This window comes from Streptomyces sp. NPDC057939 (genome assembly GCF_042887545.1).
Taxonomy (GTDB): Bacteria; Actinomycetota; Actinomycetes; order Streptomycetales; family Streptomycetaceae; genus Streptomyces.
In genome coordinates, this window is the sequence record NZ_JBHVPG010000002.1 from 335,961 (window position 1) to 444,145 (window position 108,185).

The window sequence follows — 108,185 nt, forward strand, 5'->3', positions numbered from 1 at the left end:
GGGGCGGGGTTGCCCGCTGGACCCGGACCCGCTGTTCCGCAGCGTCTCGCAGTTCGACCCGCGGGGGCGGGCGCTGTCCCCGCCGCAGGGATGGCGGCAGGGCGACTTCCTACAGCCGCAGGGCCTGGCGACCGGGCGGGACGGCACGGTGTGGGTGGCGAACTGCGGCAACCGCAGCGTCACCCGGATCCCGCAGGGGCGGGCCGGGCAGGCCGAGAACATTCCGGTGGGGGACGGCAAGCTGGTGAAGCCGTTCGGTGTTTCGTTGGACGGCCGCGGCCGGGCGTGGGTCACGGGCAACGGCAGTGACAGCGTGGCCGTGTTCGGTCCGGAGGGAACCCTGGAGCGCATGGTGACCGGCGGCGGGCTGCGGCGGCCGATGGGGATCGCCTCCGACAGCCGCGGCAACCAGTGGGTGTCGAACAGTGGTGGCGTCCGGGTGCCGTGCGAGGACGACACCTCCCAGGACCTGGCCGATTCGACCGGCCCGGCCGGCGGTCCCGCGGCGGACGGAGCCTCGGTGCTCATGCTCGCCCCCGACGGTTCGACCCCGGCGGCGTCCTACACGACGGGCAGTGTGCTGCTGCCCTGGGGCATCGCCGTGGACGGCTCCGACACGGTGTGGGTGGCCGACTTCTCGGGGCAGCGGGTGACCCGACTGTGCGGGGTGCGGACGGAGGCCTGTCCGCCGGGGCACCGGACCGGGCAGCCCATCTCACCGGCTTCCGCCGGGTACGGATTCGACGGGCTGGTCCGCAACACCGGCGTCCAGGTCGACCCGTCGGGCAACGTGTGGTTGACGAACAACTGGGAGCTCGTCCCGCTGCAGACCAACCCGGGCGGCCGTCAGCTGGTGCTCTTCGTCGGCCTGGCCACCCCGGTGCGCACGCCGCTGATCGGGCTGCCGCGGCCGCTGTGACCTGCGGAGATCGCCGCCCCCGCCCGTGCGGCGGGGGCGGGGGCAGGGCGGTTCGCGGGGCGCCCGCGGCGCCCGCGGGTCACTTGCCCACGACGGCCCGGACGTTCTCGACGCTGCCGCAGTCCGCGGCCAGCCGGCGCGCGCGTTCCTCCAGGAAGGCGGCTCCCAGCTCGGCCCGCCGTTCGTCGGGGACGTTCTCCCTGGCACCGTTGAGGATGGTCCGCTCCTCCTCGTCCAGGTGGTGGGAGACGGCCTTGACCAGGTCCTCCAGCTTGGAGTCCCATGCCTCGGAGCCCACCTCGTCGACCTCCAGGAGGGCCAGGAGCGCCTCGTTGCCCTCCTCGTGCTCCTCGGTGCCGTGCTCGACTTCCTCGTTGTCCACGTCCTTGAAGCGCTTCAGCGCGCCGTACACCTTCGTCTCCTCGGCCTCGCCGTGCGCGATGAGCAGCGCCGAGAACTTCTTCAGCGCGTCCTCGCGGTCCGACTCCACGCTCCGCATCCGCCGGAACAGGTCCTCCATCCGGCGGTGGTCCTTGAGGATCAACGCCACGACGTCCTGCTCCTGATCCTGGTGCTGCCGGTCGGCTGCCATGCCGGCTCCCTCCTCGTTCGGGTCCGCTTGCCTCACCCGGCGCGTGCTCGCCGCCGGGCGGTTGAAACCTCCCCGGAGCCCGAAACCTGCCGGTCACCGGTTTCCGGCGGCGGGCGCGGGCAGGCGCACGGGCATGACCCACGCACTTGCCTCGCTCCTGCACGTCGTACGCCGAGAACCAGCGGTCGTCCAAGCGCTCCGCTCGACGGCCGCCGCCGTCGTCTCCTATGCCGTCGCGCTACGGCTGAGCAGTGAACCCGCGCCGTTGACGGCGCCGCTGACCGCCCTCCTCGTCGTGCAGGTGACCCTGTACACGACGCTCACCACGGGTATCCGACGGGTCAACTCGGTGGTGGCGGGGGTCCTCGTCGCCATCGCGTTCAGCGCGCTGGTCGGTCTGACCTGGTGGAGCCTCGGCCTGGTCATCCTGGCGTCGCTCGTGGTGGGCCGGCTGGTGCGGGCCGGCGAGTTCGTGCCCGAGGTCGCGATCAGCGCCATGCTGGTCCTCGGGGTGAGCCGGGTGGCGGACACCGCCTGGGACCGGGTCCTGGAAACACTGATCGGCGCGGCGGTCGGCCTGGCCTTCAACGTCCTTGTCGCCCCGCCCGTGTGGGTGGAGCCGGCGAGCGCCGCCATCACCGGTCTCGCGACCCGGATGCGCACGCTGCTCCTGCACATCGGTGGTGAGGCGGAGAACGCCACCACCGTGGAGTCGGCCGCCGCCCGGCTGCACGAGGCGCGCCGGCTCGACAACGACGTCGCCGAGGTCGACGCGGCGCTGCGGCAGGCCGAGGACAGTCTGCGGATGAATCCCCGCGTCCGCGAGGGCCTTCTCTTCCGGCTCGTGTTGCGGACCGGCCTCGACACGCTGGAGATTTGCGCGGTGGTACTGCGCGTGTCCTGCCGGACCCTGACCGACATGGCCCGGACCCGTGGCGCGGAGCCGCTGCTGCCGCCGGCGGTGGCGGTGGCGCTCCAGGAGGTGTACGAGCACCTGGCGGGCGCCGTCGAGTCCTTCGCCCAGCTCGTGACGGCCCAGGTCAGCGCCAATGCGGAGGCGGCGGAGGAGCGGCTGAACGAGGAGCTGGCCATCGCCCGCCGCAGCCGCGAGCGGTTCGCCGCCCTGCTGCCGGAGCAGGTCGCGCGGCGACCCGACGAGTGGCAGCTCTACGGATCCCTGCTGGCCGACGCGGACCGGGTGCTGGACGAACTGGGCGTGGAGAAGCGCTCGGCCCGCCTGATGGAGGAACTGGACCGGCACTCGCGCGAGCGCCGCGCACGCCATCCCCGGCTGCACGCGCTCGCCGGGCGTGCGCCCCGGCGTCGCACCGGAACGAAGGTCTGAGCACGTCCGGGCACGCGGACCGGGCGGGTACGCGGACCGGGCGGGTACGCGGACGGGACGGCCGGATACCGACCGCCCCCCACGTCGCGCCGTACGTCGGCGTCGGGCGTCAGCGCGCGGCGCCGAAGCTCTGGGTCCAGTACTGGCCGGGCTGGGCGAGGCCGATCCCGATCTCCTTGAAGGAGCAGTCGAGGATGTTCCGCTTGTGGCCCGGGCTGTTCATCCAGCCCTCCATGACCTTCGCGGCGGTGTCGTAGCCGTAGGCGACGTTCTCGCCGTAGGTGCTCCACTGGTATCCGGCGCGGGTGATGCGCTGACCCGGGTCCGAACCGTCGGATCCGGTGTGGGACATGTTGGAGTGGGCGGCCATGTCGGCGCTGTGGTCCTGTGCGGCCTTGGTCAGCTTCTCGTTGACGGTGAGCGCGGGACAGCCGACGGCGGCGCGCTCCTTGTTGACGAGCGCGAGGACCTCGCCCGCGGCGCCGGTGGGGGCCTGGGCATCGGCGGGGGCACCGGCCTCGGGCGTCCCGGTCGGCTCCGCCGGCTGCGGCTGCACGGGCTGCGGCTGCTGGACCGGCTGCTGCGGCGCCTGCTCGGCGGGCAGCGGGTTCTCGGGGGCCGGGTCGGCGGGCGGCTCGACGACGGGCTGCGCGACCGGCTCGGCCGGTGCCGCCTCGGGGGCCTCGAAGGGGATCGGGGCCTGCACGGGCTGCTGCGCGCCCGGGCCGGTCTGCCAGGGGCGGGCGTCCTGCTGGGAGGAGACGACCCGCACGGGGCCGGTCTCCTGGGTGTCCAGGCACGCCATGGCCGTGGTGGGCACGCCCACGATGGCCAGCGCCCCGACGGCGACGGCTATCTTCCGATGGTGCTTCTTCTTACGGTGCTTCTTCATGCGGGACCTCACTCGGTGATCGCGAAGCTCCCGGCGCCGGACCGCGAAGGCGCCGGAGGAGTCGCCATTCTTAGAAGCCCGGCAGTGGCCTGGCAAGCCACGGCCCCGGAGCCGCGGAGGGGGTCCGGGACACGGCTTGAATCGGCTGGAAGATCGTGCATGCCCGGGTGGCGGTCGCCGGGGCACGCAGCTGTCGCACCGCCAGAACCGGCCCCCGTCAGCCGCGTTGGAGAAGGCTGAACAGGAGCCACCAATTCCGTTTCTGGCGGAGTGAGGCATGTCCACGCGAAATAGCGACATAGGCCGACATGTCGCCGGGCCGACGATCATCCCGAGGGCCGCCGGGCCGGCGCGCGGTCCGTGACGCATGTCACGGGTTCAGGAGGGAACCGGAGGGAAAACGGTCCGCACGGCCGCCCGTCCCCCCGCTGCCGATCAGAACGCGAAGACGGCGTTGCCGTTCAGGGTCGCGTTCATGGCGCAGCCGTTGGAGAACGTGTGCTTCCAGGCGACGCGACTGCCCTGCCAGACGCCGTCCGCCGTGACGGTGACGGGGTCGTAGTGCATGGGGCACGCCCGCTCCGGGTCCGGGGCGGCCAGCAGCCGGTCGAAGGCACCGCCGGTGGCGTTCAGGGCCCCGCAGGCGGCCACGGGGTCGGGGTGCGTGCCCGAGGCGGTCGGGGCGCAGCTGAGGGTGGAGGCGCGTAAGGCGGTGTCCGTGTCGGTGTCGCCCTGGACGACGGTGAAGACCATCGCGGACGGGGCGTACAGGCTCGCGGGGCGGGCCTCCGCCACACCGGAAGCTCCTACGAGACACAGGAGGGCGGCGGCAGAGACCGTGGTGATGCGACGCACAGCACAACTCACTTTCGATTCCAAGGTTGAACGCGATACTTGCTTGCAATATCGCGGTCTGACTTGGCCAACAGTGTCCGATGCGAAGGCGCAGCGCATGTCGATGACCGTTTTACGGACACACCGTTCGGATAGCGGGCACCGAATGGTCGTTCGGGCAGCTCACAGGGGGTGCGCCGACCTCCCGCGTGATCGAGGGTCCGGGGCCACACCACCCGTGACCTGCGCCCCGCCCCGTCGGCTGCCGCGCTCCGTTCATCGAACGGCCACGCAGCTTGACCGGATCGGAGCGGTCCGGGATGCTCCGAACGCCCGAGCGGGGCCCGACGGACCGGGCCCCGCCGCCGAATCCGGCTTCCCGGTCAGAGCACCTTGGAGAGGAACGCCCGGGTACGTTCCTGCCGCGGCGCGTCCAGGACGGCGGACGGCGGGCCCTGCTCCACGACGACCCCGCCGTCCATGAACACGACGGTGTCGGCGACCTCGCGGGCGAAGCCGATCTCGTGGGTGACGACGATCATGGTGGTTCCGGCTGCGGCCAGGTCCGTGATGACGTCGAGGACCTCTCCGACCAGTTCCGGGTCGAGGGCCGAGGTCGGCTCGTCGAAGAGCAGCACCTTGGGTTCGAGGGCGAGCGCCCGGGCGATGGCCACCCGCTGCTGTTGCCCACCGGACAGCTGCCGCGGGTAGGCGTCGCCCTTGTCCGCGAGACCGACCCGTTCCAGCAGCCGGCGCGCCGACTCCCGCGCCCGCTCCCGCGGCCGGCGGAGCGCGCCGACCGGGGCCTCGACGAGGTTCTCCAGCACGGTGAGGTGCGGGAAGAGGTTGAAGTTCTGGAAGACGAAACCGATGTGCGTGCGCTGCTTGAGGACCTCCGCCTCCCCCAGCTCGTACAGCTTGCCGCGGGCGCTGCGGTAGCCGATGAGCTCGCCGTCGACGTGGATCAGGCCGCGGTCGACCTTCTCCAGGTGGTTGATGGTGCGCAGGAGCGTGGACTTGCCCGAGCCCGAGGGGCCGATGACCACGGTGACCTCGCCGGCCCGGACCCGCAGGTCCACGCCGCGCAGCACTTCCAGCGTGCCGAAGCTCTTGTGGACGCCGCGCACGTCGACCATGACGTCGGTCGGTGCGCCGGCGACCGGGGTGCTCACGTGTGCTCGGCGGGGTTGATCCGCGACTCTTCGATCGCGGAGGCGGTGGTGCCCCACTTCTTCAGGATCCGGGCGTACGTGCCGTTCTTGACCAGCTCGTTGACGGCGGCCTGGAAGGCGGGGGTCAGCGGGGATCCCTTCTTGAAGGCGAAGCCGACGTCGAGGCGGTGGTACTCGCCGAGGAAGGTGGTCTGCGCGGCGGGCTGGGCGGCCTGGTGGCGCAGGCCGTTGATCGTCGACATGACGACGTCGATCCGGCCCTGCTGGAGGGCGGTGGTCACGGCCCCGGGCTCCGAGAAGACCTTGACCTCGTAGGGCTTCTTGCCGGCCGCGGCGCACACGCCCTGCTGTGCGGTGAGGGTCTTCTCGAAGGTCGTGCCCGCGCCGGTGCCGATGGTCAGTCCGCACAGTTGGGTGAGGTCGTTGACCTGTGTGGTCAGCGTGGTGTTGCCGGTCTTCACGGCGAAGCCCTGGCCGTCGTTGATGTAGGTGACGAAGTCGATGGTCTTCAGGCGTTCCGCGGTGACGCCGAAGTTGCCCGTGCCGAGGTCGTACTTCCCGCTGCCGAGGGCGGGCAGGATCGTCTCGAAGGAGGCGTCCTGCCGTTCCGCCTTGACCCCGAGGACCTTGGCCACCGCGTTGGCGATGTCGATGTCCTGGCCGGCGGGCGGCTTGTCCTGACCGTTCGGGTAGTACGCCGACGGCGGGGAGCCGACGGAGCTGCCGATCCGTACGCTACCCGTCCTGCGGACGTCGGCGGGGAGCAGGGCGGCGATCGTCTCGACGGTCGTCACGTCGGCGACCGGATCGTCGGCCGGGGCCGGGGAGGCCTGCGCGGCGCCCGCCGGCGCAGGGGTACCGCCGCCGGAGCCGCAGGCGGTCAACGGCAACAGGGGCAGCAGGGCGAGGGCGGCGGTGGTGCGCAGGCGGGTGCGGATCCCGTTCCCGGGGAGGTTCACGGCGGGCATGCCTTTCCATGGCGGGGCGTGGTGACGGACGGTGGCGGGGCGGTGGGGGGCGATCGGGGTGGTGGGTTCGTCACCCGCCGACCCCGGTCAGGCGCTCCTGCGGGACGGTTGTCGGATCCGTGGCCGCGCGGGCGGCTGCCCGGGCGGCGTCCCGCTTGGCGACCTCCTCCCGGACGAGGGGGATCACGTACCGGCCGAAGTCGACGGCGTCGTCGAGGAGGTCGTAGCCGCGGGCGGAGAGGATGTCGACGCCGAGGTCGTGGTAGTCGAGGAGGGCCCGGGCTACCGTTTCCGGGGTGCCGACCAGGGCGTTGGAGTTGCCCGCGCCGCCGGTGGCGGCGGCGGTCGGGGTCCACAGGGCCCGGTCGTAGCGCTCGCCCGCCTCGGCGATGGCGATCAGGCGCTGCGATCCGGTGTTCTCGGGTGCCGCGGCCTCCGTGACGCCTCCCTGGTGCCGCCGCACCGGGCCGCCCGCCCGGCGCCGCTGCCGGATGGTGGCCACCGTGCGGTGCGCCTTCTCCCAGGCCAGTTCCTCGGTCGGGGCGATGATCGGGCGGAACGCCACCTGGATGCGCGGCACGTCGGTGCGGCCCGCGGCCGCCGCCGCGGCCTTCACCGCCTCGATCTGCAGGGCGGTTTCCGCCAGCGGTTCGCCCCACAGGCAGTAGACGTCCGCCTCGGCACCCCCCGCCGCGTACGCGGCGGGCGAGGAGCCGCCGAACGATACGTCGGGGCGCGGCTGTTGGACGGGGAAGACGTCGCTGACGAAGTCGTGGAAGCGGTAGTGCTCGCCCTCGTGGTCGAAGGGCTCGTGGGTGGTCCAGATCTTCTTGACGATCCGGATGTACTCACGGGTGCGGGCGTAGCGCTCGTCCTTGGTGAGGGTGTCGCCCTCCCGGCCCTGCTCGTGGTCATTGCCGCCGGTGATGAAGTGCACGGCGAGCCGGCCCTCGCTGATCCGGTCGAGGGTCGCGAAGGTCTTGGCGGCGAAGGTGGGGTACGAGACGTTGGGCCGGTGGGCGAGCAGGATCCCGAGGCGGTCCAGCCTGGCGGCGACGTACGCGGCCGCCGGCGCGGGGTCCGGGGAGCCGGAGCCGTAGGCGAACAGCACCCGGTCCCAGCCGTGGTCCTCGTGCGCCCGGGCGAGCCGGAGCGTGTACTCCTTGTCGAAGGAGGCGCCGGAGCGGGCGGTGGTTTCGGAACCGTCGTTGGTGGCGGCGATGCCGAGGAATTCCACGGGCATGGGATGGCCTTTCGGGGCGTGGCGGATCGCGGGCGGACAGCACGAACCGACCTCATGGCACACACATGTGACGCAAGGTCACATGAAGGTGGAGGGAGCGGTGCGGGGGAATGCGACGTGGACGACGCGGCACGTCGCGGGATGGGAGCGGGGCAGCGCACGTCCGGATCCACGACGCCGCGTCCCGGTGCGGGCGGATGCCGCGCGGCGGGTGGTGCGGAGGGGGACATCGGCCCGCGACGGGGTCACCGAAGGAGGGAAGGGCCGGTCAGACAGCCCGCTGCCGCATCAGGCGCGACAGGTCGCGGACCACACCCGACCGAAGTCGATGTAGTCGCGCGAAACAAGGCGCTGATGGGCATTCATGTGACTACTTGAGCAGTACACGATGCGCTTCGTCAAGCAACGGACCGGATGCCGGACACGCCCCGCCCCGGTGGACGCCCGTGGTTGACACGGCCACGCCGTCGGCGCGTACGATCCGGCGACGGACCGGCCGCCCCCGTACGGGAGGGCCGATCCCCACCGCGTTGAGGGACGCGGTGAGCGTGACGACGCATCGACCCGGCCCGGATGGGTCCCGCTCCCGCGCGGAGCATTCCTGCCGCGCCGCTCGGCGCGCGGCGCCGGGCGGCCACGACCGCCCGCGCATCCCTCACTTGGAGAACCCCGCGATGCCCACGCCCACCGCCACCGTTCCCCCGTCGACCACCCCGTCCCCCGCCTCCGACGCCCCCGCGTCACCGCCGATCGTTCCGCGCCGGCGCGTCGGGCGTCACGTGTCGGCCGCCCTCGCCCTGCTGGTCTTCGCGATGGTGCTCACGTCCGTGGTCCGCAACGACGCCTTCCAATGGGACGTGGTGGGACGCCACTTCACCACCGCGGCCGTGCTCGACGGGCTGCTGCTCACCCTGTGGCTGACCACCGCGGTGATGGTCCTCGGCTTCCTGCTCGGCACCGTCCTGGCCGTGATGCGACTGTCCACCAACCCGGTTCTGCGGACGCTGAGTTGGGGCTACGTGTGGATCTTCCGGTCCACTCCCCTGCTGGTGCAGTTGCTGTTCTGGTTCAACATCGGCGCCCTGTATCCCACGCTCGGCCTCGGCATTCCGTACGGCCCGGAGTTCTTCACGGTCAAGACGGTGAACCTGCTCGGCCCGACCCTCACCGCCGTCATCGGTCTGACCCTGCACGAGAGCGCCTACGCCTGCGAGGTGGTGCGCGGCGGCATCCTGTCCGTGGACTCCGGTCAGACCGAGGCCGCTCAGGCCCTCGGGTTGAGCAGGTTCCGCACCCTGCGCCGGATCGTCGTCCCGCAGGCGATGCGCTCGATCGTGCCGACCGCCGGGAACATGCTGATCGGCACGCTCAAGGGCACCAGCATCGTCAGCGTGCTGGCGGTTCACGACCTGCTGTACTCGGTGCAGTTGACCTACAACCAGAACTACCAGGTCATCCCACTGCTGATGGTGGCCACACTCTGGTACATCGCGGTCACCACCGTGCTGAGCGCCGGCCAGTTCTACGTCGAGCGGTACTACGCGCGCGGCACCTCCCGCGGCCTGCCGCCCACTCCGGTGGCGCAGCTGCGCGTCCGGCTGGCCGTCGCGCGCGCCCGACTGCGGACCCTGACCTCCCCCGGCGGCCGGTGAGGTCCGCGGGAGCGGGTCGAGGGCCGTCCGCGGGTCACGCCGACGCACCGGCGGCCCGCTTCCGGCCCCGGACCGCGTCGCTTGTTGCGGGAACGTGGCGAGTGTGTGGCGGTCGGCCCCGGCGACCGCCACGGGGACGCCCCCGAGCCTAGGATCCCCGGCACGTGCCGCCGTCCGCCGCGCACGCCCTCCCCCTGCCGAGGATCACGATCCGCCATGAGTGTGACCGCCGCCCTGAGTGTTCCCGAGGCGCTCCCCCGCCTCCACGAGCTGACCGTCGTGGACGTCCGTACCCCCGGCGAGTTCGCGTCGGGTCACCTGCCCGACGCCGTCAACGTGCCCCTCGACCGTCTCGCGCGGTCCCTCCCGGACCTCCGGCGGGCGTCCGCCCGCAAACCGCTGCTGGTGGTGTGTGCCTCCGGAGCGCGTGCGGAGAACGCCGTCGCCGTCCTGGCCTCCCAGGGTCTCGACGCCTCCGTCCTCACCGGCGGCACCGCGGCCTGGGCGGCCGGCGGCCACCGTCTCGACCACCCCGCCGGCGGGCCGCGGGCCGTCTGGGCCATGGAGCGCCAGGTCCGCTTCGCGGCGGGCGCGCTGGTCCTGCTCGGTCTGGTCCTCGGTCTCGTCGCGCACCCGGCGTTCCAGTTGCTGTCCGCGGGCGTCGCGGGCGGACTGGTCTTCTCCGCCCTCAGCAACACCTGCGGCATGGCGGTCGTGCTGGGCCGGCTCCCGTTCAACCGGCGGGCGGGCGCGGAGCCCTCCCATTGACGGGCGTCCGCGAGGACGCCGTGAGGCCGCCCTCCGGGCGACAGCGGGACTCCGCCGACAGGCCCCAGGTCATCGGCCGGCGGCGGCCCAGCGGTCCTTGACCAGCGCGGCCTGTTCCAGCAGTGCCGCCACCACTTCCCGGGCGCTGCCGGCCGCGGTCGAACGGAGTACGACGACGCTGATCTCCCGCGCGAGGTCGGGGCCGGCCGGGGGGCGCACCACCAGATCGGGGTGCGGCGCTCCGAGGGCGAGTCGGGGAACGAGGGCGACGCCCGTACCGGCGGCCACGAGGCCCTGCACGACGGCGTAGTCGTCGGTGCGCATCGCGTGGACGGGCTCGAACCCCTGCTGGGCGCAGGCCCAGGACAGGACCCGGTCGCACGGGTCGTGCGGGTCGGCGGCCCCCACCCAGGCGGTGTCGCGCAGCTCGATCAGCGGGACCCGGTCCAGGGCGGCGCACGGGTGGTCCCGCGGCATGACCAGGAGGAGCGGGTCGACCAGCAGGGGGTGCGGTTCGAACGCGTCGTCCAGGTCCAGGCGGTCGCCGGGTTGGGAGAAGACGAGGGCCGCCTGGAGCTCCCGGGCCCGCAGCCCCCGCAGCAGCAGGGGCAGTTCGCCCTCGGTGAGGGAGATGTGGACGCCCTGTTGGTGGAGGCGTTTGACGGCGGGGGCCAGCAGGAGGGCGCCCGCGGTGGGGAAGGTGCCGATGTGCAGGGTGCGCGTGCCGCGCTCGGCGAGTTCGCGGACCTCCGCCTCGGCGTGGCGCAGGCGATCCAGCACGGCCTCGGCGTGCGGCAACAAGGCCTCGCCGAGTTCGGTGAGGGTGGCGCCGCGCGGTCCGCGTCGGACGAGGCGGGCGTCGAAATGCGACTCCAGCGCCGCCAGGTGGTGGGTGATCGTGGGCTGGCTGTAGTGCAGCGCACGGCCGGCGCCGGCGAGCGAACCCTCCTGTGCGATCGAGCGGAGGACCTGGAGGTGACGGACGTCGAGCATATAGACAGGGTATGGAGGGTTGCAGAAAACACCACCGTTCCTCGATGACCGGGGAGGTGTCACGCTCCGGGAGTGAACACGCGAACCGCCCCGCTCCCCCCGATCCGTCCCGCCGCCCCGTACGCCGCCGACCAGTCGTGCGCCCCGTACGCCGAGGCCCTCGTGGCCCACTCGGGCCGGGACTGGTTGCGGTTGAACGTGCCCGGACACGCCGCCGCCCCCGGTTCGACACTCTCGGACCGGTTCGGTGCCGGGGTCACCGCCCTGGACTTCCCTCCGCTGTTGGACGGGCTCGACGTCGGCCCGGACAGCCCCCTGGAGCAGGCGCTGGCCCTGGCCGCCCGCGCCTGGGGGGCGCGGCGCACGTGGTTCCTGACGAACGGCGCCTCCCAGGGCAACCAGATCGCCTCGATGGTCGCTCCCGCCCTCGGGCGGACGCTGGTGGTGCAGCGCAGCGTGCACTCCAGCGTCGTCGACGGGTTGGTGCTGTCCGGACTGGACGCGGTCTTCGTGCAGCCCTCCGTCGACCCCGTGCAGGGCATCGCCCACGGTGTGACGGCGGACGACGTGGCGCAGGCGCTCCGGCGGGCACCGGACGCGGCCGCCGTGTACGTCGTCTCCCCGAGCTACTTCGGGGCCGTCGCCGACGTACGGGGCATCGCCGACGCGGCCCACGCCGCCGGGGTCCCCCTGATCGTCGACGAGGCGTGGGGCTCCCACTTCGGCTTCCACCCCGCACTGCCCGAGGGCGCCCTCGCGCTCGGCGCGGACCTGGTGACCTCCAGCACGCACAAGCTCGCAGGCAGCCTGACGCAGTCGGCGATGCTGCACCTGGCCGAGGGTCCGTTCGCCGACCGGCTCGAACCGCTCGTGGAGCGGTGCTTCCGGCTGGTGCAGTCGACGAGCGCGAGCGCCCTCCTCACCGCCTCCCTGGACCTCGCCCGCCGCGCCCTGGTCTCGGGCCGGGACCGGATCACCGGCTCGATCGAGGCGGCGGACTCGGTGCGCGGCGCCGTCCGGGCCCGGGGCCGCTTCGGGGTCGTCGGCGACCGCTTCCACGCCTTCCCGGACGTCGTCGGGGCCGATCCGCTGCGGATCGCCGTCGACACCCGGGTCGGCGGAATCACGGGGCACGAGGCCCGCCTGTCGCTGTCCCGGGACCACCGGATCATGGTCGAGGTCGCCACGGACTCCGCGCTCGTCGCCGTGATCGGGGCCGGCTCCGAGCCGGACACCGACCGCTTCGTCGACGCCCTGCACCGCCTGCCGTCCCCGCTCACCTGCTCCGACGTCCCCGCGCGTGAACCGCTGAGCCCGCCCCTGCCGGGCCCCGCACGGCTCACGGCCCGCGAGGCGTTCCTCAGCCCCTCCCGGGTGGTGCCCGCGGCGGCGGCGGTCGACATGGTCAGCGCCGACACGCTCGCCGCGTACCCGCCCGGCATCCCCAACGTGCTGCCCGGCGAGGTCATCACCGCCGAGACCGTCGCGTTCCTGCGTCGGACCGCTGCCGCTCCGGGGGGCCACGTACGCGGCGCCGTCGACGCGGACGTCTCCCGGCTGCGCGTCGTCGCGCCCTGACCGGAAGGGCGGGAGAGCGGGAGAGACGGGAGGGAGAAATAACAGGACGAAGGAAGGGCGACGGGGAATGAGGCCGCCGCTCCCGGGAAGGGGGTTCTTGTGACAGCCCTGTAGAGCCGCGACCGGGAGACCACCGATGACTCCTGCACTCCTGCAGCACCCCCGGTTGCACCTCGACCTGGCGGGTGACCACGCCGCCGCCAACCGGGCGCGCGCGGCGACGTCCCGGTTCCTGCACGAGGCGGCCGACCGCTCCGATCACCCCGGGACGGTGTCCCCACCGGCGGAGGACGCCGCCCTGCTGATCGTGACCGAGCTCGTCACCAACGCGGTCCGGCACACCGCCGGACCCTGCACCCTCGATCTGGCCCTGCACGGGGAACGCCTCGACATCGACGTCACGGACGGCAGTCCGGAGCATCCCGTCACCCGGGCACCGCACGTCGAGGGCACCGGCGGTTGGGGTTGGATCCTGATCCGACACCTCGCCCGCGAGGTGACCGTCCACCCGACCGCGGCCGGGGGCAAGACGGTCAGCGCCCGCCTGACGGTCGCGGCCGCCTGACCCTGGGGCGGGGGGCCCGGGGGTTGTCGGTCCGGGTCCGGAGCGTCCTCAGCGCGTCGGCCACGAGGGCCTCAGGACAATTCCGCTGCGCGGCCGGGTGGGTATCCGGTTCAGCGGGATCGTCACGTCCTGTCGGGGGGACGTGTGCTCCAGCCGGGCGAGTGCCGTGGCCAGGGCCGTCAGGACGCCGACGACGATGTCCTCGCCGGGACAACGGTGCCCCGTACGGACGTCTCCCCCGCCCTGCGGGATCAGTAGGTCGCCGTCCGGTTCCCGACCCAGGAAGCGGGTGGGGTCGAAGCGGTGGGGCCGGTCGAACAGGTCGGGGTCGTGGTGCTGGCCGTAGACGTCGAGGAGGACCAGGGTGCCCGCGGGCACGGCCCGGCCCCGGTGTTCGAGGTCGTGGGCGGCGACCCCGCCCACGAAGGGGACGAACGGGTAGAACCGCCGGACCTCGTGGGCGAAGGCCCGGGCGTACGCCCAGTCCCCCGTACGCAGTCCCGCGCGCAGCTCGGGGTCGCGCCGCAGGGCGTGCGCGGCGAAGGCGGCGAACCAGGCGATGGCGACGGTCGGCCGGATGATGTTGAGCAGTTCCACCGCGGCGGTGTGCGGGTCGAGGGGGACGCCGTCGGCGTCGAGGTGGTGGGCCACCGTTTCCAGGACCGACCGGGACGGCACGCCGCCGCCCGGGACGGTGAGCACACCGGGGTGCGCGTGGCCGGCCCGTACGTCGGTCACGGCGTGCGCCAGGCCCTGTTCCTGTCGGGCCCGGGCACGGCGGGCCTTCCAGTGACGTGGCCCGGGCGTCGCGAAGCCGTCGACCATGGCCACGCAGTCCTCGGCGATCTCGCGGGCGGCGTCCTGGGTCACCGGCAGCCCCACCCAGTCGCAGACCGCCTCGGCGAGCACCGTGGCGACCTGGTCGAAGAGCACGACCTCCCGGCCGCGGGCCCGCGTGAACGCCTCGTGCCAGTGCGTCCCGATACGGTCCACCAGCGCGGCGACGCCCTCGTGCGAGGTGAGCAGGGACACGAACATCGCCTTGCGCACCCGGTGCGCGTCACCGTCCAGGGTATGGACGGCGCCGCGGCCGAAGAGGGCGTCGAGCACCGGGCCCGGCAACGCGTCGTGGCGCAGTACGTGCCGCTCGTCGTAGAAGAAGGCGACGTCGGCGGGGCCGTGCAGGACGATCGCGCGCCGCCCGAACACCCGCGTGCGCACGGCGCCGCCGTCGGAGCTCCTGCGCCGGCGCAGGTCGGGCAGCCAGGCGTAGCCGTGCGTCCACAGGGAGGCCGTGCCGTCGATCATCGGGAGGGGCATGCCCGGCGCCTACCCGACGATCCTGGCCGCACGCGGGGACGGCCGCCCGGGGTCGGCCGGGTCAGGAGCGGCCCGGGTTCGGTCCCGCGACGGCCTCGGCCAGCAGCCGGCGCCCGGCCGGGGTGCCGAGGACGCCGCGCAGCGCGGTGTCGCGTACGGCGCGGGCCGGTGACGCGCGCAGGGTCCAGGCGCGGGTGGCGAGATCGGTCCGGGCGAGCACGCGCAGGGCCTCGGCGCGACGGGCGCGCCGCCAGGCGGTGAGCGGGTCGACGGCCCGCGGCGCGGGCCCGCCCGGCAGGGCCGTCACCTCGGGCAGGGCGGCCGCGAGCGTGACGGCGTCCCGCAGGCCGAGGTTGAGCCCCTGGCCGCCGATCGGGCTGCACACGTGTGCGGCGTCGCCGATCAGCAGCACCCGGCGGCTGCCGTGGTGTGCCGCGAGCCGCCGCTGGGTGCGGAAGGCGCTCGTCCAGCGGCATTCGCGGACGGCCGCCGTCCATCCGCGGGCCGCCGCCTCCGCCGCGAGCGCCCCGGGACCGTCGCCGGTCCCCGGCCGGGGGCCGCGCGGGAGGTGCAGCACCACGCGGACCCAGCCGTCGAGGTGCATCGGCAGCACGACGAGCAGGCCGCGCGGTCCGCCGACCATGTGGACGCGTTCCGGGTCGAGGGAGGGGGCCTCCACCCTCAGGTCGGCGAGCTGCCAGGTACCGGCGTGGGTACGGCCGCGGAACGCCGTACCGGCCAGGGTCCGCAAGGTGCTCGACGCCCCGTCGGCCGCCACGACCCAGCGGGCCCGCAACGGCCCGACGCCGTCCGCCCGCAGGGTGACGCCGCCCGCGTCCTCGGTGACCGTGCGGACGGCCGCCGAGCGGTGGATCCGTACCCCCTCGCGCTCGGCCTCCGCGCCGAGCAGGCCCTCGGTCGCGCACTGGGGGACGGTCAGGATGTACGGGTACGGCGACGGCAGCCCGGCCAGCCCGAAACCGCCCAGCCTGCGGCCCCCGGACCACATGTCCACGGTGTCCACCCGCCGGCCCAGCGGGAGCAGCCGCCCGGCGAGCCCGCTCGGGGTGAGGGCCTCCAGGGTCCGTGCGTGCAGGTCGGTGGCCCGGGATTCGGTGACCGGCCCGGGCCGGCGTTCCAGCACCTCCACACCGAGACCCGCCCGCGCGAGCAGCAACGCGGCGGTCAGCCCGACCGGCCCCGCCCCGACCACCACAACGTCCACGTCCACGTCGCCCCCCATGTCCGGCACTCTAGGGTGTCGCGCGGCGATGTCTCCACGAGGATTCGCGGGGCGGCCTCTGACCGGCGTGCCCGGTCCGCGGTCGTGACGGCGCTCCCGGGGCGACGAACGCGGTTTCCGTTCGTGTCGCCGCGCGCGCCGGCGCCCGGGACGTGGAACCGTCTCCGCATGACCGAAAGTTCGACGCCTTACATCTCCGCGGCCCGGGTCACCGTCCTGGCGGTGCAGCCCGGCAATCCGCCCTTCCGCCTCGTCGAGGTCGACGGGGAGTTCATCGGCAGGGCGAGTTCGATGACGGACGTGCTGCTGGTCGCCGCGGAGGCCGGCGTCACGGTCCACGACCTCGACGACCCCGAGGCGGTCCACTGGGTGGGCGGCGGCAAGTTCACGTGGAGCGTGCACTAGGGCGTGTTTCAGAAGTGGCGCCGGGCGCCGCAGGCCAGGCGGGATTGCTGGAACACGCCCTGGGGCCTGTCGTCGAAGTCCCGTCGTCGCCCGGACGGGAGTTCGACGACAGGCCCCAGGGCGGTTTTCGGATGGTGCCGGTCCGCTCCGGCGGTCGTCGGTGTGGCGGGCCCGGTCCGCCACCTCGCGGCCGGCCCGCGCGACGGGGGCCGGCCGTTCGACGGTGATGCCGTGACCGCTGTCGGCGGGGACGGGCGCGGGCCGGCCGGTACGGCGCGGGGCTCGCGCACGCCGGCCGGCCGGCCGGGCACCTCGGCGCCCGTCCCGGTGTTACGGGGAGCCGAGGTCCGGGATGGTCAGGGCGCCGTCGTCGGCGAGGGGGAAGCCGGGGTTGTGGGCGATCTCCCAGAGGTGACCGTCCGGGTCGGCGAAGCAGCCCGCGTAGCCTCCGTAGGAGGTTTCCCGCGCCGGTTTGGTGACGGTGGCCCCGGCCCGTCGCGCTGTGGCGAGGAGGGCGTCCACGTCCTGTCGGGACCGCAGGTTGTGGGCGAGGACGATGCCTGCGAAACCCGTGCCGCGCCCGTCGTCGGGGAGTCCGCAGTCCAGTGCCAGTGCGTCCCGGCCCCAGAGGACCAGCCCGAGGCCGCCGGCCTGGAAGAAGACGGTCTCCTCAACCTCCTGGCCACGCCAGCCGAGGGCTTCGTAGAACGTCCTGGAACGCCCGAGGTCCGTGACGCCCAGGGTGATCAGACTGACGCGCTGGTCCATGCCCGGAAGCTAACACGGGCCCGGCCGCGATCCCCGGAGGCCGTGCGGCGGGGTCGGGCGGCGGCCCGGATCATGGCGTGTTTCCGCGTCTTGCCCCGGGGCGGCGGGGTTTCCTACGCTTCGTCGGAGCGCTCCAAGGGGAATGCCGTCCGCGGATCCGTGATCGACGTACCGGATACGCACCGCGCCAAAGATCCCGATCCTGATCCCGATCCCGATCGTTCCTGATCCTCACGACGGTTCGCTCCCTCCGTTTCGATCCATCACCAGGGCAACCCGCCTCCTGCTCCGCATCGCTTCGACCCGGCGCTCTCGCACCGATCGCGGCGCATCGTTCGGGCGGTGGAAGGAAAGGGCCAGGAATGGGCAGTCGAATTGCCGTGATCCGCATACCGCTCACTCCCGAGCAGCAGGCGCACGTACGCGCCGCGGCGGGTGGGGCGGTCGTGGCCGAGGCCCTCGTGGCGGGCCCGGTCGAACAGGAAGAGCCTTTGGAGAACGAGGTGTTCGGCGCGGAGGCCGAGCTCCTCGCCGAGGAGATCTGGCACGCCAACGAGGTGTTCGTCGACAAGCTGAACGGTCTACCGGGGGTGAAGGCCGACTTCGAGGTCCACACCGGTCACGAGGTGTTCCCGGACGTGCCCAACATCGCGATCCTGCGTTAGGCGGTGAGTTCCTCCCCGTGGTCATTGATGCTGACGCCCACGTCGTCGAACCCTGGGACATGTGGGAGGAGTGGATCGACCCGAGCATGCGCAAGCAGGCTCCCCGTCGGGCTTCGGACAGTTGGGGCATGGATCGCCTCATGGTCGAGTCGAGGCTCCTGCCGGTGCCCGAGGGGCGTGGTCGGGCGCCGCGCCGGGTGATGTCGGAGGCCGGACTCGCCGAGTACCGGGCCGACGTCACCCGGAGCCAGGACGTGTCCGCCCGCGTCCGGCGGATGGACCACGAGGGGATCGACACGGCCGTACTGCTCCCCAGCCAGGGGCTCGCGGTCGGTGCCGTGCGGGATCCCGAACTCGCCACCGCCATGGCGATGGCGTACAACGACTGGATCCGGGACCACTGCGCGCGGGCGGCCGGTCGGCTGGTGCCGGTGGCCGTCGTGCCTCGGCAGGACGCCGCCATGGCGGTGGACGTGGTCCGGCGGGCGCACGAGTCGGGCTTCCGCGCCGTTCTCATGGGCCCCAATCCGGTGCTCGGTCGCACTCTCGACGACCGCTACAACTACCCGGTGTGGCGGGAGATCGAGCGGCGCGGCCTCGCGGTCGTCGTGCACGAGGGCACCGGCTTCGCACCGGGCGCGACGGCGGGTGTCGACCGGTTCGAGAGCGGAATCTGTTCCCACCTCGTCTCGCACCCCGTCGAGCAGATGCTGGCGGTGACCTCCTTCGTCCTCGGCGGCGTCCTGGCGAACTTCCCCCGGTTGCGGGTCGGTTTCATGGAAGCCGGCTGCGGCTGGCTCCCGTACTGGCTGGACCGGATGGACGCGCACCATCGGGAACTGGGCTGGGAGGTGCCGTGGTTGACGATGCCGCCCTCGGAGTACTTCCGGCGTCAGTGCTTCGTCTCCTGCGAGGCACAGGACCCCTTCGTCGCCACGGTGATCGAGCGGGTGGGCGCCGACGTCCTGCTGTTCTCGACGGACTTCCCGCACGCCGACCACAGCATGACGGGCTCGGTGAAGGCCGTGCTCGCGCGCGAGGACATTCCCGCGGGCGCGCTGGAGGGGATCCTCGGCGGCAACTGCCTGCGTCTGCTGGGCGCGGGGGAACCGCGGTGACCGGTGGGGGCGACGGGATGTGGGTGCTCGGTCTGGGCGGCAGCACCCGGCCGCGGTCGCGCAGTCGGCTGGTGCTGGAGGGGGCGCTGGCCGGGGCGCGCGCCGCCGGCGCCCGTACCGGCTTGTGGGCCGTGGACGAGGAGCCGCTGCCCTTCCACACGCCCGGGGCGCCGCCGGACCCGGCCACGGAACGGTTCCTCAAGGCCGTCCGCGCCGCGGACGCCTTCCTCTGGTGCACTCCCGCCTACCACGGCTCCGTGAGCGCACCGGTCAAGAACCTGCTCGATCACATCGACGCGCTCCGCCAGGACCGGCCGCCGCTGCTGGCCGGGAAGGTCGTCGGGGTGGCCGCCGTGGGCGACGGGGCCAGCGCACCCGTGCAGGCCGCCGGCGCCCTCGTCCAGATCGCCCACGCGCTGCAGGCCCTGGTGGTGCCCCTCCAGGTGCCGGTGTGTCACGGCACACGGACGCTGTCCGACGAGCGGATCGTCGACCCCGGCGTCGCGGCACGGCTCGGCGAACTGGGCCGGCTGGTCGTGGCCACGGCCACGGCGCTGCGACCCGCCGCGGGCGGACCCGCACCGGCTTCGCACCGACCGGGGAGGTGATGCCGCCGCGGTACCCCGCCCCTGGCACGGGCACGGCACGAACAGCGGTACGCGCACGCGCACGGAGCGCCGGCGCGACCGCGGGCAAGGCCGATCACGGACAAGGTCGATCACGAGAGGCAGGAACCGAGAGTGGCGGAGAACAGGGAGAGGGCGGAACTCATCGGGGTCGAGGTGGACCTCGTACCCGAACAGGTGCGCCTGTTGGAGCAGTTCAGGGTCAAGGACTGGACCCGGTTCAACGTCGCCGTACCGGTGGGTTCGGCGACCACCGCCGGCGACGGGGTGGACCCGGGTCTGCTGCACGTCCTGTACGAGACGGATGTCGACGTAAACGGCAGCGAGTTGGCCGCCGTCAGCATCGACGAGGAGATACAGGCGCGACTGCGGGGAGGTGACGCACCGGGTCCGGACGTGAGCCACGGACCGCTGCGCGTCGGCTTCGAGGGCATCATCGCCAGTGCTGTCGTCTGGTAGTGGAGAACGTGTCGGACGACCACTAGGGGGCAGGGGGCGGCCCGGCAGCACGGACGCCGGAGCCGCCCCCTGGCTCCTCTTCGGGCACGCGTTGCTCTACCAGGCCGGTCTGCCGTTCGACCGGTTCGCGTGCCTGCGGTCTCCGGACACGGTCGCGGCCCTGGACGACGTCCACTTCGCCGCCGAGCAACTCGCCGTGCTGCGCGAGGGGCTGTTCGCCGCCGTGCGCGAGCAGGGCGACCCCGCGCTGCGCTCCGCCGCCCGCAAGGTCCGCAGGCTGCTGACGGCCGACCGGCCCGTTCCCGAGGAGCCGGCGGAGCTGCTCGGCGCGGCCAAGGCAGCCGCCGACTGGAACGCCGGGATCGCCCGGCGCGCCATGCTGCTGGCCGACGCCGCAGCCCGCCACCGAACCGAACTGAACTCCGGTCGGGCCGTGTTGCGGGACATAGCGGCGCTGGATCCGGTGTTCCGCGAGGCACTGATCACAACGAACCCCGCGTTCGCGCCGACCGCCCTGGACCGGTACGTCCGCACCTGGTCGCTCGACCGGCGCGACAGTCGAACCCGGCACACCGAGGCGAAGCTCGTGGCCTACCTCCAGCGCATGGCCGGGAAGACCCATGTGAGCAGTCTGCTGGGCCTGGTGAACATCGCCACGGTCGACCGGGCGGCCTCCGGCCTGCGGATGCGATCCGCGTCCGGCGGCGCCCCGACGGAACGCGCGGTGTTCGTCGGCTACTGGGCCGTCGCCGTCCTCGCCGCGCTGATCGGCGCGGATCCGACCGTCCGCCCCTACCTGGTGCCCGTCCGGAGCGCGTTGGCCGACGTACGGGCGAACGACGTGGCGATCGACCTGCTGGGCACGGCGTCCGTGCTGACCCCGTGGCAGCGGCGGTTCCTCGACGCCGTCGACGGCGAACGCCGGACGGTCGACATCGCCGCCTCGCTGGACCGGTCCGTGCCGGACGCGCAGGCGGTCGCGGAACGGCTGGCCCGGATCGGCGTGCTCCACCTGGCCCTGCGCGTCCCCGTGACGGTCTTCCACCCCCTCGCCGCGTTGCGCGAACAGGTGGACGCGCTGCCCGCCGACTGTTCCCGTCGGGGCCACTGGCTGCGCGTACTGGACGACCTGGACCGGCTGCGGGCGCGCTTCGCGGCCGCCGGCGGCTCCGGGCGGGCGGACGTCCTCGCCGAGGCCGAGGCCTTCTTCACCGGGACGACGCACGGCCCCGCGCGGCACAACGCCGGACGGGCCTACGGCGACCGCGTCCTGTTCTACGAGGAGTGCCGGGGGCCCGTCGAGGACCTCACCATCGGCGGGGACCTCGCCGAGCACGTCGAGCACCGTCTACGGGCGCCGCTGGACCTGTGCACCGCGTACGGGACGCTCCTGCGTCGGCAGTACCGGTCACTGGCGGTGCGCGCCTACCGGTCGCTGGCCTCCGACGGGCAGCGGATTCCCTTCACCCGGCTGGCCCGGGTCATGACGTCGATGCGCGGCGAAGGATCCGATGCGGTGTCCGACGGCGAGGTGCGCGCGTTCGAGCTCCGCTGGCAGCGGCTGGTCGCCGACCGGACCCGCGGGGGTGTCGCCGACCTCCGCCCCGAGGACCTCACCGCCCTCGCGGAGCTCGTGCCGGGACCCGTTCCGGCGGCGCACGCCGCCGTGGACCTCTTCGCCGCCGCGACGGGGCCCGAGGAGTTGGCCGCCGGCCGCGCGCTGTGGGTGATGGGCGAGGTCGGCGAGAACGTCATGCCGTGGGGTTCCCAGATCCACTTCCACCCCCGGGCCGACCGGGTGCTCGCCGACACGGCGGAACTGTTCGCCGGGAACGGGTACCCGGAACTGGCCGTCATCGTCCCGGACCGCCCCCACAAGGGCCTTATCAACCAGGGCTTCGCCGGGACGTTCGTCGAGGCACGGGCCCCGGTCGGGCGCGCCGGGCGCACCATCCCCCTCACGGACCTCCTCGTTCGCGGCTCGGGGGAACGGGTGTGGTTGGAGGCGGCCGACGGGACGCGGCTGCGCTTCTTCCACCACCACGACGACAAGGCGCACCTGTGGGCGTTCGCCGCACCCCGCGTGCTGCTGCCCGCACCGACCCCGCCGGGCACACCGGACCGGCCGCGGGTCTCGGTCGGGGACGTGGTCATGCTCCGCGCCGAGTGGGACGTGACGGCGGACGACTGGCTGTGCGGGGCGGAGGCCGGCGGCCGGGGCGGCGGGTTCGAGGACGCCGGGTTCGAGCAGTTCCGCCGGATCCGCGAGCGGCAACGCGCCCGCGGAATACCCGACTTCGTCTTCGCCCGGATACCCGGCGAGATCAAGCCGTACTGCGTCAACCTGGCCGCCGCGCTGTCGGTGGAGTTCCTCGCCTCGGCCCTGCGCCGGGCGGGCGGTGCGGTGCTGAGCGAAATGGTGCCGGGCCCGGAGCAACTGTGGCTGCGCGACGACGCCGACGGCGGTGGGGCGTACTGCACCGAGCTGCGGACCCTGTGGACGAGAGGTGGGGACCATGGCGACTGAGCGACTCCCGGACCCGGTCGGGGAAACCCTGCGGGACGCGGTACGGCGGGCCGCCGCGGGCCCCGTCGTCGTACGGTTGCGCGCGCCGATCGGCACCGGTGCGCTCCGCGCCGTCGAACGGCTCCGCGGCTGGGCCGATCGGCACGGCCATCCCCTCCTCGTCCCCCGCGTGGCCACGGGCGCCCCGACCGCGTTCGGGCCGGTCCGGGACCTCCTCCGGTCCCTGCTGAGCCGGGCCGAACGGGAGAACGGCGGCCCGCTGACCGCATGGGCCGGCGAACTCGCCTTCCTGCTGCCCGAACTGCGGGAGGGACGGCCGGAGTACGTCGCGGCGCCGCCGTTGACGAGGATCGCCCTCGGCGGTACGAAACGACGGCTCCACCGCGACTCCGAGCGGCTCTTCCGGCTGGTCAGCGCCGCGGCCGGGGTTCTCGGCCTCGGCTTCGCGGGTCTGCGGCGGGAGCGGACCGGGGCTCCCCTCGTACTGGTGGAGAACGCGGAACTCGTCGACCGGTACACCCTCGCGTGCCTGCTGCACCTCTGTCGGGTGTCGCGGGGCCCGGGGCCCGTCCTCGTCATGGTGACCGGTGTGGACGACGGCGCCCGGCCCCGGTGGGCGGTACCCGCGCTCACCGGTCCCCCGCTCGCGGAGTGGACGGACGCGGAGGCCGAACTGGGCAGGGTGCTGGACAGGTTCTTCGCCGGCGTCGGCGCGATCGAGGTCCGATCGGTCGAAGTCCGAACGGTCGAGGGCGAAGCCGCCGGGGTCGAAGCCCTCGAAGGCGTCGAGGGGATCGACATCGGAGCCGTCGTCGCCGGGGCGGGCGCCGACGAGTGGCGCGGATTGGTCCGCGCGGTGCTGCTGGGCGATCCCGAGCTCGCCGCGACGCTCGGCGGGCCGCTGCCCGCGCACCTGGCCGCGCTCAGCCTCGCGCCCGCCGTCCGCAGGGCCGTCCACGACCGACTCGGTGCCGAGGAGCACCGGCGCGCGTGCGCCGAACTCGTCGCGGGGCTCGGTACGTCCGCCCCCGGGACCCCTCCCGGGCGGGACGACGAGGGCCACGAGCTGCTCCGCGCCCGGCTGGAGGCCGGCGCGGGCGATACCGGAGCCGCGACCCGTCGCGCCCTCCGCCTCGTGCAGCGTTCGTACGGGCTCACGCTCAACTACGAGTTGATGCTGCTGTGCGCGAGGATCGCGCTGGCCCCGGGCGCTCCTCGGGGCGGACGCCTGCCCGCGCTGCTCTTCACCGGACTCACCCACGCCTACCTCGACAACCACGAGGTCGCCGGATCCGTCTTCGACGCCGCCCACGCGGAGGGCGAGACCCCCGAGGTGCTGGCACAGATCTGCTACTACCAGGGCCTCCTCGCCGCCAAGCGGCGCGACCGCATGCCCCTGGGCACGCAGTGGTTCAGCAGGGGGCTCGGCCACCTGGACGGCCTGTCCTCGGCTCCCGCCCTGTTGGAATCGGGGTGGTTGCGCAACGGAATGGCGATGGTCGCCTGGCGGGAGGGCCGGTACGGCCACGCCGAACACCTGGTCCGCAGCGCCATCACCGACGTGTCGCCCCTCGGCGACGCCCAGTCCGTCAACCTGCGGATCAACCTCGTCAACAACCTCAGCGTACTGCTGGAGGCCCGCGGAGAGTACGCGGCGGCGCTCGACACGTGGCGGAGCCTGGCCGGCTGGAGCAACTCGCTGACCGGCGGCTCGTTCACCAAGTCCTATCTCTACCGCGAGAGTTGGCTGCTGCTGCGCACGGGTGACGTCGAGGGCGCCCTCCGTCGCGCCACCGCCTCGCTCGCCGTGGCGCGCCGCTTCCGCGACACCTTCCACATGGACATCATCGCCCGCGCCTGTGCCTACCTGGCGTGCCGGTCGGGCGACCATCCCGCGGCGATCGGCTGGGAGCGCACCGTCCTGGAACTGATGCACGGACTGGGTCACACCCGGGGAGAGGCCCGTGCGTACGGTCAACTCGCGCACCTGCACTACCAGTCGGGTGACGCCGAGGCTGCCGTCGAAGCCCTCGACCGGGCGGCGGCCCTGTCGGCCGGGCCGGCCCGGGACCTGCTCACCACCGCCCGTCGCGGGATCGCGGAGGGGCGCGGGCCGGCGGAGCTCGGTCCGCACGACGAGTTGCTCGGCATCGCCCTCGACCGGCCGAAGGCCAAGCTCACCACTCCGTTCTCACTGGCGCACCTGGCCACCGACGACAGCTTCGCCACCGCCACCCACGAACGCGCCCTCACCGCCCTCGCCCCACCACCCGACCTTCCCCCGCCACTCGATCGCCTCCACGTCCCCGACGTCCCCGACATTCCCGACGTCACGACCCGACCGAACGGACGGACCTGAGATGGCCTACCGCGCGTCCCACATCGGGCTGACCGTGTCCGACCTGGCAGCGGCCGAGGCGTTCTACCGGCGGTGCTTCGGCATGGGCGTCCTGGTCCGGGAGATTCACGACGGCAGCTCCTGGCGTTCCCTCGATCCCGCAACCGGTTGGGAGGAGGCGGCGGCGCTCGGGCTGGACATCAAAATGGTGGTGCTCACCCGCGACGAACTGGCGCTGGCCCTGGACGTCGGAAGCGAGCTGGGCAGGCCCACCCACGTGGGCCTCTTCCTCTCCCCCGGTGAGTACGCGCGGGTGCTCGCCGAGGTCGGGCGCATGGGGCTGGAGCTCCGCGAGACCTCGCCGACCCGGTTCCTCTTCGCCGACCCGTTCGCCGTGCTGTGGGAGCTGCAGAGCGAACCGCGGCTGTTGACCGCGCGCGACATGGGGATGGGCTGGCTCGATGCCACCGGTGCGACGCACGTCGGCGACGGGGAGGTGTGACCGGTGCCCGGTGCCGACTTCCTGCCGCACCACCTGCTGCTGCGCGACACGCGTCGGATGGAGGCGTACCGGGTGGCGATCCACGCGACGGTGCGTCCCGGCGACACCGTGGTGGACCTCGGCACGGGCTCCGGCATCCTCGCCGTGTTCGCCGCGCAGGCCGGGGCGAAACGGGTCATCGCGGTGGAGGTGAACCCGGACGTGGCGTGGCTGGCCCGCCGGATCACCCGGGCCGGCGGGTTCGGGGACGTCATCGAGGTCGTCACCGGCCATTCGGCGTCGCTGGACATCGGCGAGCCCGTCGATGCGATCGTCTGCGACGCGTTGGGGTTCTTCGGTCTCTGCGCGGAACTGGACGAACTGCTCGCGGCCCGGGCCCGTTGGGCGCCGTCCGCGCGACTGGTGCCGCGGCGGTTGACGGTGTGGCTGTCCCCGGTCGAGGCACCCGACGCGATCCGTTGGCTGGACCTCACAGAGGACCACCCGTACGCCGCGCTGCTGGGCCCGACCCGCCGGGTGGCCTTCAACCTCCCCGTACTCATGGAACTCGCGCCCGGGCGTCGGCTGGCCGCGAGCGCCTGCGCCGGGGCCGTGGAGCTGAGCACCGCCACCGGTGGCCGCGTCCGCTCCGCGCCCGTGTTCCGCGTCGAGCGGGACGGGCTGCTGAGCGGCCTCTGCGGCTGGTACCACGCCGAACTCGGCGGGGGCGCGACCCTCGGCAGCGAACCCGGCACGCGCCGGCCGATGGCCCGGACCCGGTTCTTCCCGCTGGACCGGCCCGCGGAGGTCCGCGCGGGGGACCTGGTCCGTACAGAGGTGTCGTTCGGGCCGACCCTGTCCTGCTGGGCCGTCGACGTCGTCCGTGACGGGAACCTCGTCCAACGGTCCGAGCAGTCGTCGCTGATGGCCAATGCGGGATGGGACGCGACGGGGCTCGACGGATGCCCTCCGCCCCTCGGCGCCCTGGCGGTGTTCGCCGCCGGTGACGAGGCGGCCCTGGACGAGCTGGCCGCCGGGTCCGTCCCCCGTGGGTACGCCGCTCTCGTCCCGGACTGGAAGCCGCCCGCCGGACCCGACCTCGCCGCGTTCGTCCGGGTGGTGCGCGCCGAGCACCGGGGGCACCGTGCGGGCATCTTCACCGGGCCGTGACCGGCGGCCCCTCACCGCGGTACCCGCCCGACACCGAAACCGCCGCGCACACCGATGCCGAACCAGGGAGTTCCGTGGTGCTGACCGACGCCGGCCTCAGGGTCCTCGTCACCGGAGCGGGGAGGGGCATCGGCAGGCACACCGCCCTCGCCCTCGCCCGCCGGCGGTGCGACCTCGTCCTCGTGGCCAGGTCCGAGGGCAGGTTGCGGGAGGTCGCCGGGCAGGCCCGGGCGGCCGGCGCGGCGAGCGTGCACGTGGTGCCGGCCGATCTCGCCGACCCCGAGGCGACCGTGCGGGCCTGGCTGACGGGGTGGCGACTGCTCGACGGCCTCGACGTCCTGATCAACAACGCGGGGTTCAACACGCGCCGCGCCCCGATCGAGGCGTACTCGCTCGCCGAGTGGGACAGCCTCCTCGCGGTCAACCTCCGGGCCCCGTTCCTGCTGAGCCAGCAGGCGGTGCGCGACATGGCCGCCGGAGGGAACGGACACATCGTCAACGTACTGTCGACCGCCGCCCACACGGCGATCCCGTTCATGGCGCCCTACGTCGCCGCGAAGGCGGGCCTCCTCGCCATGACGCGCGTCCTGGCCCTGGAGGCCAACCGCCACGGGATCAGGGTCAGCACCGTGAGCCCCGGGGCCACCGATTCCGCGGGCACCGGCGAGGAACGGACCATGCGGCCCGAGTCGGTGGGCGCGGTCATCGCGGCGACGGTGTTCGCTCCCCCGGACGTGATGGCCGCCGAGATCGTCGTGCGTCCCACCGCTCTCGACGGATGACGCCGGCGCTCACCCGGCGGGGTCCGCCACCGGGTCGAGCAGTCGCCACGCGGTGAGGGCGAGCCGGGCCCGCGTCAGTCCGGTGTGTCCGGCGGGCCCGGTCAGTTCGATGCCCAGCGTCCTCGCGATCTGTTCGAGCCGCCGGGCGACACTGCTGTGGTGCAGGTGGAGGAGGTCCGCGGCCTGGCGGAGGGAGCCCGTGGCGCAGTACGCCTCCAGGGTTTCCACGTCCTCCGGTACGGCGGCGAGCCGGGCGATGGCGGCCACGTCCGCGTTGTCGAGCGCGGCTGCCCGCGGGATCTCGGCCAGCAGGGCGAGCGCGCCCAGGTCGCGGTGGTGGACGACGGGTTCGCGCGGGCCGGTGAAGCGCAGCGCGGTCCGCGCCTGGCGCCAGGACAGGTCGGGGCTCGCGGCTGCTCCGATGCCGGCGCGGACACCGGCCGGGAACCTGGTCGGGTCGACGCGGGTGGCCAGGAGCACGCCGACGTCGGCGAGCGCCGCCGCCTTGACCGGACGGCCCGGACACACCAGGGCTCCGATCCGGTCGAGCGGCTCCCGCGACCGTACGGCGACGACGCGGACCGGCAGGTCGGCGGCGAAACCCAGCAGCCGCAACGCCCGGGCCCTGGCGGCCTCGTCGCTGTCGGCGCCGATCGCCAGCTCGACGAGCGCGGGGTCGGCCATGGTCGTGCGGGCCGGGCCGTACCGCTCGACGGCAGCCGACGCGGCGATGGCGAACCGGTCCAGGAGCACCTCGTCGAGCGGGCCGGGTGCGCCGGCGCGTTCCAGCCAGACCGTGCCGATCTCTTCCTCGTCGAGGGTGATCGGCACCGTGGTGGAGGCGGGGGCGGGCGGGTCGGACGCCGGTCGGCCGTCGACCGCGATGCGGATCGACCGTCCGGTGCCGTGGATCCGGATCCCGGCGACGCATTCGGCGAAGACCGCCGAGGCCCGGGCGAGGGCCGCCAGGTCCACCCGGCGGCGCATCAGGGTGTCGTAGAACACGACGACGCGGATCGCGCCCTCGACGTGCGGGTCCAGGTTCGACAGCCGTACCGCGATTGCCTCCATGGCCCCGAGAATAGGTCGTCGGCGGCCGCGGGAGGGGCGCCGGTCGGCGCGTGATCGGGGCCCGGCGCCCGACAGTTGGCGGATGTGCGCGTTCACCCGCGCGCGAACGTCGCGGTCGGGCCGCCCGCACGCGCGCGGGCTCCGGTCGGGCCGTCCGTGGCGGCCCCCCGGAGTCCCGGCGGCGGGTTCTGTCAGCTGCTCAGCCGGCGGCGAGGAGGGTGAGCGTGTCGATCACCCGGTTCGAGAAGCCCCACTCGTTGTCGTACCAGGCGACGACCTTGATGTGGCGGCCGTCGACCCGGGTGAGGTCCGCGTCGAAGATCGACGAGGCCGGGTTGCCCGTGATGTCGGAGGACACCAGCGGGTCGTCGGAGTACTCCAGCACGCCGGCGAGGGGGCCGTTCGCCGCGGCGCGGTAGGCCTCCAGCACGTCCTCGCGGGTCACGTCGCGGGCGACGGTGGTGTTGAGCTCGACGATCGAGCCGACCGGAACCGGTACGCGGATCGAGTCGCCGGACAGCTTGCCGGCGAGGTTCGGCAGGACCAGGCCGATCGCCTTGGCGGCTCCCGTCGAGGTCGGCACGATGTTGACGGCGGCGGCGCGGGCGCGGCGGGGGTCGCGGTGCGGGCCGTCCTGCAGGTTCTGCTCCTGCGTGTAGGCGTGCACCGTCGTCATGAAGCCGTGCTCGATGCCGGCGAGGTCGTCCAGTACGGCGGCCAGGGGCGCGAGCGCGTTGGTCGTGCACGAGGCGTTCGAGACGATCGTGTGCAGGGCCGGGTCGTAGGCGTCGGAGTTGACCCCGTACGCGAGCGTGACGTCGGCGCCGTCGGACGGCGCGCTGACCAGCACCTTGCGGGCACCCGCCTTGATGTGGCCGCGGGCGGCCTCGGCAGAGGTGAAGCGGCCGGTCGCCTCCAGGACGAGGTCGACACCGAGCTCCGCCCACGGGAGCTGCTCCGGTTCCCGCTCCGCGAGCACCTTGATGCGGTGGCCGTCCACGACGAGGGTGTTCCCCTCGACGGTCACCGGACGGCCGAGCCGACCGGAGGTGGTGTCGTAGGCGAGCAGCCGGGCGAGGGTGGCGGGCTCCGTGAGGTCGTTGACGGCGACGACCTGGAGGTCGCTGTCGCGTTCCAGGAGCGCGCGCAGCACGTTGCGACCGATGCGGCCGAATCCGTTGATGGCGATGCGAGTCATGAGCGATGTCCCTTCGTTCGCCACCAGGTTCGCTCCCGCCGCGCACCCTCCGACAGAGGCGGGATCGCCATGGTTCAAAAGGATCCCGCCAAAAGGTCGGCCGGGCCGCGTCCTCGCATCCTGGCCGCGTCCTGATCCTGTCGGTGTCCTCGGATCCTGTCGGTCAGGTCCGAGGGGGACGGCCTACTCGCCGCGGGTGAACGTGCGCCGGTAGTCGGTCGGGGTGGTGCCGAGGATGCGCTGGAAGTGCAGGCGCAGGTTCGCCCCGGTGCCGAGGCCCACGTCGGCGGCGATCTGCTCGACGCCCCGCTCCGAACGTTCGAGCAGCTCGCGGGCCAGGTCGATCCGGGCCCGCATGATCCACTGCATGGGCGTGTACCCGGTGTCATCGGCGAAGCGGCGCGAGAACGTGCGGGGCGACACCCCGGCGTGTCGGGCGAGCGCGTCCAGGGTGAGGGGCTCGGCCAGCCGGTGCAGCGCCCACTCCCGGGTGGCGGCGAACCGCTCGCCGAGCGGCTCCGGCACGCTGCGCGGCACGTACTGGGCCTGGCCGCCGCTGCGGTAGGGGGCCGCGACCAGTCGCCGGGCGGCGTGGTTGGACGCGGCGACCCCGAGGTCACCGCGCAGGATGTGCAGGCACAGGTCGATGCCGGAGGCGGCGCCGGCCGAGGTGAGCACGCTGCCCTCGTCGACGAACAGGACGTTCTCGTCGAGGCGGACCAGCGGATGGCGCGCCGCGAGGGCGCGGGCGTAGTGCCAGTGGGTCGTGGCGCGCTTGCCGTCGAGGAGACCCGTCGCGGCGAGCGCGAAGGCCCCCGTCGAGATCGCGGCGAGCCGGGCGCCGCGCTCGTGCGCGGCGATCAGCGCGTCGATGACGGGTCGTGGCGGATCGTCACGGTCCGGGAAGCGGTAGCCGGGGACGAAGACGATGTCGGCCCACGCGAGCGCCTCCAGCCCGTGGGTCACGTGGTACGACAGCCCGTCGCCCCCGGCCACCAGGCCGGGCGCCGCACCGCACACCCGTACCTCGTACGGCATGCTCGCGCGGGTCGTGAACACCTGTGCGGGGATGCCGACGTCGAGCGGCTTGGCACCTTCGAGGACGAGCACGGCGACACGGTGGAGGCGGGAGGCAGACACGTCCCCGACCCTACGCGCCGCCCGGTTCCGGGTTCGGCGCCGTCCCGTTCCGGGTTCGGCGGTGTCCGGTGGCGCGGAACACCGGTGTGGGGGTGCGGTCCTGGCGTCCGTCCGGGGTCCTGTCGTCCGTCAGGGGACCGTCGTCCGTCCGGGCCGGCCTGTCGGTGGCCCGGCGTAGGCTTCGGGCAGGCACGGACGTGGTAGGGGGCGGAACGTATGGCTGCTGGGGCGGGACAGAGGTGGGGGTCGGACCTCGACTCGGTCGTGGTGTACGCGCGGGGCGCGCTCTGTCGGCGGCTGGCGCGCGGCGTCGTGCCGCCGGACGGCCGGGTGCGCGTGACGGGTCTGCCCCGTTCGCTGGATCCGGGTTCGCTGCGCGCCGCGGTGGTGGGACCGGCCGGGGTGCGCGTCACCGAGGCCCGGGTGGAGGTCGAGGCCGAGCCCCTCGGCGCCGACGCCCCCGACACGTTGCGGCGCGAGGTCGAGCGGTTGACCGGGGAACAGGCGGCGGCGCGGGCCCGCCGGGACCGCCAGTCGGGTCTGATCGAGGAGGTCCGGGCGCTGCGACCGGTGCCGCCGCCGCGCAGGCGCGACGATCCGCACCGGCGTACGCCGGTCGATGCCTGGTTGGACCTCGCCGACTTCGTCGACGAGCGGCTGACCCGGCTGCACGCCCGCCTCGTCGAGCTGGAGGAGGCCCTGGCGCAGGCCGGGCACGACCTCGACGTCGCCTCTGACCGGCTCTCCCGCGCCTCCACCGACGCGCCGCCGGCGCACGTGGGCACCACGGTCTGCGCGGTCCTGACCCTCGACGGCGCCGGAGCGTCGGGCACCGAGGTGGAACTGGAGTTGGAGTACGGCGTGCCGGGCGCCGTCTGGGTGCCGGCCTACCGCCTCACCCACCGTCAGGGCGACGGTACGGGCCGTCTGGTGTTGCGCGCCTCGGTCGCCCAGCGCACCGGCGAGGACTGGACCGGCGTACGGATCGCCCTGGCCACGGCCGACCTGCGCCGCCGCACCGACCTGCCGAAGCTCCGCTCGGTCCGGATCGGCCGCCGGCAGCCCGATCCGGCGCCGTCCGGCTGGCGGGAGCCCCCGGCCGGCCTCGCGGACCTGTTCGCCGGATATGCGGCCGCCGGCCCCCGCCCGGCACCGGTCCCCGCACGCGTACCGGTGCCCGCGACGACCGCGGCCGCCCCGGTACAGGCGCCACCGCCCCCGCAGCCGGCGCCCCAGGCCTACGGCGGCCCGCCGCCGCCGTCCGCGCTTCCCGCGCCGGGCGGCGCCCCGGAGTTCGGCGGCGGCGGGGCCCAGGCCTTCGCGCAGCCGCCCCGGGCACGATCGGCCGCCAGGCCGGCCGGGCCCGCCGCGGCCGGGGCCATGGCTCCGGCGGCTCCCGGTTCGGCGGCGCCGCCACCGGCCCCGCCCGTCGGACCGCCCCGGCCGAGCGGCGCCGAACTCGACTACTCGATGCTCGTCCTGCGCGGTCCCGAGGAGCCGACGGGCCGCCGTGGCCGGTTGTTCCCGAACCCGTCCGTCGACCGGGTGGCGGCCGAACACCGGCGCCGCGCGGAGACGGTGGCCGCGCTGCCGCTGCCCGGGCACGCGGTGCGTCCCCGCGAGTCGGCGGGGTCCTTCGACCACCGCTTCGACGCCGCCGCCCGGGCGGACGTACCGTCGGACGGCAGCTGGCACACCGTCACCGTCACCGAGATCCCGGTGGGGCTGCGTACGGAATACCTCTGTGTGCCGTCCGTCGAGCAGACCGTGTACGCGACCCTCGTCCTCTCCAACGCCACCGGTCAGGCTCTGCTGGCCGGCCCGGTGGAGGTCACCGTGGACGGCGAGTTCCTGTTGACCGCCGCACTGCCGACGCTCGCCCCCGGCGGTGTCCGCCGGGTGGGGCTCGGTGCGGCCGAGGGCATCCGCGTCACCCGCCGTACGAACCTGCACGAGTCGACGGCCGGACTGCGCAACAACACCACCGTGCTGGACCACCGGGTCCACGTGGAGGTGGCGAACCGGCTCGCCGGAGCCGTCACCGTCGAGGTCCGCGAGCGGGTGCCCGTCACCTCCGAGACGGACGTCCGCATCGAGGAACGGGCCGACTGGACCACACCCGAGGAAGGCGCTCCGGAACATCACGCGCCGGGTACCCGGGTCTGGCGGGTGGAGCTGCCCGCCGGCGCCACCACCGCCCTCGAAGGCGGCTACGAGATCCGCATCCCGGCCGGCAAGGCCCTCGTCGACGGCAACCGCAGGAGCTGAAGCACACCATGTCCACGGCCCCGAAGCCGATCGCCCTGCCCGTCACCGCCGTCACCTGTCTGGAGGACCGCGCCCACGTCGAGCGCACGGCCGTCATCGACCTGGAGGCGGGGGTCCAGCGCCTGCGCCTGGGACCGGTCACCGCGCTGGCCGTCGACCGCACCCTCCATGCCGAGCTGATCGCCGAGCACACGGCCACCGTGCTCGACGTCCGCGTCGTCCGCGCCTGGACACCGCGCGGCCCGCAGCCGCCCACGGTGGACGACTCGGCCGTGCGCCACCGCGAGCACGCCATCGAGGAGGAGCGGACCGCCCTCGGGCAGCGACAGGACCGGCTGCGGGCGCGGCTCGACGCGCTCGGCCGCCTCGCCTCGGACCTGTTGCGGGACATCGGCGAGGGAGCCGGTGCCGGGGAAACCGAGAGGGACCGCTGGAACCGGGAACTGGACCGCGTCGACGAGGAACGCGACCTGTGCGGTGAGCAACTCCGGTCCGTGGAGGCACAGCTGGCCGCGCTCGCCGTCGAATTCCGGTATGTCCAGGGCGCCTTGAACCTCTCCGAACAGGAACCCGCCGAACTGGTCGGTCACATCGAGCTGACCGTGGACGCCGCGGTCGCCGGGCCGGTCCGGCTGCGGCTCGGGCACCTCACGCCGTGCGCGATGTGGCGGCCCGCCTACCGGGCGGTGCTCGACGGGGAGTCCCTGACGTTGGAGACCGAGGCGGTGGTCTGGCAGCGCACCGGGGAGGACTGGTCCGACGTACGGCTGACGCTGTCGACGGCCCGGTCGGCGCTCGCCACCGATCCCCCGCGGCTCACCGAGGACCGGCTGACGCTCAAGGACCGCTCGGCAGCGGAACGCCGCACCGTCGACGTGGAACTGCGCGAGGAGGAGATCGGCGACCTCGGCGCGGCCCCCGTGGTCGGCCTGCCGGGCGTGGACGACGGCGGCGAGGCCCGGGTGCTGAGCTCCCCCGCACCGGTGTCGGTGCGCTCGGACGGCCGTGCGCACCGGGTGCCGATCTCCTCCTTCACGGCGGCCGCGAGCAGCGAGTACGCCTGTTCGCCCGAGCTGTCCCCGCTGGTGACGCAGGTGGTGCGGTGCGACAACCGGTCGGGCCACGCGCTGCTCGCGGGGCCCGTGCAGCTGGTGCGCGGCAGCGGGTTCAGCGGCCGCGGCACACTGGACTTCACCGCTGCCGGCGCCGCGTTCGAGCTCGCCTTCGGCAGCCGTGACGACCACCGGGTGGTCCGGTACGCCGAGGAGTCCCGCGATTCGGTGGGGATCACCCAGCGGACCCTGGTCACCCGCACGGTGCGGCTGCACCTCTCCCGGTTCTCGGCGCCCGGGGAACAGGACGACCGGGTCGTCGCCGTCCGGGAACGGATCCCGGTCTCGGAGGTCTCGGCGGTCGAGGTGCGCCTGCGCCGGGAAGCCTGCTCCCCGGCCCCGGACGTGGTCGATGCCGACGGCATCGCCCGCTGGGACGTGACGCTCCCGCCCGGCGGCCGCCGTACGGTCACGCTGGTCTACGAGCTGTCGGCGAGCTCCAAGGTCGTCGGGCTCTGAGGCCGTCGGGCTTGGAGGCCGTCGGGCTTGGAGGTTCTCGGGCTTCGAGGCCGTTGGGCCCAGGGCTCGTCGGGCGCTGAGGTCGTCCGGCTCCGACCTCGTCGGGCCCTGGAGGTGTCGGGCCCTGAGGCCGCCGGCCTGGTGGGTCGGCGGGCGGTGGTTGACCCTGCCGTCCGCCGCGGGCCGTACCGGTCAGGCCGGGTCGACGGTGATGACGCGGCCCGGGTCCGTCGTGTCCTGGACCGCGTAGCGGGCGGAGATGGTGGCGCCGGTGATCGACGTGGCGCAGAAGAACGAGCCCTCCAGCTTCACCGGGATCGGCGCCCGGTCCAGGGCCACCGCGGGGCCGGTTCCACCCTCCCAGCGTCCCTGGGCGCTCGCGGGGCCGGCCGGTGCCGCGGTCGCCTTGCAGGCGAGGAGGCCGCTCGTCCTCAGGACGAAGCCACGGGCGGGGATGGACAGTCGGGCCGTGCTCGGATCGCCGTGTTGGAGCAGAACCTGCCAGGGGCCGCTGTCCTCGTTGGTCTCGACGGCCACGCGCAGACCCGGGGCATCGGTGGTGCAGTCCTTGAAGACCGGGGGCTTGATGCGGAGGGCGACGGGCCCCCCGGGGTTGGTGTGCTGCGGTGCGGCGGGGATCGCGTTGTCGCGGGTCTCGGAGGCGGCGCAGGTCACGACGATCGGTCCGGCCTCGAACACCACCGGCCCCGAGGCGACGGCCGCGAACCGGTGCCCGGCCGGCGAGACGGACGTACCGCCCCGTACGGCGGGAGTAGCCGCGCGGGCGGCCACCGCCGTCAGTTCTGCCTGCGCGGCCTGGGATACCTGGGATGCCTGTGCGGTGGTCGGGAGGAGGACGGCCGAGCCGGCGAGGGCCAGAACCGCGGCACCCGAGCGGAGCGAAGGGGTGGTTAACCGCGCGTACTTCGTAATGATCATGGATCGAGCCTAGGAAACCGCCCCTCGCGCCCGTAGGGCCGAACGCCCCCTCGACGGAGTCCGTAGGTCCCGGCCGATCGGCTCAGCGCTGCCCCGGGGGCTGCTTCGCCAGGTAGCGGTCGAGCGTGCGCGCGGAATCGAAGACGCCATGGTCGTCGTCGTGGACGAGCCTGCCGTTGACCGCCATCGACGGGGTACCGGAGACCCCGGCGCTCTCCAGGGCCTCTTCGGACAGGTCCACGAACTCCTGGTACTTCATGGACGTGACCGCCTCCTCGAACTCCGCGCCGCGCAGTCCCTCGATCCCGATCGCCGCGACCAGCAGGAAATCGGGTGTGAAACCGCCGAGTTTCCTCGCCGCCGTCTGCTTCCGGTAGAGCGCCTCGTGGAACTCCAGGAACGCGTCGTGGTCCAGGGCGGCGCGCAGGGCGTTGACCGCCTGCACCGATCCGGGACCGAGGAAGGACCCGAGGCAGAACTGGAGCTGGATCTCCCCCTTCTGCGCCTTGTCGCGCAGGTGCCGCCCGGTTCCCCGGAGCTCGAACTCCGCGCAGCCCGGGCAGCTCGGATCCTCGTAGAGCCGGACGGACACGGGTGCGTTCGCATCACCGATGACGATGGTGGTGCGGTCCTCGTGCAGGCTCTCGGCCGCCTTCGGCAGCGGCTGGACTGCCTCGCTCCCCGATTGACGCCGTGACGGCAAGCCACAGGCGGCGAGCATCGGCGCGGTGCCGAGTCCCGTGGCAAGCGCCAGGAACCCCCGTCTGGATCTGCCCGCTCCGACTGCTCCGACGTGCATGTTCGTTCTCTCCCCCGAATGGATCACGCGGGTCAGGTTACGGGAGGGCGTGCGGGAGCGGCCGTGAATTTCCGCGGGGGTGGAAGCGGCCCGGCGCAGGTCGGCGGGGATTGCGGGGCCGGTGCGACACGTGGTCGGTGTGTGGGCGGCGGCCGTCTGTCGGCGGCCCGAGCCCGGCGTGGCAGGCACGAGGCCGTTCACTCCTCGTCCGCGTGGCGCGACACCGCGTCCTCGGGAACCAGCGGGAACCTGACCCCCGGAAACCGCGCCGACCGGACACCGTACGGGTCGAACGCCATGACGGCGTCGACGAACGGCCGGGGTGGCAGGTACCCGTGATCGGCGACGTAGTGGCCGACGAGGTACGGGGCCGCGAACACGGTGGGGGTACCGGGACCGTCCGCGGGGCCGGGACCGTCCGACGTATTCGGTACACGGATCTCGCCGGTCGCCTCACTCGCACACCGGTGTCCCGACCGGGGTTCGTACCAGGGGTGCGAGAACGGCAGGGGCTCGGTGCACAGGTCGCAGTCGTGCAGGCCCAGCATGGCGTTGACCTGCTGGGATTCGAGGATCGTGAGCAGCCTGTCGACGAACCCCGTGGGCGCGGGTCCGCTCGGCCAAGGATGTTCCGCGGACAACCACCCGATGTTGAGGCGCTCGTACGCGGGCCGGAAGCACACGTCGCGGAGGGGGTCGTCCGCATCGCTGAAGGTGTCCTCGTCGCCCGCGTAGGTGTAGGGGCTCATATCCTCGTAGAACATGCCGCCATCATCGTCCTGCCGTGGGAAGCTTCGGACCATGGCGCCTTCGACAGTCCGGGGACTTACCCTGCCCGCCCCCTTGATGTCCCTCATCGACCTCGGCCTCTGGCGACACCCGGGGGACGCGGTGCTGGGAAGGGTCATCCCGTGGTTCGAGGACCCGCTCCGCTTCGTGCAGGACCCGGAGCAGATGACGTTCGCGTCCCGATCCATGGACATGGTCGCCGACGATCCGGGCGCCGGCTACTTCCGCCAGGCGCGCGGAAGCAACGGCGCCACCCCGCTCGAACTGCCGTGGCTCGACGTCGAACAGGCGGTGTTGATCGCCATCACCCGCAACCCCGGTGATGACGGCGCCCTGGCGCTCGACTACCGCACCGATCCCTCGGATCCCCGCGTCGTCGGCAGTGACTACTGGACGGACCCCGATGCGTGCCGGTGGCGGGTCGTGGCGCCCACGTTCTCGGCCTTCGTCGCGAGCTGCGCCGCCGCGATGGAGTCCGAACGAGCATGACCGCCGTTCCGTCGAAGCCGCGTCACACCCCCTCCTTCGCCCGCCGCACGTGGTCCCACTCGTGGGAGAGGATCGACATCATCTTCTCGTCGAGCCATGCCCCGTCGCGCAGTTGCACCTGCCGCCGTGTGCCTTCCTCGACGAAACCGACCTTCTCGTAGACCCGCCGCGCCCTGTGGTTGTGGGAGTACACCTCCAACTGGATGCGGTGCAGGCCGATCCGCTCGAAGCCGTACGCCACGATGAGGCGCGTGGCTTCGGTGCCCAGCCCCCTGCCCCGCCCCTGCGGGCCGATGAGGGTCCGGAAGGAGCAGCTACGGGCGTACGGGTTCCAGTCGTGGAGAACGACCTCGCCGACCAGCAGCCCCGTTGTCCGGTCCGTCACCGCGAGGTCGAGCCGGTCGGTTTGGTCGCTTCGTGATCCGTACCAGGCGCGCAGTCCCTCCAGCGTGAACTCGTCCGAGGGCTCGAAGGTGTACCGGACGACCTCGGGATCTTCGATGATCCCGGCCATGGTGATCGCGTCGGCCTCCGTGAAGGGCCGCAACAGGGCCCGCTCACCGGTGAGGACCGGCTTGTGCGCGAAGTCCGCCAAGTCCGCCAAGTCCGCGAAGGTGTTGTTGCTCATGCGGGGATCTTCGGGGACCACCGACATCGACGCAACAGCGTTCGCGCGCGGCGCACGCCCCGCAAACCCCACACGCACCTCGCGCGGAGCGGCGCGCCACGCCGCTCCGGGTCGGTCGTTCGAAGTCAGTTTCGTCCGCGGTCGGTCCACGGGCGGAGTTTCTCCGGGTTGCGGATCGCCCAGATGTGGGTGATCCGGCCGTGGGCGAGGCTGAAGGCCGCCACGGTGACCGTGGTGCCGGCGTGTTGGGCGACCAGGCCGGGCCGGCCGTTGACGGTGCGTTCCAGGAGCGTCAGCCCGGGGGCCTTGTCGGCGATGTGGATGAGGTAGGCGGCGATGTTCTCGCCGCCCCGGACCGGGTGGAGGACGGTGCCGACCATTCCCCCGCCGTCGGCGGTCATGGTGGCGTCGGGGTCGAGGAGCCCGACGAGGGCCTCGATGTCCTTGGCCTCCCAGGCCTGCTTGAAGTTCCGCACCAGACCGGCCTGTCCGGCGGTCGCGGCCGCCGGTGCCTGCGCGGCGCGAATGCGGCGGCGGGCGGAGGAGGCGAGCTGGCGGCAGGCCGCGGGCGTCCGGCCGACGATGGCCGCGACCTCGGGGAAGGGGTACCGGAAGACGTCGTGCAGGACGAACGCCACGCGTTCGGCGGGCGTCATCGATTCGAGTACGACGAGGAAGGCCATGTTCACCGACTCGTCCAGGGTGACCCGATCGGCGGGGTCGACCGACTGGGTAGCGCCGCCGCCGGCCGTCCCGCTGATCCACTCTCCGCGGTCGGGCAGCGGCTCGGGTATCCAGGCACCGACGTAGCTCTCGCGCCGAACCCGCGCCGAGCGCAGCAGGTCCAGGCAGATGCGTCCGGCGACCGTGGTCAGCCAGGCGCCGGGCGCGACGATGGCGTCCTGCTGTTCCCGCGACATCGCGTACCAGCGGGCGTAGGTCTCCTGTACGGCGTCCTCGGCCTCGGCCAGCGAACCGAGCAGCCGGTAGGCGAGGTTGATCAGCTGTCGCCGCTCGCCGACGACCGCGCTCAGGTCCGGCTCGGACCGCTCGTGCCGTGCCTCGGATGGGGTGCTCATGGTGGCGGCCTCTTCCTGGTTCTCTCGTCCGGTTCCGCTCTCGCCACTTCGACGAAACAGCGCACCGGATGGTGAGGCCGGCGGTTCGCCTCACATTCGGCGGGCCCGTCTCGTCGGGTGATCAGGACAGTACAGATCCACCGCCGTGAGGCAGAAGAGGGGACCACATCATGGCCATCACCCGAACGACGACGACAACGCGACACGACCGCCTCGCGACGTTCCTGCGCGTCTCGATCGTCCTGCAGACCGCTGCCCTCTTCTTCCAGGCGGTCACCGCGGGCATGCTGCTGTCCTCCTCCCTCGGCGGGGTGTTGCACGATGTCGGATCACGCGTGATGTACGGCGCCTCGATGCTGTACGTGCTCGCCGCGGTCCTCGCCTGGCGGCCGGGCGGCAGATCGCCCCGTCCCATCCTCTACTCGTCCGGCTTCCTCGTACTGGCCTCGGTACAGGTGGTGCTGGGCATCGCCCACGTCCCGTCGGTCCACGTCCCGCTGGGCATCCTGATGTTCGGCCTGAGTCTGCTGGCGCTGGGCCGGACCGTGGCCCCCCACCTGCCGCGCCGCTCCACCGACGCCCGGGCGTAGCGGCGGCGCCCGCCACGGCCGGCGCCGCCGCCGCCGGGACGGCGGTTCCCCGATGGGCCCGACCAAACAGTGACATGCGCCACAGGACCCTCTTGGATCACGGAACCATTACGACCGCATGCGGGTCCCTGACATTTCACCATTTGCCCGCCGACAGTCGACATTCCCCTCTCCACCGAAATGACCATCTCGAATGGTGGGACGGAAATGCGCAACATCACTGGTGGCAAAGATTTTTGAAGGTCCGTCATTGATCTCGAAAAGGACTCGGCCGGCGCGGCAGGCACGATCGTCCGGCCATTTCAAGCCCGGTGCGCACCGCTGCCGCTCGCGGCGGCGGTGGGACTTGCCGGCCCGTTGGGGGGCTTCTAAGAATGGCGGCTCGCCCGGCGCTCCCAGCCAGGGGCGCAGGACGCTTCGCAGAAACCAAGTGAGGTCAGGTCACGTATGCAGAAGCACCGCAAGACGACGCACTACAGGAAGATATCGATCGCCGCCGTGACGCTCGGCGTCGTGGGCATACCCACCGCCGCCATGGCATGCCTGGACACGGACGGGAACACGTCCCGCGCCTCCCAGAAGCCCTCCGCGCGCCCTTCCTACAGCGCTTCGATACCCGACGTGCCCCTCCCCGGCGTTGCTTCCCCCACCGGGTCGACCCAGAGCCCGTCCCCCGCCCCGACGGGTTCGACCGGTGCGGGTGGCGACGGGTCGACCGTGCCCGTCGTGCAGACCTCACCGGCGCCGTCTCAGGCGCGGCCGAGCACCACCCCCGCCCAGCCCCCGGCGACGAAGCCGCAGGTGCCGGCCAAGCCGACGAAGCCGGCCCCGGCCGAGCCGACGACCCCGCCCACCGGGCAGAAGCCGCCCACCGCCCCCGGGTCCGGGCCGACGGCCCAGGTGGTGGCCCTGGTCAACCAGGAGCGCGCCAAGGCCGGGTGCTCGGCCCTCACGGTCAATGACAAGCTGACGGCCGCCGCGCAGAACCACAGCCAGGACATGGCCTCCCACAGCAACATGTCGCACACCGGATCGGACGGTTCCGACCCGGGCCAACGCATCACCCGCGCCGGCTACGGCTGGAGCACGTACGGCGAGAACGTCGCCTACGGGTACAACTCGCCCGAGCAGGTCATGAACGGCTGGATGAACAGCCCCGGCCACAAGAAGAACATCCTGAACTGCGCGTTCAAGGAGATCGGCGTCGGCCTCGCCCAGCCGAACTCCTACTGGACGCAGGCCTTCGGCGCCGCGCGCTGACCCTCCCCACCGCTGCGCACCACTCCGCGCCCGGGGCGGGGACGCCGATGCGCGTCCCCGCCCCGGGCGATCGGCGATCAGGCGGTCGTGGTCCCGTCCCCCAGGCGCTCCCGGAGCTCCGCGGTGTCCGCGAGGAACCAGGTCTGACGCCCCCGGTTGCACTCGCGAACGAAGTCACGCAGCGCCGAACTGGCCTCGGTGTGCCGGGTGATGTCGCCGAGGACGACGAGGCCCATGCCGTAGTTGGCGAACTTCTGGACGATGTCCCCCGCGACGCGGCTGCTCAGCCGGAAGAACTCCTCGTCGAGGCGTTCCGCGGGGATGACGACCCATCGCGCGCCCTGATAGCCCGCGTTGCCGATGAGGTCCAGGGCATCGGCTTCGCCGCGGATGACGTCCCCGTCGGGTGCGCAGGTGAACACGGGTACGTCGTGGATGGTCAGCAAGGTGCTCATGGAGTACGAGGGTAGTTGCGCGGCTCCTCCGGGGCCGGCCGTTTTGCCCCGCATCCGGCCCTCCCCGCGTCCGGGCCTCGTGTGCCAGGCTGGGGCGGGACGCACAGGGGAGGACGGGATGACCGAGAAGCCACTCACCCACAAGCAGGCGCTCGCAGCGGTGATCGGGGCGCTGGGCGGTACCTGGGACACGGAACGTGCCGTGCTGGCCCTCCGCACGGCCGGCTACGAGCCGAGGGGCGATGAGGCGGCCGGGAAGGAGGCCCGTCGCCTCCTGCGCGATCTGGCGGGGGACGGGGTGGTGGTCCGCCCGGACCCGGACCGGGCCGTCTACCGTCCGGCCTGATCGAACGGCGGCTCCACCGGCCCGATCGAGCGCCCCGATCGACCTGTCCGATCGAGCGGCTGATCCACCGGCCCGGTCCACCGCGTCCGGCCCACCGTCCACCGTTCGGGATCCGCTGCTGCCCGACGCCGTCGGCGGTCAGCGATCAGCGGTCAGCGGTCAGCAGCCGAGCGCGACCGGGACCGAGCCGGGCGGGAGGTGACGTACGGCTGCCGCCACCGCCTCGGCCGCCGTGGTGAACACGGGGCCGTCCCCGTTCGGGAAACCGGCGGCCACCGAGTAGCGGTCGACGCCGCCGATCACCAGGGACGCTCCGACGACGGCGAGGCCGGGGCGCGTCCGGGTCGAGAAGGACAGCGTCCCGTGACTCGTGAGCGGGTAGAGCCGCCGCAACGCCGGTTCGGCATGGGCCGCCCGCACGAGGGCCTGTTGGGCGGGCTGCCAGGAGTACTCCAGCTCACTCGCCTCGGTGAGCAGGTGCTGCCAGGCGCTCTCCACCATGCCCGCCGGGTTGAGGTCCGGCACCTCGAAGCGGCCCGTCAGGTGGACGAAGGGGGCCGCCCGTCGGATGTCCTCCAGCGCGACTCCGTCGTGCCAGGCCGCCGCCGCCTCGGCGACTTCCGCCAGATCGTCCGTCGTTCCGTCGATGAGCGGCATGTCCTCGAAGCCGTCGCTGCCCCGGATCGACCACTTCCGTTCGTGGTGACCCGCACTGACCCGCAGGGGCCTGCGGTGCGGCAGGGGGCAGCCGACGGTGACACCGCGCAGCGGGGCGTACTTCGGTGTGGTGAGCCGTACGGCGGCGAGACGGCCGCCCGCCACGGCCCGGAGCGCTGCGGCGAGGCTTCCGTGGGCCGCTACGTCGGGGTACAGGACGGCCGGGTCGGGAGGTGTGGTCACGGCCCCCGATTCTGCCCGACGTGTCGCTCACGCGTACGAGCCCGACGGCCGGGCCGGGTCCGGGTCCGGGTCACACCCAGGTGTAGTTGTCGTCGGTGACCGCCCCCAGGGCCGCGTCGGCGACTGCCGCGCGCGGGCCGGCCAGCGCGGCGAGGGCGGGTCCGATGGGCGGGAAGATCGGGAGTTCCGCCGTCCTGCGGTAGTCGACCCATTCGACGGTCCCGAGTTCGTGGCTGCCGTCGGGCAGCTCGTCCCATTCCTGCTCGGCCAGGCCGGCGCGGACCTCCGGGGTGATGTGGAGGCGGTGGATCAGGTGGAGCTTGCGCGGCGCCGGCGTGGGACCGGGGCGGCTGACGCGCTGGTCGACGACCCACAGGAGGTCGCCGCCCTCGGCCCGGTCCACGTCGAGTTCGAGCTCCTCCGCGAGTTCGCGGCGCAGGGCCTCCTCGAAGCCTTCGCCGTCCTCGACGTTGCCGCCTGGCGGGGTGTAGTGGGTCGATCCGTCCCGGTCGCGGCGGATGAGGGCGACGTCGTCGCCACAGAAGACCAGGGCCCCGACCCGGACCTTGATCCGGGAGAACGGGGTGGCCGTCGACGTTCCTGGAGTGTTCGCCATGACGACCAGTATCGCGGGGACGGCGGCCGGCTCTCAGCCCGTTGCTCGGACCGTTCCTCCACCCGTTGCTCGGACCGTTCCTCCTCCCGTTCCTCGGACCGTCCCGCTGTCGGTCTCCGCGCGGGCCGGCGTCCACGGCCCGGCCGTCGTGGCCGGTATGACGACCGGCGCGTCCTGCGGGCCGTCGGGCCAGAGCCACAGTGCGCCGGGCGGGGCGGTGCCGGTCAGGCAGGCGATGAGCGGTTCCCTGCGGCGGCGGGACGGGTGTGCGGCCAGTCGGGCCCGGGCCTCGTCCAGGGGCACCCAGGCCGCCTCCAGCACCTCGGCGTCCGGATCGACGGGGCCCAGCGTTCCCGTCGGCCGCTCCGCGCGGAAGGTGATGACGGTCCAGGTCCCGTCCCACCCCGGGTCTCCCGTCACGGCGTGCTGCGAGACGCAGGCCAGGCTCGTCGGCCCGGTGACGGTCAGCCCGGTCTCCTCGTGGACCTCCCGCACCATGGCGTCGTGCGCGAGTTCGCCCGGCTCGACGACCCCGCCGGGGAGGACCCATTGCTCCGGTCCGGCCGGCGGACGTTCGCGAACCATCAGCAGGCAGCCGTCCTGCTCGACCACGGCCGACACTATGGTTCTGGATGTTCCCGACATTTCCCCCGCCTCTCCCCACGCGGACAACGGATCGGGCGTCGGCGCGTCAACCCGTCCCGGGCACGGGACCCTTGCGACGTTCGACCGGACGAACTCCCGCTGCGCATAGAACAATCGATGAACGGACAGGCGCGCACACGTGCACCCACCCGCCCAGCGAAGCTTAGTCGGACGGCTGATCGACACCCGCCGTCCGAGCACGTTCTCGCACCTCGGCCCGCCCCGGAACGCCCGCCGGAACCGCTGTCCGTGCGCGACCGCCCACCGGTCGGGTGACAGCGTGCTCGCGCCGCGCCGGAGGGGTGGGTCGCAACGCGATCATCGGACGTCGCATCCTTGGAGCGAACGACATCGCGTACCCGCGCGACGCACCCGAGCATTGAGGAGCATCCGATGAACACCGCCGGAGCAGGTCCGCAGCTGCCGGACGCGGCCAGCGTCGCCAACGCGAAGACGACGCTCCTCCAGCTCCTCGCCCGTGCGGGCGTCTTCACCGGCGACGCGGAGGAGCTGATCGGGGTCGTCGAGGCCGGCGCCCTGGCCCGCGCGTACGAGGAGCTCACGGGCGGCGGGCCGGGCGCTGCGGGAACCGCCGCCGGACCGGACGGGTCCGCCCGGTCCGCCCGGTCCGCCCGGTCCGCCCGGTCCGGTGGCGTCGACGTCGACGTGGTCCACGAACTCGGCGGCATCGCCGAACGGGCCCTGCGGCAGGCCGTCGGCTCCGACGCGCCGGTCTCCGCACCCGAGGACCGGCCGCGGGTGCGGAGGATGGAGGTGGAGCGGGCCCAGGTGGCGGTGAGCCCGCTCTACCTGTCGCTCACCTCGGTGTCCGATTTCGACCCCGAGGTCACCACGGAGGTGCTCTCCGCCGTCCTCGGCACGATGGGTTACAGACAGCGGGCGATGTACGCGGGGCAGCTCACGGACTTCGGTTCCCACCACCGGGCCCGGCTGGAGCGGCTGTACGCGGAGTACGGGCCCGGCAGCGCCATCTCGATCCACGGCCGCTACTCCCTGATCCACTCCCCCACCAGCCTCGCCGTGCTGGAACGGCTCGTGACTGCCCCGTCCGCGCTGCGGGAGGAATGGGACGCGGCCGAGCTCCCGCCCGCGTGGCTGGACGGCCTGCTGACGGCGTGGGACGCCTCGGCCTGACCGGCGGGCCGAGGGGGTCCGCCCGCCTACGTCAGGCAGTCGGCCACCAGGCGGCGCGCGTACGCGGCGTCCAAGGGGCCCGGCCGGAACAGGACTCGGTACATGATCGGTGCGACGACGGCGTCGAGGACGGTTTCGACGTCGGGGGCCGTCTCGCCGCGGGCGGCCGCCCGCCGCAGGATGACCTCGATCGATTCGGCGGCGTACGCGGAGCACAGGCCGGCGTTGCTGCCGTTCGGGTCGCCGACGAGGGTGTCCCGGATGTAGGCGCGACCGATGTCCGAGGCCATTTCCTCGACGAACTGCTCGCCCCAGGCACGCATGTCGGAAGCCAGGTCACCGAGGTCGGCCGGTTCCGCGTCGGGCCGCAGGTGTTCGACGGCGACGTCCGAGAGGAGTTCCTGGAGGTCTCCCCAGCGGCGGTAGATCGTCGACGGGGTGACGCCGGCCCGGGCGGCGATGAGGGGAACGGTGAGGGCGGCGCGCCCCACCTCTGCCTCCAGCTCCTGCACGGCGGTGTGCACCGCCTGCTGGACGCGGGCGCTGCGCCCGCCGGGACGGGCCATGGGTCTGGGCATGCGCCCCACCCTAGAGCACGGCCCGAGGGCCGACGGGAGCGCCGGCGGCCCCCTGCGTCCGCACCGTGGGACGGCCCGCCTGCGCGAGGGCGCGGACGGGTTCGGTGAGCTCGTACGCGTGCCCCGTCCGGAACAGGACGGCTTCGCCGAGCGGTCGGCCCATGAGCTGCATGCCGATCGGCAGTCCGGCCGTGTCGTGTCCGACCGGCACGGTCAGCGCCGGTATTCCGGTGATGTTGGCCGCCGCCGAGAGGCGCACGTAGCCGTCGGAGACGGACTCGATCGTGCCGTCGGGCCAGGTGAAGGTGGACTGTCCGACCGGTGCGGCGGTCGCGGGGACGGTGGGCGCGGCGATGACGTCGACGGTCTCCAGCAGGTCGAGCCACTCCTGTCGCATGAGGGTGCGGGCCCGCCGGGCCCGCAGGTGGTCGCCGACCGGCATGAGTTCGCCGGCCTCCAGCAGGATCCGGACGTCGGGCGTGTAGAGCTCCGGCACGGTCCTGAGCGTCCGCTCGTGGTACGCCGTGGCTTCCGGGACCATCAGGCCCCATTGGGTGGCCCGGATGTAGCGCGCCATCGGGATCTCGACGTCGACGAGTTCGGCCCCCAGTTCGGCGAGGCGGTCGAGGGCCCGCCGGACGGCGGATTCGACCTCGGGGGCGACGTGGTCGAAGTAGTGGTTGACCGGTACGCCGACCCGCAGTCCGGCGAGGTTTTCGGCGTCGACGCGGCCGGCGGCCCGCCACGGTTCGGCGGGAGCCGCGGACAGGGACGCGGGGTCGCAGGGGTCGTACCCGGCGAGGGCCGTGAGGACGAGCGCCGCGTCCTCGACGGTCCGCGTGAGGGGGCCGACGTGGTCCAGCGACCAGGACAGGGGCGTCACCCCGTGGCGCGGGACGAGCCCGTACGTCGGCTTGAGGCCGACGACGCCGTTCAGGGCGGCGGGTACCCGGATCGACCCGCCGGTGTCGGTTCCCAGCGCGAACGTCGCCGCCCCGGCGGCGACTGCCACGGCCGAGCCACCGCTGGACCCGCCGGCGACCCGCCCCGCGTCCCGGGCGTTCCTCGTTCCGGGCGTGGTGAGGCCGTAGGCGAACTCGTGGGTGTGCGTCTTCCCCACGAGCGCCGCGCCCGCCGCGTCCAGGCTCGCGGCGACCGCGCTGTCGGAAGCCGCCCGGTGCCCCTCCCGCACGCGGGAACTCGCGCTGGTCGTGACTCCCTTCGTGTCGATCAGGTCCTTCAGGCCCATGGGGATCCCCTGCAGCGGACCCGTGTCGCGGCCCGCCGCGAGGTCGCGTTCGGCCCGGCGCGCGGCGTGCCGGGCCCGGTCGGCCGTCACGGTCACGTACGCCCGGAGGTGAGGTTCCGTGGCGTCGATCCGGTCCAGTACGGAGTCGACCAGTTCGGTGGGCGACAGGCGCCCGGCCCGGATCTCCCGGGCGGCGGCCGCCAGGGAGAGTTCATACGGTCGCATCGTTCTCCCCCCGTCCGTGGTGGTGACCGGTTGTCGGGTGCGTTTCACCGAAGTCGAGTTCCCGCAGGACCGAGACGACGGAGTGGATGTGGTCGGCGGTGGCCGCGACGGCGGCGTGGCGGTCGGCCGGGAGCGGGAGCCCGGCCCGGGCGGCCCACCGGGCCGCCTCCAGGGGGGTGAGTTCAGCGGCGGACATGGGCGCTCGTTCCTGATCGGGGAGGCGGGCGGCGGGAGTTGGGCCCACCGGCCAACCAAAAGCCAAAGGTTTGCGTTAGTCGACGTTAGGGGTTACGTTCCCCAAACGCAATCCCGTAGCTTTAACTCCATGGGAACCACCCGGAATCACCACCCGGTCCAGCGCCGAGAAAGCCGCGCCATGAACACAACCAACGCAACGGACGCAACCAACGCGAAGAGGACGACGAGTGCGCCGAGTGCGCCTTCGGCCCGCATCGGCCGGGCCGGCGTCCCCCACTGGTCCGTGGGGGACGTGACCGTCCATCGGGTGGACGAGGTGCCTCTCGCGCCCCCGACCGGGCGCTGGCTGCTGCCCGACGCGACCCCGGCCGTCGTCGCCGAACAGGACTGGCTGCGACCCGACTTCGCCGACCCGGACGGCGTCCTGCGCCTGTCCAGCCACAGCTTCGCGTTCTCCGTCGGCGGGCTGCGCGTGCTGGTCGACACCGGGATCGGCAACGGCAAGCAGCGGGCGAACCCCGCATGGCACGACCTGCGTACCGATTACCTCCAGCGCCTCACGGCCGCGGGCCACCCGCCGGAATCCGTCGACCTGGTGATCCTGACCCACCTCCACACCGACCACGTCGGCTGGAACACCCGGGATGTGGAAGGGGAATGGGTCCCCACGTTCGGCAACGCCCGCTACCTGACCTCACGGACCGAGCGGGAGTTCTGGGCCTCGTACCCCATGGACGGGCCGCGACTGCAGATGTTCCGCGACTCCGTCCACCCGGTCGAGGACGCCGGGCTGCTGGACCTCGTCGACGTCCCGGCCGAGGGCCTCGACATCGTCCCCGGCCTGCGCCTGGTCCCCACCCCGGGACACACGCCCGGCCACCTCGCGGTCCGGCTCGACAGCCGTGGCGCCACGGCCCTGATCACCGGCGACTGCGTCCACCATCCCGTCCAGTTGCCGCACCCGGGCATCGGCAGTTGCGTCGACATCGACCCGGCGCGGTCCGAGGAGACGCGCCGGGCCCTGCTCGGGTCCCTCGCCGGCACGGACGCCCTGCTCCTGGGCTCCCACTTCCCGCCGCCCACCGCCGGAACCGTCAGCGCCCACGGGGACCACTACCGACTGAGCCCCGTCCCGGCGCACCACTGACGGCGCGCCGACGGAGCGGGCCGGTCAGCCGCGGCGCGCCGCGAGGCGGTGCTCGTGGACGCGCAGGTGCAGCGCGGCCAGGTCGAGCAGCGGTGTGGCCACGCCCGCGGAGCGGGCCCGGACCGTGAGGTCGGTGAGGATGTGGTCGGCCTCGGTGGGACGGCCCGCGACGAGGTCGCGGTAGAGCGACGGGGTCAACGGAGAGCCGGGCGCGGTGAGCACCCCCTCGGTGAAGGCGCGCTCGGCCTCCGGTACGGGATGTCCGGTGGCCGCGGCCACCGCCGCCGCCTCGGCGAGGAGGGCGGGACCCAGCTCGGGCCCGCCGGCGACCGCGTTGACCTCGCCGACGGAGCCGCGCATCAGGCAGGTCAGCGAGATGAGGGTGGAGATGAACACCCACTTGTGCCACATCGCGCCGACCACGTCGTCGGTGGCCGGCGAGTCGATTCCCGCTCCGGTCAGGGCGGCGCGTACGGCGTCCACACGGGCGGAGGGACGGCCGTCGAGTTCACCGGTCTGGATCACTGCGGGCGGGGCCATGCGGAGGATGTCGCCGTGGTCGTCCAGGGTGGTGACGACCTTCGCGACGCCACCGAGGACCGCCCCGGGCCCGAACCGTTCGACGAGTACGTCGAGGTGGGCCATGCCGTTGAGCAGGGGGACGACGGCCGTTCCGGGCCCCACGGCGGGGGCGAGGTCGGCCAGGGCCGCCTCCAGGGCCGTCGACTTCACGGACAGCAGCACCAGGTCGTAGTCCTTGCCCGGCGCCTCGGCCGTCACCAACCCGGGGGTCAGGCGCAGGCTTTCCCCCTGCCCCTCGACGCGGAGGCCGCGGGCCCGCAGTGCGGTGGCGCGGGCGGGCCGGACGAGGAAGGAGACGTCATGGCCCGCTCGATCGAGGCGGGCGCCGAAGAAGCCGCCGACGGCGCCGGCGCCGACCGTGAGGATCCTCATGAGGGGGTGCCTTTCGTGGCGGGGGTGGGGCGTTTGCGTGGAGGTGATGGGAGGCAGCAGGGTGAGGAGGCGGTGCGGTTGGCGCGGGGCAGCCGTCACGGGGTCGTCGGCCGGGCCGGGCCCGGGGAGCCCGGGACCGGGAGTGAGCAGGATGTCCCGTACGTCGACCAGGACGCCGCAGCGCTCGCAGCGGCCGTCCCCCGTAAGGGTGGCGCTGTCCTCCGCGTGGCGCAGGAACCTGCGGGGACCACATCCTCAGGGAGCGTAGTGCAGTCCCTCCCCTCCCCCCCCAACAGTGAGGGCTCGTACGGTCGGCTACAACTCCAGCCGCTTGGCGATAAGTTCGTACACCGCTCGCTTGCCGGTCCGGGAACGCGGGCGAGGACGCCGGCCCGGATGAGGGTGGCGAGGCGGTCGGTCAGCACCGCCTGCGGGAGACTCAGGTGGGCGGCGAAGTCGCCGAAGCGGCGGACACTCAAGAAGGCGTCGCGCACGATGAATAGCGTCCATCGCTCCCCGACGGCCTCCATCGAAGGGGCAAGGGCTCAACTGCCCCGCATTGCGTGCTGAACAGCCCTCCGGATCCGGGTAAATGGACAACGCATCGGGACAGGGTATGTGCCACGACTGCGGGATCCGGCCATGAAAACGCAGATCAGAGCAGCGTGCGAGAACACGACCTTCGAGTGTCCTCACCCGCGACCCGGGGCAGTAACCACGGACTGCCCCGGGTCGCGGATTCATTCCTGGTTCGGATACGGGAACGCGGTGGTGTCACCGAAGAAATAGTCGTATGCCTTCTCAAGAAACGCGTACAGATCGTCCTCGCTGGAGAAATCGAGAATTCCCTGCGTGATGTCCTCCCACTCGGCGAGCGACATCGCCCGCGTACGAATCACCTCGGCGAATCCTTCACGCTGCTCCGCAACGGTCTTCGAGAAGGGGCCAGGGTTGGCGAGACTCCCTTGGATCCCCTTCTTGAGGTCTTCCGGCTCATTCATGTAGTCGGGGCCGAAGGCACTGCCGATGAAGGACTTCGTCTTCGCGTCCATGCACTTCTCCTAGGGGTGTCGTCCCGACCCTGGATCACCTGGTTCGGTGAGTGAAGTCTTTTCATGACCGTGTCACGAATCCGCCACAGGGAGGTCGTGGCGCGAACCGGATGTCGGCGCGGGGTCGTGTCCCCCGGCGCGAGAGCCGGTGCGGGACCGGCCCGTGAGCCTCGGGAGCACCCATGCGGTACACAGCGGCCGTCCGACGCGGCACGGTGGTTCTGGCGGCGGCCGCGGCGGCCACCGCCCTGGTCACGGGTTGTACGCCGACCGGCGAGGACGGCTCGGTCGCGAGCCCGTCGTCACCGCCCGCGGCGTCCGGCCCGGCGAAGCCCACGGGATCCGCCACGCCGACGGGCCCGGGATCCGGCGGTACGACGTCCGGCGGGACGACTTCGGGCGGGACGGCTTCCGGCGGTGGGGCTTCCGGCGGTGGGGGCAAGGAGAAGCCGAGTCCGTCGGGTTCGGCTCCGGCGACCGGGGCCAAGACCTGCGCGAGTGGCGGCGTCAAGGTGTCGGAGGGCCACCAGGCCGACGTCCGGCCGCCCGGCACGGGCACGGGTGCCGCCGTCCTCTCGGTCACGAACACCTCGTCGCAGCCGTGCGTGCTGACCGGTTTCCCCACCGTCGCGGGCGCGGGGAACGGCTCCCCCGACAAGAACCGTCCCCTCGTCGTCACCCGCAGCGGAACGGCCGGCCCGGTGACCCTGGCTCCGGGGGGACGCGCCTGGACGAAGCTCACCTTCGTCCAGGTACAGGGCGAGGCGGACGGCTACTGCGTGTCCGGAGCCACCCCGTCGAGCTTCCCCACGTTGGTCATCGGCGTACCGGGCGCGGGCGCGCACCAGATCGCCATGGACGACGGGGTGTTCGCCGAGTGCGACGACAAGGTGACCGTCACGGCGTTCTCGGCCACCAAGCCCTCCTGACTCCTGATCCCGCGCCGGCCGGTCCGGGCGGAGGGCCGAACCTCCGTCCGGACCGCCGCTCGGGTCAGCCGGTGAAGATCCAGCCGAGCTGGCCTCCGGAGGCCTGGCCCTCGCAGTTGGTCTGGTTGGACTCGAAGAACTCCCGGTGCTTGCCGACCATGCAGCGCATCAGGGGCGCGGTGCCGACGTCGGCGGGCCGGCCCGGATGGAACCAGCCGAGCCGCGAAACGTACGTCTGTCCTTCGCAGTTGACGTCACCCGAGAGGAAGTTGTCCTTGCGGACGACGCAGTGGTACAGCGGCACCGTGCCCTCGCGGGCGCTGGTGTAGAGCTGACCGAGGCTGCCCTCGACCTGATAGCCGGGGGGAACGTTCCAGACGGTGCTGATGTGTTCGCCGTTCGGACCGATGAGGCGGTTGAGGCTGCGGGTGGGAGCGGTGACCGCGGGCTCGCCACTACAGGTGGCCTTGATCATGGCCTGGTAGTAGTTCCCGGTCACGTGCGTGTAGAGCGGGCCCTCCGTCACCCGGCACTGGGAGCCGGCGAACCCGGCGTCGGCGGCCTGCCGACCGAGGTGGTCGTAGGCCGCCGCCGCGGCGATGTTCTGCGGCCCGCCGCCGATGCCGGTCAGGTACACCACGACGGGTCCGACGTTGGCGACCGCAGGTGCGGGAGCGGGAGCGGGTGCCGGTACGGGTGCGGGCGCGGCGCCGGCCGGTGCGGCGGCGGTCACGGCGGCCGTGAGGGAGACGGAGAGGGCGAGGAGGGTCGTACGCAGGCGAGAGGTGCGGCGCAAGGCTGAACTCCTGGTCGTCGGCCGCGACGACCTGTGGGCCGGCGCGGGGTGGAGCGACAGTGCGTACCGCCCGATAGGCGGCATCGCCGTCATTCCACACTTAGACCCCTCACCGGGACCAGACGGTCTTCGGCCGATCCCGGGGGTCGCCCTCCGGCCGCCGTTTCCCCGAAGGTCGCCGCCGCGGCTCTTCGACCGGCAAGTTCCGTGATGGCAGGGTGAACTGACGGAACATCCGCATCGCGCAGTGACAACACGGGCCCCACGGGGGGAACCGAATTGATCACGTTTGGCGTCTTGCGGATCACATGACCGCACGGAACCGACAGAACTGACGGACTGACGGACTGACGGAAGAGGAGAAGTTGACGTGAACACCCCGGGAACCATCCCGTCCCGTCGCTCACTGCTGACCGCGGGGGCGGGGGCGGCCCTGGCCGTGGCGCTGCCGGCGGGCGCGGCCCGCGCCGCCTCGTCGCCGGGCGCGACCGGTGTCGTGCAGCGGTTGGGCGAACTGGAACGCGAGTACGGGGCACGGCTGGGGGTGTACGCGCGGGACACGGCGACCGGCCGCACCGTGCTCCACCGCTCCGACGAGCTGTTCCCCATGTGCTCGGTGTTCAAGACGGTCGCCGTGGCGGCCGTGCTGCGCGACCTGGACCGGGACGGCACCTTCCTGGCCAAGCGCATCCACTACACGCAGCAGGAGGTCACGGACGCGGGCGGCGGTGAGATCACGAAGCGTCCCGAGAACATCGCGGCCGGTCTGACCGTGGCCGAGCTCTGCTCGGCGGCCATCGCCCAGAGCGACAACGCCGCCGCCAACCTGTTGCTCCGCGAGCTGGGCGGCCCCACCGCGGTCACCCGTTTCAGCCGCTCGGTGGGGGACCGTACGACCCGGCTCGACCGGTTGGAGCCCGACCTGAACTCGGCCGAACCGGATCGGCTGACCGACACCACCACGCCCCGGGCGATCGGGCGGACGTACGCGCGGCTCACCCTCGGCCACCTGCTGACGCCGCAGGACCGGGAGCGACTGACCGGGTGGCTGCTGGCCAACACCACCAGCGGCGATCGGCTCCGGGCGGGTCTGCCCCGCGACTGGACCGTGGCGGACAAGACGGGTGCCGGGTCGTACGGGACCAACAACAACGTGGGCGTCGCCTGGCCGCCGGGACGGCCCCCGGTGGTCGTGTCGATCCTCTCCACCATGCCGGGCGCGGACGCGCCCCGTGACAACACCCTGATCGCCAGGACCGCGAAACTGCTGGCGGACACGTTCGCGTGAGAATCGGGCCGACAAATGCGGTCGCGGTTCCGGGTGCTCGTGGAGGATCATTCGCCGAATGAACGACGAACCCGCGCGATGGACCCAGGCGACCGTGTACCCCGACATGTGGGTCGACCCGGCGGACGACCCGCGTGACACGCGGACCAGCCGGGACGGCGAGCTCGCCACGCTGGAGGACTTCCTGTCGGACTACCGCCTGACCCTGCGGATGAAGTGCGAGGGCCTGACCCCGGAACAACTGGCCCGCCGTTCCGTCCCGCCCTCGACGATGTCGCTGCTCGGGCTGCTGCGGCACCTCGCCGAGGCGGAACGGGACTGGCACAACTGGATCATCGAGGGCGATCCGCTGCCGAAGCTGTACGGGAAGCGCGACGCGGACTTCGACGAGGCCGTCGCGGACCAGGCCGTGGTCGACGCCGCGTACGCCGATCTGGAGCGCGAGCAGGCCGCGACCGACGCGGCCCTGGCCAGGCATCCGGACCTGGGCGAGCGCCTGGGCAAGGACGACATCGCGGTGCGGGAGCTGCTGGTCCACAGGATCGAGGAGTACGCCAGGCACTGCGGACACGCCGACCTGCTGCGCGAGTGCGTCGACGGCCGCGTGGGCCAGTAGGGACACGGCCCGGCCCCGGTGGATCACCGGGGGCGGGCCGGGGCGGCGGCCTCCAGATCGTCGACGCTGCCCGACATCACGGTGCGCACGTGCCGGGTGAGGTGCTCGGCCGGCCAGTCCCACCAGGCCAGGGCGAGCAGGCGGGCGACGTCCGCCTCGCTGTATCGCGTACGGATCAACCCGGCCGGGTTCCCGCCGACGATGCCGTAGTCGGGCACGTCCTCGACGACGACGGATCCGGAGGCGACGATCGCGCCGTGGCCGATGCGCACGCCGGGCATGACCGTGACGCCGTGGCCGAACCAGACGTCGTTGCCGACGACGGTGTCCCCGCGTCCGGGGAGACCGGTGATCAGGTCGAAGTGCTCGGCCCAGCCGCCGCCCATGATGGGGAACGGGAAGGTCGACGGGCCGTCCATGCGGTGGTTGGCGCCGTTCATGATGAAGCGGACGCCGGTGCCCAGCGCGCAGTACTTCCCGATGACGAGCTTCTCCGGCCCGTAGTGGTGGAGGACGTTGCGGGTCTCGAAGGCCGTGGGATCGTCCGGGTCGTCGTAGTAGGAGTACTCCCCGACCTCGATCAGCGGGGACTTGACCAGCGGTTTCAGGAGCACGACGCGGGGCTGTCCCGGCATCGGGTGGAGCGTCGAGGGGTCGGGCGCCTCGACGGGCCGGGCTTCGGTGGGATCGGGGTTCACGGTGGCACCACTCCGGACGGTCTGTGCGTGCGTACGGACAGTGCGTCCATGATCCCCGATCCTCCGGCCCGCCGACACGTCAGGGGCGTCAGGGGGCGGCGTCGATCCGGTGGACCCGTTGGCTGGTCAGTTCGTACCTGGCGGGGATGACGGACAGGCCGCCGGCCGCGATCCTTTCGGCCAGGGCCGGCTCCGCCGACAGGCGTCCGGCCACCAGCCGCACGTTGGCGTCGACGGCGGCGTCGACCCGCGCGGCGCCCGTCAGCGTACGGTCGATCGCCGGGCGGATCTGATCGACCAGGTACTGCATGTGGCCGGGTAGCCCCGCCCCGCTCTCGTCCGCGTGGACGGCTGCCGCGACCGCCCCGCACGACTGGTGCCCCAGGATCACGACGAGCGGGATGGCCAGCTCCACGACCCCGTACGCGATGCTCGCCAGGACGGCCTCGTCGAGGACCTCGCCGGCCGAGCGCACGGTCAGCAGGTCACCGAGGCCCTGGTCGAAGACCAGCTCCGGCGGCACCCTGGAGTCGACGCAGCCCAGGATGACGGCGAAGGGGTGCTGTCCGGTGACGAGCGTCCTGCGCACCGCCCTGGTTTCGTCGGGGTGCCGTTCGTGCAGCGTCCTCCAGCGTCGGTTCCCCGCGTCGAGCACCCGCATCGCGGAGAGGGGCGTCGTGGGGCGCGGGCCGTTCAGTCCGTCCGTGGGGGAGGTCTTGCCGTCCGGCAGGCCGGCGACCAGTCCGGCGCCGACGGCAACCGTCCCCGTCAGCGCGGCCCGCACGAAGAGGCGCCGGCCACGGTCCTCATGACGTTCGACTTCAGGAGTCATAGCGGACCAAAATAGGCGCATTCGCGCCCCAAGATGTCGTCCGGCACTCTTCTTTGATCGGCCTTTGGTCGAGCTTGAACGAATCCCGACGAAAGCCTCCGCCACGGGCCCGACCCCGTTGGTGCCCCGCCGGGGCGGCGCCCCGCTCGGCGGCGGCGTGCGAGGGTGGAACCGTGACGACTCTCGCCCAACTCCGCCGGACCGCGCTCTCCCTCCCCGAGACCGTGGAACGGCCCGCCGCCGGCGGCGCCGGCGTCGTGTTCTCCGTACGGGACCGCTGGTTCGCCCGGGCCGACGCCGACGGCGAACTCGGCCTCCACCTCGCCGGGGGCGAGGCCCGACAGGTGCTCGACGCCCACCCGACGGCCGGTGTGCTCGGCCGCGGCACCGCGGCGATCGGCGTCCGGATCCCGCTCGGCGACCTGGACGGCCAACAGCTGAACCACTGGGTGCGGCGGGCCTGGCTCGGACGGGCCCCGAAGGGGTTGGCGTCGGCCCAGTCGGCCGCCGCGACCGTCACCGCCGGGGAGGTCGGCGACCTGCCCCGGGGCATCGGCAACCCCGCGACCAGGGCGCTCGCCGCCGCGGGTCTCACCACCCTGGACCAGGTCGCGGGACTGCGGCGGGCCGAGCTGGCCGCCCTCCACGGCGTCGGCCCGAAGGCGGTCCGGGTGCTGGAGGAGGCGCTGGCCGCCACCGGGCGGGCCCTGCGGGAGGCGTGAGGCTCAGGCCCGTGGCGGGGTCGAGCGGGCGTAGCGATCGGCGAGCCCGCGCAGGTGGGTGATCAGTTCCGGCGGCTCGGTGACCTCGAAGTCGAAGTCCAGCATGCCCAGGTGCACGGCGAGACCCGGCAGCGTGTCGGCGCCGGTGACCAGGACGCAGCTGTCGGCGTCGACGGCCTCCACCGTGCCGACCGCGGGGTTGATCCGCTCCACCACCGCGGCCGCCGGCGCGTGGACGGTCACCCGTGCGCGGTGGCGCCAGGCCGCGCTCGACACCCGCCCCGAGACGTAGGCCGCCAGGTCGGCGGCGGGCGCCTCGCGCGGGACGAAACGCGGCCCGGTCGGGGTACGGGGACGCATGCGGTCGACCCTGAAGGTCCGCCAGTCCTCCCGTTCGACGTCCCACGCCACGAGGTACCAGCGGCGGCCCCAGTTCACCGCCCGGTGGGGCTCGACGATGCGACGGGTCGGCGATCCGGCGTGGTCGAGGTAGTCGAAGCGCAGTCGTTCCCGGTCACGGCAGGCGGAGACCAGGGTGGTCAGGACGTCCGCGGAGACGCTCGGTGCCGGGCGGTCCGCCGGGACGGCCACGGTGTACGCCTGGAGCGTCCGCACACGGCGGCGCAGCCGCGACGGCAGCACCTGTTCGAGTTTGGCCAACGCCCGCAGGGAGGTCTCCTCGGTACCGGGAACGGCTCCCTGCGCGGCGGTCCGCAGGGCGATCGTCACGGCGACGGCCTCCTCGTCGTCGAGCAGCAGCGGAGGCATCGCCGCTCCCGCGCCCAGCCGGTAGCCGCCGGCGGCCCCGCGGGCGGCGTCCACGGGATAGCCGAGTTCGCGCAGTCGGTCGATGTCGTTGCGGACGGTGCGCCCGCTGACCCCCAACCGCTCGGCCAGCTCGGAACCCGGCCAGGAGCGAGGGGTTTGCAACAGGGAGAGCAGCGCCAGGAGCCGCGCGGAAGTATCGAGCATGGGACCAAGCCTGTGAGGGAATTAGGAAGGCAACGTGCCTATATCGAGACTAACGTCCTACCCATGGAGAACAGCAGCGACACCGACGCCCGGATCCACCCGTACCGCATCGACATCGCGCAGGAGGAGCTCGACGACCTGCGTGACCGGCTGGCACGCACCCGCTGGGGCAGCGAGATCCCCGGCGTCGGCTGGAGCCGCGGCGTGCCCACCGATTACCTGAAGGGCCTGGCCGCGTACTGGGCCGATGGCTTCGACTGGCGCAAGGCGGAGGCGGAGCTCAACGAGTTCCCGCAGTTCACGACCGAGATCGACGGCCAGAACGTCCACTTCCTGCACGTCCGTTCGCAGAACCCGGCGGCCGTTCCGCTGCTCCTGGTGCACGACTGGCCGTGCTCGTTCGTCCAGTTCGTCGATGTCATCGGGCCGCTGTCGCGGGACTTCCACGTCGTCGTCACCTCCACGCCCGGTACCGGCTTCTCGGGCCCGCTGGGCGAGGCCGGCTGGAACACCGGTCGCATCGCCGGGGCGTTCGTCGAGCTGATGGAGCGGCTCGGCTACGGCTCCTACGGGGTCCAGGGCACCGGCGGCGGGGCCTGGATCGTCGCCGAGATGGGTCGTCGGGCGCCCGACCGGGTCGTCGGCGTGCACGTCAACGGCCTGATCACCTTCCCCTCGGGGGATCCCGCCGAGTTCGAGGGACTGACCGACTCCGAGCAGGAGCGGCTGGCCCGGCTGGAGGAGTTCCAGCAGGACAAGATGGGCTTCAACGCCATCCAGTCCACCCGCCCGCAGACCCTCGCGCACGGTCTGCACGACTCCCCCGTCGGCCAACTGGCTTGGATCGCCGAGAAGTTCAAGGAGTGGACCGACCCCGCGGCGGAGCTCCCGGAGGACGCCGTCGGCCGCGACCGGCTGCTGACCAACATCAGCGTCTACTGGTTCAGCGGCACGGCCGGATCCTCGGCGAACCTCTACTACGAGGCGGGGCACGACGCGAGCGCCTGGGCCCCGAAGCCGCGCGGCACCGTGCCGACCGGCGTGGCCGTCGCACTCGGCACCGACGTCGCCATCCGCCGCTTCGCGGAGCGGGACCACCACGTCACCCACTGGACCGAGCTGGAGCGGGGCGGCAACTTCCTCGCGCTGGAGCAGCCGGAGGCGTTCGTGGCCGACGTGCGCGCGTTCTTCACCGCCCTCGACGCCTGAGCGCCTGACCCGGTGGCCTGACCCGGTGGCCGACCCCGGCCGGTACCCGCCCCGCGCGCCGCGGTGCGGGTACCGGCCGGGTCAGGCGAGCGGCGCCGAGACGCGGCGTCGCCAGCCGCGGTCGGTCAGGGCCACGAGGTGGACGGCCTCCGCACGGGCCCGGAGCGGAAGGAGTTCCCCCACCCGGTCGCGGACGCACCGGGCCTGCGCCTCGTCGCAGCCCAGCGCCAACGTGACGTGGGCGCCGGGCGACTCCCCGAAGCGTCCGCCGTAGGGACGCACGCGCGGCCACTCGTCGCGGAACGCACGGATGACGGGGTCGAGTTCGGTGGCCTCGACCGCGACGAACCCGGGCTCGGTGACCAACCGCCGCAGCAGCAGGTCCACCGACGGCAGCGATCCGGCCAGCCGGCGGACGGCGCGCTCCGCGTCGTCGTCGAGGTCCGCAGTGGGCACGAACGGGTACAGGACCGTCGCGTGAGCGGGTAGGCCCGTCCTGACGAGGCTCGGATCGACCCCGGCGACGGCTTCCAACAACACCTCGGCCGAAGGTAGTTCGATCACCACGGCGGTCGTTCCGATGGTCGGCACGCGATCAATCCTTTCACGGCCGGGACGGGTCGGCGACCGGTCCCCCGGCACCAGGGTTCGACCGCGGGGACCACCCGGCCCGACCCGGCTCGACCCGGCGCTCGCCGACTCAGCCCGGGAAGTGGGGATCCGTCCACCCGAGAGGTTGCGGGAAGCCGTGCGGAGCGACGTCGGCGGGCTCCCCGCCCGCGGCGGCGAGGGCGCCGAGCGCCCCGACCAGCCCGGCGCGCTCGGCGTGCCCGAGCCGCGCCAGCAGGGCGGCCGTCTCCGCCCGGCGCCGGGCCGTGACGGTGGCCACCAGGCGCGCGCCCGAGTCCGTGGCGGTGAGCACCGTCTCCCGCCGGTTCTCCCGGTTGGGTCTGCGGTCCGCCAGACCCGCCGCGATCAGTCGGTCGACCATGCGCATGGCGGTCGACGGGTTGACAGCCATCACCCCGGCGAGGGCGACGAGCTTCACGTGCCGGCGTGCCACCAGGACGTCGAGCATACGGAACTGCGCGGGTGTGACCCCGTCCCCGGCGGCCGCCGCCAGGGCCCTGGTCGAAATGGACACGAGCATGTGGGAGGCGGCCAGGACGGCGTGCGTCAGGTCGTCGACATCGTCGGCGTCGGCCACGGCAGGTGGGGGATCCGCGGGTCGCGTTTCCTCGGTCATACCCCTTTGTACCGCCTGATCCTTCGGAATTCCCAGTGGTCCGACGCTCGGGCGGGAACTCCGATGGCGGTGCGCTGCGGCCGTGCGACCGAGGGGGCCCTCTCGCATGTCCCGTATCCCCGAGCCGAAACGGGGGGACGGCCGATTGTCGTGGCTTTCACACCGCAAATATGGCACAGGGCAAAGACGTTATAGTCTCGTGACCTTTTGAAATTTTGGGGTGTTTCATGCTGATAAATGGGCCTTTCCATCAGGGTCGATGAGGGGGTTGTCCACATCGTGGATGCCGTCGGATAACACGGAGGTACGGCGTCCGGAACCCCATATGGGCATGTTTTTTGGGCAGATGGTCGGTAGCTTCGGCCCGCATGACCGCCGTCCACGCAGATCCGGCCACCCGTCCCCGATCCACCGCCCCCACGAATCCACCCGGAATTCGAGCCGACCGGCCCGACGTCTCCGACGGCCCCGACCTCTGGCGCATCGCCCGCGAATCGCAGACCTTGGACGTCAACTCCCCCTACAGCTACCTGCTGTGGTGCCGGGACTTCGCCGCCACCTCCGCCGTCGCCCGCGACCGCACGGGCCGTCCGGTCGGCTTCGTCACGGGATACCTGCGCCCCGACGCGCCGGGCACGCTGCTGATCTGGCAGGTCGCGGTGGACGCCACCGCCCGGGGGCAGGGGATCGCCGGGTACCTCCTCGACCACCTCACCGAACGGGTCGCCGCAGAGCACGCGCTCGACGTCCTGGAGACCACCATCAGCCCGGGAAACACCGCGTCGGAGCGGCTGTTCGCGTCCTACGCCGAACGCCGCGGCGCCCGCGTCGCCCGGAAGGTCCTCTTCGCCGAGGAGCACTTCCCCGGTGGCGCCGGGCACCACGACGCGGAGGTGTTGCACCGCATCGGCAGCCCCGGCGAGCCACTGACCACGTAGATCGACGCGCGAGTCCGCCACCCACCCATCACCACACACCACAGGAGAGTCCTCTTGACCACGACAGCACCGATCCCGACCGTCTTCGAAACCGTCGAGTCGGAGGTGCGCAGCTACTGCCGCGCCTGGCCCGTCGTCTTCGACCGCGCGCAGGGCAGCCGCCTCACCGACGAGAACGGTCGCGGCTACCTGGACTTCTTCGCCGGCGCCGGCTCGCTCAACTACGGTCACAACAACCCGGTGTTGAAGCGGGCGCTGCTCGACTACATCGAGCGCGACGGCATCACGCACGCGCTGGACATGTCGACGACCGCCAAGCGGGCCTTCCTGGAGACCTTCCAGTCCACCGTCCTCGCGCCCCGCGCCCTGCCGTACAAGGTGATGTTCCCCGGCCCCACCGGCACCAACGCGGTCGAGGCCGCACTGAAGTTGGCGCGGAAGGCCAAGGGGCGTGAGGCGGTCGTCTCCTTCACGAACGCCTTCCACGGCATGTCCCTGGGGTCGCTCGCCGTGACCGGCAACGCCTTCAAACGCGCCGGCGCCGGCGTTCCGCTGGTGCACAGCACGCCGATGCCCTTCGACAACTACCTCGGCGGCCGGACGCCCGACTTCCTGTGGTTCGAGCGGCTGTTGGAGGACCAGGGCTCCGGTCTCAACAACCCGGCCGCCGTGATCGTCGAGACCGTGCAGGGCGAGGGCGGCGTCAACGTGGCGCGCGCGGAGTGGCTGCGCGCCCTCGCCGACCTGTGCCGCCGGCGGGACATGCTGCTGATCGTCGACGACGTGCAGATGGGCTGTGGCCGCACCGGCGACTTCTTCTCCTTCGAGGAGGCGGGCATCACGCCCGACATCGTCACCGTCTCCAAGTCCATCAGCGGCTACGGGCTGCCCATGGCGCTCTGCCTGTTCAAGCCCGAGCTCGACATCTGGGAGCCGGGCGAGCACAACGGTACGTTCCGCGGGAACAACCCGGCCTTCGTCACGGCCACCGCCGCGCTGGAGACGTACTGGCGCGACGGCGTCCTGCGCGAACGCACCCGCGTCCAGGGCGACCGCATCGAGCAGGCCCTCATGGACCTGTGCGCGGAGCACGAGCGGGACGGCGCCTCGTACCGCGGTCGCGGCATGGTGTGGGGGCTCGAATTCACCCGCAAGGAACGCGCCGCCGAGGTGTGCCGCAGGGCCTTCGAGAACGGCCTGCTCATCGAGACCTCCGGTCCGGAGAGCGAGGTCGTCAAGTTGCTGCCGGCGCTCACCGTGTCGGCCGACGAGCTCGACGAGGGCCTCGACATCCTCGCGCGGTCCGTCCGCGAGACGGCCTGACGCCACCGCACCCGACACCACGAAGGGCAGCACCACCGTGATCGTCCGATCCTTCCGTGACATCGAGGGAACCGACCGCCACGTCAAGGCGGCCTCCGGCACCTGGGAGAGCAAGCGCCTCATCCTGGCGAAGGAGCGCGTCGGCTTCTCCCTCCACGAGACCGTCCTGTACACCGGCACCGAGACGTCCATGTGGTACGCGAACCACATCGAGGCGGTGGTGTGCGTCGAGGGCGAGGCCGAACTCACCGACGAGGAGACCGGCGAGAAGCACACCATCACGCCGGGCACCGTCTACGTCCTCGACGGTCACGAGCGGCACACCCTGCGCGTCATCAGCGAGTTCCGATGCCTGTGCGTCTTCAACCCGCCGGTGACCGGCCGTGAGGACCATGACGAGAACGGCGTGTACCCGCTTCTCACCGAACCGGATCCGGTCTGACGTTTCCCGACCCGGTCCGCACCCACCGAACCCGAGAGGAGAGGCAAGCAACGCCATGCTCACTGCCACCGAACGCACCCTCGCCGACCTGTACCCCACCCGGGGCTCCGAAGAAGTCCTCATCGGACGCAAGGACCCCGTCGTATGGTCCGAGCCCGGCACGCCCGGGCCCTTCTGGGCACGCGAGTTGGAGGGTTTCGAACGCGACGGCTTCGTCACCGCCGAGCAGTTGATCGGCCCGGACGAGGTAGAGGTGTACCGGGCGGAGATGGACCGGTTGGTGTCGGACCCCGACGTACGGTCCGACGAACGGGCCATCGTGGAGCCCGGCTCGGGCGAGGTCCGCTCGGTCTTCGAGGTCCACCGCGTCAGCGAGGTGTTCGCACGGCTCGCCGCCGATCCGCGGCTCGTGGACCGCGCGCGGCAGATCCTCGGCTCCGACGTGTACGTCCACCAGTCCCGCATCAACGCCAAGCCGGGCTTCGGCGCGAGCGGCTTCTACTGGCACTCCGACTTCGAGACCTGGCACGCGGAGGACGGTCTGCCCCGGATGCGGACGGTGTCGGTGTCCATCGCCCTCACGCCGAACCACCCGACCAACGGCAGCTTGATGATCATGCCGGGTTCCCACCGCACGTTCCTCGGCTGCGCGGGTGCGACGCCGAAGGACAACTACAAGAAGTCGCTCCAGATGCAGGATGCCGGAATCCCCTCCCCCGAGGCCCTGACGCGGTTCGCTTCGGCGTGCGGCATCCAGCAGTTCACCGGGGCGGCCGGATCGGCGACCTGGTTCGACTGCAACGCGCTGCACGGTTCCGGGGACAACATCACCCCCTACCCGCGCAGCAACGTCTTCCTGGTGTTCAACAGCGTGGAGAACCTGCCGATGGAGCCGTTCGCGGCGCCGATCCGACGGCCGTCCTTCATCGCCTCGCGGGACTTCACCCCTGTGACCTGACCCGTCGGTCGGGCCCGGCGCACCCGCGGTGCCCGCCCTCCGGCCCGGGCCGGAGGGCCCGGCCCACCGGCCCGGTGCGTGCGTCCGGCCCGTTCCGTACCCTGGCGGCATGCGCATGCGCCCCACCCTGAGCTGGACGCCCACCGAGGCTCCGGAGCCCGGCACCACGGATCTGGAGCCGGTCCGCGACGTGCTGGGCACCGGCGGTGTGCTCGTGCTGAGCGGCGCGGGCCTCTCAACGGAATCGGGCATCCCCGACTACCGGGGGGAGGGCGGGAGCCTGAGCCGGCACACCCCGATGACCTACCAGGACTTCACCGCGAGCGCCGGCGCCCGGCGCCGGTACTGGGCGCGCGGTCACCTCGGCTGGCGCACGTTCGGTCGGGCCCGGCCCAACGCGGGACACCGGGCGGTCGCCGCGTTCGGGCGGCACGGTCTGCTCTCCGGTGTGATCACCCAGAACGTCGACGGTCTGCACCAGGCCGGCGGCAGCCCGGACGTGGTGGAACTGCACGGGAGCCTCGGCCGGGTCGTCTGCCTGTCCTGCGGCGACGCCGGCTCGCGGAGCGATCTCGCCAGACGGCTGGAGGAGGTCAACGCGGGCTTCGAACCCGTGGCCGCCGGGCTGAACCCGGACGGTGACGCCGACCTCACCGACGAACAGGTCGAGGGCTTCCGCGTGGTGCCCTGTGCCAGGTGCGGCGGCGTCCTCAAGCCGGACGTGGTGTTCTTCGGCGAGACCGTCCCGCCGGAGCGGGTAGAGCGCTGCCGGGCCATGGTCGAGGCGGCTTCCTCGCTCCTGGTGCTGGGGTCCTCGCTGACGGTGATGTCGGGGCTGCGCTTCGTCCGCATGGCGGCGCGGGCCGGAAAGCCGGTGCTGATCGTCAACCGGGACCAGACGCGGGGCGACCGGTACGCCGTCGCCCGGGTCGAGCTTCCCCTGGGGGCGGCGCTGACCGAGCTGGCCACCCGCCTGGACGTCCCCGTCGACGGCGCGCCGACGGCCTGAACGCGGGCGCCGCACCTGGTCGGCCGCGCCACCGGCGCGCCGTACCCCACCGCGCCCCTGGGGTACGGTCTGTGGGCGGCGCGAACGGCTCGTCGCCCCGCGCCCTCCGGTTCGGAAGCCGATCCGGCCCTCCGCCTCCACCAGCACGACCCGACCCGTCGACGGGGTGTGCCCGACCACGACAGGTCCGACTCCCTTGCCTTCTGCTGCTGCGGCCGCATCCCCGGCCGCGCGCCTGCGCGGCCTGACGCCCGACTGGCTGTCCGATCCGAAGGCGTGGCGCACCGAGGTGCTCGCCGGCCTGGTCGTCGCGCTCGCGCTGATACCCGAGGCGATCTCGTTCTCGATCATCGCCGGGGTCGACCCCGCCATCGGGTTGTTCAGCTCCTTCACCATGGCCGTGGTGATCTCCGTCGTCGGTGGCAGGCGGGCGATGATCTCCGCCGCGACCGGGGCGGTCGCCCTGGTGATCGCCCCGCTGAACCGGGAACACGGCCTCGGCCACCTGGTCGCCGCGGTGATCCTGGCCGGCGTCCTCCAGGTCGTGCTCGGCGCGCTGGGCGTGGCCCGGCTGATGCGGTTCGTCCCGCGCTCGGTCATGGTCGGGTTCGTCAACTCCCTGGCCGTCCTGATCTTCATGACGCAGATCCCCGAACTGCGGAACGTGCCCTGGCCCGTGTACCCGCTGCTCATCGGCGGCCTGGCGCTGTTGGTGTTCCTCCCGCGGATCACCACCGCGGTCCCGGCGCCCCTGGTGTCCATCGCCGTCCTCACCGCCATCACGGTCGGCGCGGCCATCGCGGTGCCCACCGTCGGCGACCGGGGCGCCCTGCCCACCTCGCTGCCCGTGCCCGGCCTGCCCGACGTACCGTTTGCCCTGAGCACCCTGACCACCGTCGCCCCGTACGCCTTCGCCATGGCGCTCGTCGGGCTGATGGAGTCGTTGATGACCGCGAAACTCGTCGACGACATCACCGACACCCGCTCGAACAAGACCCGCGAGTCCATCGGCCAGGGCGTCGCCAACATCGTGACCGGCTTCTTCGGCGGCATGGGCGGCTGCGCGATGATCGGCCAGACGATGATCAACGTGAAGGTCTCCGGCGCCCGCACCCGGCTGTCCACCTTCCTCGCGGGCGCTTTCCTGATGGTGCTGTGCGTCGCGTTCGGCCCGATCGTCTCCGAGATTCCCATGGCCGCCCTGGTCGCCGTCATGATCATGGTGTCGTTCGCGACCTTCGACTGGCACTCCATCGCCCCGAGGACCCTGTCCCGGATGCCCGCGGGCGAGATCGCGGTGATGGTCATCACCGTCACGGCCGTCGTGAGCACCCACAACCTCGCCGTCGGCGTCGTGCTCGGGTCCGTCACCGCCATGGTCGTCTTCGCCAAGCGCGTGGCCCACCTCGTCGAGGTCACCACCGTCCACGGCCCGGACGGGGACACCGTCGTCCACCGGGTGACCGGTGCGCTGTTCTTCGCCTCCTCCAACGACCTCGTCGGCCGGTTCGACTACGCCGGCGACCCGAGCGACGTCGTCATCGACCTGAGCGCGGCCCACGTCTGGGACGCCTCGTCCGTCGCCGTCCTCGACTCGATCGAGGCGAGGTACGCGCAGCGCGGGAAGACCGTCGAGATCACCGGCCTGAACGGCCCGAGCGCGGCCCTCCACGGCAGGCTCACGGGGCAACTCACCCGCCCCTGACGCCGGGCCTCCCGTTCCCGTTCCGAAAAAACGGGACATCTCATCCCATCCACACCCACCCACGGCATCGAACTACTTGTGTCACATCAACCACTGCTCTCACTGCGGTGAGGGCGAGGAGGTGGGATCCATGTCCGTTCCCATCCGTGTCAGACACATGGCGGTGGCCGTCGCCTCGACCGGCATCCTCGTCGGCGGAGCGGCGCTCGGCGCCGCGGCCCCCGCGATGGCGGCGCCCGCCACGACGCAGGCCGTCTCCGCTTCCGTCGCCGGTGACCGCGGCGAGCGGTGCGTCTGGAAGAAGGGCCACTGGGAGAAGCGGTGGGTCAAGGGCCACTGGGAGAAGCGCTGGGTCAAGAACCACTGGGACAACCACGGCAACGGGAACTGGAGCGGATACGGGAACGGCAACGGCAACGGCAACGGCAACGGGGACCGTGACCGGGGCGGCGGCCACGGCGACTCCAAGTGGGGCAACAAGGGACACTGGAAGTGGGTGTACGTCCCCGGCGAGTGGGACAGGCAGTGGGTCAAGGGCCACTGGGACTGCTCGTACAAGCACCGCTGGTAGCGGCTGCTTCCACCCGCAGAACACACGGTTCGACGAGGGCCCGCACCGCGGGCCCTCGTCGGCGTCGTACCCGTCCTCTCCGGATGCGCCCGGTCCCCAACGGTGGTGGGATCGGAAAACCTACGCACGCACCCGAGGAGCACGGGACCCCAGATGGCGGACAGCACGGACAGGGCGGTGAGCGCGGACGGTGTGAGCGCCGACCCCGAGGACGGGCCGGACGCCCTGCTGCTGCGGGTCGCCCAGGGCGACGCGGAAGCCTTCGCCCCCTTCTACGACGCGCTGGTCGCCTCCGTGACGGGCGTGGTGTGCCGGGTCCTGCGCGACGAGGACCAGGCCGCGGAGGTCACCCAGGAGGTGATGGTCGAGGTGTGGAGGACCGCAGCCCGGTTCCGTCCCGAGATCGGGACGGCGAAGGCCTGGGTGCTGGTACTGGCCCACCGGCGGGCCGTGGACCGCGTGCGTTCGGCGGAGGCACGCCTGGTCCGGGAGGAGAAGGCGGCCCTGTTGAACCTGGTGCCGCCCTTCGACGAGGTGGCGGACGAGGTCGAGGGGCGTGACGAGCACGCCCGGGTGCGGCGCTGCCTGGACGCGTTGAGCGGGCCCCAGCAGGAGGCCGTACGGATGGCCTTCTACGAGGGGATGACCTACCGGGAGGTGGCCCGCTCGTTGGAGGCACCCGAGGGGACGGTCAAATCCCGGCTGCGCGACGGCCTGCACCGGTTGCGCGGATGTCTGGAGGCGTCCCGATGAGCACCGTGCCCGACCCCCACGCCTCCCTCGGGGCGTACCTGCTGCACGCGATGCCGCCCGACGAGGAGGCCGACTTCGCCCGGCACCTGGCGGGTTGCGTCTCCTGCCGCCGAGAGGCGGCCGCGCTCGCTCCCGTCGTCGCGGACCTGTGCGCCGCGCCGCCGGTGGCACCTCCCCCGGGGGCGCGGGCCAAGGTGCTGGAGCGGATCGCCCGTACTCCGCAGGAGGCCGCGGGCCCGGCCGCGGCTCCCGGTCCCGCTCCGTCCCACGCTCCGGGCACGCCCGTGGGCCGGGCCGCCCCTGCGGCGACCCGGCCGCCCGGCCGGGTGCGACGCCTGCGGTGGGCCCTGGCCTGCTGCGCCGCGGCCGCGGTGGCGTTCGGCGGCATCGCCCTGTGGCAGCACCAGGAGGCCGAGGAGGCCCGCGCCGGAATGTCCGCGTCCCGCCCCTCCGGCCCCGCCAAGGAGCTGGCGGAGGTCCTCGCGGCTCCGGACGCCCAGGTCAACGCCGCGCGGTTCGAGGACGGGGCCACCGGCTGCGTCATCGTCTCCCGGAGCGAGAGCCGGGCCGCCTTCATCGCGACGGGCCTGCCGAAACTGCCCGCCGACCAGGTGTACGCGCTCTGGTACGACGACGACGGCACCACCCGTTCGGCGGGCACCCTGGCAGGGGGTGGCAGCTGGCACATCAAGCTCCTGGACGGACCGGTCGACCAGGCGACGGCCGTGGGCGTCACCGTCGAGTCGGCCGCGGGGTCCACCGGGCCGACCACGGCCCCGGTCGGAGTCGTGGACATCCCCGCCTGACCGGTTCGGGTTCGGGTGCGGTGCGGATTCGGCTTCGAACGCGGGCTCCGGTTCGGGTTCGGGTTCGGGAAGACCCTGCGTTCGGGGAGTGCCCGCCGTCGGTTCGGGGCAGGCGCGCCGGGAGCGGACAGCACCGTGGCTGTCCGGTCCGGCGCCGGAGAACGGGTCACCGGGGTACCGGAGGTACCTCCACCGAGGCGTCGGTCCCCGTCACCCCGCAGTCGTGACCAGGAGGTCAACCATGTCGCAGGTCAAGGAATCCATCGCCGTCGATGTCCCGGTCGGCACCGCGTACGACCAGTGGACGCAGTTCGAGTCGTTCCCGCAGTTCATGGACGGTGTGGTGACGATCGAGCAGCGGACCGAGACGCTGACGCACTGGAAGACGAGGATCTCCGGGGTGGAGCGGGAGTTCGACGCGGAAATCACGGAGCAGATCCCCGACACGAAGGTGGCCTGGGTCAGCGTCGGCGGCGACACCGAGCAGTCCGGACTGGTGACGTTCCGCCCGCTCGATCCGTCCCACACCGAGGTCACGCTGAGGATGGACTTCGATCCCGAGGGAATGGCGGAGAACATCGGCGACAAGCTCGGCTTCGTCGACCGCCAGGTCAAGGGCGACCTGATGCGCTTCAAGCACTTCATCGAGAACCGCGGGCAGGCGACCGGAGCATGGCGCGGCCGGATCTGAACCGGACGCCGCGGCGCGGCCGGACCCCCCGCCCGAGCCCCGCCGACGTACCGAGCCACCCGTCATGGGCTCATGACGTGAACGGCCTCCCGCCGCCACCGCGTGGCGGGCCCGCACCAGGACCCGGCCCGGGCGACCACGGTCGCACCGGGCCGTTCCCGTTCGCGCGGGCCTCTCGGGCCGGGCCGTCCGTCGGTGCGCCGCGCGGACGTCACCCCCTGCGCGGGGCGGGCCCCGTCCGGACCGCGGCGCCGCCACGGCGCCTGCCGGCATGCAGGGCGAGCACGGTGACGGCGGTCGCGGTGAGGGCTCCCGCCCCCATGAAGCCGTCGCGCGAGTTCCAGGACAGGACCGACCAGCGGGACCGCGCCGACAGCAACGAGCCCGTACTGAGCCAGGAAGCGGTGGAGAGCAGGGAGAGCGAGGACCCGATGGAGGCGGCGGACAGGGCGGAGCCCACCGAGCCGACGGACAGCACCGAGCCGACCGAGCCGATCGACAGCACCGAGCCCACCGAGCCGATCGACAGCACCGAGTCCTTGGACCAGAGGGACAGGTAGGACCCGCCGCCCCGGCACCACGACTTCGTCAACGCACGTGGTTCGATCACCGACTCATCCTGCCACGGGGAGTGGTCCGGGACACCTGCTCCGGACCCTGCCGGCGGGACCCGGAACGGCCGGAGTGGGATCCCACGGCTTCTTACTGTCGGTAACCGGGCGGGCGGTGGCAAGAATCCAGCCGACCTCCACACCCTGCGGCGCGCCCGGGAGGCGTGGGCGGCCGACGGCGCTACCGTCACGGAACGCCACGCCGGCCCGGCGGGGTACGGCCGCCCCGCCCGGGCGCCCGCGGGGCGGGGACTCGGGCTGCCCGAGGGCCTGCGCTCCGGGCGGCAAGCCGATGGCCGAACTAGGCCGTCCGGTTCCGGTCATGGGAGAAACTGCTGTTCAGGGGGCTTTCGCACGGCCGGGACGGAGTCGCGGCCGAACACGGTGTAGGTCACCGGGGTGTTCGCGGGGTTGACCTCCCGGAGCGCTTCGCACTCCTTCCCGGCGGGGCACAGGAGCAGCCCGGCGCAGCCGGGCCGGACAGTACGAGGGCATGGGGCACGACATGGACACCGACGCGATATCCCTGCGGTTCACCCTGCTCGGACGCCTGCGGGCGTGGCGCGGTTCGCGGGAACTGGAGTTGGGTTCGCGCCAGCAGCGGACCCTGCTGGCCCTGCTGCTGTTGCGGGAGGGCCGTCCGGCGCCCGTCGACGCCCTGGTGGCCGACATCTGGGGCGACCGGCCGCCGGCCCGCGCCGTGGGGTCACTGCGCACGTACGTCTCACGACTGCGCAAGGAGATAGAGGCGCCGGGGCCCGCCGCGGGCGGCGGACCGCGGGTGTTGGTGTCCGAGCACGGCGCCTACGCCCTGCGGGTGCCTCCGGAGGCGGTGGACCTCGGGCTGTTCCGGCGCGACGTGGCCGCCGCCGACCTCGCGCGTGCGGCCCGTCGGCCCGAGGAGGCGCGGGTGCTGTTGCGCAGCGCGCTCGCGCTGTGGGGTGACGGGCCGCTGACCGAGCTGGGGGGCCCGGGCGTCGATTCCGAGCGGAGCCGGTTGGCCGGGCAGCACCTCGCCGCTCTGGAGACGCGCCTCACCCTTGACGTGGAACTCGGCGACCACGTGCCGGTGTTGGCGGAACTTCGGGAGTTGACGGAGCGTCATCCGTTGCGTGAGCGACTGGGCGCCCTGCTGATGCGGGCGTACGTGCTGAGCGGCCAGGACGCGGAGGCGCTGGCGGTCCACGAGCGGACCCGGCGGCTCCTGGCCGCGGAGTTCGGGATCGACCCGGGGCGCGAGATGGCCGCGATGGCCGAGGGCATCGCTCGCGGCGCGAACGGCACGAGCAGTACGAACGGTACGAGCGGCACCGGCGGTGCGGAGGGAGCGGGCGGGCGGAGCGCGGGCGGCACGGCGGTTGACGTGACGCCCGGGGTGTCGCCGTGCGCGGGGCCGTGCGGGGCACCCGACACCGGGGCCGCTCCCGGAACAACCGCACGGGCCGGCCTGCGGCCGGCGCCCGACGACCTCCGGCGTCCGGCCCAACTTCCGCGGGACCTGGCCGACTTCACGGGCCGGGACGATGCGCTCGCGCAGGTGACCGGCGCGCTGACAGGGACGCGCGCCGGCAGGCCGGCGCCGGTCGTCGTCGTGTCCGGCTCGACCGGTGTGGGCAAGAGCGCGCTCGCCGTGCACGCCGCCCACCGGGTGCGCGGCCACTTCCCCGACGGTCAGCTCCACGCCGACCTGCGCGCCCCGGACGGAACTCCGGTGCGACCCGAGGACGTACTGGAGTCCTTCCTGCGCGCGCTCGGCGGCACCGACCGGCCGGTGCCCGAGCAGCGGGCCGACCTGGTCGCGCTCTACCGGTCGGATCTCGCCGAGCGCCGGGTCCTGGTGGTCCTCGACAACGTCGAGGACCCGACGGCGGTCGACGCCCTGGTGCCCGGCGGGCCGGGCTGCTCCGTGCTCATCACCAGCACCACACGGCCCTCCGGTCTCGCCGGAGCACACCACACCCACTTGGGCGTGCTCTCCCCCGCCGAGGCCCTGGCGTGGCTGGGGACGGCGATCGGTGCGGACCGCGTGGCGGCGGAACCCCAGGCCTGCTCCGAGTTGGTCGAACTCTGCGGAGGACTGCCGCTGGCGCTGCGGATCGTGGCGATGCGGCTCGCCACCCGGCCGGCGTGGGCCGTCGCCTCGGTGGTGGGCGCCCTGCGCGGTCGCCACCGGTTGACCGTGCTCGGGATCGCGGACCTCTCCGTGCGGGAGGCGTTCCAGCGGGAGTACGGACGACTGCCCGCTCCCCTGCGGTCGGTCTTCGCCCGGGTGGCCCTGCTGCGGGAGCCGGACGGACGGTTCGGACCCACCGCGGTGGCTCCCGCGCTGGGAGTCCCGGCGGACCGGGCCCGCGCGCTGTGCGAGGAGCTGGTGGACCGCAGTTGGCTGGAGTCCGCGCATCCCGGCCGCTACCAGGTGCACGGCCTGCTGCGCGAGTTCGCCGTGGCCGTCCACCGGGAAGAAGCGGCGCCCCGCGCGGACGGGGACCGGCCGGTGGCGATGCTCTTCGCCCCCGACGGGGCCGACACCCGCCTCGGCGGCCGGTCCTTCCGGCCCTCCCGCGGCCTGCGGGAGGGCCTCGCCTCCTGACCCGGCCGGCGCTCCGCACCCGCTCCGCCCCGGCCCGGGCAACGGACCGCGAGCAGCCGCCGCGGGCGGTCCGCGACCCGTCCGCGCCCGGCCCGCACCGGGGCGTGCCCCATGTCCCCCGCGCCCCCCCTGTCACGTGCCCCGTACCACCGGCGCCCGTGTTCCCCGTACCCCAGCACCCCCCGCGCCGCCTCACGTCCGACCTCCCCCGGGCCGTACGGCCACCCGGCCGCGGCCCGGGGCTTCCGCGTCCCGACGGCGATCGCGTCGCGGCCCGTTCCGTAACCCCGGTTGGAGAACCTCCCCGTGCCAGTCACCCCCCACCCCGTCCCCGCCCCGCTCCGCGCCTCCGATCCGCCGCCGGGCCTCTCCTTCCGCGTGCTCGGCCCGCTGCGCGTGCGCGGCGGGGAGGTCGAGACCGACGTACGCCCTCCCCTGGCGGCAGCCCTGCTCGCCACGCTGTTGCTGCGCCACGGCCGTCGGGGCAGCACACAGGCCCTCATCGACGCCGTTTGGGGCGACTCCGCCCCCGGCGGGGCGCCCGGGGCCCTGCGCGGCCACGTCGCCGCGCTGCGCCGCGTGGTCGAGCCCGAACGGGCGCCGCGCACCCCGGCGCGGGTCCTGGTCTCCCGTCCGAACGGCTACGCCCTGCACCTGCTGCCGGACGCCCTGGACCTGACCGTCTTCGACCGCCGCGCGGGCAGCGCCGCCCGGGCGGTGCTCGCGGGGCGGCCCGGTGACGCGCTCGCCCTGTACGACTCCGCCCTCGGGCTGTGGGACGGGGACGAGCCCCTGGCCGGGGTGCCCGGTCCGTTCGCGGCCGCCCAACGGTCCGTGCTGCGCGAGCGGCGCCTCGCCGTACTGGAGGACAGGTGGGAGGTGGTGCTGTCGCTCGGCGGCCACGCACGGGCCGTGGAGGAGCTGCGCGGGCCGGCGCAGACGCACCCGCGGCGCGTACGGCTCCAGGAACTCCTCATGACCGCCCTGTACGAGACGGGGCGTCAGACCGAGGCCCTGGACGTCCACGCACGCGCCCACGAGGCGTTGCGCGGGTCGGACGGGCCGGGGACCGGGGCCGGGCTCGACCGGATACGCCGACGCATCCTCGCCGGCCCCGGCGCCGCCGATGACGTCGCTCCCGGGCCGGTGAGCGGGCCCGGGAGCGCCGAGCACCCGCCCCGCACGGAGTCCGACGCGTCACCGCCGGAGCCCGGTCGGGCGACGGTGCGCTCCGCGCCGTCCGCCGCGAGCCCGCCGGTCGCGCTCCCGTCGGCTCCCACGGCCGTGATGTCGCCGACGCTGGGCCTGCCGCCGGACACGGCGGACCTCGTCGGCCGTGACGCGGAGATCGTCCGGCTGCGCCAGGTACTCGAAGGCGGCTCGGTGGCGGCATTGGGCGCGATCAGCGGGATGGGCGGCGTCGGCAAGACCGCCCTGGCCGTGCGCGTGGCGCACGAGGCCGCCGCGAACTTCCCCGACGGGGTGTTCTTCGTCGACCTCTGCGGCATGGACGCCCGGCCGGCCGATCCCCACGAGGTCCTGGGGGACCTCCTGCGCGCCCTCGGGGTGACACCGGCGCAGCTCCCGGCGGACACCGCCGAGCGGGTCGCGCTCCACCGATCGCTGCTCTCCGAACGGCGCGTGCTCCTCGTCCTCGACAACGCCCACGACCTGCGCCAAATACGCGACCTGCTGCCGACCGCGCCCGGCTGCGGCCTCCTGGTGACCAGCAGGACGTGGCTCACGGGGTTCGGCAACCTCGGAGGCGCGACCCTGGTGCACCTGGACGAACTGGCCGACGGCGTGGCGGTGGACCTGCTGGTCCGGCTCGTCGGGGAGCAGCGCGTACGGCGGGAGGAGGAGGCCGCCCGGGCCCTGGTCGCCGCTTGCGGGCGGCTGCCGCTCGCCATCCGCGTCATCGCCGCCCGCATGGCCGGCTGCCCGGCGCTGTCGGTCGCGGAGACCGCCCGGCGCCTCGCGGACGAGCGGCGGCGGCCGGCGGAGCCCGGCGCCGACGGTGCGGTGGAGGCCACCTTCCGGCTGGGTACGGCGCGGCTCGCCCCGGAGCAACTGCGCGCGTTCCGGCTGTTGGCGCTGCCCGACCTGCCGGAGCTGGGCGGGCTGAGCGCCGCGGCCCTGCTCGATCGGCCCCGGGGGGAGGCGGAGGCGCTGTGCGAGGGGCTCGTGGACGCCAGCCTGCTCCAGTCGCCGGCGCCCGGCCGCTACCGCTACCACGACCTGTTGCGGCTGTTCGCCCGGACGTCCGGGGTCGAGGAACTGCCCGCGGCCGACCGCGGGGCGGCGATGGCGCGGCTGCTGGACACCTACACCGACATGGGTCGGGAGGCCTACCGGGCGGCGACGGCCGGCGACCCGTTCCCCGCCGACGACACTCCGGCGGACGCGCCGCGGCGCGTGGCGGTCGTCGGTCCCGGCGGTGGCGCGGCCCGCGACCGCCGCCGGTTCGCCTCCCCGGCGGCGGCCACCACCTGGCTGTTCGACGAGCGGCTGCACCTGCTGGCGCTCGTCGAACAGGCCGCCGGCTTCGCCGAGGTCCCCGCGGACGTCTGCGCGCACCTGTTGCTGGCCACCGACCCGCTGGGACGCGACAGCACCGGCACCCGGAACCTGGAGCGGGCCGCGCGCGCCGTGGTGACGGCGGCGGAGAGGTCGGACGACGCGGTCGCCGGTGGCATCGCGCACTTCATGCTGGGCGGTTCCTTCGCCATTCGGTTCGCGATGGGCCGTGCGCTGCCCCACCTGCGCACGGCGGCGGACGTCTTCCGCCGTGAGGAGCGGTGGCCGCTGCTCGCCCACGCGTTGAACGCCCTCGGCGGCTGCGCCCTCGCCCAGCGGGACTTCCCCACCGCCGTGCGGCACCTCACCGAGGCGCTGCCGCTCAGCCGGGAGCCGCGCAGCCCGGCCTGCGAGTCCGTCACCCTCGGTTTCCTGGGCCTGGCACAACTGGCCACCGGACGGGCCGAGGAGGCGGTGCGGTCGGGCCGCGCCGCCGTCGCCCAGGCGCGGTCCTGCGGCGACGGCCCCGGTGAGGCCAACGCGCTCCGCTCGCTCGGGCAGGTCCTGCTGTACACGGGGCAGCGGCACGAGGCCCTGTCCTGCATGCGTACCAGCCTGCGGCTGTGGCGTGCGACGGGCTCGACCTTCCGGGAGGCGTTGGTGCTGGGCGGGCTGGCGGAGGCGTTCAACCTGCTGGGCCGGTACGAGGAGGCGGTGGCCCACGCCACGGAGGCCCGGGACGTCGCCACCCTGCACGGTGACACGTACCTGCTCGGACGGGCACTCGTGCAACTCGCGGATGCGGTGGATGCGTTGGGCCGGGCCGGACAGGCGACGTACTACCGCAGGCAGGCGCTGCAACTCTTCCGGGAGCTGGGCATGCCGGAGGCGTCGGACGTCGAGGCGCGCCTCGGCGCCGGATGACGCGAAGAACCGGGGGGCGTTGACGTCCGGTTGATGCGCTGTTGACGTCGCGCGAGCAGGGCGGTGACAGGCTCTTGTCACCGCCCCCCGCACGGATGTCCTCCCCCTTCGGAGATCCCTGCCGGGGGGCGGCCCGGGCACACCGCGGTCACCCGGGGCCGCATCACCGATCCGCTGAGGACTCCCCTTTGGACCCCCAGGCTCTGCTCTTCTCCCTGTTCACACCGGAAGGTCGGGAAAACCCGTTCTTGGCGCTGGAGGCGCTCCGCGAGAACTTCCCGGTCTACTACGACAAGGACCTCGACACCTACTTCCTGACGACCTACGCCGATTGCCAGGGGGTGTTGACGGACACCTCCTTCCGCACTCCCGACCTGAGTTGGTGCGAGGACAACCTGCCGGACTGGCGTGAGCACCCGGCAGCCGACTTCTTCTACGCCTCGATGCTGCGCGCCAACCAGCCCGACCACACCCGGCTGCGCCGGTTGATCGGTGCGGGGTTCACCCCGCGCCGGGTCGCCGCGCTGAGCAAGGCCGTCGAGCAGCTCACCGATTCCCTCCTCGACGACTTCGCCGCGGCCACGGCGGACGGGTCACCGGCCAACTTCCAAGAACTGGTCGGGTATCCGCTGCCCGTCGCGGTCGTCGGCGAGCTGATCGGCGTACCGGCCGAGGACCGCCTGAGGTTCCAGCGGCTGGGCGGTGACGCCAGCCGGCTGCTGGAGCCGGTGCGCACCGAGGACGACTGGGCGCGCGCCGACGCCGCGGTCACCGAACTGCGCTCCTATTTCGAGGATTTGCTGCTGAAGCGTGCGGCGGAGCCACGCGAGGACCTCGCCACCGTGTTGCTGGAGACCGGCGCGGGCCAGGAGCGGCTCGGCCGGAAGGAGGTCGTCGACACGCTGATCCTCACCTTCGTCGCCGGTTTCGAGACTACGGCCGCCATGCTGGGGATCGCCACCCACGCGCTGCTCAGCCACCCCGAGCAGTTGGCGGCGCTGCGCGACGACCCCGCGCTCGCCGCGCAGGCGGTCGACGAGGCGCTCCGTTGGGACACGCCCGTCCAGATGACCGAGCGGATCGCCTCCGAGGAGACGGTGATCCGCGGGGTGACCGTGCCGGTCGGCGCCAACGTCACGACCGTGCTCGCCGCCGCCAACCGTGATCCGGCCCAGTTCCCCGACCCGCACCGGTTCGACGTGCGCCGGACCGGGAGCAGGGTACTGAGCTTCAGTGCCGGCCCGCACTACTGCATGGGTGCCGCCCTGGCGAAGCTGGAGGGATCCATCGCCGTCCGCCGGCTCTTCGCCCGGTTCCCCGACCTGGCTCTGGCGGGGACGCCGGTACGGCGCGAGTCCTTCAGCCTGCGCATGTACGAAAACCTGCCCCTGACGACCACGGCCGGAGCCGGGACGACCCGTACGCGGGCCTCGGTCGGTGCGACGACGACGGCGAAGGACTGAACCCATGGCATTCCTGGACACCGAACGCGCGGTGCTGGAAGCACTGCTCCCCGGCCTCGACGCCGAGTTGGCACGTCATCCGCTGGCCGAGCTGGAGCGGCCGGGCAGCCCGGCCGTCGCCGCGTTCCGCGAGGCGGGTGGCGCGGCCCTGCTCGTACCGGGTCAGAACACCGGGATCGGGGCGAGCCCCTTGCAGGCCGTCCGACTGCAACGCGCGGTCGGCGCGCGCTGTCCGTCGCTCGCGGTCGCGACCACGATGCACCACTTCTCCGTGGCGAGCCTGGTGGAGGCCGCGAAGAACGGCGCCGGCTTCGAGTGGATGCTGCTGGAGGCCATCGTCGGCAAGAAGATGCTGCTGGCCTCCGGATTCTCGGAGGGTCGGACCGGCCAGTCCATCCTGCGGCCCGCCATCCGGGCCGAGCGCCGCGGCAACGAGATCGTGCTGAACGGCAGCAAGAAGCCGTGCAGCCTGGCCCATTCGATGGATCTGCTGACGGCCTCGGTGGTGATGACGGACGAGGACGGTGCCGAGCGGCTCGGGGTCGCGATCGTTCCCGCCGACACCCCCGGCGTGTCCGTCCGCCCCTTCTGGCGCAGCGGTGTGCTCGCCGGCGCGGAGAGCGACGAGGTCGTCCTGGAGGACGTCGCGCTCGACCCGCAGATGGTCGTCCTCACCGAGGTGACCGCCGATTCGGTGCTGGACTCCCTCAACGTGGCCGGGTTCCTCTGGTTCGAACTGCTCATGTCGGCCGGCTACTTGGGCACGGCGAGCGCCCTGGTGGAGCGTGTCCTGCTGCACGGGCGCGCACCTGCCGCGGTCCGCGCGGCGCTCGTGACCGAGGTCGACGGGGCGATGCTCGCCGTGGAGGCGGTGGCCCGGACGATGGGGGAATCCCCGGAATGGGGCGAGCCCCTGTTGGTCGCCGCGCTCACGGCGCGCTACGCCGCCCAGGACGCCATCGCCCGCACCACGGCGACCGCCCTGGAGGCGCTCGGCGGCATGTCGTTCATCGGGTCCGACGAGGGCACCTATCTGGCCTCGGCGGCCGCGGGTCTGAACTTCCACCCGCCGTCCCGGGCGCGGATGGCCGAGCCGCTGTGCGCGGTGCTGGACGGCGAGCCGCTCCGTGTCGGCTGATCGCGGGACCGCCGCACCGGGCGCCTCCGGTCCCGGGCGGTCGGCGGCGCCGGTGGCTCCCCCGGCCCTCGCCGGAGACGCCGGGGAGCAGCGCGAACCGGTCTACGTGGTGGAGCGGTTGGACCGCGCCGAGGACGTGCCCCGCGCGTTGTGGGACGAGTTGGCCCCGGCCGACGACCCCATGTGGGGGCAGGACGTGTTCACCGCCATGCAGGGTGCGCGGATCGGCCCGGACGCGTACGCCTTTCTGCTCGTGCGCCGGGACGGCCTGCCGGTCGCGGTGCTGCCGCTCAGTGCCGTGCGCGGCCTGCGGCTCGACCAGGTCGTGGGGCCGCGCGAACGCCGCCTGATGGCTCCGGTGGCCCGGGCCTTCCCGAGGCTCGTGCGCGTGCCGATGCTGTTCTGCGGGAACTTCCTCGGGCAGGGCCACGTCATGGGTCGGGACCCGCTGCCCGCGCCCGCGGCCCGGCTCCTGGTGCGGGAGGTCATGGCCTACACCCGCGAACACCGCCTGGGTACCGTCGTGTTCAAGGATTTCGCCCCGCACGACCTCGATGCCTTGCGCCCGGGTCTGGATGCGGCGGGCTTCTTCACCGTCGCCTCGCTGCCGGACACGGAACTCTCTTTGGAGCACGTGGACTTCGACGCGTTCCTGGCGTCGCTGTCGGCCAAGCCGCGACGCAACGCCCGGAACAAGATCCGGAAGTTCGAGCAGCAGACGGACCTGCGGATGGAGGTCCTCGACGACTTCGAGCACCTCGTCCCGGCGATGATGGGTCTGTACCAGCAGGTCATGGATCGCGCCGACCAGACCCTCGACGTCCTCGACGAGGGTTTCGTCAGGACCATGGCCGCCGGCAACGCGGTCGGGCACGGGGGCGGGGGCACCGAGCAGCGGCTCGTCGCCTGCTTCGAGGGCGACCGTCTGGTGGGCTACCTGCACTGCCTGTTCCGCGGCCGCGGTGCGGTCGGCGCCCGGATCGGCCTGGACTACGGGCTGGCGCACCGGGCGCGGCTCTACCACAACCTGCACTACGCGGCGATCGAGCTGGCCTTGGCCCGGGGTTGCCGCCACATCCGCTTCGCGCAGACCGCGTACGAGCCGAAGCGCGAGTTCGGCTGCGAGCTGGTCGAGCAGTCGTACGCGCTCAACCACACCGGACGGCTGCCTCGCACCATCCTGCGGCTCCTGCTGCCGCCCGCCCTGGAGGCGGCCCGCGAGCAGGCCCTGGCGCCCAAGTCCTGACGGAACGCCACCGCACCCGGCGCCGGTCCACCGCGCCGGATCCACCCCGACTCCCCCCGACTCCGCGGCGCCGCCGCGCGTCGTCGACGAGCCCCCACGGGCTCCCCCACCACCGAAGAGAGAGAACCGCCATGCCCCTCGTCCAGGTTGAGATCCCCATCGCCGCCCGTCCCGAGGACAGTTGGAACGCCGTCATCGACGTCGAGAGCTACTCCTCCTGCATGGACAGCGTCCAGTCCGTCACCATCGTCGACAGCACCGGCCCGGACGAGCGCACGACGGCCTGGTCCGTCCACCTCAAGGGCTCCGTCCTGGAGTGGGTCGAGGCCGAGCGGCTCGACCACGTCGCCCGACGCTTCGACTTCCACCAGGTCAGCGGCGACCTCGCGCACTTCGTGGGCCACTGGGCCGTTCGCCCGTCCGAGGACGGCGGCAGTCACGTCTCGCTGACCGTCGAGTTCGAGATCGGGATCCCGCTGCTCGCCGACATGCTCAACCCCGTCGCCGCCACCGCCCTGCGGGAGAACGCCGAGCAGATGCTCCAGGCCCTTGAGCGGCGACTCATCGGCGGCGCCGCCCGCTGATGCGGTCCCTGCCTCCCGCGTCCCCCGTTCCGCTCCCTTCCAGGAGGTCCCCCGTGGCCGACCCGTCCACGACCACCCCGCCCACCGCCGCCGCCGAGGTCTTCGACCAGCTCCGCCGGCACCAGTCCCCGAAACTGGCGCTGACCGGCAAGTTCGCCGGTCAGGGAGCCGTGGAGGCCGGCGCCCTGGGCTCCCGCGTCACCCTGTCCGACGGCCGTCGGGCGCTCGACTTCGGCTCCTACGCCGTCGCGCTCCTCGGCCACCGCCACCCCGGCGTGGTGGCGGCCGTCGCCCGGCAGCTGGAGGTGATGCCGACGTCGACGCGCAGCCTGGCCAACCCGGTGGCCGCCCGGGCGGCGGCGCTGCTCTCCAACTACTTCGGCGACCGGCTCCCGAAGGTGTACTTCGGCCTGAACGGCGCCGACGCCGTCGAGGTGTCGGTGAAGCTGGCCCGGCTCGCGACCGGCCGGGACCGGGTCCTCGCGGTGACCGGCGGATACCACGGCAAGACCCTGGGCGCCCTGTCCCTGACGCACAGCCCGCTGTTCCGGGCGGGTCTGCGGGGCGCCGTCGTCGACGTGGTCCACATCGACCCGGAGGACCCGTACGCCGTCCGCGCGCAGTTGGAGGCGGCTCCGGTCGCCGCCGTGGTGTTCGAGCCCGTCCAGGGGGAGAACGGCGCCGCACCGCTGCGCACCGACGTCCTGCGCCAGTGGTGCGAGGACGCTCACGCCCACGGCGCGTTCGCCATCGCCGACGAGATCCAGTGCGGGCTGCGCCGCTGCGGTGAGCGTTCCGTCGCCCTGGCCGACGGCCTGCCCGTGGACGCCGTGCTCGTGGGCAAGCCGCTCGGCGGCGGCGTGGTGCCGCTGTCCGCCGTGGTGTGCAGCGAGGAGTTGTACGCACCGCTCGCCCAGGACCCCTTCCTGCACTCGGCGACCTTCGGCGGCCACCCGCTGAGCTGCGCCGCGCTCCCCGCCGCCCTGGAGGCCGTCGAGGAACTCGCCGGACACGGGGACAAGTTGTCGGCCCGCCTCGCGGAGGGTCTGCGCGCGCTCGGCGAGCGTCACCCGCGGGTGATGGCGGGCCACCACGGCCGGGGGCTGCTGTGGGGCATCGACTTCACCACCCCCGCGGCGGCGGGCGAGGCCGTGGTCTCCCTGGCCAACAACGGTCTGCTCGTATCGCCCTGCCTGGGCCGCCCCACCACGGTGCGGCTGCTGCCCCCGCTCGTCACCACCGAGGCGGAACTCGACGAGGCGCTCGACATCCTCGACACGGCACTGGCCGCGGCCGCCCCGGCCGGCCTGCCCGCCTGACATCCGTCGTCGTACTCGGCCCCCGGCCCACGGCCCTCGCCACGGCCGACGTCGAGCGCGTGACGGGCACGACTTCGACCCACCACACACCAGCGATCGACCACACCTCACCGACCCACCGGAGGAACCGGGTGAACCCCACCGAACCCATCACCGAAGCCGCCGTCGTCCCTTCCGACGACCTCTTCGGCCTCGTCCGCGAGACCATCGCCGACGTCCTCGGAACCACCCCCGACGTCATCTTGGAGAGCACCGACCTGCGGGCCGAATACGGCATCGACAGCCTGGAGATGATGTCGATCGGCGCGCAGCTCGAACGCGCGCTCAACGTGCGCATCGCGGCCGAGGACCTGATGCGGTCCGAGACCGTCGGCCAGGCCGTCGCCTTCCTCGCGGAGCGTCGGGCGGACCGCTCATGACCAGGCAGCACGCGGCGCCCGGTCCCGGCCGGCCCGCCGAACGTCCGCGCGTGGTCGTCACCGGGATCGGCGTGAAGTGCCCGGCCGGCCTCACCCTGGACGAGGTCATGGACACCGTCCTCGCCGCGCGGCCCACGGCCGCGGTGCACGCGGACCTGATCGAGTCCGGCTCGCCCGTGCACATCGCCTGCCGGGTGCCCGAGTTCGACATCGCCTCCTACATCACCCACCGTGAACGCCGCCAGATCGACCGGCCGACGGAACTGGCCCTGTGCGCGGCGGCCGACGCAGTGCGGCAGGCCGCGCTGCCCGACCTGCCGCCGTCGCGGGTGGGCGTCCACCTCGGCACCGGCATCGGCGGGCTCCCCACCATGGAGGGGCTGGTGCGGGACAACGACGCCAAGCCCACCGCGATGCCGGTGCACTCCGTTCCCCGGACGATGGCCAACTCGGCGGCGGCCCGCGTGGCGATGCGCTTCGGCTATCAGGGCTCCTGCGTCACGTACTCCACCGCCTGCGCCAGTGGTGCCACGGCGATCGGGGAGGCCGCCCGCCGGATCCAGTACGGGGAGCTCGACGTGGCCGTCGCCGGCGGCTTCGACTCGGCGGTGACGACCTTCATGCTGAGCGGCTTCTCGCGGATGCAGGCCCTGTCGACCCGCAACGACGACCCCGGGAACGCGAGCCGGCCGTTCGACGCCGAGCGCGACGGCTTCGTCATGGGCGAGGGCGCGGCCGTGCTCGTACTGGAGCGGCGCGACGCGGCGTTGCGGCGCGGAGCGACCATCCTCGGCGAGATCGCCGGCTACGCCACGAACGCCGACGCCCATCACATCGTGGCCCCGCACGCGGACGGCCAGGTCGCGGCGGCGTGCATGGCGCAGGCCATCGCGGACGCCGGGCTGCTGCCGTCGGACATCGGTCAGATCAGCGCGCACGGCACGTCCACCCAGGCCAACGACAGGGCCGAGGCCGCCGCCATCCACCGGTGCTTCAACGGGCAGGCGCCGCCGGTGACCGCCGTCAAGGGCGTCACCGGGCACCTCATCGGGGGCTCGGGGGCGCTGGAGGCCGCGATCGCCCTGGTCTGCGCCGAACGACGGATCGTGCCCCCCGTCGCGAACCTCACCACCGCGTCGGAGGCCGACCGGATCGACGTGGTCGCCGGAGCTCCGCGCGACGTGGACGGCGCCCCGGTGCTCTCCAACTCCTTCGGCTTCGGCGGACAGAACGTCTGCCTGGTCCTGCAGCCCGCCACCTGAACCCCAGGAGCCTTGCCATGCGCATCCTCGTCACCGGCGCCTCGGGCGTCGTCGGCACCGAAGTGGCCGAGCGCCTCACCGCGGACACCGCCGGTCCCGGCATCGTCCGTACCGCACGCCGCGCGGCCGGCGGCGCCGATCCCCTGACCGCGCCCGTCCCCTGGGACATCGGCGCCGCACCCGCCCCGGACCTGCTCACCGACCGGCCCTGGGACGTCATCGTGCACACCGCGGCGTCGACCCGGTGGACCATGACCCGCCAGGAGGCGACCGACGCCAACATACGGACCCTGCGGGCGGTGCTCGCGCTCGCCGGCCCGGACACCCACGTGGTCCACGTCTCCACCGCGTACGTCGGCGGCGTACGCGCGCCCGAGGACCTCAGGGGGGAGGAGTTCGAGGGGTACCGCAACGGCTACGAGTGGTCGAAGGCCGCCTGCGAGGAGATCGTGGCCGGTGAGCACCGGGGACCGGCCACGATCGTCCGCCCGCCACTGGTCCTGGGCCGTCGCGGTGACGGTGCCATCGGCCGCTTCTCCGGCCCGTACAGCCTCTTCCCGGCGCTCGTCTCCGGCCTCGCGGCCGTCGTCGTCGGCGACCCGGACGGCTATGCCGAGATCGCACCGGTCGACGAGGTCGCCGAGGTGATCGCGGGCGCCGCGCTCGGCACCCCGCCCGGGGCGCCGCGCACCGAGGTGATCTCGGCGGGGCAGGACAGCATGCGCCTGTCCGACCTGGTCCGGATCACCTGTGACACCCTCAACGCCTTCCGGGCCGAGCACGGCGTCGACCCGATCGCGCAGCCGCCGACCGTGTCCACCGACAGTTGGAACCGCTTCTTCCTGCCGTTGGCCGCGCAGTGGCTCTCCCCCGTCCAGCAGGAGGCCGTGAAACTGCTGGCGATGTTCCAGAGCTACACCAGCATGAGCGAGCCCTTCGAACCCACGCGCAAGGTCGCCGACCCGGGCGGGGTGATGGCGGCGTCGGTGCTGCACTGGGCGCGGAGCAAGCCCCGTCAGGCCCTCGGCCGCACCGTGCCGTGGACGTTGATCGACGCCGCATGAGGAAGGACGGGGGACCGCCGCCGGCGCCCCTGCCGCCACCCGCCCGAGGAGAGGACGACCGACCGTGCACGCCCTGCTGATCAGTGGAAGCCCCCGGGTGGGCTCCGGCACCACCGCGCTGGCCGCGCTGGTGGGCGACGCCCTGCGCGCCCGGGGCAGCACCGTGACGTCGCTCGAACTGGCGCGGGCTCCGGGCCCGCGCCTCCGGGACGCGCCGCGGACCTACGACGCCGTCGTCCTGGCCAGCCCCGTCCACCACGCCAGCTACTCGGGCCTGCTCAAGCTCGCGCTGGACGAGGTGCCGGGCGATTGGCTGGCCGAAACGGCGGTCGGGGTCCTCGCCCACGGCGCGGGCCCGCGGACGGGCAGCGTGGTGTGCGAACACCTGCGTACGGTGGCCAGGGCACTCGGGGGCTGGGTGGCCCCCACCCAGATCGCGTCGTGTCCGGCCGACTTCGTCCCCGGACCGCACGGCGCCGCCCCCGTGCCGGACGAAGCCCTGCTGCGCCGCTGCGACGCCCTCGCCGCGGAACTCCACCGCTGCGCGACGATGCTCCGCACCCCGGTCGCGGAACACGCCTGACGCACCGTCGTTTCGCCCGTCCCGCCGCCCTTTGCGCCCCGGCACCTCCCGCGCCCCCGATCGGGGACCGGCGGAGGTGTCGGGGCGCACGGCGTCCACCGGCGCTCCGACCACGGTGTGAGGCGCGCCACCACCGGGGTGCCGCGGGCCGCCCATGCGTGATCATGACGGGATGGACGCTCACTTCCTCGGTATCCCGGAACTGGTCGAAACCCCCTCCGTGGCGGTCGTCGTCGACGTCATGCGCGCCTACACGGTGGCCGCCTGGGCCTTCGCCCAGGGAGCGGAGAAGATCGTCCTCGCCGAGTCGCTGGACGAGGCCCTGGCGCTGAAGGCCCGCCACCCGGATTGGGTGGCGCTCAAGGACGGCCCGCACGCGCCCGGGTTCGACGCCGTCAACTCGCCGGGCCTGCTGCGGTCCGTCGACCTCACCGGACGCACCGTCGTGCAGAAGACCACGGCGGGCACGGTCGGGGCGCTGGCCGTCAAGGAGGCGTCGCTGGTGTTGTGCGCCGGTTTCGTGGTGGCGGAGGCGACGGCCGGCCTCCTGCGGACGCGCGGGTGTGACGGCGTCACGTTCGTGGTCACCGGCGAGGACGGGCGGGCCGACGAGGACCTGGCGTGCGCCCAGTACATCGCCGCGAGGGCGAGCGGGGCCGCGACCGACGCGACCGACGCGACCGGGTTCCTCCGCCGCGCCGGCGCGTCACGCGCCGCCGCGGAGCTGACGCAGGGCGTGCGTCAAGGGGTGCATCCCGATGACGTCGCGCTCTGCCTGGAGCTCGACCGGTTCCCGTTCGCCATGGTGGCGACCTCGGAGGACGCGCTCATGGTCCTGCGTCCGTACCCCGCGCCCGCCCCGACCGACGGGGACCGCGCGACCGCATAGGACCGGCGGACGCGGCGACGGGCCGCCGGGGCTCCGCCCCGCCGGCCCTCGTCACGGCTCCACCGGAAATCCGGTGAGCAGCGGCCGGGCTTCCTCGCGCCCGTGCCCCAGCACGTCCACGAGCATCCGACCCAGCTCGGCCACGGCTTCGTTCGGCATGTCGAGCACGGCCTCGATCTCCGCGTCGTCCAACTCCAAGTCGTCCAGACGATCGGGATCCAGCGACACCGTGAGCAGGTTGCCCGTCAGGGCCACCGCACGGACGCAGCCATGGGCCGTGCACCGGTCCCCGGTCGTCACGCGGTACGTGTCGAGCCCGAGCGCGACGTCCTCCTCGGACGGTTCGGCGACCGCCCGCGTGAACAGCAGCAGGAAACCGTCCTCGTCCTCCGCCACGCCGACCTGCATCTCACCGTCGACGTCGGCCTCGGCGGCAAGCGCGCGAGCCGTGAACCTGTATGCCATGCCCCGGTTCTACCAGAGCCGGCCGAGGCGGACCCCGGCCGGCGCCCGCTCCACGCGGGCGGTCAGTCGGTTTCGATGACCTTCACGGTGACCGGGGTTCCCGCCTCCACGGTGCGGCTGACCGTGCAGAGCTTGTCGTGGGAGGTCTTCACGGCGCGCGGCAGGATCGCACGGGCCCGGTCGCCCCCCTCGCCGGCGGGGAAGCGGACGGTGAAGGCGACTTCCAGGTCCGTCATGTGGTTGCCGCCCTCGTCCTCGGCCTTGTGCCCCTGGACGGAGACGGAGAACCCGGTGGGTTCGGCGTGTCGGGTGGTGGCGACGTCCACGTCGGCCGCGGAGCAGCCGCCGATCGCGGCGAGGAAGAGCTCGACGGGGGTGAAGCCCCCACCGGACCCGGTGGCGAAGGTGACGGTGTCACCACGGGAGTTGGTCGCGGTGTACGTGCCCGGACCGGTCCGCTCGACGGTGACGGAGCGCAGGGAATCAGCAGTCATGGCATCGACGGTAGCCCCATCATCACGGACCCGGCGCGCCACGCACCGTGCGGGCGGCCGGTCCGCACGTGGCGGCGGGTGCTACGTCGCGGCCGTCCCGGGTTCCCGGAGGAGTGAGGCCTGGTGCATGTCCGCGTAGGTGGGAGAGTCCTGGATCATGCCGTCGCAGAAGGCGGCGACGTCGGTGCCGATGAGTTGCACGACCCCCTTGCCCGCGGCGACTCCCTCTTCGAAGAAGTCGACGATCCCGGGGAGCAGGGGGCCGTCGGTCAGGTCGATCGGGCCGACCTTGAACAGGTACCGCAACATCTCCTTGTGGACGATTCGGTAGTCCGGCGGGAGCGCCTTGACCCGGGCCGTGTACGCCCGCCACTGCTTCTTGCCGTCGATGATGTCCCGGATGCTCACGTCAGCCTCCCAGCCGGCTCAGTTTTCTCGCGACGTTCCTGTTCAGCTGCTCGCGCCACCGGTCGCGATGGGTGCGAGCGCCTTCTCCGCCGGCAAGAGCCGTACAGAAGCCCCGGATGTCGTCGCCGAGCACCTCGTCGACGCCCTGCCCGTCCGCCGCTGTCTCTTCGAGGAGCCCCAGGGCGGCGTCGAGTATCGGCATCAGGTTGCGGCCGGTGAAGTCCGTGTGGGGGAAGAGGTGGTTCTTGATCTGGTCCCAGGCCGCCCGGTGGTCGTCGGGCAGTGCCTCGGCCCGGGCTTCGAGCGCCTTCCACTCCCTGGTCAGATCGCTGCCGGTGATGCTCTCCCAGAAGCTCATCTCCCGCCCTCCTTGAGCCTGTCGATGCGTGATGAGAGGTACTGCCATTTCGCCCAGAACTTCGCGAGTTCCCCGCGTCCGGCCTCGTTGAGCGCGTAGAACTTGCGCGGTGGGCCGACTCCGGACGGTCGTTTCGTCACCTGGACCAGTCCGTTCCGCTCCAGCCGCAGCAAGATGGTGTACACCGTCCCCTCGACGACGTCGGCGAAGCCGAGTTCGTTCAGCTGCCGGGTGATGGCGTATCCGTAGGTCTCCTCGCCGGCGATGATTTCGAGCACGCACCCTTCGAGCGTGCCCTTCAGCATCTCCGTCAGGTCGTCCATCGCGCTCCCCCTTTCCCTTCTTCCCCTTCGGTACTGCGTGCTACCGAGTACCACTACACGGTATCACCGAGTAGTGGTACTCGGTAGCGGAGGAACACGAGCCACGTGGGACGGTGACAGTGGCCGCGATCCGCGCGTCGGGGCACCGGCGCCCGCGGCCCGCTCAGCCGATGTGGACGACGCGGGCCCAGGCCGGCGGAGAGTCCGGGACGTAGTCCGGATCCTCCTCGTTCGCGGGACGGGCAGGGCGGGGGAAGAGGCCGACGACCGTGCGGCAGGACGGCTGCGCGGAGGGCCAGGGCGTCTGTCCGTCCGTCAGCGCGACGATCACGTCCGGGCGGGGACGGGAGCGGAGCGCACGGTCGAAGCCGGACCGCAGGTCCGTTCCTCCGCCGCCGATCAACTCCAGGTTCTCGGCCCGGCACAGCGGTACGGCGACGCCCGCCGCCGCGTCGCAGGAGATCACCGAGACCAGGTCGCGCCGCCCGCCCACCGCCCGCGAGATCGCGGCCACCTCCAGCAGCGCGCCGCCCAGCTCGGCGTCGCTCACCGACCCTGAGGTGTCGATCACGACGCAGACCCGCGGCGGCATCCGGCGCAGGCTCGGCAGCACGACGCCGGGAACGCCTGCGGAGCGCCGGGACGGACGCCGGTAGCTGTGGTCCTCGCCCGGCCCCGGCGCGCCCACGGCCGCACGGAGGGCCGCGCCGAGCAACTGCCGCCAGGGTTGGGCAGGGTGGAACGCCTCGTCCGCCCAACGCCGCCACCCTTCAGGAGCGTCCCCGGGCCGGCCGGCGATCGCCTCGGCCACCCGGAAGCGCACCGCGTCGCGCTGCTGCCGGCTCAGACCGTGCGCCCCCTCGGGCCCCAGCTCCCAGGGCCTCGGGTGCCCGTCGGCGCCGCTGCCGCAGTCCAGCCAGGCAACCCGTGGTGTGCGGCCCGCCATCGAGAAGCGTCGCAGGTACTCCTCCATGAGCAGCCCGTCGGGCAGACCCAGCGTCGCCGGGAGGACCGCCCCCACCGGCATCGGCAGGCCGTCGCCGTAGATGTCGTCGTTGATCTCGAAGTCGGCGGCGATGTTCTGCCGCAGCCGCCGACCCGGCCCTTCCTCCCCGTGTTCCTGGGCGTACCGCGCGCCGCGTTCGTGGTGGTCCCGCAGCAGGTGGGAAACCTCGTGCACCCAGACGCCCGCCAGTTGCTCCAGCGGAGTGCGCTGCACGAAGGACGGGGAGACGTAGCAGCGCCAGTAGGCGTCGACCGCCATGGTCGGCACCGACCGGTCCTCCACCACGTGGAGCGCGAAGAGCGCGCCCGCGAGGTACGGCCGCACGGCGACCGCGTACAGCCGCGCCGCCAGCAACTTGTCCGTGTCCAGCGGGATGACGGGACCCGGCGGCGGCCCTGGATCCGCCGCTCGCACCGGCCGCGGCGGCGGGGGCGGGGACATGGGCCGCGGCAGTGGGCGCGGCGTGGGCCGCGGCCGCGGCTGCTTCACCGACCCGCTCATCGGCGCCCGACCGCGGCGCTCTTGGCGCCGGCGGCCGCCGCGGTACGGGTCACCGAGTTCTCCGCCCGCCGGGCGAGGCCGATCACCGCGGCGAGGCGTTCCACCGTCTCCGGGACCTCCCAGCCGTCGCGACGCAGCGCGGCCAGCGCCTTCGCCGGGGCGACCAGCAGGTCCGGTGCGCCGGTCTCCATCGCCCTGACGAGGACCGCCCAGGCCGCCTCCCAGCGCTCCCGCTCCGGGCGCGCCCCGACGGCGGCGACGACCGCCTCCAGCGTGGCCTGGCGCAGATCGCCGCGCTCGGGCAGTTCGGCCGCGGCCGGGTCGGCGAGCAACGAGTCCGGGTCGGGCAGTTCCATCCGGTCGATGTGGGCCAGCAGTTCGAGGCCGGGTCCGTCCCCGACGGCACCTCGGACGAGCGTTGCCAGCACGTCCCGGGAGACGGAGGCCGCCGTGCCGAAGGCGAGCAGCGTCATCGCGGCCTCCCAGCTTCGCGGCGAAGGCCAGGCGCCACCGCGCTTCGTCTCGGTGGTCGGCAGCCGGTGGATCAGGGTGGGCCGGGCGTTCAGGAAGCCGCAGACCGCGCGCCGGGCGAACGCCACCGCCTCCGGCAGTCCGGCCGGGTCGAGCCGGGGCAGTTCCGCGCGCGGCCAGACCCCACCGAGTCCGCGCACCACCACGTCACGGTCGTGGACCCAGTACAGGTGCACGAACCGGTTCGCCAGCGGCGGGCTCAGTTCCCATCCGTCCGCGGCCGACGCCCGCGGGTTGGCGGCGGCGACGATCCTGATGCCGGGCGGCAGTTGCAGCGTGCCGACCCTCCGCTCCAGGACGACCCGGAGGAGTGCGGCCTGGACGGCGGGGGTGGCGGTGGACAGTTCGTCGAAGAAGAGCAGACCGCGCCCGGCGCGCGCCAGTTCCACGGCCCACTGCGGCGGGGCCATGGGGACACCGTTCGCCGCCGGGTCGTCGCCCACGATGGGCAGCCCGGAGAAGTCCGTGGGCTCGTGAACGCTGGCGATCACGGTCGTCAGCGGCAGATCGAGGGAGGTGGCGAGCTGGGTCAGCGCGGCCGTCTTGCCGATGCCGGGCTCGCCCCAGAGCAGTACGGGCAGGTCGGCCGCGACGGCCAGGGTGAGCGCCTCCAGTTGCTCGTCGGGGCGCGGCTCGGTGGTGGTCGTCCGCAGGAGGGTCAGGAGGTCTCCGGCGAGGGCGAGCTGCGTGATGTCGGCCGGGAGCGGCACGGACAAGGGAGCGGGCGCGGGCGCGGAGAGGACGGTGCTTGAGGTCATGGGCATCACCTGGGTGTGTTCGGGGACGGGTGGCCGTCCGGGATGTCGTCGTCGTTCAGCGGTGCACGCAGGCGTGGGAGCCGTGCGTGCGGTGTGCGCGGTTTGCGCGGTTTGCGCGGGGTGGGGGGCGGGGGCGCGTCCGGTTGCCGACGTCGGGTCGGGCCCCGGCCGGACCGTTACCGGTGTGACCCGGCACGGGGGCGGTCGGACGAGGGAGTGCGGCGAACGGGGCCCACGGAGACGGTCCCTGCGGACGCGTGCACCACGGACTCCGGCACCACGGACACGGGCAGCACGAACCCGGGCACTGCGGACCCCGCCACGGGCACGGGCACCACGGGCACGGGACTACGGACCCGGCGCCACGAACCCCGATCCCTCGGGCACAGGCACCACGAACCCACCCCGGCCCATCCGGCACGGGCACCGCGGGTCTTCAGCTCCGTAGGCCGGTCCGGGGTCGGGTGCGGCCGGCCCGCTTGCGGCGCAGTTCCCACGGCGCATGGCGGTCGAGCCGTGGCCGGTGGCCCGGGTCCCCCGATCCCGCCGCGGCGGGATGCACCGGTACCAGCCCCGCGCGGAAGAAGCCGTGGTCGAGGCGGCCCGCCACGGCCGCCTCCAGTGCTTCCCGCAGGGGCCCTTGCCGCAGGACGGCGCCGGGACCGAGCAGCCCTTCGACCACGGCCAGGGCCCCGGTCACGTCGCCGTGGCCGAGCCGATCACGGACGGCCGGCAGCGCCTCGGGGCTGCGGTGCACCGCGTCGATCGCCCTCAAACACGGCAGTCCGGGCCCTCCGAGCGCCATGAGCAGTGCCTCGCGGGCCAGTTGGGCCGGATCGTGGTCGACCGCCGCCAGCGTTCCGTCGCGCAGCGCGATCCGGTGGACCTCCCCCAGGCAGTCGACCCGATGCGGATCCGTGGGCCCTGGGGGCGGATCGTCCGCCGGCCATCCGGGGCCGGGCACCGCCACCGACCCGGGGGCGGGGACGGATCCCGCCACTTCGGGCGCGGACAGCGCTGCCGCGACCAGTGGGTGCAGCCGCTCCACGGGGAGCAGGCCGGCCCGCAGCAGCTCCAGGTCCGGGTGCCGCCTGGCGGCGGCCTCCGGGAGCAGTGGGAGCGCCGCCACCCGTTGCGGTGGCGGCATGTCCCGTACCGGCCGGAGGACCGGGGCGTGGCTGTCGTCGGGGGCGACGAGTTCGAGCACGGAGTGGCCGCGCGCACCGAGCCGCACGGCGAGGGCCCCGCGGGGACGGCCCTCGGCCCGCAGGAGCAGTTCCGCCTCGTGGGCCCAGTGGTCCGGCGGCCGCTCGGGATCGTCGTCGGCGGTTCGGTACGGCGCGTCCGCGCCGCACCTGCGTGCCAGCTCGCCGCTGCGCGTGGCGTCCCAGAGGTGGCGGTGGAGGTCGAGACGGAAGCGGCGGTCCGGGCGGGGGTGCGGATGGTGCTCCGGTGCGCCGTCCCGCGAATCCTCCCAGAGCGCCAGGGACATCCGCTGGCCCGCGTCCGCCCAGGCGGGCGGTGTCCGTACGACGAGCTGTGGTCCCGCGGTGCCCCGGGAGCCGTAGCGGACGAGCGAAAGGGTGAGGCCGGGACGGAGCCGCCCGTCGGGGGCGATCCGGGGCATGTTCCAGCGCAGCAGTTCCGGCGCCAGTCGGCGCAGATCGGCCCGAAGGCGGGTGGCGAGGTCGGTGCCGTGGCGGTCGCGCACGGCGCGCAGATCGAGATCGACGTCGATGCGGGCGACGGCGCAGGCTCCGGCCCAGTCACCGGCCGCACGGCGGGCGGTCGCGTTCTCGATCATGGACGGTGGCACGGCGTAGTCGCGTACGCGCTGCCACATCAACAGGCGGGCGGGAATCGGTTCCACGAAGTGAGTTGCCATCAGCACTCACCTTGCGTGGACGATTCCCCCAATCCGAGGGAGGGGAAGGTGTTCATCCTCGGCATCATAAGCACCTCCCGGATGATCTGTCAGCCACATATCCCGAGGCCCGGGGCCACGACCTGGCCGCCACATGTCTTGAGGCCGGGGCCACGACCGGCGTCCGCATGGTGGCCCCCGCACGACCCGCCCGACACCGGCGGAGGCCACGATCGGGCCGTCAGGCCGGCGGGGTGATCGCCCGGGCGACCCTGACGGCGTCCGCCGTCGCCCGTACGTCGTGGACGCGGACGGCCCAGGCGCCCTGGTGTGCCGCGATGGCGGACAGAGCGGCTGTTGCCGCGTCCCGGCGATGGGCCGGCGGTGGGGTCCCGTCCGCGTCCGCCAGGACGTGCCCGAGGAAACGCTTGCGGGAACCGGCGACCAGTACCGGTCGGCCCATGGCGCGCAGGGCCGCCAGACCGGCCACCAGGCCGAGGTCGTGCCGCGCTTCCTTGGCGAAGCCGAGCCCCGGGTCGACCACGAGCCGCTGCGGTGCGATGCCCGCGGCGACGGCGGCGTCGATGCGGTCACGGAGTTCCGAGACGACCTCGGCCACCACGTCCCCGTAGACGGCGCGGCTGTTCATGTCGTGGCTGAATCCGCGCCAGTGCATCAGGACGAAGGGAATGCCGCAGGCTGCCACGGCCGGAATCATGTCGGGGTCCGCCAGGCCCCCGCTGACGTCGTTGACGAGGACCGCGCCCGCCTCCACCGCCCGCCGGGCGACGGCGGCGCGCATGGTGTCGACGGACACCGTGACTCCCTCGGCCGTCAGCCCCCGGACGACCGGAACGACCCGGCGCAGCTCCTCGTGCTCGTCGACACGGGACGCCCCGGGGCGGGTCGATTCCCCGCCCACGTCGACCAGGTCGGCGCCGTCGGCCGCCAGGCCCACGCCGCGCTTGATGGCGGCGGCCGTGTCGAACCAGCGGCCCCCGTCGGAGAACGAGTCGGGGGTCACGTTGACGACGCCCATGACGGCGCAGCGGTCCCAGTCGGGCAACCCCTCGACGGCGCCACGACGGCGCGGGGAGTTCGTACCGGGTGCGCTCCGATCGCCGTCGGCGTGGTGGGCCGAGGGGCTCATGACGAGACCTCCGTCCGACGGACGAGGTGTCGAGCGTAGGCATCGGTGGTGAAGAAGGCGGGCAAATCCCGGCTCAGGACGGTGCGTTCCAGGATCGCGCGCGCTTCGCCGACGGGCCTGTCGGGGCGTTCGCCGACCAGGGCGGCGCACTCCGCGTCGACGGCGTCGAGCAGCGACTCGCGGGTCAGCAGGCGGTGCCGCAGCCACTGCCAGAGCTGAACCCGGGCGATTTCCGCGGTGGCCGTGTCCTCCATGACTCCGTCGAGAACCACCGTTCCGTCTCCGCGCAGCCAGGATTCGAAGTACCTGAGCGCGATCGCGACGTTCGTACGGACGGCTTCCGGGGCCGGTGGGGTCACCGCCCGCCGTACGGACAGCAGGTCAGAGGCTCGGACGTCCGGGCGGCCGCGCTCGATCCGGTGCGGCCCGTCGGCGAGCGCGCCGTCGAAGGCGTCCCGGCACACCGGGACCAACGCCGGGTGGGCGACCCACGCTCCGTCGAAGCCTTCCGAGGCCTCGCGCTCGGCGTCGAGTCGCACGCCGGCCGGAGCCTCCTCGTCCGGGCCGGTTCCCCGGCCCGGGACGCGGGTGACCATCCCTCCGATGGCGTGCGCGCCGCGGCGGTGGCAGGTGCTGACGAGGAGTGCCGTGTACGCCCGCATGAAGGGGGCGTCCATCGTGAAGGAGACCCGGTCCGGAAGCAGGAGGTCGGTGCCGTGCCCGAAGGTCTTGAGCAGGCTGAACAGGTAGTCCCAGCGACCGGCGTTGAGCCCGGCCGAGTGCTCGCGCAGTTCGTAGAGGATCTCCTCCATCTCGAAGGCCGCGGGGACCGTCTCGATCAGCGCGGTGGCCCGGATCGTGCCCCGCGGGATGTCGAGAAGGTCCTGGGCGAGGACGAACACGTCGTTCCACAGCCGGGCCTCGTGCCGGTTCTCCAGCTTGGGAAGGTAGAAGTACGGGCCGCTGCCTCCGTCGATCTGCCGCTGCGCGCAGTGGAAGAAGTACAGCCCGAAGTCGACCAGCGCGGCGGACACCGCCCGTCCGTCGACCGTGAGGTGGGCCTCGTCGAGGTGCCAGCCGCGCGGGCGGACCATGATGGTGGCGAGGCGCTCGCCCGGGCCGTGCTCCGTGCCGTCCGGGATCGTGAAATCGAGCCGTCGCTCGACGGCGTCGAGCAGGTTGAGTTGGCCGTTGACGACGTTCTCCCAGACGGGGGACGTGGCGTCCTCGAAGTCGGCCGTCCACACCTGGGCACCCGAGTTGAGGGCCTGCGCCGCCACCGCCCGCTCGGGCGGCCCGGTGATCTCCACTCTGCGATCGATCAGGCCGGGAGCGGGAGCGGCGACCCGCCAGTTCGCGTCGCCGCGGACCGCCGACGTGGCGCGGGGAAAGTCCGGGCGGGAGCCGGAGGCCAGGCGGTCGGACTGGTGGCGGCGCTCCTTGAGGATGTCCAGGCGCCGCTTCGCGAACGCCGAATCCAGCCGCGCGACGAAGTCCAGGGCCCCGGGAGTGAGGATCTCCTCGAATCGTGGGCCCGGACCGCCGAGGACTTCGACGGTGCGTGAGGTCGCTGCCGCGGCTGCGGGCTTGCCTGTCACGGAACTCTCCTTCGCGAGATGTGTCCAGAAACGTCCCGGCGGGGGGACACGGACGCGAAGGAACGACACGACGAGCCGCCCACGCGGCGGAGTTGCCGCACGTGCCGCTCGATGTGTACGCCGACCCGCCCACGAGGTCACCGGGATCTCCGCACACGGAATCGTCCGCGCACGGGCAACGGGCAGGTCTTCGGACTCGCGGGCACGCCCACCGGGTCTCCCGGCGGGCACCTACTGGCCGTCGCTTCCCAGGACCGTGGTCCGGTCCCAGTGCGTATGACGGCGGTCGTTCCCACTCACCGCTGCGGGGCAGTCCCGGATTCCCACCGGGTTCCCTCTTACGACGCATCCCGCCTGGCGGACGGGGCGAACCAGCTGCTCGATCACCCTAGACCGTCCGCCGGAGGGCGAGGGCGGCCGTCTGCATTCCGGACACGGGAAGCCCGACCCGCCCGCCTCCCGGGGCGGCGAGCCCGGGCGGCGGCGACCGCCGCGCATCGAGACCTGTCAGGAGGCTCTCGCGGCGGCGCGGGCGACGGGGTGCAGGGCCGCGTACTCCAGCGGCGCCGACGGATCGATCGACAGGTCGAGCTGCGCCGGAGCCGAACCGGCACGCACCAGGAGGTCGCCGACGGCGGCGATCATCGCCCCGTTGTCGGTGCACAGGGTCAGCGGGGGCACCCGCAGCTCCACACCGGCGGCCGCGCACCGCTCCTCCGCCAGCGCGCGGACCCTGGAGTTGGCGGCGACCCCGCCCACCACGACGAGGGTGCGCACGTCGTACTCCTTGCAGGCGGCGAGCGCCTTGCGCGTGAGCACGTCGGCGACGGCCTCCTGGAGGGAGGCGGCGCCGTCGGCGAGGGGGATCTCCTCGCCCCGGACGCGGTGCTGCTCGGCCCAGCGGGCGGCGGCGGTCTTCAGGCCGGAGAAGGAGAAGGCGTACGGGGCGTCACCCGGACGCGTGAGCGGGCGCGGGAACGCCACCGCGCACCCGTTGCCCCCGCGGGCCGCCCGGTCGATGGCGGGTCCGCCGGGGTAGGGCAGCCCGAAGACCCTTGCCACCTTGTCGAAGCACTCCCCCGCGGCATCGTCGACGGTGTCCCCGAGGTGCAGGATCGGGTCCCGTACGAGGTCCCGCACGAACAGCAGCGAGGTGTGGCCGCCCGACACGATCAGCACCATGCACGGGTTCGGGAGCGGCCCGTGTTCCAGCGTGTCGGCGGCGACGTGTCCGGCCAGGTGGTGCACGCCGTACAGGGGCACGCCCGCGGAGTACGCGAGGGTCTTCGCCCCGGCCAGCCCCACCTGCAACGCGCCCGAGAGCCCCGGCCCGGTGGTCACGGCCACGGCGCTGATGTCCGAGATCCGCAGCCCCGCCCGGTCGAGGGCCTCCTGAACGACCGGATTGAAGGCCTGCAGGTGGGCGCGTGCGGCGATCTCCGGCACCACCCCGCCGAAGCGGGCGTGTTCGTCCATGCTCGACGCCACGACGTGCGCGAGCAGCCGCCCGCCCGAGACGATGCCGGCCCCCGTCTCATCACAGGACGACTCGATGCCCAGTACCACCGGAGAGCCCACGACGGCCCCTTTCGCGCGATTCAAGCAGTTGCAACCTATGTGCAACAAGGTACGCGGCCGAGGGAGGGGGTTCGTGCGTCCGGGGTCGGGGCCGGTGTGCGCCCGGGGGTCGGGGCCGGTCGCCGTGCGGGCCGTACCACCTACCGCGGTACGTCCATGTGCAGGCGGATCGTGGTCCCCTGGTCGCGGGTGGAGCGGATCTCGACGAGGTCGCAGAGCTGGTGGGCGAGCCAGAGCCCGCGACCGCCGATCTGGTGGGCGTCGGGACGGCTGCGGCCGGCCATGACGTCGGAGATGTAGCCGGAGTCGCGGAACTCGCAGAGGAAGGTCGCGTCCTGGGCCCAGGTCCGCAGGGTGCCGTGGCCGCCGCCGTGACGGATGCTGTTCGTCGCGATCTCCGTGACGGCCACCGCCAGCTTCGGCAGCCGGTCCTGCGGCACGCCGGCGTCGGACGCGCACTGGGACACCTTCGAGCGGATCGCGCCCAGGTCGCCCTGCGCGTAGCCCATCTCCTGGAACGGGTCGCACGGGTCGGCCAGGTCCGCGAAGGCGTACTCCTCACCGGTGAGGTAGTCCTCGTTCGGCCCCTGCCGACCGCCCCGGCGGATCAGGGGGTGGCAGCTCGACAGCGACCGCAGGGCGTCCTGGTCCTCGTCGGCCGCGTCGTAGGGGCACAGCATCGACCAGGTGGAGCTGCGCGCGAAGGCGCGGTTCAACAGCCATTCGTTGTAGCGCAGTTCGGACAGGTGCGCGGCGCTGCGCGCCTCGCGCCAGGCGGTTTCGCCGATGCCGCGCACGGGCCTGTCGCCCTCGCCGCGCTCCGTCATCCACGCGGTCCAGGCGGCGACGTGGCGGCCGGGGTTCGGGCCGGCGGTCGTCGTGTCGACGAACGTGACGGCCGGTTCGTCGGCCAGTTCGCCGCGCAGGAGCGAGGTCTTGTCGGAGGGCACGGCGACGACGACCGCCTCACCGCCCTCCAAGGCCTCGTGGATGAAGTCCAGGGTCCCGGACAGGAACTGCGCCTCGCCGCGGTAGGGGTACAGCTCGTGGCGGAAGGCACCGCCGTCCCCGGCGGACGGCTTCGAGGGCACGGTCGCGGTCATGCCGCCATCACCACCGGTACGCCGGCGGTTGCGTAGCCCGCGAGTTCCCAGCACAGGCGCACGGTCTCGTTCGCCCCCGCCACCTCGATCCGGCGGTCCGGCAGGTGACGGGCCGCGTCCACGAGCGCGTGCATTCCGGCGGCGTCGATCATCTCCAGGGTGTCGAACCGCAGCTTCATGAGGGGCGTGTGCCGCATCGCGGCCCTCGCGGCGGCGTTGAACGCGTCCGCGCCCTCCGAGTCGATCACTCCGTCCACGCTCCACTCGTCGGCACCCGTGCTGAACATCCGAAAGGCCGGACGTTCAGCACGTGTGCCCATCTCGTGAGGATGCATACACGCCGCCCGTTCCATGGACGGCGCGTCCCACAGCGACGACCGGAAGGCGCACACCACGATGGCGCCGCTCTCGGAGGCGAACTCGTCGAGCCTCAGTTCCTGGGCCAGCAGTTCCTCGGCCCCGCCGGGCTCGGTCATCGGTGCCCGCTCCGCGAGGACCCGGACCGATCGGAAGCCCTGGCGGACGGCCGTACGGGCCTCGCGGCGCACCGCCGCCAGCATCACGTCCGTGTCCGCCAGGTCCGGCAGGTCGAGGATCACCGTCGCGGCGGGGGCCCGGTCGCGCTGGGTCGCGGCGGCACCGGACGACCCGATCATCACGACCTTGTCCCCGTAGAGGGCTCCGTCGGCCACGTAGGCCCGCGCGTCGGTGAGCAGGGTCGCGGTCGGGTCCATGCGCCAGCACACGTGGTCACCGAGCTCGACCTCGTCCAGCCTCGTCAAGGCCCGCGCCGCTCTCACAGCCAGCCTCCCTGGGATTGCCCGACCCACCCGTACCCGTACCGCTACCGCACGATACCGGCACGTGCCGCAGAACCGCCGACGTTACCGTTCGGACCGCAGGGATCCTGTTCGCCCCCTGCCCACCCCGCGGGGCGCCAATCTTCCCGGCGGCGACCGAAACGTGCCTCCTGACGTGCATCCCCGCCCTGTGCGGCAGCCCCGCCCTGCGGTCCGGGTCGCCGCACCCGCCCCGGCAGCCGGTTCCACTGACGCGTGGATCGCCCACCGGATCGGTGGGACGTCCGGGTACGCACACATCCGCCGTCCGCGCGCCCATGGTCCGCGCATGCGCATCGTTTCCCTCCTTCCGGCGGCCACGGACATCGTGGCGGACCTCGGACTCGCCTCGGACCTGGTCGGACGCACCCACGAGTGCGACTGGCCGCCCGCAGCGGTCGCGTCGGTTCCCGTCGTCACCCGCGCCGAATTCGATGCGGACGCGCTCAGCAGCCGGGAGATCTCCGCCGCGGTGGGCGGTGCGGCGCACCGTGGATCATCGCTCCACACCCTGGACGCGGAAGCCCTCTCCGCTCTGGCCCCGGACGTCCTGCTCACCCAGGACCTCTGCCGGGTCTGCGCGGTGTCCTACGAGGGCGTCTCCCGGGTGGTGCGCCTCATGGACACCGGCCCCCGCGTGCTGAGCATGGAACCTCGAACCCTGGACGACGTATTGGATTGCCTGGTCACCGTGGGCGGCCTGTTGGGGGTCCGGGAGGGGGCCGAGCGGCGGCGCGCGGAGCTGCTCGGGCGACTCGCCGGGGTCCGACGCGCCGTGGCGGGCCGGCCGAGGCCGAAGGTGGTGGCCATCGAGTGGCTCGACCCCCTGTGGCCCGCCGGACACCGGGTACCGGGTACCGGAGCAGATCACCTGCGCGGGCGGGACACCGCTGCCGGCCGCGCCCGGCGAGCACACCGAACCGATGACCTGGGACGCGGTACGCGCGGCGCGCCCGGATGTCGTCCTGCTGATGCCGTGCGGGTTCCCGCCCGACCGGACCCTGACCGAGCTGGACCTGCTCACCGCGCTGCCGGGCTGGGCGGAGCTGCCCGCCGTACGGTCGGGCGAGGTATGGGTACTGGACGGCCCCGCCCACTTCAACCGGCCGGGGCCCCGCGTGGTCCGGGGTGTTGAGGTGCTCGCGCAGGTACTGCACGGGGCGCGGGTCGGGGACCCTGTGACCGGGGCTGAAGCGCGGCGGCCGGGTCGGGAGTGACGCTCATCCCCGCTACGAGGATCAGCTCGGCCGCCGGCCGGGCCGCGTTCAAGGTGCGGACGTGCTGCGGGGTCGGACGAGGCGGCCCGGCGCGGCGCCCGCTCCCCCAGGCGGTCCGAGGCTCGGGCTGATCGAATGCCGGTGACGGAACACAGGGGCACGGTTCCCTGGGGTTCTGCCACGACGGCCGGAGCCCTGCCTCCCCACATGTACGGGGCGACAGGGCTCTGGGTCGGCTGCGGATTCTTCGACTAGCCGAGAACCGATTCCGGCCGAGCCGGCGCCCCGGTACCCGCGGGATCGGTGCGGTGGGCCAGCAGCCGCTGCGCGAGCACGCCGAAGACGATCCCGAACACGACCCACATCACGACCTGGACGGACAGCGAGGCCACCCGGAACTCCCACAGCAGGGCCGCGGGGAACTCGGGCTTGACGGCGTCCGTGTTGTCCGGGAGGACGAGGAAGGCCAGGCCCGTGGCGACGACGAAGCCCGCGCCGGCGGCGAGCGTGGCGTTCCAGTTGCCCAGGCGCGGTGCCAGCCGCCGCCCGAGGACGATCGCACCGACCCCCAGCAGGACGCTGAGCAGGATCATCAGGAAGAACAGGGTGGTGCGCTGCCCGATGGTGTCCGGGTTCCCGACCGCCGGCGGGGCCGCAGGGTACTTCAGGAACGGCACCAGGTAGACGGTGGTGAAGGCACCCGCGGCCGTGAGCGCGGCCGTGGCCCTCGGGCTGAACCCGCCGACACGACCCAGGACGAGGGAGAACGCGAGGGAGGCGATGCCGCCCAGCGCGACCCCGTACACCAGCACGCCGGTGGCGAGACCGACGGTGGACTGGACGGGACGGCTGACAAGCTCTTCCTCTTCCTCGGCGGGGGCCTCGGCGCCACCGTGACCGGCGTGGCCGGCCGCGGGGGCGGCCTCCTTGGCGGCCGCGGCCTCTTCGACGGCGATGGAGCCCCGTACCGGGGGCTCGCCCGCCACGTAGGCGACGGCGAAGGCGAACAGCCCGGCGATCAGGCCCGCGAGCATGCCGCGGACCAGCAGACCTCTGACAGTGGAGGCGTACATGTGCGTGGCCTCTCTCAGTGGCAGGGGAAGCCGAGCAGGTGACGACCGTCGTGCACCCACTCGTGCACGCCCTCGCCGGCGAACACGGCGGTGGCGCCCTGCTCGGCGCCGACGAAGTAGAGGGCCACGACCATCAGGAGGCCGACGAACACCGCCCAGGGCAGTACCGCGCGCACGGGCAGCGGAGCCGACGGCGAGACGGCGGTGGTGGGTATGGCAGCGGAAGCGACAGCCTCGGCCATGATGGAACCTCCTCGGGGAACAACGCGTCCCATACGGTGGTGCTGGACGACGGTCTTCGGGTCTGACTCGCCGCAACGCCTCCGGGGGAGATCACCGCAGCACACAGTGGCGCGACCATGCCGGATTCACACCGGGCTTCCGTCTCGCCGTCGTCGCTATGTCTTTATGTCGCCGCGACGCTACCGCGTGTCGGGCCCGCGGCCAAGACCGTGAGTCGCTGATCACAGAGGACGTCCGAGACGCAAGACGCTCGCCTCCGGCAAGCGCCGGTGGGTTCGTCGTTGGGAAGTTCCGTGAGCTCGCCAACGGATCGGCTCCACTGCGGTGTGTGGAACACGTGAGATCGCCGGGTGACCAGTGCGACCGGGAAGCCATTGCAGGTGGGGATCAGCGACTCCCTCGGCTCAGTGGAGGACCGGCGAGGACCACACGGGCCAGGTCACCGACACCGGCCGCGGAGCGCGCACCAGGGCGGCCGTCAGCTGGGCCATGGACCTCGTCGGCGCGGCTTTGGATCGGGTCGGGCATCGGCGTCAGCCTTCCAGGAGTGCCTGGGCCGCGTAGGTTCCGGGGCGGATGCCGCCCGGTACGGCGAACAGTGCGGATGTCTCGTGGACGAGGTAGCGGCCGAGGGCGTCGCCGTGGGAGAGGCGCTGCTGGACGGGGATGAAGCCGGTTCGCGGGTCGGGCTGCCAGGCCATGAACAGCAGGCCGGCGTCCGGGGTTCCGTCGGCGCGCAGGCCGTCGTGGTACGACCAGCTGCGGCGCACCATGGTGGCGCCGCTGTTGGAATCGGGAGCGGCGAGCCGGATGTGGGCGTTGGTGGCGATGACGGGGACGCCGTCGGACCGGGCGGCCGCCAGGTCGACGGGTGTGCGTTCGGTGCCGCCCGTCAGGGGCGCGCCGTCGGCGGCGCGTCGCCCCAGGGCCTGTTCGCGGTGGGTGGGCGGCAGGGTGTCCCAGTGGTCCAGGAGCATGCGGATGCGGCGGATCACGACGTACGAGCCGCCCGCGAGCCACGGCGGGACGTCCGGCCCGTGGAGCAGGGCGCGGGTGGGCTCGGGGTTGTTCGTGCCGTCGACGTGTCCCATCAGGTTGCGGCGGCCGTCGGCGGCCGTGAAGCCGGTCATGGTCCAGCGGAGTCCTGCCTCGCCGCGAGCCAGGCGTTGGAGGGTCCGCAGGGTGTGCGCGGTGACGAAGGCGTCGTCGGCGCCGATCTGTACAAGGAGGTCGCCGTCGCTGCGCGCCGGGTCGAGTTGGTCCTCGGGGAAGGACGGCAGCGGTGCGAGGGGCTCGGGGCGGGCGGCCGTCAGGCCGGTGCGGTCGAAGAAGGTCGGGCCGAGTCCGAAGGTGACCGTGAGGGCGGCCGGGGCGGTGCCCGCGAGTGTCCCGGTCTCTGCGGCCCGGGAGCCGGGCGGCTCGAGTTCCGGGGGCACGGTCTCGCCGCGGGTCAGGTGTTCCGTGGCGGTCGTCCAGCGCAGGAGGAGCGCGGCGGCGCGTCCTCGGTCCGTCCGGGTGCCGAAGTCGAAGGCGGCCACTCGGACGTGTTGTTGGCGTGGCGTCAGGATGCCCGCCTGGTGGGGTCCGTGGAAGGGGATGACGGTGGCAGCGGTCGTCGCGCCGTCGCTGCGGAGCGCCGCGGCGGTGACGGTCCCGGCGCCGGCCAGGGCCGCGAGGCCTCCTCCGGCGAGCAGGGCCCGCCGCGAGACCCGTCGGCGGGCCGCCGCGTCCGGGCCGGTCAAGGGCGGTGACCAGGCAGGGGCGGCCGGTCCTCGGGCGGCGGAGGTCCGCAGTGGATCCGGTCCGCCCTCGTCCGTCCCCTGCTCGTCCGTCCCCTGCTCGTCCGTCCCCTGCTCGTCAGCCGCCGACATCGTCAGGCTCCGCCGCCCGCGGCGTCGACCGTGGTGTCGACCGTGCCGACCCAGAGCTGGTTCAGCTCGGAGACGTAGCGGCCGCCCTTGGTGTCCTGCGGGACCACGAGACGCGGGCCCTGCGCCTCGTCGAAGGGCTTTCCGTCCTCCGACACGGCCAGCAGGATCTCGGACTTCGCGAAGCCCGGGTCCAGCTCGGCCCAGGCGAAGACAGCCCGGTAGTCGCCTCCACCGGTCGCCGCGACGACACCGCGCAGCTGACCGTTCTTCTTCGACGCGTCGAAGCGGGGCTGGGCGTCCTTGAGGACGTCGTGGAGCAGGACGCCCTGGTAGGTGTGCTTCTGCTGCCCCTTGGCGCTGCCGTATTCGACCTCCACGGACTTCTGCGGCAGGCCGCGAAGTGAGGCGAGGGTGACGGTGTACGGCTTGTCGACCTGGCCCGCGACGCGGACCTCCCCCGGCTTCAGGGCAGGTGCGGGGGACGCGGCGGTCGAGGGGCCGGCGCCTGCGGCGGGTGATGAGGGCGCGGGTGAGCCGGCGGTCTTCTCCGGGGTGCTGTCGCCGCATCCGGCGAGCAACAGGACCCCGATCGCGGCGACAGCCGACAACGATGCACGACGGTTCACGACGGGACTCCTCTTCTCAGGCCGGGCGGCGGCGATCGCAATCCGGGCGTTCGGTTGCGACCGCGCGGTTGCGTGCCTCATCGTCCGGATCAGCTGGCAAATGCATGGAGAAAGATATCGAACAAATCGCATCTACCAAGGGCTACCTGAAGGTTCTGCGGATCCTCCAGGCCCGGAGAGTCGCCGTGGTCGGAATCGACATCCCCGGAGCCCCGCGCCTACGCAGCGCCGTCCTCCAGGTGCGAGTGGCGCGGCCCTTCAGGGGTCGGCGGTGCGCCGCTCGCAGCAGCTTCGTGCCCTTGCTGATCGGTCGGCGCCGGGATTGCGCAGGGGCCCCGGCGCCGACGCGGACACACGCGGTTCGCGCGTGATCGATCAGGCCGGCTCGTCCGCGGTCCGGGCCCCGTTCGAGGTTCGGGCATCGAGGAAGGCCCATGCCGTCGCCCCGGAGCGCAGGGTCACCTCGCTCCTGGCGTAGTCGTCGACCTCGTAGTCATCGGCTGCGGCGAGTTCGGAGTCGGTGATGCGAAAGAGGGTGCCGTCGACGGCGTCCGCGTCCGCCGTCGACGGCACGACCAGGGGGTGCAGGTCGCTACCGCTTGCCGCGATCACATCCGGGTCGGTGATCTTGACGTACGTGGTCCTGTACCCCGGCAGCGCATCAGGACTGCCTTCGAGGAGCCTTCCGAACCGGGCCAGTTGAACCTGCTCGGACTGCAGGGTTCCGTAGGAGAACAACAAGTGGAGGGCGTGCTGGGCCATTGCGTGAACCTTCTGGTGCTTGGGTGCGGTGTGGGGCATCGAACCATGGGGCGGGCGCGGTCACCTGCCGTCGGTCAGGTGCGCGAGGGTGTGGCCGCGTCGATCCGGGGCTCTTCTTGAGAGGGTTCAGCCGGCGGCTCCGAGAGCCACACGACGGCGGCGCCGGCGGCGATCGTATCGACGGCGTACGGAATGGCAACCCCCACTGCTGCGGCCACTGCCAGAACCATCCACTGGTGCCCGGACACCTCACCGACCGAACCGACGCCGAACGGCGCGGACGCCACCGCGGCAACGGCGACGGACAACGCCAGGCCGGACAGCCCGGTGTCGGCATGCGCATCCTCCTCCGCTTCGCTCGGAGGCTCACCGTTCTCGGCCCGCTCAGGTACACACGCACGTGCCAATCCGAACGCAAGCCCGCTGTGAACAAATTGGCTGAACTTCGTAGGTCAGAGCGCCGGCATGCCTTGTACGCCGACTGTCAACTCGCCACCCGACAAGGGGGTTCGGACACGTGCAGGGCGTGTACCTGTCCGGCGCCCCTCAGGTCGGCGCGATGGTCGGGCGGCTTCGTGGACGCGGGCGGTGGGCTGCCATGAGGCGCCGCGGTCCTCGGCAGGCTCTCCGGACAGAGCTGTCAACTGTCCTGGCCCGCCCACTGCGCGGCCCGGACCGTGCCTTGCAGAATGTCCTGCCGCGGCAGTTCGAGGTCGAAGGCATCGTCCAGGGCGTGGAGGTACAAGTAGAACTCGTCCGTCAGCTCGGGGTGGTCGAGTTCGGCGCGACGGACGGCCTGGTTGAGGAAGTCGAGCTGACCGCCCCGGTAGTAGGGGGCGCGGCCGCGGTCGTACCGGTTCAGCTCCAGGGTGCCCTGTCCGTCGTCGATGCGGCGGCCGTCGCGTTGGTGGTCGAGGACGTAGAGGCCTTTCGCGGAGATGGCGCTCAGACGGACCGTCTCGGTGACCCCGAGCCGAGCGAGAGCCTCGGCATCGGGCCCGGAACCCGGGGGCTGGTGGTGCATCAGGAACACCCAGCCGCCGGCCTCCCCGAAGGAACAAGTGCTCCAGATACCGGCCAGGTCGTCGAAGGTCCCGTCCTCCACGCCGCACAGATCCGCGAGACGGGTTCCGTCGGCGATCTGCGCAGGGTCGGCTCCGTGGAGCAGGGCGATCTCTTCCGTGTTGACGTTCTTGCCGCGGAAGAAGACGAGGTGGGTGTAAGGGTGCTGGTCGCGCCAGGTGTCGGCGATCCAGGCGAGGCGATCGAACGGGTCGCGTCCGCACGCGGTGGCGGGCCGGATCCCGCCCGTGCCGCCGTTGCGGAAGGCGTTGCCCCAGGCGGGGTCGATCCGATCCAGCAGCTTGGCTTGCCCGGAGACGAGGTTGGCGACCGGTCCGCGGCCCCGGGATCTGGCCGCGATGTGCTCGGCAAGCCGGCGGACCACGTCCTCGGCCGCGAAGTACAGCACCCGGTCCAGATCCTGGGTGGCGAAGACCTCCTGGTAGGGGCCGGTGTGGCCGCGCACCGTGCCGTCGTCGTCCAGGACCAGGAAGAGATCACCGTTCAACGCGCCCACGCGCTGCCGGTACTGGTCCGCGGAAGTGCCGATGGGCGGGAGCATCGCATCGTCGAGCACGTCAGATCCCGCGGCCACCTGGTGCCAGGCCCGCTTGAGTGTGTACGCCGATATCTGCATGGCCGTCAGTATGCGAGCGGGCACCGACAGGAGCGCTCCTGCCGCGCAGCCCCGGCAGGAGCGGTAGCGCGTGGTGCTCCTCGCAGAGCCGTCCTGGTGATCGGACCAGGACCGGAGGTCCGCCTGGCCTGTCAGTTCCGGGTGATCGACCGCTGACGGGGGCCACCGGGGTGCTGTTACGCCCGGCGAAACGGGTGCACGAGGTCGGCGAATGGTGGGTCCGTATCCTGGCAGGCGACGAGGGCACCACCGGAGCGTCACAACCAGGCGCCACCACGCCGGTGCCGGGCTGTCGGGTCGAACGATGGGGAGTTGAACAGTGATCAGTGCGGCTGCAGTGGGGGGCGTGGCCCTGGTCGAGCTGGGGATGGCTCTGACGCCGGGACCGAACATGATCCACCTCGCCTCCCGCGCGATCACCCAGGGCCGAAGGGCGGGACTGGTGAGCCTGAGCGGGACCGCGGTGGGATTCGTGTGCTACCTGGTGGCGGCGGCAGCGGGGATGTCCGCGTTGTTCGCCGCCGTGCCGATGGCGTTCACCGTGGTCAAGCTGGCCGGGGCCGCTTATCTCGCCTATCTGGCGTGGGACATGCTCAGGCCCGGCGGTCGGTCCCCCTTCGCTCCGACCCGGGACCTGCCTCCCGTCTCCGACGCCCGCCTGTTCTCCATGGGTCTGCTGACCAACCTTCTCAACCCCAAGATCGCTCTCATGTACGCCGCGCTTCTGCCGCAGTTCATGGATCCGCAGGCGGGCCCGGCCTGGGCTCAGTTGCTGCAACTCGGCGGTGTACAAATCGTCGTGGGGATCACCGTGAACGCCCTGATCATGCTGGGTGCGGCACGTGTATCGGGATTCCTGGCCACCCGGCCCCGCGTGATGACCGCCCAACGGTTCACGGCAGGTGGGTTGCTCGGCTTCTTCGCAGTACGCACGGCGCTGACCCGTACGCCTGTCTCGGCCTGAGCGAGGAGACCGGGCAGCTGCGAACGGGCGGACACCACGCGCTCAGCGTTCGACCTCCGGAGTCAGCCGTTGAACCGTACTGGGCAACCTCGTTGCGTTCCGTCTGCGAGCGGTCGCGCATTCCCCCAGGCTTCGGTATCCGGGGCCGTGGTCGTTCACGGCGGTCGAGTGCTGCTCGTTCGGCGACAAGTTCCAGAGGGCCAACTCTCATGGCAGTTCCCGGCGGGCAAGGTCGAACCGGGCGAGACCTGCGAGGAAGCCGCCGTTCGCGAAACGATGGAGGAGACCGGCCTGGACGTGGTCGCCGTCGCTCCGCTGGGCGAGCGGATCCATCCCATCACAGGACGGCAAGTGTCGTACACGGCCTGCGAGGTCGCCGGTGGGACCGCGCATGTGGCAGACGTCGATGAAGTCGCCGAGGTCGCGTGGGTGAGCCTGGCGGCAATCCCGCGGTACGTCCCCTACGGACTCTTCAAGCCGGTCCAGCGGTACCTGGACGCCGCCCTACGATCTTGATTGCGGCTACCTGCGCTGCATAGCCTGCAAGCGGGCCTTCGCTCCAGAACTGGCGAAGGCCGGGCGTCATCTCATGTGCTGACCAGACCGTTCCTGGCAAACGACCACCCTTCCCACTTCCGATGAGGCGAGTGCCGGCCGTGAACGGGCTGCGAGAAGAGCGCTCCAGTCGGCGACGGCCAGAGGCCGGTCCGCGCGGCCGAGGTAAGGCATCGAGTCGGAACGCTGGCGATGTGGGCTTCGGCGACCTCCTCGATCGGGACCGTCTAGGTGTATTGATCACGAGCGTTGTTGACACTCGGCGGGTCTTGAACATGGCGAAGACCTCCGGTGTGGTGGGAGCTGTCTAGGAACCCATTGC

The 108,185-nt window shown here is 72.9% G+C and carries 108 protein-coding genes and 1 riboswitch (1 of these 109 only partly in view); of the genes, 54 read left to right on the forward strand and 54 right to left on the reverse strand.

Annotation, left to right across the window (positions count from 1 at the left end; all coding sequences use genetic code 11):
• Positions 1-919, forward strand: partial view of an NHL repeat-containing protein gene (locus tag ACFVS6_RS03780; RefSeq protein ID WP_389700329.1) — the 3' portion only. 1,112 nt of this gene lie to the left of the window's left edge; 919 of the gene's 2,031 nt are visible here — the last part of the coding sequence; its start codon lies off the left edge, out of view; it ends in the stop codon at positions 917-919.
• Between the two features lie 79 nt (positions 920-998).
• On the opposite strand, the gene ACFVS6_RS03785 is transcribed toward ACFVS6_RS03780, so the two are convergent.
• On the reverse strand, positions 999-1,511 hold the full coding sequence (locus ACFVS6_RS03785; protein WP_389700330.1) for a hemerythrin domain-containing protein: 513 nt from the start codon (positions 1,509-1,511) through the stop codon (positions 999-1,001).
• Positions 1,512-1,644: 133 nt separating this feature from the next.
• Here ACFVS6_RS03785 and ACFVS6_RS03790 point away from each other — a divergent pair, with 133 nt between their 5' ends.
• The gene (locus tag ACFVS6_RS03790) at positions 1,645-2,856 is read left to right on the forward strand and encodes an aromatic acid exporter family protein (protein WP_389700331.1); all 1,212 of its coding nucleotides are present in this window, start codon (positions 1,645-1,647) and stop codon (positions 2,854-2,856) included.
• 109 nt (positions 2,857-2,965) lie between these two features.
• On the opposite strand, the gene ACFVS6_RS03795 is transcribed toward ACFVS6_RS03790, so the two are convergent.
• The 5 genes from ACFVS6_RS03795 to ACFVS6_RS03815 all read right to left on the reverse strand — a co-directional run bounded on the left by ACFVS6_RS03795 (position 2,966) and on the right by ACFVS6_RS03815 (position 7,965).
• A complete protein-coding gene (locus ACFVS6_RS03795) occupies positions 2,966-3,748 on the reverse strand; it encodes a CAP domain-containing protein (RefSeq protein WP_389700332.1) in 783 nt (260 codons plus the stop codon).
• Positions 3,749-4,183: 435 nt separating this feature from the next.
• Positions 4,184-4,543: a subtilase-type protease inhibitor gene (locus ACFVS6_RS03800; RefSeq protein WP_389700333.1), complete on the reverse strand. Its 360-nt coding sequence runs from the start codon at positions 4,541-4,543 to the stop codon at positions 4,184-4,186.
• 422 nt (positions 4,544-4,965) lie between these two features.
• On the reverse strand, positions 4,966-5,718 hold the full coding sequence (locus tag ACFVS6_RS03805; protein ID WP_389700486.1) for an amino acid ABC transporter ATP-binding protein: 753 nt from the start codon (positions 5,716-5,718) through the stop codon (positions 4,966-4,968).
• Between the two features lie 32 nt (positions 5,719-5,750).
• Positions 5,751-6,722, reverse strand: coding sequence for an ABC transporter substrate-binding protein (locus ACFVS6_RS03810; RefSeq protein WP_389700334.1), 972 nt, complete (start codon positions 6,720-6,722; stop codon positions 5,751-5,753).
• A 70-nt stretch (positions 6,723-6,792) separates the two neighbouring features.
• Positions 6,793-7,965, reverse strand: a complete 1,173-nt coding sequence (locus tag ACFVS6_RS03815; RefSeq protein ID WP_389700335.1) for an LLM class flavin-dependent oxidoreductase — start codon at positions 7,963-7,965, stop codon at positions 6,793-6,795.
• Between the two features lie 674 nt (positions 7,966-8,639).
• Here ACFVS6_RS03815 and ACFVS6_RS03820 point away from each other — a divergent pair.
• Complete coding sequence (locus ACFVS6_RS03820; RefSeq protein ID WP_389700336.1) at positions 8,640-9,617, forward strand: amino acid ABC transporter permease; 978 nt, start codon at positions 8,640-8,642, stop codon at positions 9,615-9,617.
• Positions 9,618-9,833: 216 nt separating this feature from the next.
• Complete coding sequence (locus ACFVS6_RS03825; protein ID WP_389700337.1) at positions 9,834-10,385, forward strand: rhodanese-like domain-containing protein; 552 nt, start codon at positions 9,834-9,836, stop codon at positions 10,383-10,385.
• A gap of 69 nt (positions 10,386-10,454) precedes the next feature.
• Here the strand turns inward: ACFVS6_RS03825 and ACFVS6_RS03830 are convergent, their stop codons facing one another.
• On the reverse strand, positions 10,455-11,378 hold the full coding sequence (locus tag ACFVS6_RS03830; RefSeq protein ID WP_389700338.1) for a LysR family transcriptional regulator: 924 nt from the start codon (positions 11,376-11,378) through the stop codon (positions 10,455-10,457).
• Between the two features lie 72 nt (positions 11,379-11,450).
• Between ACFVS6_RS03830 and ACFVS6_RS03835 the strand changes: the two genes are divergently transcribed.
• Complete coding sequence (locus ACFVS6_RS03835; RefSeq protein ID WP_389700339.1) at positions 11,451-12,956, forward strand: aminotransferase class I/II-fold pyridoxal phosphate-dependent enzyme; 1,506 nt, start codon at positions 11,451-11,453, stop codon at positions 12,954-12,956.
• A 136-nt stretch (positions 12,957-13,092) separates the two neighbouring features.
• Positions 13,093-13,521, forward strand: coding sequence for an ATP-binding protein (locus tag ACFVS6_RS03840; RefSeq protein WP_389700340.1), 429 nt, complete (start codon positions 13,093-13,095; stop codon positions 13,519-13,521).
• 48 nt (positions 13,522-13,569) lie between these two features.
• Here the strand turns inward: ACFVS6_RS03840 and ACFVS6_RS03845 are convergent, their stop codons facing one another.
• Complete coding sequence (locus tag ACFVS6_RS03845) at positions 13,570-14,841, reverse strand: cytochrome P450 (protein WP_389700341.1); 1,272 nt, start codon at positions 14,839-14,841, stop codon at positions 13,570-13,572.
• 61 nt (positions 14,842-14,902) lie between these two features.
• Entirely contained in the window at positions 14,903-16,084 is a 1,182-nt protein-coding gene (locus ACFVS6_RS03850) for an FAD-dependent oxidoreductase (RefSeq protein WP_389700342.1), read from the reverse strand.
• A 168-nt stretch (positions 16,085-16,252) separates the two neighbouring features.
• Between ACFVS6_RS03850 and ACFVS6_RS03855 the strand changes: the two genes are divergently transcribed.
• Entirely contained in the window at positions 16,253-16,489 is a 237-nt protein-coding gene (locus tag ACFVS6_RS03855; protein ID WP_389700343.1) for a hypothetical protein, read from the forward strand.
• 330 nt (positions 16,490-16,819) lie between these two features.
• Here ACFVS6_RS03855 and ACFVS6_RS03860 read toward each other — a convergent pair whose 3' ends face one another.
• A complete protein-coding gene (locus tag ACFVS6_RS03860) occupies positions 16,820-17,257 on the reverse strand; it encodes a VOC family protein (protein WP_389700344.1) in 438 nt (145 codons plus the stop codon).
• A 362-nt stretch (positions 17,258-17,619) separates the two neighbouring features.
• Here ACFVS6_RS03860 and ACFVS6_RS03865 point away from each other — a divergent pair, with 362 nt between their 5' ends.
• The 9 genes from ACFVS6_RS03865 to ACFVS6_RS03905 all read left to right on the forward strand — a co-directional run bounded on the left by ACFVS6_RS03865 (position 17,620) and on the right by ACFVS6_RS03905 (position 27,423).
• On the forward strand, positions 17,620-17,922 hold the full coding sequence (locus ACFVS6_RS03865) for a hypothetical protein (RefSeq protein WP_389700345.1): 303 nt from the start codon (positions 17,620-17,622) through the stop codon (positions 17,920-17,922).
• A 17-nt stretch (positions 17,923-17,939) separates the two neighbouring features.
• On the forward strand, positions 17,940-19,040 hold the full coding sequence (locus ACFVS6_RS03870) for an amidohydrolase family protein (RefSeq protein ID WP_389700346.1): 1,101 nt from the start codon (positions 17,940-17,942) through the stop codon (positions 19,038-19,040).
• The gene (locus tag ACFVS6_RS03875; protein ID WP_389700347.1) at positions 19,037-19,648 is read left to right on the forward strand and encodes an NADPH-dependent FMN reductase; all 612 of its coding nucleotides are present in this window, start codon (positions 19,037-19,039) and stop codon (positions 19,646-19,648) included. Before ACFVS6_RS03870 ends, ACFVS6_RS03875 begins: the two co-directional genes overlap by 4 nt.
• Positions 19,649-19,780: 132 nt before the next feature.
• Positions 19,781-20,125, forward strand: a complete 345-nt coding sequence (locus ACFVS6_RS03880; RefSeq protein WP_389700348.1) for a hypothetical protein — start codon at positions 19,781-19,783, stop codon at positions 20,123-20,125.
• A 91-nt stretch (positions 20,126-20,216) separates the two neighbouring features.
• A complete protein-coding gene (locus ACFVS6_RS03885; RefSeq protein ID WP_389700349.1) occupies positions 20,217-22,652 on the forward strand; it encodes a hypothetical protein in 2,436 nt (811 codons plus the stop codon).
• A complete protein-coding gene (locus ACFVS6_RS03890; RefSeq protein ID WP_389700350.1) occupies positions 22,642-25,011 on the forward strand; it encodes a hypothetical protein in 2,370 nt (789 codons plus the stop codon). The genes ACFVS6_RS03885 and ACFVS6_RS03890 overlap by 11 nt, the downstream gene beginning before the upstream one ends.
• Before the next feature lies 1 nt (position 25,012).
• Positions 25,013-25,492 (forward strand): VOC family protein, encoded by a 480-nt coding sequence (locus ACFVS6_RS03895; RefSeq protein ID WP_389700351.1) that lies wholly within the window; start codon positions 25,013-25,015, stop codon positions 25,490-25,492.
• Positions 25,493-25,495: 3 nt separating this feature from the next.
• Positions 25,496-26,641, forward strand: a complete 1,146-nt coding sequence (locus tag ACFVS6_RS03900) for a 50S ribosomal protein L11 methyltransferase (protein WP_389700352.1) — start codon at positions 25,496-25,498, stop codon at positions 26,639-26,641.
• Between the two features lie 77 nt (positions 26,642-26,718).
• Positions 26,719-27,423: an SDR family oxidoreductase gene (locus tag ACFVS6_RS03905; protein ID WP_389700353.1), complete on the forward strand. Its 705-nt coding sequence runs from the start codon at positions 26,719-26,721 to the stop codon at positions 27,421-27,423.
• Positions 27,424-27,432: 9 nt separating this feature from the next.
• On the opposite strand, the gene ACFVS6_RS03910 is transcribed toward ACFVS6_RS03905, so the two are convergent.
• From ACFVS6_RS03910 to ACFVS6_RS03920, 3 genes are all read right to left on the reverse strand, one after another.
• Positions 27,433-28,494 (reverse strand): helix-turn-helix domain-containing protein, encoded by a 1,062-nt coding sequence (locus tag ACFVS6_RS03910; RefSeq protein ID WP_389700354.1) that lies wholly within the window; start codon positions 28,492-28,494, stop codon positions 27,433-27,435.
• A 199-nt stretch (positions 28,495-28,693) separates the two neighbouring features.
• The gene (gene gap, locus ACFVS6_RS03915; RefSeq protein ID WP_389700355.1) at positions 28,694-29,692 is read right to left on the reverse strand and encodes a type I glyceraldehyde-3-phosphate dehydrogenase; all 999 of its coding nucleotides are present in this window, start codon (positions 29,690-29,692) and stop codon (positions 28,694-28,696) included.
• Between the two features lie 183 nt (positions 29,693-29,875).
• Positions 29,876-30,832, reverse strand: coding sequence for a GlxA family transcriptional regulator (locus ACFVS6_RS03920; RefSeq protein WP_389700356.1), 957 nt, complete (start codon positions 30,830-30,832; stop codon positions 29,876-29,878).
• A gap of 216 nt (positions 30,833-31,048) precedes the next feature.
• Between ACFVS6_RS03920 and ACFVS6_RS03925 the strand changes: the two genes are divergently transcribed.
• Positions 31,049-33,100 carry a DUF4139 domain-containing protein gene (locus ACFVS6_RS03925; RefSeq protein ID WP_389700357.1) on the forward strand — a complete coding sequence of 684 codons (2,052 nt, stop codon included), beginning with the start codon at positions 31,049-31,051 and terminating at the stop codon, positions 33,098-33,100.
• 8 nt (positions 33,101-33,108) lie between these two features.
• On the forward strand, positions 33,109-34,671 hold the full coding sequence (locus ACFVS6_RS03930; RefSeq protein ID WP_389700358.1) for a mucoidy inhibitor MuiA family protein: 1,563 nt from the start codon (positions 33,109-33,111) through the stop codon (positions 34,669-34,671).
• A 192-nt stretch (positions 34,672-34,863) separates the two neighbouring features.
• Here the strand turns inward: ACFVS6_RS03930 and ACFVS6_RS03935 are convergent, their stop codons facing one another.
• The 3 genes from ACFVS6_RS03935 to ACFVS6_RS03945 all read right to left on the reverse strand — a co-directional run bounded on the left by ACFVS6_RS03935 (position 34,864) and on the right by ACFVS6_RS03945 (position 37,173).
• On the reverse strand, positions 34,864-35,610 hold the full coding sequence (locus ACFVS6_RS03935; protein WP_389700359.1) for a hypothetical protein: 747 nt from the start codon (positions 35,608-35,610) through the stop codon (positions 34,864-34,866).
• 82 nt (positions 35,611-35,692) lie between these two features.
• On the reverse strand, positions 35,693-36,409 hold the full coding sequence (locus tag ACFVS6_RS03940) for a DsbA family protein (protein ID WP_389700360.1): 717 nt from the start codon (positions 36,407-36,409) through the stop codon (positions 35,693-35,695).
• A gap of 197 nt (positions 36,410-36,606) precedes the next feature.
• Complete coding sequence (locus ACFVS6_RS03945) at positions 36,607-37,173, reverse strand: hypothetical protein (protein WP_389700361.1); 567 nt, start codon at positions 37,171-37,173, stop codon at positions 36,607-36,609.
• Positions 37,174-37,255: 82 nt separating this feature from the next.
• On the opposite strand from ACFVS6_RS03945, the gene ACFVS6_RS03950 reads away from it, so the two are divergent.
• On the forward strand, positions 37,256-37,687 hold the full coding sequence (locus ACFVS6_RS03950; protein WP_389700362.1) for a hypothetical protein: 432 nt from the start codon (positions 37,256-37,258) through the stop codon (positions 37,685-37,687).
• A gap of 22 nt (positions 37,688-37,709) precedes the next feature.
• On the opposite strand, the gene ACFVS6_RS03955 is transcribed toward ACFVS6_RS03950, so the two are convergent.
• Together ACFVS6_RS03955 and sigJ are read right to left on the reverse strand one after the other, a co-directional pair.
• Positions 37,710-38,315, reverse strand: a complete 606-nt coding sequence (locus ACFVS6_RS03955; RefSeq protein WP_389700363.1) for a GNAT family N-acetyltransferase — start codon at positions 38,313-38,315, stop codon at positions 37,710-37,712.
• Positions 38,316-38,440: 125 nt separating this feature from the next.
• On the reverse strand, positions 38,441-39,394 hold the full coding sequence (sigJ, locus tag ACFVS6_RS03960; RefSeq protein WP_389700364.1) for an RNA polymerase sigma factor SigJ: 954 nt from the start codon (positions 39,392-39,394) through the stop codon (positions 38,441-38,443).
• 170 nt (positions 39,395-39,564) lie between these two features.
• On the opposite strand from sigJ, the gene ACFVS6_RS03965 reads away from it, so the two are divergent.
• Complete coding sequence (locus tag ACFVS6_RS03965) at positions 39,565-39,984, forward strand: hypothetical protein (protein ID WP_389700365.1); 420 nt, start codon at positions 39,565-39,567, stop codon at positions 39,982-39,984.
• A 447-nt stretch (positions 39,985-40,431) separates the two neighbouring features.
• Positions 40,432-41,244 carry a CAP domain-containing protein gene (locus ACFVS6_RS03970; protein WP_389700366.1) on the forward strand — a complete coding sequence of 271 codons (813 nt, stop codon included), beginning with the start codon at positions 40,432-40,434 and terminating at the stop codon, positions 41,242-41,244.
• A 77-nt stretch (positions 41,245-41,321) separates the two neighbouring features.
• Here ACFVS6_RS03970 and ACFVS6_RS03975 read toward each other — a convergent pair whose 3' ends face one another.
• Positions 41,322-41,699, reverse strand: a complete 378-nt coding sequence (locus tag ACFVS6_RS03975) for a DUF4180 domain-containing protein (protein ID WP_389700367.1) — start codon at positions 41,697-41,699, stop codon at positions 41,322-41,324.
• 118 nt (positions 41,700-41,817) lie between these two features.
• On the opposite strand from ACFVS6_RS03975, the gene ACFVS6_RS03980 reads away from it, so the two are divergent.
• Complete coding sequence (locus ACFVS6_RS03980) at positions 41,818-42,045, forward strand: hypothetical protein (protein WP_389700368.1); 228 nt, start codon at positions 41,818-41,820, stop codon at positions 42,043-42,045.
• Positions 42,046-42,204: 159 nt separating this feature from the next.
• Here ACFVS6_RS03980 and ACFVS6_RS03985 read toward each other — a convergent pair whose 3' ends face one another.
• The 3 genes from ACFVS6_RS03985 to ACFVS6_RS03995 all read right to left on the reverse strand — a co-directional run bounded on the left by ACFVS6_RS03985 (position 42,205) and on the right by ACFVS6_RS03995 (position 44,206).
• Positions 42,205-42,945: a DUF6193 family natural product biosynthesis protein gene (locus ACFVS6_RS03985; RefSeq protein WP_389700369.1), complete on the reverse strand. Its 741-nt coding sequence runs from the start codon at positions 42,943-42,945 to the stop codon at positions 42,205-42,207.
• Positions 42,946-43,015: 70 nt separating this feature from the next.
• A complete protein-coding gene (locus ACFVS6_RS03990) occupies positions 43,016-43,561 on the reverse strand; it encodes an NUDIX domain-containing protein (RefSeq protein WP_389700370.1) in 546 nt (181 codons plus the stop codon).
• Between the two features lie 33 nt (positions 43,562-43,594).
• On the reverse strand, positions 43,595-44,206 hold the full coding sequence (locus ACFVS6_RS03995; protein WP_389700371.1) for an NUDIX hydrolase: 612 nt from the start codon (positions 44,204-44,206) through the stop codon (positions 43,595-43,597).
• A gap of 393 nt (positions 44,207-44,599) precedes the next feature.
• On the opposite strand from ACFVS6_RS03995, the gene ACFVS6_RS04000 reads away from it, so the two are divergent.
• Positions 44,600-45,361: a hypothetical protein gene (locus ACFVS6_RS04000; RefSeq protein WP_389700372.1), complete on the forward strand. Its 762-nt coding sequence runs from the start codon at positions 44,600-44,602 to the stop codon at positions 45,359-45,361.
• A 26-nt stretch (positions 45,362-45,387) separates the two neighbouring features.
• Here ACFVS6_RS04000 and ACFVS6_RS04005 read toward each other — a convergent pair whose 3' ends face one another.
• The 3 genes from ACFVS6_RS04005 to ACFVS6_RS04015 are packed head-to-tail and all read right to left on the reverse strand — an operon-like array spanning position 45,388 to position 47,609.
• On the reverse strand, positions 45,388-45,939 hold the full coding sequence (locus ACFVS6_RS04005; RefSeq protein ID WP_389700373.1) for a TetR/AcrR family transcriptional regulator: 552 nt from the start codon (positions 45,937-45,939) through the stop codon (positions 45,388-45,390).
• A gap of 10 nt (positions 45,940-45,949) precedes the next feature.
• Complete coding sequence (locus tag ACFVS6_RS04010; RefSeq protein WP_389700374.1) at positions 45,950-47,413, reverse strand: amidase; 1,464 nt, start codon at positions 47,411-47,413, stop codon at positions 45,950-45,952.
• Positions 47,400-47,609, reverse strand: a complete 210-nt coding sequence (locus tag ACFVS6_RS04015) for a hypothetical protein (protein ID WP_389700375.1) — start codon at positions 47,607-47,609, stop codon at positions 47,400-47,402. Before ACFVS6_RS04015 ends, ACFVS6_RS04010 begins: the two co-directional genes overlap by 14 nt.
• Positions 47,610-47,918: 309 nt before the next feature.
• Between ACFVS6_RS04015 and ACFVS6_RS04020 the strand changes: the two genes are divergently transcribed.
• Entirely contained in the window at positions 47,919-48,758 is an 840-nt protein-coding gene (locus ACFVS6_RS04020) for an MBL fold metallo-hydrolase (RefSeq protein ID WP_389700376.1), read from the forward strand.
• A gap of 24 nt (positions 48,759-48,782) precedes the next feature.
• Here the strand turns inward: ACFVS6_RS04020 and ACFVS6_RS04025 are convergent, their stop codons facing one another.
• The 3 genes from ACFVS6_RS04025 to ACFVS6_RS04035 form a co-directional block, all read right to left on the reverse strand.
• Positions 48,783-49,712 (reverse strand): 2-dehydropantoate 2-reductase, encoded by a 930-nt coding sequence (locus tag ACFVS6_RS04025; RefSeq protein WP_389700377.1) that lies wholly within the window; start codon positions 49,710-49,712, stop codon positions 48,783-48,785.
• 95 nt (positions 49,713-49,807) lie between these two features.
• Positions 49,808-50,242 carry a winged helix-turn-helix transcriptional regulator gene (locus ACFVS6_RS04030; RefSeq protein ID WP_389700378.1) on the reverse strand — a complete coding sequence of 145 codons (435 nt, stop codon included), beginning with the start codon at positions 50,240-50,242 and terminating at the stop codon, positions 49,808-49,810.
• Between the two features lie 210 nt (positions 50,243-50,452).
• A complete protein-coding gene (locus tag ACFVS6_RS04035; RefSeq protein ID WP_389700379.1) occupies positions 50,453-50,764 on the reverse strand; it encodes a hypothetical protein in 312 nt (103 codons plus the stop codon).
• A 182-nt stretch (positions 50,765-50,946) separates the two neighbouring features.
• Here ACFVS6_RS04035 and ACFVS6_RS04040 point away from each other — a divergent pair, with 182 nt between their 5' ends.
• Complete coding sequence (locus tag ACFVS6_RS04040; protein WP_389700381.1) at positions 50,947-51,693, forward strand: DUF4232 domain-containing protein; 747 nt, start codon at positions 50,947-50,949, stop codon at positions 51,691-51,693.
• Between the two features lie 64 nt (positions 51,694-51,757).
• On the opposite strand, the gene ACFVS6_RS04045 is transcribed toward ACFVS6_RS04040, so the two are convergent.
• Entirely contained in the window at positions 51,758-52,489 is a 732-nt protein-coding gene (locus tag ACFVS6_RS04045) for a hypothetical protein (RefSeq protein WP_389700382.1), read from the reverse strand.
• A gap of 370 nt (positions 52,490-52,859) precedes the next feature.
• Between ACFVS6_RS04045 and bla the strand changes: the two genes are divergently transcribed.
• Both bla and ACFVS6_RS04055 read left to right on the forward strand, forming a co-directional pair.
• Positions 52,860-53,777, forward strand: a complete 918-nt coding sequence (gene bla, locus ACFVS6_RS04050; RefSeq protein WP_389700384.1) for a class A beta-lactamase — start codon at positions 52,860-52,862, stop codon at positions 53,775-53,777.
• Positions 53,778-53,835: 58 nt separating this feature from the next.
• Entirely contained in the window at positions 53,836-54,393 is a 558-nt protein-coding gene (locus ACFVS6_RS04055) for a DinB family protein (protein WP_389700385.1), read from the forward strand.
• Positions 54,394-54,416: 23 nt separating this feature from the next.
• On the opposite strand, the gene ACFVS6_RS04060 is transcribed toward ACFVS6_RS04055, so the two are convergent.
• A complete protein-coding gene (locus tag ACFVS6_RS04060; protein WP_389700488.1) occupies positions 54,417-55,028 on the reverse strand; it encodes a CatB-related O-acetyltransferase in 612 nt (203 codons plus the stop codon).
• A gap of 151 nt (positions 55,029-55,179) precedes the next feature.
• Entirely contained in the window at positions 55,180-55,923 is a 744-nt protein-coding gene (locus tag ACFVS6_RS04065) for a carbonic anhydrase (RefSeq protein ID WP_389700387.1), read from the reverse strand.
• A 173-nt stretch (positions 55,924-56,096) separates the two neighbouring features.
• Here ACFVS6_RS04065 and ACFVS6_RS04070 point away from each other — a divergent pair, with 173 nt between their 5' ends.
• A complete protein-coding gene (locus ACFVS6_RS04070; protein WP_389700389.1) occupies positions 56,097-56,645 on the forward strand; it encodes a hypothetical protein in 549 nt (182 codons plus the stop codon).
• Between the two features lie 3 nt (positions 56,646-56,648).
• Here ACFVS6_RS04070 and ACFVS6_RS04075 read toward each other — a convergent pair whose 3' ends face one another.
• Positions 56,649-57,617 (reverse strand): helix-turn-helix transcriptional regulator, encoded by a 969-nt coding sequence (locus ACFVS6_RS04075; RefSeq protein WP_389700391.1) that lies wholly within the window; start codon positions 57,615-57,617, stop codon positions 56,649-56,651.
• Positions 57,618-57,680: 63 nt separating this feature from the next.
• Here ACFVS6_RS04075 and ACFVS6_RS04080 point away from each other — a divergent pair, with 63 nt between their 5' ends.
• Positions 57,681-58,826: an epoxide hydrolase family protein gene (locus ACFVS6_RS04080; RefSeq protein ID WP_389700392.1), complete on the forward strand. Its 1,146-nt coding sequence runs from the start codon at positions 57,681-57,683 to the stop codon at positions 58,824-58,826.
• Positions 58,827-58,907: 81 nt separating this feature from the next.
• Here ACFVS6_RS04080 and ACFVS6_RS04085 read toward each other — a convergent pair whose 3' ends face one another.
• Both ACFVS6_RS04085 and ACFVS6_RS04090 read right to left on the reverse strand, forming a co-directional pair.
• Positions 58,908-59,417, reverse strand: coding sequence for a 2'-5' RNA ligase family protein (locus ACFVS6_RS04085; protein ID WP_389700394.1), 510 nt, complete (start codon positions 59,415-59,417; stop codon positions 58,908-58,910).
• A gap of 109 nt (positions 59,418-59,526) precedes the next feature.
• Entirely contained in the window at positions 59,527-60,072 is a 546-nt protein-coding gene (locus ACFVS6_RS04090; RefSeq protein WP_389700395.1) for a MarR family winged helix-turn-helix transcriptional regulator, read from the reverse strand.
• Between the two features lie 368 nt (positions 60,073-60,440).
• On the opposite strand from ACFVS6_RS04090, the gene ectA reads away from it, so the two are divergent.
• The 10 genes from ectA (at position 60,441) to ACFVS6_RS04140 (ending at position 69,268) form a co-directional block, all read left to right on the forward strand.
• Positions 60,441-61,010 (forward strand): diaminobutyrate acetyltransferase, encoded by a 570-nt coding sequence (gene ectA, locus ACFVS6_RS04095; RefSeq protein ID WP_389700397.1) that lies wholly within the window; start codon positions 60,441-60,443, stop codon positions 61,008-61,010.
• A 54-nt stretch (positions 61,011-61,064) separates the two neighbouring features.
• Entirely contained in the window at positions 61,065-62,333 is a 1,269-nt protein-coding gene (gene ectB, locus ACFVS6_RS04100) for a diaminobutyrate--2-oxoglutarate transaminase (protein WP_389700398.1), read from the forward strand.
• 37 nt (positions 62,334-62,370) lie between these two features.
• Positions 62,371-62,775: an ectoine synthase gene (locus tag ACFVS6_RS04105; protein WP_389700400.1), complete on the forward strand. Its 405-nt coding sequence runs from the start codon at positions 62,371-62,373 to the stop codon at positions 62,773-62,775.
• 55 nt (positions 62,776-62,830) lie between these two features.
• Positions 62,831-63,733 carry an ectoine hydroxylase gene (thpD, locus tag ACFVS6_RS04110; RefSeq protein WP_389700402.1) on the forward strand — a complete coding sequence of 301 codons (903 nt, stop codon included), beginning with the start codon at positions 62,831-62,833 and terminating at the stop codon, positions 63,731-63,733.
• A 109-nt stretch (positions 63,734-63,842) separates the two neighbouring features.
• Positions 63,843-64,742 carry an NAD-dependent protein deacetylase gene (locus ACFVS6_RS04115; protein WP_389700403.1) on the forward strand — a complete coding sequence of 300 codons (900 nt, stop codon included), beginning with the start codon at positions 63,843-63,845 and terminating at the stop codon, positions 64,740-64,742.
• Between the two features lie 196 nt (positions 64,743-64,938).
• On the forward strand, positions 64,939-66,447 hold the full coding sequence (locus ACFVS6_RS04120) for a SulP family inorganic anion transporter (RefSeq protein WP_389700405.1): 1,509 nt from the start codon (positions 64,939-64,941) through the stop codon (positions 66,445-66,447).
• A gap of 130 nt (positions 66,448-66,577) precedes the next feature.
• Positions 66,578-67,018 (forward strand): hypothetical protein, encoded by a 441-nt coding sequence (locus tag ACFVS6_RS04125; RefSeq protein WP_389700407.1) that lies wholly within the window; start codon positions 66,578-66,580, stop codon positions 67,016-67,018.
• A 153-nt stretch (positions 67,019-67,171) separates the two neighbouring features.
• A complete protein-coding gene (sigK, locus tag ACFVS6_RS04130) occupies positions 67,172-67,771 on the forward strand; it encodes an ECF RNA polymerase sigma factor SigK (protein ID WP_389700409.1) in 600 nt (199 codons plus the stop codon).
• Positions 67,768-68,577, forward strand: a complete 810-nt coding sequence (locus tag ACFVS6_RS04135; protein WP_389700410.1) for an anti-sigma factor domain-containing protein — start codon at positions 67,768-67,770, stop codon at positions 68,575-68,577. Before sigK ends, ACFVS6_RS04135 begins: the two co-directional genes overlap by 4 nt.
• A 241-nt stretch (positions 68,578-68,818) precedes the next feature.
• Positions 68,819-69,268: an SRPBCC family protein gene (locus ACFVS6_RS04140; RefSeq protein WP_389700412.1), complete on the forward strand. Its 450-nt coding sequence runs from the start codon at positions 68,819-68,821 to the stop codon at positions 69,266-69,268.
• A gap of 211 nt (positions 69,269-69,479) precedes the next feature.
• Here ACFVS6_RS04140 and ACFVS6_RS04145 read toward each other — a convergent pair whose 3' ends face one another.
• Positions 69,480-69,875: a hypothetical protein gene (locus ACFVS6_RS04145; protein ID WP_389700490.1), complete on the reverse strand. Its 396-nt coding sequence runs from the start codon at positions 69,873-69,875 to the stop codon at positions 69,480-69,482.
• Between the two features lie 497 nt (positions 69,876-70,372).
• On the opposite strand from ACFVS6_RS04145, the gene ACFVS6_RS04150 reads away from it, so the two are divergent.
• The 12 genes from ACFVS6_RS04150 (at position 70,373) to ACFVS6_RS04205 (ending at position 85,877) form a co-directional block, all read left to right on the forward strand.
• Positions 70,373-72,469, forward strand: coding sequence for a BTAD domain-containing putative transcriptional regulator (locus tag ACFVS6_RS04150; RefSeq protein WP_389700414.1), 2,097 nt, complete (start codon positions 70,373-70,375; stop codon positions 72,467-72,469).
• Positions 72,470-72,775: 306 nt separating this feature from the next.
• On the forward strand, positions 72,776-75,910 hold the full coding sequence (locus ACFVS6_RS04155; RefSeq protein WP_389700416.1) for a BTAD domain-containing putative transcriptional regulator: 3,135 nt from the start codon (positions 72,776-72,778) through the stop codon (positions 75,908-75,910).
• Positions 75,911-76,098: 188 nt separating this feature from the next.
• Positions 76,099-77,373: a cytochrome P450 gene (locus ACFVS6_RS04160; protein WP_389700418.1), complete on the forward strand. Its 1,275-nt coding sequence runs from the start codon at positions 76,099-76,101 to the stop codon at positions 77,371-77,373.
• 4 nt (positions 77,374-77,377) lie between these two features.
• A complete protein-coding gene (locus ACFVS6_RS04165; RefSeq protein ID WP_389700419.1) occupies positions 77,378-78,511 on the forward strand; it encodes an acyl-CoA dehydrogenase family protein in 1,134 nt (377 codons plus the stop codon).
• The gene (locus tag ACFVS6_RS04170) at positions 78,501-79,757 is read left to right on the forward strand and encodes a GNAT family N-acetyltransferase (protein ID WP_389700421.1); all 1,257 of its coding nucleotides are present in this window, start codon (positions 78,501-78,503) and stop codon (positions 79,755-79,757) included. Before ACFVS6_RS04165 ends, ACFVS6_RS04170 begins: the two co-directional genes overlap by 11 nt.
• 131 nt (positions 79,758-79,888) lie before the next feature.
• The gene (locus ACFVS6_RS04175) at positions 79,889-80,341 is read left to right on the forward strand and encodes a type II toxin-antitoxin system RatA family toxin (RefSeq protein WP_389700423.1); all 453 of its coding nucleotides are present in this window, start codon (positions 79,889-79,891) and stop codon (positions 80,339-80,341) included.
• A gap of 53 nt (positions 80,342-80,394) precedes the next feature.
• On the forward strand, positions 80,395-81,660 hold the full coding sequence (locus ACFVS6_RS04180; protein ID WP_389700424.1) for an aspartate aminotransferase family protein: 1,266 nt from the start codon (positions 80,395-80,397) through the stop codon (positions 81,658-81,660).
• A gap of 131 nt (positions 81,661-81,791) precedes the next feature.
• On the forward strand, positions 81,792-82,079 hold the full coding sequence (locus tag ACFVS6_RS04185) for an acyl carrier protein (RefSeq protein WP_389700425.1): 288 nt from the start codon (positions 81,792-81,794) through the stop codon (positions 82,077-82,079).
• Complete coding sequence (locus tag ACFVS6_RS04190) at positions 82,076-83,341, forward strand: beta-ketoacyl-[acyl-carrier-protein] synthase family protein (protein WP_389700427.1); 1,266 nt, start codon at positions 82,076-82,078, stop codon at positions 83,339-83,341. Before ACFVS6_RS04185 ends, ACFVS6_RS04190 begins: the two co-directional genes overlap by 4 nt.
• Before the next feature lie 17 nt (positions 83,342-83,358).
• Positions 83,359-84,405: an SDR family oxidoreductase gene (locus ACFVS6_RS04195; protein ID WP_389700428.1), complete on the forward strand. Its 1,047-nt coding sequence runs from the start codon at positions 83,359-83,361 to the stop codon at positions 84,403-84,405.
• A gap of 64 nt (positions 84,406-84,469) precedes the next feature.
• Positions 84,470-84,988 carry an NADPH-dependent FMN reductase gene (locus ACFVS6_RS04200; RefSeq protein WP_389700430.1) on the forward strand — a complete coding sequence of 173 codons (519 nt, stop codon included), beginning with the start codon at positions 84,470-84,472 and terminating at the stop codon, positions 84,986-84,988.
• Positions 84,989-85,160: 172 nt separating this feature from the next.
• On the forward strand, positions 85,161-85,877 hold the full coding sequence (locus ACFVS6_RS04205; RefSeq protein ID WP_389700431.1) for a 2-phosphosulfolactate phosphatase: 717 nt from the start codon (positions 85,161-85,163) through the stop codon (positions 85,875-85,877).
• A gap of 51 nt (positions 85,878-85,928) precedes the next feature.
• Here the strand turns inward: ACFVS6_RS04205 and ACFVS6_RS04210 are convergent, their stop codons facing one another.
• The 13 genes from ACFVS6_RS04210 to ACFVS6_RS04270 all read right to left on the reverse strand — a co-directional run bounded on the left by ACFVS6_RS04210 (position 85,929) and on the right by ACFVS6_RS04270 (position 98,814).
• Positions 85,929-86,342: a hypothetical protein gene (locus tag ACFVS6_RS04210; protein ID WP_389700433.1), complete on the reverse strand. Its 414-nt coding sequence runs from the start codon at positions 86,340-86,342 to the stop codon at positions 85,929-85,931.
• Between the two features lie 62 nt (positions 86,343-86,404).
• Positions 86,405-86,836 carry an OsmC family protein gene (locus ACFVS6_RS04215; protein ID WP_389700434.1) on the reverse strand — a complete coding sequence of 144 codons (432 nt, stop codon included), beginning with the start codon at positions 86,834-86,836 and terminating at the stop codon, positions 86,405-86,407.
• Between the two features lie 81 nt (positions 86,837-86,917).
• The gene (locus tag ACFVS6_RS04220; protein WP_389700436.1) at positions 86,918-87,244 is read right to left on the reverse strand and encodes a DUF1048 domain-containing protein; all 327 of its coding nucleotides are present in this window, start codon (positions 87,242-87,244) and stop codon (positions 86,918-86,920) included.
• A gap of 1 nt (position 87,245) precedes the next feature.
• Positions 87,246-87,602, reverse strand: a complete 357-nt coding sequence (locus ACFVS6_RS04225) for a DUF1048 domain-containing protein (RefSeq protein WP_389700438.1) — start codon at positions 87,600-87,602, stop codon at positions 87,246-87,248.
• Positions 87,599-87,925 (reverse strand): PadR family transcriptional regulator, encoded by a 327-nt coding sequence (locus tag ACFVS6_RS04230; RefSeq protein WP_389700439.1) that lies wholly within the window; start codon positions 87,923-87,925, stop codon positions 87,599-87,601. The genes ACFVS6_RS04225 and ACFVS6_RS04230 overlap by 4 nt, the downstream gene beginning before the upstream one ends.
• A 163-nt stretch (positions 87,926-88,088) precedes the next feature.
• The gene (locus ACFVS6_RS04235) at positions 88,089-89,372 is read right to left on the reverse strand and encodes a VWA-like domain-containing protein (protein WP_389700441.1); all 1,284 of its coding nucleotides are present in this window, start codon (positions 89,370-89,372) and stop codon (positions 88,089-88,091) included.
• A 56-nt stretch (positions 89,373-89,428) separates the two neighbouring features.
• Complete coding sequence (locus tag ACFVS6_RS04240) at positions 89,429-90,721, reverse strand: AAA family ATPase (protein WP_389700442.1); 1,293 nt, start codon at positions 90,719-90,721, stop codon at positions 89,429-89,431.
• A gap of 436 nt (positions 90,722-91,157) precedes the next feature.
• A complete protein-coding gene (locus tag ACFVS6_RS04245) occupies positions 91,158-92,606 on the reverse strand; it encodes a hypothetical protein (RefSeq protein WP_389700444.1) in 1,449 nt (482 codons plus the stop codon).
• Positions 92,607-92,826: 220 nt separating this feature from the next.
• Complete coding sequence (gene folP, locus ACFVS6_RS04250) at positions 92,827-93,624, reverse strand: dihydropteroate synthase (protein ID WP_389700492.1); 798 nt, start codon at positions 93,622-93,624, stop codon at positions 92,827-92,829.
• 107 nt (positions 93,625-93,731) lie between these two features.
• Positions 93,732-95,333, reverse strand: coding sequence for a malate synthase A (aceB, locus tag ACFVS6_RS04255; RefSeq protein ID WP_389700445.1), 1,602 nt, complete (start codon positions 95,331-95,333; stop codon positions 93,732-93,734).
• A 163-nt stretch (positions 95,334-95,496) separates the two neighbouring features.
• Positions 95,497-95,724, reverse strand: a riboswitch (cobalamin riboswitch).
• A gap of 116 nt (positions 95,725-95,840) precedes the next feature.
• Positions 95,841-96,899 (reverse strand): tRNA (adenosine(37)-N6)-threonylcarbamoyltransferase complex transferase subunit TsaD, encoded by a 1,059-nt coding sequence (gene tsaD / locus ACFVS6_RS04260; RefSeq protein ID WP_389700494.1) that lies wholly within the window; start codon positions 96,897-96,899, stop codon positions 95,841-95,843.
• A 152-nt stretch (positions 96,900-97,051) separates the two neighbouring features.
• Positions 97,052-98,014: an anti-sigma factor RsbA family regulatory protein gene (locus tag ACFVS6_RS04265; RefSeq protein ID WP_389700446.1), complete on the reverse strand. Its 963-nt coding sequence runs from the start codon at positions 98,012-98,014 to the stop codon at positions 97,052-97,054.
• Positions 98,011-98,814, reverse strand: a complete 804-nt coding sequence (locus tag ACFVS6_RS04270) for an MEDS domain-containing protein (RefSeq protein ID WP_389700448.1) — start codon at positions 98,812-98,814, stop codon at positions 98,011-98,013. Before ACFVS6_RS04270 ends, ACFVS6_RS04265 begins: the two co-directional genes overlap by 4 nt.
• A 962-nt stretch (positions 98,815-99,776) precedes the next feature.
• Here ACFVS6_RS04270 and ACFVS6_RS04275 point away from each other — a divergent pair.
• A complete protein-coding gene (locus ACFVS6_RS04275) occupies positions 99,777-100,070 on the forward strand; it encodes an ABC transporter substrate-binding protein (RefSeq protein WP_389700450.1) in 294 nt (97 codons plus the stop codon).
• A gap of 251 nt (positions 100,071-100,321) precedes the next feature.
• Here the strand turns inward: ACFVS6_RS04275 and ACFVS6_RS04280 are convergent, their stop codons facing one another.
• From ACFVS6_RS04280 to ACFVS6_RS04305, 6 genes are all read right to left on the reverse strand, one after another.
• Positions 100,322-101,143, reverse strand: a complete 822-nt coding sequence (locus ACFVS6_RS04280) for a CbtA family protein (protein WP_389700452.1) — start codon at positions 101,141-101,143, stop codon at positions 100,322-100,324.
• Between the two features lie 14 nt (positions 101,144-101,157).
• The gene (locus ACFVS6_RS04285; RefSeq protein ID WP_389700454.1) at positions 101,158-101,385 is read right to left on the reverse strand and encodes a CbtB-domain containing protein; all 228 of its coding nucleotides are present in this window, start codon (positions 101,383-101,385) and stop codon (positions 101,158-101,160) included.
• Between the two features lie 534 nt (positions 101,386-101,919).
• Positions 101,920-103,257, reverse strand: coding sequence for a Dyp-type peroxidase (locus ACFVS6_RS04290; protein ID WP_389700456.1), 1,338 nt, complete (start codon positions 103,255-103,257; stop codon positions 101,920-101,922).
• A gap of 2 nt (positions 103,258-103,259) precedes the next feature.
• Complete coding sequence (locus tag ACFVS6_RS04295) at positions 103,260-103,883, reverse strand: molybdopterin-dependent oxidoreductase (protein ID WP_389700458.1); 624 nt, start codon at positions 103,881-103,883, stop codon at positions 103,260-103,262.
• A gap of 375 nt (positions 103,884-104,258) precedes the next feature.
• Entirely contained in the window at positions 104,259-104,645 is a 387-nt protein-coding gene (locus tag ACFVS6_RS04300) for a gamma-glutamylcyclotransferase family protein (RefSeq protein ID WP_389700460.1), read from the reverse strand.
• Positions 104,646-105,285: 640 nt separating this feature from the next.
• Positions 105,286-106,368 (reverse strand): hypothetical protein, encoded by a 1,083-nt coding sequence (locus ACFVS6_RS04305; RefSeq protein WP_389700461.1) that lies wholly within the window; start codon positions 106,366-106,368, stop codon positions 105,286-105,288.
• Between the two features lie 295 nt (positions 106,369-106,663).
• Between ACFVS6_RS04305 and ACFVS6_RS04310 the strand changes: the two genes are divergently transcribed.
• Together ACFVS6_RS04310 and ACFVS6_RS04315 are read left to right on the forward strand one after the other, a co-directional pair.
• On the forward strand, positions 106,664-107,308 hold the full coding sequence (locus tag ACFVS6_RS04310; protein ID WP_389700462.1) for a LysE family translocator: 645 nt from the start codon (positions 106,664-106,666) through the stop codon (positions 107,306-107,308).
• 147 nt (positions 107,309-107,455) lie between these two features.
• Positions 107,456-107,824 (forward strand): NUDIX hydrolase, encoded by a 369-nt coding sequence (locus ACFVS6_RS04315; RefSeq protein ID WP_389700464.1) that lies wholly within the window; start codon positions 107,456-107,458, stop codon positions 107,822-107,824.
• Positions 107,825-108,185: the final 361 nt, after the last annotated feature.

What these genes read in the sequence shown, in the direction of transcription:
- ACFVS6_RS03785 (WP_389700330.1), bottom strand. Translation starts at nt 1,511, where the DNA reads ATGGCAGCCGACCGGCAGCACCAGGATCAGGAGCAGGACGTCGTGGCG.
- ACFVS6_RS03790 (WP_389700331.1), top strand. Translation starts at nt 1,645, where the DNA reads ATGACCCACGCACTTGCCTCGCTCCTGCACGTCGTACGCCGAGAACCA.
- ACFVS6_RS03795 (WP_389700332.1), bottom strand. Translation starts at nt 3,748, where the DNA reads ATGAAGAAGCACCGTAAGAAGAAGCACCATCGGAAGATAGCCGTCGCC.
- ACFVS6_RS03805 (WP_389700486.1), bottom strand. Translation starts at nt 5,718, where the DNA reads ATGGTCGACGTGCGCGGCGTCCACAAGAGCTTCGGCACGCTGGAAGTG.
- ACFVS6_RS03810 (WP_389700334.1), bottom strand. Translation starts at nt 6,722, where the DNA reads ATGCCCGCCGTGAACCTCCCCGGGAACGGGATCCGCACCCGCCTGCGC.
- ACFVS6_RS03815 (WP_389700335.1), bottom strand. Translation starts at nt 7,965, where the DNA reads ATGCCCGTGGAATTCCTCGGCATCGCCGCCACCAACGACGGTTCCGAA.
- ACFVS6_RS03820 (WP_389700336.1), top strand. Translation starts at nt 8,640, where the DNA reads ATGCCCACGCCCACCGCCACCGTTCCCCCGTCGACCACCCCGTCCCCC.
- ACFVS6_RS03825 (WP_389700337.1), top strand. Translation starts at nt 9,834, where the DNA reads ATGAGTGTGACCGCCGCCCTGAGTGTTCCCGAGGCGCTCCCCCGCCTC.
- ACFVS6_RS03830 (WP_389700338.1), bottom strand. Translation starts at nt 11,378, where the DNA reads ATGCTCGACGTCCGTCACCTCCAGGTCCTCCGCTCGATCGCACAGGAG.
- ACFVS6_RS03840 (WP_389700340.1), top strand. Translation starts at nt 13,093, where the DNA reads ATGACTCCTGCACTCCTGCAGCACCCCCGGTTGCACCTCGACCTGGCG.
- ACFVS6_RS03845 (WP_389700341.1), bottom strand. Translation starts at nt 14,841, where the DNA reads ATGCCCCTCCCGATGATCGACGGCACGGCCTCCCTGTGGACGCACGGC.
- ACFVS6_RS03850 (WP_389700342.1), bottom strand. Translation starts at nt 16,084, where the DNA reads ATGGGGGGCGACGTGGACGTGGACGTTGTGGTGGTCGGGGCGGGGCCG.
- ACFVS6_RS03855 (WP_389700343.1), top strand. Translation starts at nt 16,253, where the DNA reads ATGACCGAAAGTTCGACGCCTTACATCTCCGCGGCCCGGGTCACCGTC.
- ACFVS6_RS03860 (WP_389700344.1), bottom strand. Translation starts at nt 17,257, where the DNA reads ATGGACCAGCGCGTCAGTCTGATCACCCTGGGCGTCACGGACCTCGGG.
- ACFVS6_RS03865 (WP_389700345.1), top strand. Translation starts at nt 17,620, where the DNA reads ATGGGCAGTCGAATTGCCGTGATCCGCATACCGCTCACTCCCGAGCAG.
- ACFVS6_RS03890 (WP_389700350.1), top strand. Translation starts at nt 22,642, where the DNA reads ATGGCGACTGAGCGACTCCCGGACCCGGTCGGGGAAACCCTGCGGGAC.
- ACFVS6_RS03895 (WP_389700351.1), top strand. Translation starts at nt 25,013, where the DNA reads ATGGCCTACCGCGCGTCCCACATCGGGCTGACCGTGTCCGACCTGGCA.
- ACFVS6_RS03910 (WP_389700354.1), bottom strand. Translation starts at nt 28,494, where the DNA reads ATGGAGGCAATCGCGGTACGGCTGTCGAACCTGGACCCGCACGTCGAG.
- gap (WP_389700355.1), bottom strand. Translation starts at nt 29,692, where the DNA reads ATGACTCGCATCGCCATCAACGGATTCGGCCGCATCGGTCGCAACGTG.
- ACFVS6_RS03925 (WP_389700357.1), top strand. Translation starts at nt 31,049, where the DNA reads ATGGCTGCTGGGGCGGGACAGAGGTGGGGGTCGGACCTCGACTCGGTC.
- ACFVS6_RS03930 (WP_389700358.1), top strand. Translation starts at nt 33,109, where the DNA reads ATGTCCACGGCCCCGAAGCCGATCGCCCTGCCCGTCACCGCCGTCACC.
- ACFVS6_RS03935 (WP_389700359.1), bottom strand. Translation starts at nt 35,610, where the DNA reads ATGATCATTACGAAGTACGCGCGGTTAACCACCCCTTCGCTCCGCTCG.
- ACFVS6_RS03940 (WP_389700360.1), bottom strand. Translation starts at nt 36,409, where the DNA reads ATGCACGTCGGAGCAGTCGGAGCGGGCAGATCCAGACGGGGGTTCCTG.
- ACFVS6_RS03945 (WP_389700361.1), bottom strand. Translation starts at nt 37,173, where the DNA reads ATGTTCTACGAGGATATGAGCCCCTACACCTACGCGGGCGACGAGGAC.
- ACFVS6_RS03950 (WP_389700362.1), top strand. Translation starts at nt 37,256, where the DNA reads ATGTCCCTCATCGACCTCGGCCTCTGGCGACACCCGGGGGACGCGGTG.
- ACFVS6_RS03955 (WP_389700363.1), bottom strand. Translation starts at nt 38,315, where the DNA reads ATGAGCAACAACACCTTCGCGGACTTGGCGGACTTGGCGGACTTCGCG.
- sigJ (WP_389700364.1), bottom strand. Translation starts at nt 39,394, where the DNA reads ATGAGCACCCCATCCGAGGCACGGCACGAGCGGTCCGAGCCGGACCTG.
- ACFVS6_RS03965 (WP_389700365.1), top strand. Translation starts at nt 39,565, where the DNA reads ATGGCCATCACCCGAACGACGACGACAACGCGACACGACCGCCTCGCG.
- ACFVS6_RS03970 (WP_389700366.1), top strand. Translation starts at nt 40,432, where the DNA reads ATGCAGAAGCACCGCAAGACGACGCACTACAGGAAGATATCGATCGCC.
- ACFVS6_RS03975 (WP_389700367.1), bottom strand. Translation starts at nt 41,699, where the DNA reads ATGAGCACCTTGCTGACCATCCACGACGTACCCGTGTTCACCTGCGCA.
- ACFVS6_RS03980 (WP_389700368.1), top strand. Translation starts at nt 41,818, where the DNA reads ATGACCGAGAAGCCACTCACCCACAAGCAGGCGCTCGCAGCGGTGATC.
- ACFVS6_RS03990 (WP_389700370.1), bottom strand. Translation starts at nt 43,561, where the DNA reads ATGGCGAACACTCCAGGAACGTCGACGGCCACCCCGTTCTCCCGGATC.
- ACFVS6_RS03995 (WP_389700371.1), bottom strand. Translation starts at nt 44,206, where the DNA reads ATGTCGGGAACATCCAGAACCATAGTGTCGGCCGTGGTCGAGCAGGAC.
- ACFVS6_RS04000 (WP_389700372.1), top strand. Translation starts at nt 44,600, where the DNA reads ATGAACACCGCCGGAGCAGGTCCGCAGCTGCCGGACGCGGCCAGCGTC.
- ACFVS6_RS04005 (WP_389700373.1), bottom strand. Translation starts at nt 45,939, where the DNA reads ATGCCCAGACCCATGGCCCGTCCCGGCGGGCGCAGCGCCCGCGTCCAG.
- ACFVS6_RS04010 (WP_389700374.1), bottom strand. Translation starts at nt 47,413, where the DNA reads ATGCGACCGTATGAACTCTCCCTGGCGGCCGCCGCCCGGGAGATCCGG.
- ACFVS6_RS04015 (WP_389700375.1), bottom strand. Translation starts at nt 47,609, where the DNA reads ATGTCCGCCGCTGAACTCACCCCCCTGGAGGCGGCCCGGTGGGCCGCC.
- ACFVS6_RS04025 (WP_389700377.1), bottom strand. Translation starts at nt 49,712, where the DNA reads ATGAGGATCCTCACGGTCGGCGCCGGCGCCGTCGGCGGCTTCTTCGGC.
- ACFVS6_RS04030 (WP_389700378.1), bottom strand. Translation starts at nt 50,242, where the DNA reads ATGGAGGCCGTCGGGGAGCGATGGACGCTATTCATCGTGCGCGACGCC.
- ACFVS6_RS04035 (WP_389700379.1), bottom strand. Translation starts at nt 50,764, where the DNA reads ATGGACGCGAAGACGAAGTCCTTCATCGGCAGTGCCTTCGGCCCCGAC.
- ACFVS6_RS04040 (WP_389700381.1), top strand. Translation starts at nt 50,947, where the DNA reads ATGCGGTACACAGCGGCCGTCCGACGCGGCACGGTGGTTCTGGCGGCG.
- ACFVS6_RS04055 (WP_389700385.1), top strand. Translation starts at nt 53,836, where the DNA reads ATGAACGACGAACCCGCGCGATGGACCCAGGCGACCGTGTACCCCGAC.
- ACFVS6_RS04060 (WP_389700488.1), bottom strand. Translation starts at nt 55,028, where the DNA reads ATGCCGGGACAGCCCCGCGTCGTGCTCCTGAAACCGCTGGTCAAGTCC.
- ACFVS6_RS04065 (WP_389700387.1), bottom strand. Translation starts at nt 55,923, where the DNA reads ATGACTCCTGAAGTCGAACGTCATGAGGACCGTGGCCGGCGCCTCTTC.
- ACFVS6_RS04075 (WP_389700391.1), bottom strand. Translation starts at nt 57,617, where the DNA reads ATGCTCGATACTTCCGCGCGGCTCCTGGCGCTGCTCTCCCTGTTGCAA.
- ACFVS6_RS04080 (WP_389700392.1), top strand. Translation starts at nt 57,681, where the DNA reads ATGGAGAACAGCAGCGACACCGACGCCCGGATCCACCCGTACCGCATC.
- ACFVS6_RS04090 (WP_389700395.1), bottom strand. Translation starts at nt 60,072, where the DNA reads ATGACCGAGGAAACGCGACCCGCGGATCCCCCACCTGCCGTGGCCGAC.
- ectA (WP_389700397.1), top strand. Translation starts at nt 60,441, where the DNA reads ATGACCGCCGTCCACGCAGATCCGGCCACCCGTCCCCGATCCACCGCC.
- thpD (WP_389700402.1), top strand. Translation starts at nt 62,831, where the DNA reads ATGCTCACTGCCACCGAACGCACCCTCGCCGACCTGTACCCCACCCGG.
- ACFVS6_RS04115 (WP_389700403.1), top strand. Translation starts at nt 63,843, where the DNA reads ATGCGCATGCGCCCCACCCTGAGCTGGACGCCCACCGAGGCTCCGGAG.
- ACFVS6_RS04125 (WP_389700407.1), top strand. Translation starts at nt 66,578, where the DNA reads ATGTCCGTTCCCATCCGTGTCAGACACATGGCGGTGGCCGTCGCCTCG.
- sigK (WP_389700409.1), top strand. Translation starts at nt 67,172, where the DNA reads ATGGCGGACAGCACGGACAGGGCGGTGAGCGCGGACGGTGTGAGCGCC.
- ACFVS6_RS04135 (WP_389700410.1), top strand. Translation starts at nt 67,768, where the DNA reads ATGAGCACCGTGCCCGACCCCCACGCCTCCCTCGGGGCGTACCTGCTG.
- ACFVS6_RS04140 (WP_389700412.1), top strand. Translation starts at nt 68,819, where the DNA reads ATGTCGCAGGTCAAGGAATCCATCGCCGTCGATGTCCCGGTCGGCACC.
- ACFVS6_RS04150 (WP_389700414.1), top strand. Translation starts at nt 70,373, where the DNA reads ATGGGGCACGACATGGACACCGACGCGATATCCCTGCGGTTCACCCTG.
- ACFVS6_RS04165 (WP_389700419.1), top strand. Translation starts at nt 77,378, where the DNA reads ATGGCATTCCTGGACACCGAACGCGCGGTGCTGGAAGCACTGCTCCCC.
- ACFVS6_RS04175 (WP_389700423.1), top strand. Translation starts at nt 79,889, where the DNA reads ATGCCCCTCGTCCAGGTTGAGATCCCCATCGCCGCCCGTCCCGAGGAC.
- ACFVS6_RS04190 (WP_389700427.1), top strand. Translation starts at nt 82,076, where the DNA reads ATGACCAGGCAGCACGCGGCGCCCGGTCCCGGCCGGCCCGCCGAACGT.
- ACFVS6_RS04195 (WP_389700428.1), top strand. Translation starts at nt 83,359, where the DNA reads ATGCGCATCCTCGTCACCGGCGCCTCGGGCGTCGTCGGCACCGAAGTG.
- ACFVS6_RS04205 (WP_389700431.1), top strand. Translation starts at nt 85,161, where the DNA reads ATGGACGCTCACTTCCTCGGTATCCCGGAACTGGTCGAAACCCCCTCC.
- ACFVS6_RS04210 (WP_389700433.1), bottom strand. Translation starts at nt 86,342, where the DNA reads ATGGCATACAGGTTCACGGCTCGCGCGCTTGCCGCCGAGGCCGACGTC.
- ACFVS6_RS04215 (WP_389700434.1), bottom strand. Translation starts at nt 86,836, where the DNA reads ATGACTGCTGATTCCCTGCGCTCCGTCACCGTCGAGCGGACCGGTCCG.
- ACFVS6_RS04225 (WP_389700438.1), bottom strand. Translation starts at nt 87,602, where the DNA reads ATGAGCTTCTGGGAGAGCATCACCGGCAGCGATCTGACCAGGGAGTGG.
- ACFVS6_RS04230 (WP_389700439.1), bottom strand. Translation starts at nt 87,925, where the DNA reads ATGGACGACCTGACGGAGATGCTGAAGGGCACGCTCGAAGGGTGCGTG.
- ACFVS6_RS04235 (WP_389700441.1), bottom strand. Translation starts at nt 89,372, where the DNA reads ATGTCCCCGCCCCCGCCGCCGCGGCCGGTGCGAGCGGCGGATCCAGGG.
- ACFVS6_RS04240 (WP_389700442.1), bottom strand. Translation starts at nt 90,721, where the DNA reads ATGACCTCAAGCACCGTCCTCTCCGCGCCCGCGCCCGCTCCCTTGTCC.
- ACFVS6_RS04245 (WP_389700444.1), bottom strand. Translation starts at nt 92,606, where the DNA reads ATGGCAACTCACTTCGTGGAACCGATTCCCGCCCGCCTGTTGATGTGG.
- folP (WP_389700492.1), bottom strand. Translation starts at nt 93,624, where the DNA reads ATGGGCGTCGTCAACGTGACCCCCGACTCGTTCTCCGACGGGGGCCGC.
- ACFVS6_RS04265 (WP_389700446.1), bottom strand. Translation starts at nt 98,014, where the DNA reads ATGACCGCGACCGTGCCCTCGAAGCCGTCCGCCGGGGACGGCGGTGCC.
- ACFVS6_RS04275 (WP_389700450.1), top strand. Translation starts at nt 99,777, where the DNA reads ATGACCTGGGACGCGGTACGCGCGGCGCGCCCGGATGTCGTCCTGCTG.
- ACFVS6_RS04280 (WP_389700452.1), bottom strand. Translation starts at nt 101,143, where the DNA reads ATGTACGCCTCCACTGTCAGAGGTCTGCTGGTCCGCGGCATGCTCGCG.
- ACFVS6_RS04285 (WP_389700454.1), bottom strand. Translation starts at nt 101,385, where the DNA reads ATGGCCGAGGCTGTCGCTTCCGCTGCCATACCCACCACCGCCGTCTCG.
- ACFVS6_RS04290 (WP_389700456.1), bottom strand. Translation starts at nt 103,257, where the DNA reads ATGTCGGCGGCTGACGAGCAGGGGACGGACGAGCAGGGGACGGACGAG.
- ACFVS6_RS04300 (WP_389700460.1), bottom strand. Translation starts at nt 104,645, where the DNA reads ATGGCCCAGCACGCCCTCCACTTGTTGTTCTCCTACGGAACCCTGCAG.